This window comes from Bacillus sp. FSL K6-3459, assembly GCF_038003305.1.
In the GTDB taxonomy this organism is placed as follows: Bacteria; Bacillota; Bacilli; order Bacillales; family Bacillaceae; genus Bacillus; species Bacillus pumilus_O.
The window spans coordinates 2,358,283-2,473,625 of the sequence record NZ_JBBOOW010000001.1; the positions used below are offsets into that span (position 1 = coordinate 2,358,283).

Here is a 115,343-nt window from a genome sequence, read left to right on the forward strand (position 1 = left end):
TCAGGCATTGATCAGGATCATTATCCCGCAGGCTTTTCTCATTGCACTGCCGAACCTCGGAAATTACACCATTGATCTCGTGAAAGACACAGCGATTGCCTTTACAATCGGACTCATTGATATGATGGGACAGGTGAAGATCATTTTAGGAAATAACTACGGAATCGGTATGTTTGAGGTGTATGTGATCATTGCGATTGTGTATTGGCTTATTTGCATGAGTATTGAACTGATCACCATGCTGCTTGAAAGGAAATTTGTCAAAGGCCGCACCAGCCTGTCACGTTAAGGAGGCGATTTGATGCAAACGATTGATATTCAATTTGCGATTGACCAAGTACCTCATATTTTAAAAGGCGTTCCTTTTACCTTATTGATTGCACTCGTTTCCATGGCTGTAAGCCTAATAATTGGATCTGTTTTTGCTTTCATTCGTCTCTTTCGCATTCCTGTACTCAGACAGCTTGTGACGCTCTATGTCTCCTTTTTTAGAGGAACGCCTCTGATTGTTCAGTTGTTCGCTTTCTTTTATGGACTTCCTTTTGTTCTAACCAAAGTGAGCGATACATTCGGGCTGACCTTTCATCCAGATATGGTCTCCCCATTAGCTGTTGCTCTTATGACATTCAGCCTCCATTCAGCTGCCCATTTAACAGAGGTTGTTCGGAGTGCACTTCTTGCGGTAGACAAAGGACAGCTTGAAGCAGCAAAAATTGTGGGGATGACGACACGCCAAGCGATGACGCGCATTATTTTGCCTCAAGCATTTGTTGTCGCCTTGCCGAACTTAGGCAATCAGCTCATTCAGCTATTAAAAGCTACCTCTCTTTCGTTTACGATTGGAGTACTTGAAATCATGGGGATTTCCCGAATCATTGCGAACGACGGCTATCAATTTTTAGAAACGTATCTCGTCTCTGCTTTGATCTATTGGCTGCTGAGCATTTTCTTTGAACTCGCTTTTGCCTTGTTAGAAAAACGTGTCAGCGTATATGGAAGATCTCTCGGACGTTAAAAAAGCCGATCAGGCTCAAATCCTGATCGACTTTTTTTATTCGCCTTTTTTCGGTGTGTTAAACAGTTCCTTTGGTGCGGGTTTTAGTTTTGGTGCAGAACCAAACACGACGGGTGCAGAAATATATCTAAACTCCCCTTTTCCATCCATGCTTCGGCCCTGTGCCCATCTGCCTTCCTTACTTGCTTCCCCTCTTGAGAAATTAAACAGATCATAGGACACTTGCTGTTTTTCTAGTGAGCGCGGGAAGGTGGTTGGAACGACAACATCTCCTTCTCGTTCTTCTAATTCTTTAATCGCCGCAATCCACATATTTTGATGATATGTATCACGAGCAATAAGGAAAGAGAGCATATCCTTAACGCCGCGATCATCGGTCATTTCGTAAAGCCTTGTGACCTGAAGTCTCCCTTGTGATTCTGCATTTAAATTGGCTCTAAAATCAGCCATTAAATTTCCGCTTGCAATGATATACTTAGCATTCCACGGATATCCTTGGCTATCCGCTGCCATAGCTCCTAAACCGGCAACAATTGCATGCTGAGGATTCATACCGCCCATAACAGCTGCAAGTGCTGGATCACTTTCGTATGCCTGTTCTTGTTCTTTAACTGGTGCTTTATCTAGTAAACGTGCGATCATCGTTGCCAGCATTTCGACATGACCAATTTCCTCTGTTCCCACGTCAAATAATAAATCCTTATATTTTTGATCCGCTCGGCAATTAAAGCCTTGAAATAAATATTGCATCATGACGCTAATTTCTCCATACTGTCCGCCTAATACTTCTTGTAGCTTCTTCGCATAAAGTGGATCAGGCTTTGAGGGTTTTGCTTCATATTGCAATTCTTTGATGTGATAAAACATGATGTCATCTCCTTTATGAAAACATCTTTCATTTATCACTATTCAACCGCATGCCTCTTTATGAGAAGAAGCAATTATGTGCATAAAAAAAGGGAATGGCCTCTGCCATTCCCTTTGTCATCCTACTTATTCAGCACTAACTAAAATTTTCACTTGATCTTTTTCATTGATTAATGCATGGAAACCATCTTCGATTACATCGTCCAACTTGATTTTCTTTGTGACGAGCGTATCTGCAGAGAAATAGCCTTTTCTCATTAAGTTTAATACAGATGGGAATACGTCTCTGTAGCCGATGATTCCTTTGACTGTACGTTCTTTAATGACAATGTCATTCGGCATAATTTCTGCGCCTTTTTCCCAAATACTCACAATGATTGTTTCACCTGAAATTCTAGTTGATTGGATTGCTTGTTTCAATACAACAGGTACACCTGTCACTTCAAAAGAAACATCGACGCCACCGTTTGTACGACGTGCAATTTCTTGAACAACATCTTCATATTGAGAAGGATCAACAATGATCGCTCCAAGCTCTTTCGCTTTTTCTTGGCGTTCTTTAGATAATTCTACTGCGTAAATATCAGTAGCACCAGCTGCTTTTAATGCTTCAATAACAAGTAAGCCAATTGGTCCACAGCCAAACACAGCCGCTGTATCGCCAGCTTGTACTTTACTAGAACGAACCGCATATAAAGCAACTGCTGAAGGCTCTACAAGTGCCCCTTGCTCATATGAAATTTCGTCTGGTAATAAATGAAGTAATTCTTCATCAACAGATACATATTCAGAGAATCCACCGCCGCCTCCGGCAAGTCCTAAAAAGCCCATGTTTTCATCTAAGTTGTAAGCACCTTGATGTCCGTGAGTCGCAAAAATAGGCTCAACAACCACTCGGTCGCCTACTTTGTAATTGCTGACGTCTTCGCCTACTTCAACAACCTCACCAGAAAATTCATGTCCCAGTGTAATAGGGGCTTTTTCTTTTGTCAGTGGATGAGGTTCATTCACTGGAATGAAGATAGGTCCTCCTAGATATTCATGTAAATCACTACCACAAATGCCGCACCATTTTACTTTAAGTTTCACTTTTCCTGGAGCAACTTTTGGTTCATCAATTTCCTCTAGTCGAATGTCCTTTTGATCGTGCCAGCGTAGTGCTTTCATGTGTAAGACTCCTTTTCTCATCAATTTCATTTAACTTACTTAAATAATTATAACATAATTTTTTTAATTTTCTAAGTAGGATGCACTATCTTTTTGCCAGTCAATGGACGAAAGATGACAAAACATAGCAATAAACAGATAAGAAGCATACATAGACTACCGATGACAACGGAGGTTCTGATTGATAAAACATGTGCAAGTCCACCAGAGAACCCTGTCATCATGATCGTCAGAATGGCTTCCACCAAAGCGTAAAAACTCGCTACCCGCCCCATCACCTCTACCGGGATATTTTCGTTTGATAGAAAGTCATAAAACCCGTGTTCGCAAAAGCTAAAAAGAATGCTAATATAAAAAATCCAACAGCGGCTGCAAACAATGTGCTGGAAAAAGCATAAATGAGATAGCCACATGCCACAAACAAACTACCAACCCCGAGCATGATCGAAACAGGCAGACTTTCCACAATCACCGAATTAAGACCTGCGCCTGCGATAATACCTGCCCCAGCTATACTAACAAGAAGACCATATTGTGTATCAGTGAGCAGCAACACTTCTTTTGCAAAGGCTGTTTCAAGAGAATCAATCGCAGTAGGAAGTACCGTGATAGCGGCACTAAATAACAAATACACCACCATAATCTGGCGTGATGTCAAACTAAACCGAAGAACAAGCTTCGCATCCTCTTTTAACATTGAAAGGGTAAAACCCTTTTGGTTAGCATCTTGTTTGAGCAAATTCGGTAAACACGTCGTGAACAGAGCAGATACCAATAGGCAAATTGCATTGGTATAAATTGAAAAAACAGGAGTTCCGATTAAAAAAAGCAGACCTGCTACAGCGGGACCAAGTAAAAACCCACCCGATTGTAATAATGAACGAAGGGCATTAAATCTTTTTCGATTATCCGCTGGGATCAATCCCGTCATATAGACCATCGAAGCCGGATGAAACATCGCTTGTGCCATTTGAATAAGAAATACGATTACATACAAGGTAAGAAGATACCCTGAAAATAATGCAAAGGGTATACATCCGATCAAGATTGCCCGGCTGATATCTAAGCTGATCATCACTTTCCGTTGATTCAGCCTGTCAATCAAACTGCCAGACCAGCTGTTTGTCAAAAGTGAAGCAACTGGTCTCATCATATAGACAGCCGTTACAGCAAGCACAGAGCCCGTTTCTTGAAAAATGAGTAGATGGAGCGCAATCATATAAATCCATTCTCCTATGTTCGCAATTCCGATGGCTCCAAGTAGCAAACTCATATCCCGCCAATGTTTTTTCATCGCTTTCCCCCCTATTTGTCATAAAAAAATCCCGCCCCCAAGACATTTCTGTCTTGAGGACGGGATTTACTCCGCGTTGCCACCTCAGTTTATTCATCTGTTGCCAAATGAACCTTAGCAGGTCATCATGAACCCATCTCTGTAACGGGAGAATGTCGCCGCACCACCATCCGAAGGAATCCGGTGCAGAGCTAAGAGGCTTGGTTCCATCATGCTGCCCGGCTCCTTCTCAGCTTCACGGAGTTCTCTGTGCGGGACGGTTCATGATGTACTCTTCTCTATTAGCGCTATGTCTTTATTTCATCACGATCTTCAGCTGAATTGTTACATATTGTACTGCGCCTTGATCAAAGCGTCAACGTTTTTTTAAAGCTAATCAGCATAGATCATTTTTCTGGTCATGCCACCATCAACGACTAAATCTGTGCCAGTCACAAATTGATTGTCCTCATCGGTTAAATAAAAGCAAGCCTTCACAATATCCTTTGGCGTGCCAACTCGATTGGAAAGATGCTGCTGATGGTCGATCTCTCGAAGATTCTTCTCATCCTTCGTTTCAATCCATCCAGGTGAAATGCTATTTACTGTGATATGATCCGGACTAAAAGAAGTCGCTAAGGCATGAGTCAGCGCAGATATTCCGCCTTTTGATGCAGCATATGCTTCTGTATTCGGCTCTGACATGGTCGCGCGGGTAGATGAAATGTTCACAATAGAACCGCCTTTTGGATTTTCTTTTATATAACGTGCTGCTTCTCTTGCACATAAAAAAGTTCCTCTTAGGTTCGTTTGTAACACACGATCCCACTCATCGACCGTTAATTCATAAGGCGATACGGTACACATGACACCAGCATTATTAATGAGAATATCAATTGTTTTACAGCGCTCTGCCGCAAACGACATTAAGTGTTGAATATCCGTTTCTTGCGTCACATCTGTTTTCTTAAAATAAGCTTCTAACGATTCTTTTTTTAGCTCTTCCTCCAAGCGCTTCCCCTTCTCTTCATCTATATCTGCAAGCACCACTCGCGCTCCTTCTTTTGCATAGCCCCAAGCGATCATTTCACCAATTCCATTGGATGCGCCTGTGATGACGACTGTTTTATTGTGAAAGTTCATCGTTTATCCAACCCTTTCTCCATCAGATGTTGTCATCATACCACTCTTATTTTGTGGATTTAACAGAGGATTATATCTTTTTAAATGGTTAATATGAAATATTGATTTGAACCGTTTCAATTTCTTTCATCATCATGCCTTGAGAAAATACTGACGAGTGATCCAATCATTCATACAGATATTTTACGGATGGGACTAGAGAGCACTCTTTGCCATGTATAATTTTTATATTTCAGATGAATAGAGGACGCCGAGCTTGAGAGATCGCAAACACATAAACATAATGGTAAAAGCAAGTGAATTAAAATTTGACTATTGTCTTGTTTGAGCGCTTTTTCTGCAAGTAGAGGTTGAAACAAGAGGAATTTAGCTAATAAAACAAATATAGTTCGTTTTGTTGTTATTAGAGGCTAATTGCATATGTAAAATTATTAAGATTTAGGAAGTAAGATTGTGTTTCTGTCCCACTTCCATTTCATTATTCTTTTAACGTCTTTACTTTCAAAGAATATACGAAAGTAACTGACTAGAAACATTTTTGTATCTCTTCCTCTAATCTTCAGTTAAACGACCATTATGCCAGAGCTGTTGATAATACGGATGTGTTTTTTGTAATGCTTCATGTGTGCCTCGACCTGACAAGCGTCCTTCTTCAAAGACAAGGATTTGGTCTGCACTTGTAATCGTGGATAATCGATGGGCGATGATGATTGTCATCCGGTTTTTCGTTAACGCTTGAAGAGCAAGCTGCACTTCACGCTCTGATTCGTTATCTAAGTTCGATGTCGCCTCATCGAGTAATAAGATTCTCGGATTTCGTAAAATCGCACGAGCAATCGCAATACGCTGTTTTTGACCACCCGAAAGCTTAATACCTCCTTCACCAACCTCTGTATCGAGGCGTTTGTCCTGCTGCATGACAAAATCATAGGCATAGGCTGCTTTTAATGCGGCAAGTACCTCTTGTTCACTTGCTCCATTCGTCCCGTACATGACGTTGTCACGAATCGTTCCATTTAATAACGGTGCATTTTGACTTACATAGCCAAACAGCTCACGCCACTCTATTAAGTTAAATTGCTCAATGTTTTCTTTGCCATACAGTATCGCACCTGATGTCACGTCATAGAATCGTTCAATAAGGGAAAACATCGTCGTTTTCCCGCCACCACTCCGGCTGACAAAGGCCGTTGTTTCATTTGGCTTTAACGTAAACGTCATATCTTTTAACACGTATTTTTCGTTGTACTTAAACGACACATGTTCAAAATGAATCGGCTGTGACGTAGCAGTTACCGGTTCACCGTCTTGTACTTCACGCTTCTCATCTAAGGCCTCGACAATACGCTCTGTTGCGCCCAGTGTTTTTTGTAAATCAGTAAAGAATGTCGCCATTTGTGTAAATGGCATAATAATTTGTACTAAATAAATCATGATTGCCACAAGCTCGCCAGAACTAATGGCACCTGAAGCAACCTGTGAACCGCCGTACCCAAAAATCGCAATGATCACAACCATCATGAGCAACGTCATAAGTGGTGAAAGAATCGCAACAATTTTTGCTTCTTTTAATCCGTACTTGTACAGCTGCTGAATTTGCTTTTTTCCGCCTGCTAGCTCTTGCTGCTCTGTTTGCGAAGCTTTCACAAGGCGAATGTTTGTTAAAATCCTCCCTAATCGTCCGCCAAATCCTGCCAACTCATCTTGATTGGCTTTCGAAATCGCGTACATTTTTTCTCCTAACGGATACGTCACAAAAATGGTTAGTGGTACGGCGATCAGTAGCAGTAGCGTCATTTTCCAGTCAATCCATAGTAAAACAACGATTGCACCGAGTATCGCGAAAAGCCCCGATATAAACGACACGAGCTTTTCTGTTACAAACTCCTTTACGACGTTTGTATCCTGCGTAATTCGACTCATCGTTTCGCCAGATTCATGTGCATCGTAATATGTTAATCGTAAATGCAGCATATGCTCCCATATTTCTGTTCGTAAATTCGCGACAACTCCTTCACCTAAACGACGCATCATATAAAATGTAACGGCACTAAGCATCGCCTGTACAATTAAAACGCCAATGACTGGTAAGAGTGACGTTAATGCAAAACCAGTATCTGAAATTTGATTAATAAGCTTCATTGTGAGTAGTGGCACAGCAAGTCCAGCTGCCACCTCTACGATACTGATAAAAAATAAAAGAACTAGTTGACCATTCGCCATTTGACTGCGATTCATCAAAATCCAAAGCTGTGAGATTTTCCCTTTCATTATGATTCACTGCTCACTTTCGCCATGACCTTTTCAAAACGGAAAAACTCGTACTCTTCATCCGATTTCGGCTCTTCGCCTTCAACATTCGGTCCTGGGTTGCCTTGGTGATAAAACTCGACAATTTTAAAGCCACATTTATTAACGTAAAAATGAATATTACGCTTTTCAAAATATGGTGTGTGCAGCACCCAAACCTTCGTCTCTGGGAACGCTGCTTCTATCGCTTCCCACATTTTAGTGCCAAGACCTTTGCCATGTGCATTTGCCCTTGTATACAGGAAGTCCACTTCGTTTCGCTGGGTTTCGTTATTCATTTTCAATACGACCCCACCAATTCTTTCGGCGTTTAGTACAAGTTGACGTACGACCGATTCTTTGGCAGTAAGTGAATGATCGAAATCTTCCTCAGACGGGATTGGTCCCATTTGTGTCGGATCTTCCGCATCTGTAAAACGATCTTGTAACCCTTTCATAAATGCCTCTTGTAATTCTGTCTTAAATGTTGCTAGCTCGTCCTGCGGTACAGGTGCTAATGTAATTTGTTCATTTAGTTTTGTCATTTCTAAAAAATCCTTTCTTTTAAACTGATTAAAATATTCGACCGACTGTTAAAAATAGCTGACTATTATGGCCTAGGCTCCGTATTCTCGAATCCAACCTTCCACCTTATTCTCCATTTCAGTGAGAAATCCAACCATTTACCTAGCCAAGTTCGTAGTGGTCGATCGATTCTTTTTCCTATGTCATAACGAACAAGCTTGCCTTTAAGTGACACTTTAAAAACAGCTGTGCACCCGTAGTTTTCAATTAATTAATCAATATACCCCCTGACTCAACCTTAGTACGTTCAACACATAACGATTACTTGTCTCATTTATGTCGTGTTAAGTTCACAAGAAATAGTGTAAGGTATGGAGTAACTCTATAGTAAAGAAAGAAATGAAAAATATATTTGAAAAACATCTACCATAGGGAAATTTGCCAAATTTCTTGAAATCAATAAAGATACATTGCTTACCTGTTGAAAACGATTAGCGCTACTACATATTTGATCAGTTCAATCTGATAAAGCAATTATCATCTGAACCTGTTGTGTATAGCGACGAGAAAATGGATTGGTCGATATCAATGAAAGAACTTTATGCGATGATTTATCATCAAGGACCTTATGAAGATGCATCTCTTTCGTTGACATGCATTGTATATTCTATGTGATTCCACAGTAAAGAGCCGACCCATTTATGGAGCGGCTCCTTTCATGTTAAAAATTTATCGAGAAATCATCCCATGCGGGTCAATGACAAATTTCTTCGCTACACCTGAATCAAAGTCACTGTATCCTTGAGGGGCTTGATCAAGATTAATGACGGTTGCATTCACTGCTTTGGCGATTTGTGCTCGTCCGCTTAAAATAGATTTCATTAGACTGCGGTGATATTGCATGACAGGGGTTTGACCTGTCACAAAGGTATGGGCTTTTGCCCAGCCGAGTCCAATTCGCACTTTCAGTGATCCAACTTTTGCATCAGCATCCACTGCACCAGGATCTTCTGTGACGTAAAGTCCCGGGATTCCGAGTTTACCGCCAACTTTGGTAATATCCATAATTGTATTTAAAACGGTTGCAGGTGCTTCTCCTTGATCTCCATGACCTGAAGCTTCAAAGCCAACACAATCGACGGCACAGTCTACTTCTGGCTCTCCTAAGATGTTGGTGATTTGTTCGCCGATTCGATCATGTTTTCGTAAATTGATCGTCTCACAGCCAAAGCTTCTGGCCTGCTCCAGCCTTTGTTCATTCAAATCTCCTACAATGACTGTAGAAGCGCCAAGGAGCTGAGCGGAATGCGCTGCGGCAAGGCCTACTGGCCCTGCACCGGCAATATATACGGTTGAACCAGGTTTTACTCCAGCCGTATACGCACCGTGAAAACCTGTCGGGAAAATATCAGAAAGCATCGTCAGATCAAGTATTTTTTCCATCGCTTGATCTTTGTCTGGGAATTTCAGCAACTGGAAATCTGCATATGGCACCATGACGTACTCGGATTGGCCGCCAACCCATCCACCCATATCGACATATCCATAGGCAGAGCCTGGACGGTCCGGGTTTACATTTAAGCACACATGGGTTTTTTGTTCCTTACACATGACGCATCGTCCGCAAGCAATATTAAATGGAACAGACACAAGGTCTCCTTTTTGAATAAACTCCACATCTCGTCCTACCTCAACGACTTCACCTGTAATTTCATGACCAAGGACGAGTCCTGCCGGCGCAGTCGTACGACCTCTCACCATGTGCTGGTCACTTCCGCAAATATTCGTCGTCACTACTTTTAAAATGACGCCATGCTCACATTTGCGCCCCACATTGGCTTTCGGTACACCCGGACCATCTCTTAAAATCAAATCAGGGTATCCAATATCCTCAACTGCTACATTTCCTGCTCCTTTATAAACGACACCTTTGTTTCCCGACATGTTTTCATTCCTCCCTTTTTGTTTAAAAATGAAGTCTCTACAATTTTCTCTACTTCTGAAGCAATTCCCTGCTTCAAATGACACAATTGATAAAAAAAGCGAAAAATGTCTATGACGGAGAGAAAAATGTATCTTCTAGTCAAATAAAAAAGAAAATATTGAAAAAAAAGCTAAACTTTTGAAGAACGGTGTCGATATAAGAAATAAGCCAGACAGGTATCCTTAATCGACAAACAAATTCCTTATATATACTATCATTCCTTACACACCTGGCTGGCGCCTATATGACATGCAAAAGTCTCTTCTGATGAAGAGACTTTTTTTAATTCGTTCAAACATGATTCAATGACACGCAAAGAAGCTCCTCTCACGAAGAGCCTCTTTTGAATGCTTGTTCATTACCTGGGAAATATTTTCATCATTTTAACGCTTTGATACAGATGTATGTATCATAGTGATAAACCGAAACTTCTCTAAAGTGATACGCTGAAAATAGGCGGCTAATCTCTTGTTCACTATACGATGAAAAAGATTGTGACCGCTTTTGTTCCTTCATCAGTTCCTGCTGTTGGAAAGATAAGTATACCTCTCCATCCACTTGAAGAACGCGGTACACTTCCTTCATGACTTGCTCAATATCCTTCAAGTAATAAATGGTCTGCACCGTAAATAATTTATTGAATGATCTGTCTTCAAAAGGTAAATGCTCGGCTTTACCAAGAGTCACGACGGCTTTATCCTGTTCCACAAGCTTTTTATGTTTTCTTTTTGCATATTTGATCATATGACGAGAGGCATCGACTCCATATACTTTACCACGATCAAGTTTCTCTGCTACTTTTGATAACGTCATGCCTCTTCCAGTACCGATTTCTAAAATCCGATCATTTTCTTGTATATTTAAGAGTTGAATCGTCCATTCATTGATATTATGATGATTTTTTTCCATATAGCGGGCAACCCATTTTGAGAACAAGCCTTTTGGTTCCCTCATTTGTTTTCCAATCCAGCTTTGAATCAATGTTAACACCTGCTTTGCACCAGTAAATAAAACTATTTACGAATTTTCTTACTATTCATATCGGCTCTACCTAACAAACTTTAAGACCTAGTCCTAATTATTTGTTATTGATTAGACGGCATCTTTTCAGAAAATGTTTCGCAGAACTTTAAAAAATTTTAATCTGAATAGGCGTTTTCATTAATTGTGCTCAGATTGATTTCGTTTTCTGCATGAGCTGCATATTTTATGAATGTATCTTGATTAGATAAAGGTGGTGCTAGATTATGGGCTTTGGTGGAGGTTATGCTGGAGGCTGCGGTGGTTACGGTGGCGGTTTTGCGGGCGGATTCGCATTGCTTGTTGTACTGTTCATTTTGTTGATCATCATCGGTGCAAGCTGGATTTGCTAATGTAAAAGGAGCAGGAAACGATAACGTTTCCTGCTCCTTTTCTTTAATACCAATAAGGTCGGTACTGATACATATATTGTCTGAGCATTTCCTCTTGCTCTCGTTGCATTCGGTACGGATTACCGTATCCATGCTTTAAGGAATGCGGAATGGATGTATATCCGTGCCCCACTGACGGAAACCTCATATATGGTGACATCGACATTCGTTGATCACCTCACAATCTCCTTTTATGGATATCATATGTGCAGATGATCAATGTGGAGCGTGTCTAAACCTGGTCCTTCTCCATCGTATAACAATCAAGCATTGCAAGCATCATAAACATGTCAATCTCCTCCTTTTTCAATTTTTCTTTTCGTGTTTTAGTTCATATACTTTAGTTGTTTCTGCTTCATTTCTTCATAAAATGTTTCGACTTGTTGTTCATAAAGAACCGTTTCAATGTCTTTGTATTTTCGTCGGATCGTTAATGTGATAAAAAATAAATGGATTGTCATATACGCTCACCTCCCTTCAGTTCGCAGCACGCGAAATAGCCCGCAGATCTTCTTTGTCAGTTGACCTGTGGGCACACAAAAATGCAGATCAAAAGACAGTGTCTTCCAACCTGCAATGGATGATACGTAAAATCCTCGTTTACTTTAACAGTTTTGAAGCGTGTGCACCGTATAAGGTAAAGGAAGGACACGAGCTCTTCCACAGGCTGATGACATGATGAAATTGTGGTTGAATTGTTCACAAGTAGATACGAATAACATATTCTTCAGCCTCCTTTACGTTTTTAATTACTTTGTTAGTATATCCAGCAAGCACCATTTTGTAAACCTATTTTTAGTAAAATAGATGATTTTTGTGTGTTTGACTAAATTTCTACAGCAATTCTTGTCCAATTGTCCAATGCAATCAAAAAAGCCCCCTCACGGTTATGAGGAGACTTTTCGAATTAATCTTCATCTAGTTCTTGCAGTTTCTTTTGAAAAAAGATCGCGCGTCTCACACAAAGAAAAGCTGCTAATAAGAAAACACAATCAATTCCCATCATCAGCATTTTTGGAGATGCTTCGATGTGTTGGTTTGGTATGATCGTACCAATATATAAAAAGGTGCTGACAGCAAGCAAAATAAAAGCGTACTGCTTGTAATCTGTCACTAAACCACTCCACTTTTTCTTCACTTGAATCACCTTCCTGTTTCACATGTCTATTGATAGCTTAACATAGTAAAAGAAAGGTAGTGGCATGTAAATCTATCCATTCACTAGTGCGTTTAGTCCCTGCTTCATATCATTCAGTAAATCATCCACATCTTCAATCCCGACAGATATACGAATTAACCCATCAGTGATGCCAAGCTCCTCGCGACGGTCTTTTGGAATGGACGCATGAGTCATTCGAGCAGGAACAGAAATTAAGCTTTCAACCGCTCCAAGGCTTTCTGCGATCGTAAACAGCTTAAGCTGACTTAAAAACACATCGACATGTTCTTCTTTTCCAATATCAAAAGAGATCATGCCACCGTAGCCTGATGCTTGCGTTTTTGCAAGTTCATGTCCGGGATGAGCATCAAGACCTGGGTAATAAACACGTGTGACTGCTGGATGTTGTTCTAAAAACTCAGCGATTTTCTGTGCATTTTGCTGATGTGCTTCCATTCTTAGTCCAAGTGTTTTAATTCCTCTCATGAGAAGCCATGAATCCTGCGGTCCAAGAATTCCACCTGTAGAATTTTGAACAAAATGCAGTTCTTCTCCAAGCTCTTCCGTGGCTGTTACAACAAGCCCACCTACGACATCACTGTGACCGCCTAAATATTTAGTGGCACTATGCAGAACAATGTCCGCTCCATATTCAATCGGTCTTTGGAAATAAGGTGTGAAAAATGTATTATCAACAATCATTAAGATGTTAGCTTCTTTTGTCAATTGGCCGACTGCTTTGAGGTCAGTCATTTTGAGTAAAGGATTGGTTGGTGATTCAATGTAAACCGCTTTTGTTTCAGGTAAAATCGCCTTTTTTACTGCTTCAGGATCACTTGTGTCAACAAAGGTCGCTTGAATGCCAATACGATTGAGTACCTTTGTGATGACGCGGTACGTTCCGCCGTATACGTCATCTGTCAGGACAATATGATCTCCACTGTTAAACAGCATCATCACTGCCGTAATGGCAGCCATTCCTGAACCAAATGCATAGCCATTTGCTCCTCCTTCAAGGTCACGAATGACGGTTTCTAATGCCGTTCTTGTTGGGTTCGCTGTTCTTGAATATTCATATCCTGTATGTTCGCCTGCTTTCGGCTGCTTATAGGTGCTCACTTGGTATATAGGTACAGACACAGCGCCCGTTTTTTCATCACCAGTTGTTCCGCTGTGTATCATCATTGTTTTTCGTTTCATTTTATTTTCCTCCCTCATAAATGCCTTTACTTAAATAGCGTTCACTGCTGTCAGGAAAAATGGTGACGATGACTGTCCCAGGTGCGGCCTTCTTTGCTTCTTCTAAAGCGACAAATAACGCTGCACCCGAAGAACTCCCGATGAGAACGCCTTCTTTTTCAGCAGCTTCTTTCACCATGTGGAAAGCATCATCATCACTGACGGTATATATCTCATCGAATAAAGCAGATTCCATATAATCTGGGATAAATTCAAGGCCGATTCCTTCCGTTCTGTGCGGACCTGGATCTCCTCCATTTAAAATCGATCCTTCAGGTTCGACAACAACTGTTTTTAGCGCCGGATGCTGCTCTTTTAAATAGGTAGCACACCCTTGAAAAGTTCCGCCAGATCCCGCTCCTGCCACGAATACATCGATGTTTCCTTGCAAATCGGACCATAATTCTGGGCCGAGTGTTTTATAGTAAGTCAATGGATTTACTTGGTTTTTAAATTGTAAAACGCAATAGGCATTGTCAAGGCTTGCCTCTATTTCAAGGGCTCGATCAATCGCACCCTTCATGCCCTCTTTTCTTGGTGTATGAATAATCTCTGCACCGAGCGCCTTCATGAGCTGTTGTTTTTCTTGACTAAAATGTTCTGGTACACAAAAAATGGTACGCAATTGATGTTTTCTTGCACTGAGAGCAAGCCCAATGCCTGTGTTTCCAGCAGTTGCTTCTATGATGGTTCCGCCAGGGCGCAATTTGCCAGATGCCAATGCTTCTTTTATGAGCATATCACCTAAACGATCTTTAATACTACCACCCGGATTCATCATTTCAAGTTTTGCATATACCTCTACACCTTCCGGGATGCCGATTCCTGACAGTTTTAAAAGCGGTGTGCGGCCAATTAATTCTGTAATATCCTTTATGACAGCCATATGATTCCCTTCCTTTGTATGGAAAAGAAGGGGGAATCCCCTTCTTTTATTGAGTTTGCTTTATCATACGCAAGACAAGGTCAGTTGAGTGAATCGCTGCTTGCTCAAGAAACTGATCAAAGGAAACATTGGATTCTTTCCCTGCAATATCAGATAGCGCCCGAACGACAACAAATGGCGTTCCAAAGAGCTGGCAAACTTGTGCAACAGCTGCGGCTTCCATTTCCACCGCATATAGCTCTGGAAACTTCTCTCTCACAAACGCTACACGATCCGGATCATTCATAAATGAATCTCCTGTTGCAATCGTTCCTTTTGCCACTTGAATATGATCGATCTCTAAAGCCGATTCCTCTGCCAGCTTCACAAGCTTTTCGTCTGCAACAAAAGCAGCTGGCAACCCTGGTACTTGTCCGTATTCGTAATTAAAGATCGTGACATCTACATCATGATGTCTAACATCAGTAGAGATCACAATATCCCCTACATTTAATGTTTGGTGGAAACCGCCAGCTGATCCTGTATTAATCACATAATCTGGCTGAAAGCGGTCAAGCAAAAGTGTTGTGCTGACCGCTGCATTCACTTTTCCAATCCCTGATTTTAATAAAATCACTTCTTTATCTTCATAAACACCCGTTGTGAATTCACACCCAGCGATGTTTTCTTGTGTAGCATTCTTTAATTGATCTCTTAATATCGTCACTTCTTCTTCCATTGCACCTATGACAGCAATTTTCAAATCAAAAACATCCTTTCATTCCCTTTTCTTCGCTTCTACGATCCAAACAAAATCATTCATTTGATCAAAGGACGTACTAAAACCTTCTTCTTCAAAGATTTGCTTTAGCACATCGATGGATGGATAATATTCCGTTTCTAAATCTTCAGCAAGCTGATCAAACCCTGCCGCTTTCGCTTTCTTAATTTCAGCTTGATGTGCTGCTTGATTTTGAAACATTGTATCAGCAAAGACTATTTTACCATCTGAATGAAGGATGTTGCTATAGATGTGAATGGCTTGTTTTTTTTCTTCGTCCGTTAAATGGTGGAAAGCATATGAACTGACAATTGTATCCGGCTCAAAAGGCGGTGCTGGAAATGATAAAAAATCCCCATCATGAAACACATCTGGCATTCCCTTTTGAAGAGCCGCTTTCTTCATGGCGTCTGATGGTTCAACGCCAAATACGTTCTTATCAGCTGCGAGCAGTGCCGCTGTTAGATTCCCCGTGCCGCTTCCAAATTCAAGAACATGTTGACCTGCACGGTGAACAATTTCTTTTAAAATCACCGAATACCGGCGAAATACTTCTTCATACTGCTCATCATGACCACTTACCGTGTCGTCATAAGAGTCAGCCCAATGATCAAATAAAGAAAGAAACTCACGTCCCATTTTCTTTCCCTCCACTTTATCTATTTATTCCTATGCGTATAGTATGTTTTAATCCGTCGAACAGTTCCTATCCTACCACATCTTCAGTTTCTTTCCTACTAAAAAATACTGGGAGGGGTAGAAAAAGATTTGCTCTTTTAGAGGAGAGAGATTAAGATGAATGAAGAGTATGGAGAGGTGAATCAAATGGATTTTCAGTTGGATTTTCTAAAGGATAAAATTGAATTCTTTGAAGCATCGTCTTTAAAAGAACTTGAACAAAAGATCCAAAAACAAATTGAACATAATCAGGCCATTCTGCTGACCGTTCATTCTGTCAGTCATCAAACGACTGTGATTGATGACCGGATTTTGTATACAGCGGTTGTTCATTTTAAGGCGAATATCTAAAAAAAGATAGCATGACTGCTATCTTTTTTTCTTGTTTATTTTAATTTTTCAACCTTTACAGGTTTCCACCCTTTTTCATCTACCCATGTGATTTCCACGCGGTAGCGTTCACCTGTTGATTTGTCACGGATGGTTCCCTTTGCATCTTGAGGGCCTCCGTTATTTCCTAACCAAATAACGGTCATTTGATCTTCTGAAATTCCCGTCGCATAGGACATGGCTTTCATCATTTCTTTCCAGTCTTTTGAATTAGAATCATAGGTTGCTGTATGTGAACCGGATTGCTCTGTTCCTACAGGCTCCCAGTCATCGCTTTCGTATGTTTTGTCAACGTCACTCGTTTTGCCACCATCTGTTTCTTTGGCATCTTTTAACGCATCTTTATTAGGCTCTTTTTCATCATCTAATTTCTTCTTATCGTCGTCTTGATCAGATGAATCATCTTTTTTTGCATCTGAATCATCAGATGTGTCTTTCTTTTGATCTTTCACATCTTCATCTGATTTTTGTTTATTTTCACTTGTTGCAGGCGCCGTTTTAGAAGGTGGATCCGCTACATCTGTGTCTTTCGGTTTATTAAAAATTAATAAACTCGTTGCGACAACCAAAATAAGCACCACAACGATACCAATTAATATGTTAAGCACCATATTCGCCTTTCTGCGCTTATCACGATGTTCAAATCGAGAATTTCTACTCAAAATCTCTGCACTCCTTTGCCTCTGTTCCCTAAGTCGTTACTATTCTAACATGACATGAAGGGATGTTCTATGTCTGTTTCTTTTCAATTTCGTTGACCTTTTTTACAATATCATAAAACGCATCATTTGTCTTAGCCCGTCCACTTGCCTCATCAAGATGAACAACGACTAGAGCGTATTTTGGTTTTTCCACCGGAAAGTATCCAGCAAACCACTTATGATAAAGCGGATTCCCCTTTTGATCTTTACTACCGGTTTGGGCAGTCCCTGATTTCCCCGCCACATCGAACGGAAGGTCTTGAAACCTTCTTCCTGTTCCTTTGTCAGACGTCACCACCTGCCTTAAGTACTTTTGCAGCTTTTGAGCTGTATAGCGGTCTATACTGCCTCCTTCTGGTCGTTTGTTTTGAAAGGTTAACATCGTTGTTCCGTTTTGATACAACACTTTTTCAGCGATTTTCACTTCTTTTCGTTCCCCGCCTCTTGCAATCGAAGCCATCATATTGGCCATTTGTAAAGGAGTCGTTTTGACATTTTTTTGCCCGATTGCGGTTTGGGCAATGGCTTTTTTGACATGCTTGTCTCTTTTATCTCCCCACACATTGCCAGTTTCTTCACGATCAAACTGTTTGAAATGCTTCTTATGATAAACATCCCCTTCCCAACCAGCTCGATCTATGAGTCCAAGCTTTGCAGCCGTCTTTTCGATGATTTGATCATCAGTTTGGATCAGTTTGCCAGCAAGTGTTGCAAAGGTATAATTACAGCTCTGCGAAAAGCTCTCAGACAGATTCAGCACTTCCTGCGTTCCTTCTGGCTCTCCATATAAATTCTTTCGACAGTCATACATCGTTTGTGGCTGGTCGAGGTTTTTTTCGATTGCTGCGGCAAGTACAGCAGTTTTAAAGACAGAGCCTGGTGCCATGGCAGTCAGCATGTAATTTCTTGCTTCATGCCGGTTTTTGCTTGTGATGTTTGGCGTACTAGCCATTGCCAGCACACTGCTGCTTTCAATGTCGAGCAGAACGGCCCCGCCTTTTTCGACGCCTTGTTCTTTCAGTACCTTCTCCATTTCAGCTTGCATGTTTTCATCAATTGTTGTTTGAACTTGAAGAGGATAAAATGAATGAGCCTCTGCTGTATATTTGACGTCCATCCCAAACAAAGGGTTTCCCCTTCCGTCCACATGATATAACAATTTTGTGTCTTGCTCGGGTAATAGAAATTCGTCAAAGGTACTTTCCAGCCCAAAAGTACCGATTTCTGTACGGATGGACAGCTCTTTTTTGTCAGGATAACGCTTTCTGAGCAATTCTGGATTCTCACTCGTAAAGCCTAATGTGTGGAGGGCAAGTCTTTTTTTGTCCTTCTCTTTCATATATACGCCGTACACACCTGAATATTTCATATCATTAATATCTTTCAGCTTTTTTTTCGTGATGTCATCTTTGAGAATGAGAGGTTTTTTGTTTTCTGTCAGCTGTTTTTTGAGTTCATCTTCATCCATCTCAAGAATAGAGGCAGTTTGTTTTAAATGAGGAAGATCGTATTGCAAGAAAGGAAATAAGATCACCGCAGGCTGTTCTTTTGTGAGAAGCGCCTCGCTGTTTCGATCTAAAAATTCACCGCGGCCATCTGAAATGACCACTTCTTCTGTACGCTGTTTGACACTTTCTTGTATTAAGTTGATATCAAGCTTTGAAAAAGATTCTGTGAAAAATAGTTGAATTTCTGCCAGTCTGATGAGAAGACCGATCAGCAGCATAAAAATAATAGCACCTGTCCACCCTATTCTACGTTTTTTTAGCATAAAAACACCTCGTCCCTATTGTGGACGAGGTGTTTATCGTATAAACGTGATTATGAAATTTTTACAATTTGGACGAACATTTCTCCGCCTGGTGTTTGAACGGTTACTTTGTCGTCTACTTGTTTGCCTAACAGGCTTTTTGCAATTGGTGAATCGTTTGAAATCTTTCCTTCAAACGGATCAGCTTCTGCACTTCCAACGATGGTGTAAGACTCTTCTTCTCCGTCTGGTAATTCAACGAAAGTGACTGTTTTACCAAGTGAGACAATATTTGAGTTTCCTTCATCTTCGATAATTTTGGCATTGCGAATCATATTATCAAGCGTAGTGATACGCCCTTCTACAAACGCTTGCTCTTCTTTAGCAGAATCATATTCCGAGTTCTCAGAGAGGTCTCCAAAGCTTCTCGCAATTTTAATACGCTCTACAACCTCTTTACGTTTAACCGTTTTCAAATATTCAAGCTCTTCTTCTAACTTAAGTTTTCCTTCTTCTGTCATTGGAAATACTTTCTCTTGTGCCATGAATCATTCACTCCTTCTATTAATCCTCATCATACATACTTTCTGCACGTGAGTGACGACTGAAATATACAAGAATGAGGACTTTTTCAGGCCCTCATTCCTTCTGTCCCATATTTGTAAAAGTCCATCTTACATGGCGTCCCTTTTAGATGCAACTATTATGCCTTTTTTTCAGACAGAACCATTATCAGTGGTCCAAAGATGATCTATCTCCATCGCACAAACTGTGGAAAGGCACAGGAAGCTCCTGTACCTCGTTCGCCATTTCGATCATATGTAGAAGAATAGCTTATCCATTCTCCATCTTCCAATACATAATATGGTCAGTGTACGATATGTCTATGCTATATTATTACAAAATTGCATTTTGATCAAGAATTGTTTGAAAATTTGTGATGATTTGTTTGTCGTTTTTTTAATATACTTTTACAAAAACGAAACCACCTCAATATTCAGCTTGAAAACGGCATTTTTCTACATCTATTTCACATCATTGTTTTCCTATCATACCAAATCTTTCATTCAAAGTGTTACTACTTAACATATTTAAGCAGCTTCTTCTTTTAGAAACATGAGAAATATTAGTATTTATTCTCTTTATTGTGATGTTGAAAAGACCTTTACATTGTAAAGGCCTTTTTCTTCTTCACCATTTACTCTGCTCGGCTTTGAAGAATGGTTTGAATTTTTGTCACCATGAGGTCAATCGCCACATGGTTTTGGCCGCCTTCTGGGATGATGATATCGGCGTATCGCTTTGTCGCTTCAATGAATTGATTATGCATCGGTCTGACAACAGATACATACTGTTCAATCACAGAGTCGATTGAACGGCCTCTTTCTTTCGTATCGCGTAAAATGCGGCGAATGATGCGCAGATCTGCATCTGTATCGACATACAGTTTAATATCCATTAAGTCTCTTAGGCGTTCGTCTTCTAATGCAAAGATGCCTTCAACGATGATTACGTCCTTTGGTTCAACATGGACAGTTTCTTCTGAACGTGTGTTGAGCTTGAAATCATATATTGGTTTTTCAATGGATTCGTACCTTAAGAGCTGTTCCAAATGCTCAAACATCAGGTCATTGTCGAATGCGAGCGGATGATCATAGTTCGTAAGCAGACGCTCTTCAAATGGCATATGACTTTGATTTTTGTAATATAAATCTTGCTGTAGCATGAGGATGGAATGTCCTTTAAATTTTTCATAGATTGAATTGGTGACGCTCGTTTTACCTGAACCCGAGCCGCCAGCAATTCCAATGACCACTGGTTTACTCCTCATGTGCCTGTTATTTCCCCTTTCTCATCATGTTGCTAGGGTATACTTTTTGATCGAGCTTGAATTTGACGATTTGAAGCGGATGACGAGCGGCATCTAGTTCATTTCCTTTTTCATCCCAAATCGTCTCAATTTTGCACGTGAAATTCTCAATTTCTGGCCCGAAAAATTCAACTTCGTCACCAGCTTTAAAGAAGTTACGCTGCTGCAATGTGACAATTTGTTCTTTTTCATCATAATGAAGAACGAGACCTGCAAAATCAAAAGTCGTTTTCTTCCCATGAATGCCAAACATTTGCTCATCCGTTCCTGGTACACCTTCGAAAAAGGCTGGTGCTGTGTCACGGTTTGCACATTTATCTAATTCATCTAACCATTCCTGCTCAATGACAAAATTGTCTGGGTCCGCACAATAGGCGTCGATGACTTTGCGATACACACTCACGACCGTTGCCACATAATGAATGGATTTCATACGCCCTTCGATTTTCAAGCTGTCAATTCCCATTTCAATCATTTGAGGAATGGATTCGATCAGTTTTAAATCTTTTGGACTCATCGCAAATGGTGCGTCTTCCTCTTCAAATAATGGCGCTTCCTCAGAACCTTCTAGTTTATAAAGATCATAATCCCAGCGGCAAGACTGGCAGCAGCCACCGCGGTTAGAATCTCTTGCCGTCATATGGTTACTGAGCACGCAGCGGCCAGAGTAAGCAATACACATCGCACCGTGAATGAACGTTTCAATTTCAATATCGACCTTTTCTTTCATTTCTCTAATTTCTAGCGCACTAGTCTCGCGAGCCAGCACCACTCGCTCAAGCCCTTCTTCTTTCCAAAACTGAACAGCTTTCCAGTTCGAAAGAGATTGCTGTGTGCTTAAATGGACTTCAAGTTTCGGTGCGACACGTTTACACGTTTCAATGATCAGCGGATCAGCCACGATAATGCCTGCTACTCCAGCACCTTCAATCCCTTGAAGGTATTCCTCCAGCCCGTCCATGTTTTCGTTGTGGGCAAAGATATTCGTTGTCACATAGATTCGTGCACCGTATTTATTTGCAAATACGACACCTTCAGCCATTTCTTCAATTGAAAAGTTATCGGCATTTGAACGAAGTCCAAATTCTTTTCCGCCTATAAAGACGGCGTCTGCTCCGTAATGTACAGCAATTTTCAGTTTTTCCAAGTTTCCTGCTGGTGCAAGCAGTTCTGGTTTTTTTGTAATGACACGTTTTCCGTCAATCATTTCAGAAATACCATCTTTCAATAGTGCCATTTCCTCTGCCTCCTCTTATATTAATAAACCGTTTCTTTAAAGAAGAACCCTGTATCAATCGAACGATTCACTGGCTGAATCTCTTCAATCCGCTTCACCCAGTCCTCTTTCTGATCTTCATACGCGTCTTTGTCAGTTGCTAATAAATCAATTGCTTTTCTATATAGAGACGTCACTTCTGTCATATAAGAAAGTGACTTTAAAATTCCGTCAATTTTAAATGAGTCAATGCCTGCATCAATAAATTCTTCTAATTCGTCAATCATACACACATCATTTGGACTCATAATATGAGTACCGTTTGCATCCTCGAAAATAGGATATTTGTTTTGACGCTCCTGGTCATGAAGGAATAGCCCTTCCTCCATATGTCTGCCTTCGACGTCCATTTGTTTGCCCTGATATTCAAAGTAGTTGCCAATAAGCGTACGTTTTGATTGGAACATACATGTCATGCCATGGACTTGAATTTCGATTTCCACCTCGGCATTTTCTTTGATGTCGATGACACTGTCCATGTTCAGTTCTTTCGCAAGAACAGCACGCGTTGCGCCTTTTCTGCCCCAGTAGTTACAAGTGTAATAGTTTGTCCCAGTCGTTTCTGTACTCCAATGGAGATTCAGGCTTACCCCTGTTTCTTTAGCGGCCATGATCACAGCTGGGTCTCCAAAGACGACGCCATCTACGTTTAATGCATCGAGAAAGGTTAAGTAATCTCCAAGCAGTTGGACACGATCATTATGAAAAATTGCATTCATCGCCACATACACTTTTTTGTCATGCTTATGTGCAAGCTCAACCGTCTGTTTCACATCTTCTCTTGAAAACTCACCTGCAAGACGAATACCGTATGTTTGTTCGCCTATTAAGAATGCATCAGCTCCCGCCTCGATTAATGGCAGTACATCTGACACCGTGCTTGGCGTCACAAGCAATTCTGGTTTTTTCATGATTGGTCACCTCTTTTTGTACTAATGGCGATCCCGTCTCCAACTGGAATAATGCACGTTTGGAAATCAGGGTTTGACATCAGCCATTGATTATATCGATCAATTTTTCCAATTAATTGTTTTTTTCTTTTATCTTCTATTTCTTCTTCATAGTTTGTTGCCACTAAACCTTTAAATAATACGTTGTCTGTAATAATCATTCCGTCATGAGCAAGCATCGGTTCAAACAGCTCAAAAAAACGTTTGTACTGCCCTTTTGCGGCATCAATAAAGATCACATCATAGGGCGCCATTGTTTGGACTGTTTTAGCCGATTCCACGGCATCACCAAAGAACACGTGTATTCTTTCTTTTAACTTTAATTCCTCAATGTTCCGTGTCGCTTCTTCATAGCGTTTTGCGTTTCGCTCAATCGTAAAAATTTCAGCATCTGGTAGAGCTGTCGCCATTCGAATGGCGGAGTAGCCTATCGCTGTCCCAACCTCAAGAATTTTCTTCGGCTTTTTCATCGACAGCAGCTGCAGTAAAAGTTCAATGCTCACCTTTTCCATAATTGGTACATGATGCTCTTTTGCATATGCCTCTAATTGAGCGATTGCATCAGGACTTGGGTGAATTAAACGTTCAATATAATCATTAATTTGATCATCTTCGATAGTCATTATTTGTCTAGCTCCTTCATGACCTGAAAAAGAAGAGTCCTGCCTGTTGCAGCTCTCTTTCTCGTCAATCTTTCGTTCATCTAAGTAAAACAACCCGATATATTTTACCATAAAGAAGTGGTAATTGCGAACCTATAAAATGGATAATCCAACGAAAAAAACTGCAGGCAATCTTGTATTGTCTACAGTCTTTTTCGATTCACATGTACATTAATTGCTGCCTGTGATGTATTTGGCTTTCGCTTTGTTGTGCTCATTTAACGTTTTTGTAAAGACGACTTCTCCGTTTTTCTTCGCAAGGAAGTACACATAATCCGTTTTATCTGGATGCAGTGCGGCTTTCCAGGAAGATTCGCCAGCGTTTGCAATAGGTCCAGGCGGCAGTCCCTTGTTGTTATACGTATTATAAGGAGATTTCACCTTAAGGTCTTTGTAATAAACTCGGGATTTATGCTCACCTAGTGCATAAAGAACAGTTGGATCGGTTTGAAGCGGCATGTCCTTTTTCAACCGGTTATAAAAAACACTGGAGATTTTTGCGCGATCTGTCTTTTCTGTTGCTTCCATTTCAATCAGTGATGCCATCGTTAACATATCATGTATGGACATGTTTCTCTTTTTCATGTCTTTTTCATACGTTTTCACGTATTGATCGGTTTGTTTAATCATCGTTTCAATGATTGTTTCGAGTGATTCATCCTCACGATAAAATGGATACGTCGCAGGGAATAAATAACCTTCTAACGGATGTTTCACCTGTTTGTCATTTACTTGTGATGTCACCGTTTTCGGATATTTTTTCATTAATGTTTTGATAAACACAGGATCATCCAGCTTCGCTTCCACTTCTTTTGCTGAAAAATTCGTCTGGTTTGCAATTACTGCCGCAATATCAGACAGCTGTTTTCCTTCTGGAATCACAAGCTGAAAGGCGTAGTCTGTCCCTCCAGATGTCAGCTTTTGAATGAGCGTGTCTGCGTCCATCGTTTGTTTCAAATGAAAGTATCCCGCTTTAAAGCCGGACGCATTTTTGTATTTTGCATAATACGTGAAAATCGTGTCATTCGAAATGAGCCCATTTTCTTTTAAAATGCCCGCAATCTCACGGACAGATGTCCCATTAGGAATATGAATATTAATCGTTTGTTTGCTTTTTTGATCGACCGGTCCAAGTGCTGATTTAACATATAAAAAGCCTGATAATGCTGCAATGATGATGACAGCAAGAACAGATAACAGGACGATCCCCATTTTCCTTTTGAAAAATGGTCGTTTCTTTTGTTCTGAAAACATGCATGGCCCTCCTCACATCTAGCTTTTATAGTACATGATTCGACGGAGTTCGGCAATTACTTGCTCATACATGTCATGACAAAACTTGACATAATACGGCTAAACCAACGCCGCCACCACTCCCAATTGCGGCCATGACATAGCTTCCATTCGGTAAGGTGCGCGCTTCGTAAAACAGTCTCACCATCATCGCAGTCCCTGATGCGCTATATGGATGACCAAGACAAAGTGCACCTCCTCTCTTATTGATCCTGTCATAAGGAATATCTAGCGTACGAGCAATCAGCGCTATTTTCAGAGCGAAAGCTTCATTGATTTCAAATAGTGCGACATCCTCTGCCTTGATTTTCTCTTGATCTAGAAGTTTCTTCATCGCATCAATCGGCGCGGCAGCTGGAAAGTTGGGATGCATCGCCGTCACAGCACTTCCGGCATATCGCAGCATTGGCTGAAACCCATTTGCCTCTGCCAGCGATCTTTCCATCACAACGACTGCGGCTGCACCATCTGCTTCTTTGCAGCTATTGGCGGCAGTTACTGATCCTTTTCCGGGTGAAAATACAGGCTTTGCCCGCTGGATCAGCTTTGCCATTGGTCTTATTTTCGCGGCCGCTTCATCTATACTCAGTCCGTCAATCGAAATGATTTCTTCAAAATATGTACCACGTTTGATTGCGTTTATACTTCTTTCCCAGCTTAATTGCGCATAGTCATCTTGTTCTTTCCTTGTCACAAAAAATCTAGAAGCGGTCAGCTCTGCTGCTTCTCCCATAGCCGGATCTCCTATCCATTCCGGTGAAAAGCGGGCTCTTTCTTTCATTGGTGATCTCGAAATGCTCTCAGTCCCGCCAGCGATATACATTGAACCTTCGCCTGATTGAACCATGGCGCAAGCTGTTCGGATGGCTTCTAGACCTGAAGCACACTGCCTATCTACCGTCATACCGGGTACCCCTAAAGAAAGCCCTGCTTCTAATGAAGACAGACGGGCCATATTCCCGCCGCCTCCTACAACATTTCCTAATATAATATCGTCTGGCGTCATCCCTTTAGACAAATACCGAATAAGAGGCGCGGCTAATTGCTCTGGACGATAATCCTTCAGCATCCCATTTTTATCACCGAAGGGTGTCCGTTTTGCTTGTACAATTACTGCTTGCATGACAATTGTTCCTCTGCCCACTGTTTCATACTGGCACGTGCTATTTTCCCTCCGGATGTTTCAATGATTTGATCAATGACTAGCCATTTTTTAGGTACCTTGTAAGCTGCCAGTTTTTCTTTGACAGCTTGCCGAACTGTCTTTGAGTGCTGCCTTTGTTCAATAATGGCAACAGGTATTTCACCCCAATATGGGTCAGGAACGCCAACTACAACCGATCGCTTCACCTCTGGCTGTTCATTTAGCACACGCTCAATTTCCTCAGGAAAAATATTCAGTCCTCCATAGACGATCATGCCATTTTCACGGCCACTCATATATAAATAGCCGTCTTCATCTAGCCAACCCATATCATAAACTGTCAGCCACTCCTCCGGCGGTTTCACTTCATGTAAATACCCTGCAAAAGACATCGGGCTCTTCACATAAATTCTTCCTGTCTCATTTGGCTGGCAGACAGTTTGATCAGCTCGCCTCACTTCAATTTGAATGGGAGGGAATGGACGTCCGACAGAAGAAGGCTTTTGCAGAAAGTCATTTGAAGATAAATAGGAAACAAAGCTTAACTCTGATGTGCCGTAAAAATCAAAAAAAGTCACATGAGAATCGTTCTTCACAAGTTGTTTCTTTGAAGGAATGCCCCAATCTGCTCCAGATGATATGACAAGAAGCGAATGATCTCTCTCAAAAGCGTCTATTTCCAGCAACGATTCTGTCATTGTCGGAACAGTATACATCACAGTCATATCTCCTGTCTGTAAGGCTTTCTTTGCTTTCACTGGTGTGAATTTTTCTAACAACGTCACTGTGCCGCCAAAGTATAATGTACTGATGGCACCATATAAAAAGTGAGAGGATAAGAGTGTACCTGCTATCAAAACATGATCTTGATGAGTGATTCCAAATGTATAGGCTGTCGTTCGAAAGCTTTCAATCCATGACTGCTGACGTCTGATAAAGGCTTTGGGTGAACCCATTGATCCTGACGTAAATCCCATATAAAAGATAGGGTCATTTTCGATGTCACATTTGTTAGATGGAACTTGTGTGTTACGGCTCATGTTTTCCTTCCATTCAGATAAAGAAAGAACCTGCATGTCTACGCTGTACTTGTCGAATCTATTTAAATATCGGTCCTCGATAATGACGAGAGCTGCCTCACTTAACAAAAGCTTTTTAACACATTCCTCACGGCTCCATCTCGGATCAAGCGGGACTGCTGTCCACCCTGCAGAAGCAGCGCCAGCAAATATTTGAAGAAAAGAAGCACTATTCGATAATAAAAAAGCGACTCTTTTTTGTTCATGAGCCGTTTGTTGTAACCATTGCGCTGATAGCCGGACACGCTCATACCAATCTTTGTAAGTGATTCGTTCTTCTCCATCAATGATGGCGATATGATCTGGGTTCATTTCTGCATGTAATGTATAACTTTCCGTTATTCTTCTCAAACTGCACGCCTCCCTTTATTCACATCTCTTTTTCGATATGACATAGCCGCAATGATTTTCACCGTGAGAACGGCACATATGCCTGCCTTGATGAGATCACCTGGAATATAAATCAGACTAAGAAGAGCTGCCTGAGTGACCTTGATATTCATGATCATCGCTTGAAAAGGAATGCCGCATAGATACAAAATTCCGATACTGCATATCGTAAAGATCACAAAAAGACGCAAGGTGGTCACTTTTTGTAGTCGGTTGATCCACAAACTAATCGTGAAGGCAGCCGCTGGATAAGCAAGTAAAAATCCACCGCTTGGTCCAAAAAAGACCCCTATTCCGCCTCTGCCACCTGACAAAAGAGGTGCGCCTGCTGCTACAACCAAGAGAAACAGAAGTAAACTGATCAGTGCTTGTTTTGGCTTTAATAGCCCACCAGCAAGCAAAAGACCTGCCGTTTGCAATGTGATGGGAACAGGTGTAAACGTAAGTAAAATCGGCGGGATCAACCCTAACATCCCAATAACCGCAGTCATTAACGCCATTTGCATCATATCTTGAATTCTCAATTTCCATACCCCTCACTCAATTCATTGTTAAAAATAGAGTAAAAGGTACAGTTTTATATGTCAACATTAAATAAAATAAAGTTAACATAATAACCATAAAAAAAGACCTGTGAAGAAAGATCACTAAGATCCGCTCACAGGCCTTTTATTCGTTCTATTCTTCGTCTTCTTCTTCTTGATCCAAGAACGTATTTAACGTTTCTTCAATCATGTCCCACTCTTCATCCGTTTCAATAGGCTCTAGCTCGCCATCTTCACCGTTTTCGTTTGGTGTGAAGCTTGATGCATGAATTTCAATTTCTTCATTGTCTTGCTCAGAAATTGGGTAGTAAAGAACATATGATTTGTTAAAATGGTCGCTTTCAAAAGTAAAAAGTACTTCGCAAAGCTGTTCATTTCCATTATCATCAACGATTGTAATTTGCTTTTCTCCGTGTTCCATTTTGATTCACCTCATTTTAATTTAAGCTGTCTAAGTACCCTTGCAGGATCATAACAGCCGCCATTTTATCAATGACTTTTTTACGCTTTTGTCTGCTCACATCTGCAGAGATGAGCATTTTTTCCGCTGCCATTGTCGACAGACGCTCGTCCCAAAGCACAACAGGAACATTGTACGTGTTTTCTAACACTTTCGCAAATGATTGGCTGGCTTCGCCTCTAGGACCGACCGTACCGTTCATATTTTTTGGAAAACCAAGTACAATTTTATCCGTTCCATATTGCGAGACGATCTCAGACAGGCGGCTGAGACCGAAGTCTCCGCCTGCTTCATCAATTTTAATTGTTTCAATCCCTTGCGCTGTCCAGCCCATTTCATCACTGATCGCAACACCAAGGGTTTTCGTGCCTAAATCTAAGCCTAAAATTCTCATGTTTTACGCCTCTTTATGTGTCTCTAAGTACGATTTAACCAATTCCTCAATTAATTCGTCTCGTTCTAGTTTACGAATTAGGTTGCGAGCATCCTGATGTCTTGGAATATAAGCAGGGTCGCCTGACAGCAAGTATCCGACAATTTGATTGATCGGGTTGTATCCTTTTTCTTGGAGTGCGTCATATACTGTAATGAGCACTTCATTCACATTGGTTTCAGCTGAATCATCAGAGAAGTTAAACTTCATTGTCTTATCAAATGAACTCACTGCTTCTTGCACCTCTCTTCCAACATTCTACTAGCAAGCTTTTTTCTAAACGCTCATCTAATACCATTATTCTACACTACATCGCCTGATTATAAAACGGATTTGACAGATTCTTCGACAGTTACCAGTGCTTCTTCTAGCTTTTCTGGTTGTTTTCCGCCTGCTTGTGCCATGTCTGGGCGTCCGCCTCCGCCTCCGCCGCAGATTTCAGCTGCCTGTTTCACAAGTTTCCCTGCATGCAGACCTTTTTCGATGACGTCTTTTGTCACTCCTGCTGAAATGTTTACTTTTCCGTTTTGAACGGCTCCGAGCACAATGACAGCTGAGCCTAATTTAGCTTTTAAATCATCAACCATTGTTCTTAAATGGTTCATGTCTTTCGCGTTTACTTTTTCAGTTAACACTTTCACTCCGCCGATTTCTTTCACTTTATCTAAAATAGAGCCTGCTTCAGCCTGGCTTAATTTTGCAAGAAGAGATTCGTTTTCTCTTTGAACTTCTTTTAAATCTGCCTGCAATGAAGCGATACGTTTTGGTACATCCTTCGTATTTGACTTCAGCTCACTCGCTGCCTGCTCTAAAATCGCCAGTTGGTCATTTAATTCTTCGTATGCCCCTTTACCAGTTACCGCTTCAATCCGGCGTGTTCCAGCACCAATACCCGATTCAGATGCAATTTTAAACAACCCGATTTCCGCAGTATTTTGCACGTGACAGCCGCCGCATAGTTCGATGCTGTAATCGCCTACTTGGACAACTCGGACAATATCGCCATACTTCTCGCCAAAGAGCGCCATAGCACCCATTTCTTTTGCTTCAGCAATCGGCTTCAGGTCAATAGCAACAGAGATGCCTTCCCAGATCTTTTCGTTCACGATTTTTTCGATTTGAGACAATTCTTCTTTTGTCACTTGTCCAAAGTGAGAGAAATCAAAGCGAAGTCTGTTTTCATTCACCAATGACCCTGCTTGGTTCACGTGGCTGCCTAATACATCTTTCAGCGCCTGATGCAGAAGGTGTGTCGCTGTATGGTTTTTCACAACGCCTTTTCGAAGAGCTGATTCCACTTCAGCAGTGACCTCGAGACCTTTTTTAGCCGTACCGCTTACGACGACTCCTTCATGGACATGCTGACCGTTTGGCGCTTTTTTCACATCTTTGATCTCAATGATGGCTTCTGCACTTTTTAGTGTCCCTTTGTCCGCTACTTGTCCGCCGCTTTCCGCATAGAAAGGTGTTTCATCTAACAAGATTTGCACCGTGTCTCCTTCATGTGCTTCCGAGACAATTTCACCATTTTGAAGCAATTCAATAATGCGAGAATCCGCAGTTAAATTTTCGTAGCCAACAAAGGTACTTTCCACTTTAATATCGCCTAATGCGCCGCCTTGAACCTGCATACTGCCGACATCTTGTCTCGCATTTCTTGCCCGTTCACGCTGCTTCTCCATTTCCGCTTGGAAGCCTTCTCGATCCACTGTCATGTGCTCATCTTCTGCGTATTCTTCTGTGAGCTCGACAGGGAATCCATACGTGTCATACAGCTTAAATACATCTTCACCTGAAATCTGTGTGCTGCCTTTGTCTCTTTCTTTTTTGATGACTTCTGACAAAATGGCTAACCCTTCGTTCAGCGTTTCATGGAAACGTTCTTCTTCATTCTTGATGACTTTTGCAATAAATTCTTCTTTCGCTTGTACATCTGGATAGAAATCCTTCATGATTTCCGCCACAACTGGAACTAGATCAAACATAAACGGGCGATGGATGTGAATGGTTTTTGCATAACGCACAGCACGGCGAAGCAAACGTCTTAACACGTACCCACGGCCTTCATTGGAAGGAAGCGCTCCATCACTTACAGCAAAGGCAACCGTCCGGATGTGGTCAGCAATGACTTTAAATGCTGTATCCTTTTCCTTTGTCTCGCCATAGCTTTCTCCAGAAATGGTCTCAACCGCACGAATAATTGGCATGAATAGATCTGTATCGAAGTTCGTAGGCACGTTTTGAATGACAGATACCATTCGTTCAAGACCCATCCCTGTATCAATGTTTTTCTTCGGCAGTGGCGTGTATGACCCATCTGGATTGTGGTTAAATTCTGAGAACACTAGGTTCCACACTTCTAGATAACGCTCATTTTCTCCGCCAGGATATAATTCTGGATCGTTCATATCGTGACCGTATGATTCACCGCGGTCATAGAAAATTTCTGTATTCGGTCCACTTGGGCCCTCTCCAATATCCCAGAAGTTCCCTTCAAGGCGAATAATACGTTCTTCAGGTACACCAATTTTATCTCTCCATAGAATATACGCTTCTTCGTCCTCTGGATGGACAGTGACAGATAACAAATTCGGGTCAAAGCCAATCCACTCGTCACTTGTGAGAAATTCCCACGCCCATTCGATCGCTTCTTCTTTAAAATAATCACCAATAGAGAAGTTTCCAAGCATTTCAAAGAACGTATGATGACGTGCTGTTTTCCCTACGTTTTCAATATCATTTGTACGAATTGATTTTTGTGCGTTGCAAATACGCGGATTGTCAGGAACGACTCGGCCATCAAAGTATTTCTTTAATGTTGCCACCCCGCTGTTGATCCACAAAAGTGTCGGATCATCATGCGGCACGAGTGATGCACTCGGTTCTACAGCATGTCCTTTTTCTTTAAAAAAGTCTAAAAACATTTGGCGTACTTGAGCTGAAGTTAAAGTTTTCATTCAAAAAATCCTCCCTTTTCATTCATCAATCTCCACACAAACGAAAAAACACCCCGCCCTATGCAAGCACAAAACGACTTACACAGGGACGAGATGTTCTCGCGGTACCACCCTGATTATAGACAAATTCGTCTATCACCTTCACATCCGATAACGCCGGAAGAGAGCGGCAGTGTTTATCTGCACTCGGGACTAGCTTCCGTTAAAGGTCTGATAAGGCTTTTCTCAGCATAATAAAGCCTCTCTCTTAAGCAGCTTTTTAACGTACTCGGGTCCGTCATTGAATTCAGTATGTAGTATGAATCGAAATTATTATAGACAACTCGGCTCCTCTTGTCAATGAACGCCTCGCCTCATAATGATAAATTGCACAATGATCACTCTGATGATAGCGGCAGTTGGTACGGCTAAAATCATGCCGATTAAACCAAATAACTCTCCACCAGCAAGCAAAACAAGCATAATGACGACAGGATGCATATGAAGACTTCTCCCTACGATAATCGGGCTTAGGACGTTGCTTTCTAAAAATTGCAGTACGGCGACTGTAATCAGCACAATAATAACTGATTTCACCGAGATGGTAAACGCAATAAAGACAGCAGGAATCGCGCCAATAATCGGCCCAAAATACGGAATGACATTCGTTGCGCCAATTAGCATACCAAGGACAAGCGGGTACGGGATATGAAACAGCCAGAGCACAATGGCGGCTGCACCCCCAATGAATGAACAGACAAGTAGCTGCCCTCTAATATAATTACCAAGTGATTCATCAACTGCCTTTACAAACGCATGCCCCCTCTTCCGAAATGAGGGCGGCGTCAAATACCATGCAGCCCGCTTCATCGTATTCATATCCTTCACCATATAAAAAACAAGAAAAGGGATGAGCGCTGCAACTAGTGCATAATCAAGTAACACTTTACAGCTAAGAATCATCCGCTCCGCACCGTTAGCTGCAAATGTCTCCGATTGAACAATTAAGCGATCCAAGCGGTCGTGAAGTCCGTCAGGCCAATGGCTTGTATGTTGATGAATATGTGATAAAGCGCCATTATACGTTTCTGCAAGCACAGGAATTTGTTCTGACAGCTCATTTAGCTGCTTGATCATGACAGGCGCCCCTTTATAAACCGCAAGCCCAATCCCGCCAAAAAACAGGACATAAATCAATAAGAGACTCACAGTCCTCGGTAAGCCCCCTGCGTGCAATCTTTCCACTATCGGATAAAGCAGATAAGAAATAAAAATAGCAATGAGCAGCGGAATGAGAACCGCCTTTAACAACAAAAAAATAGGCATCCATAACTCGTCGAGCTGCAATAAAATGAGCAAGGATGCAAGGACAAGCAGGACCCCTGCGGCATATATCAGAAATTGGATCGGGCGTTTCTTCACCTTTTTCACCTCTTTTCTTATTGTTTAACCATCTTCTGCAATTATCCATGTAAATAAAATTTGTCCTAACTTTGTTAAAAATGAATACACATGAAACATACAGTACCATCCAAAGTTACTAAAATGTCTCCACTGAATACCACCATGTACAAGAGGAGGTTCTTCATGATCACATTCGAAAAAGTCAATAAACATTATGGCCAGTTCCATGTACTGAAAGACATTAACCTACATATTCAAAAAGGTGAGGTCGTCGTGATCATTGGTCCTTCAGGATCAGGTAAAAGCACGATGCTCAGATGCATCAATCGTCTTGAAAGCATTGATGAGGGTAAGGTGCTTGTCAACGAAGTGCCCGTTCAGCATCCGAAAACCAATATCAATCTTGTCAGGCAAAATATCGGGATGGTATTTCAACATTTCCACCTCTATCCGCATAAGACGGTGCTTGAAAACATTATGCTTGCACCAATGAAGGTGAAAAAGGTGAGCAAAGAAGAAGCGAGGGAAACAGCCGAATTTTATTTACATAAAGTCGGTATTCCTGATAAAGCTAACGCCTACCCTTCAAGACTCTCAGGCGGACAGCAGCAGCGTGTTGCCATTGCTAGAGGGCTTGCGATGAAACCAGAGGTCATGCTGTTCGACGAACCGACATCAGCTCTTGACCCAGAGATGATTGGAGAGGTACTAGATGTGATGAAGCAGCTCGCCCGAGAAGGAATGACCATGGTTGTCGTCACACATGAGATGGGATTTGCCAGAGAAGTCGCAGACCGTATTGTCTTTATTGATGAAGGCAGAATTCTTGAAGAGTCAACACCGGCTGCATTTTATGAGAAACCGCGTGAGAAACGCGCTCAGCTTTTTTTAAGCCGTATTTTAAATCACTAGGGGGAATGATTTGATGAAAAAAATGAAACGCTTTGGCCTACTACTCTTTATGACTTGCTGTATTGCTGCATTGGCTGCTTGCGGATCTGCTGAAAAAGGCTCGACTGATACAAAACAAGGAAGCTCTTTAGAAACCATTCAGAAAGACAAAAAAATCATATTCGGAGTTAAGAATGATACACGTCTCTTCGGTCTAAAAAATCCAAGCAGCGGAGATATTGAAGGGTTTGATATCGATATTGCAAAAGCCATTGCAAAGGAAATACTCGGTGATGAAGGAAAAGCAGAATTCAAAGAAGTGACATCAAAAACGAGAATTCCTTTACTGCAAAAAGGAGATATTCATGCAATCGTCGCAACCATGACGATTACGGAAGAGCGTAAAAAAGAAGTCAATTTCTCGGATGTTTACTTTGAAGCAGGACAATCACTGCTTGTGAAAAAAGGAAGCGACATTCAATCCATTGATGATTTGAAGAAAGGGACGAAAGTGCTCGCAGTGAAAGGATCTACTTCTTCTCAAAATATCCGGGAAAAAGCACCTGAGGCGTCTGTATTAGAATTTGAGAACTATCAGGAGGCTTTTACAGCTTTAAAATCAAATCAAGGGCAAGTGCTGACAACTGATAATGCGATCTTATTTGGTATGGCAGATGAGGATTCAAATTACGAAGTCGTCGGCGGTACCTTTACAGATGAGCCTTATGGCATTGCTGTCAAGAAAGGCGATAAGGAATTAACTACGGCCATTAATAAAGCCTTAAAGACATTAAAAGACAATGGGGAGTATGACAAGATTCATCAAAAATGGATCAAAGAATAATCGTTTGTTTAGAAGTAATTCTCTCGGGGTGAGCCGCTCATTGGCTCCCCTATTGATCAGGAAGGAAGTGAACTGATTGCTGCGGTTTTCCATTCTCACTGAAAACTTCAATCTTTATGTAGAAGGCTTTAAATATACCATTGGTGCAAGTGTCATTGCTTTGATTGGAAGCTTTTTGATCGGTACACTCATTGCCATTATGAGAATTGCGCCACTCAGGCCGCTCAACTGGTTAGGGACGGCTTACGTGGAATTTATTCGGAATATTCCGTTATTATTGATTACATTTGTCTTCTTCTTTGGATTACCCGTGCTGGGTATTGTAGCAGATGGCTTCACCGCTGGCACAATTGCCCTTGCCATTTATACGTCAGCCTTTATTGCTGAAGCCATTCGCGCAGGGATACAAGCTGTACCGCTTGGACAAATGGAAGCCGCCCGTGCTTCAGGTCTATCCTATGGTGGGACGATGAGGTATATCATACTGCCGCAAGCGATTAAAATTGTCATTCCTCCTCTTGGGAATCAATTTATTAACCTTGTTAAAAACTCCTCTATTTTAGGTGTCATCGCAGGGTTTGATCTCATGTATCAAGGAGACCTCATCGCTTCTAGAACTTTTGTGACATTTGATGTCTACATTTTTGTTGCCATGTTCTATCTGATATTAACGATTCCGCTCAGTTTAGGCGTTGGTTATTTAGAAAAAAGATTAGCAAGAAGCCACTAGAAAGGAGGACATATCATGGATTTTCTAGGTGCCTACCAGCCTGATCATCTCACCTTTTTACTTGAAGGATTTGCTGTCACCTTAAAAGTGGCTTTTATCTCCATCATTTTGAGCTTTCTCATTGGATTAGTCATTGGCACATTGCGGTTCGCTCAAATTCCAGTTTTATCAAAGATACTTGCAGTCGTCGTTGAAACCATTCGAAACTTGCCGCTCTTATTGATCATCTTCTTCACATATTTTGCATTGCCCGAAATCGGTATTAAGCTGAGCATTACAGCCTCGGCTATAGCAGCTTTAACCGTATTTGAATCAGCAATGCTGTCAGAAATTATTCGAAGCGGTTTAAAATCAATTGATAAGGGGCAAATCGAAGCAGCTAGGTCCTCTGGCTTAACCTATATCCAAACGTTAAAAATGATTATTATGCCGCAGGCTTTACGCCGAATGGTGCCGCCAATTGTCAGTCAATTCATCTCTCTTTTAAAAGATACGTCACTAGCTGTTGTCATTGCACTTCCAGAACTATTGCATCACGCTCAAATATTAAACGGTCAGAGCCAATCTTACTTACTGCCCATTTTCCTATTAGCGGCGATGATGTATTTTGTCGTCAATTTCAGCTTATCATTACTCGCACGCCGATTAGAATATAGGCAGACATAAAAAAAGACATCCGCTCTTAGCGGATGCCTCAGCGTGTAGACAAACCCTCGCATTCGGTGTCAAGTCTGCGCTCCGGTGCTCACGAATGTCAAATTCGCTCCGCGCCAGTGCTCGCCCTTCCTAGACTTCAAAGGTTTTCTATCACGCTGATAAGAAGACAAAGGGCTAAAATAAAGATCATTTTAGCCCTTTGTCAACAATCTGGGACATCCGCTCTTAGCGGATGCCTTTTTTTACATCATTCTCATTACACGTTTTCTTAGCTTTTTCATATCCCGCTTTGATGGCATATCATATCGGCTTGCAAAGTGATATGCGAGTGCACCTGCACCAAGCGTTAATAGTGAAGAAGTCATTTTGCCCATTCGAAATTCCCCCTTAACACTTATAGTTGAATTGAACGTTCATCATCACTAAACAGATCATCTAAGCTGCTTAGTGTTCCGTCTTCTTCCACTTGGTGTGTAGATATTTTGCCTTTTGTCAGTGTCAATTCAATAAAACAGCCCCAGCAATAATATTGATTGACCCCAATTTTTCCGATGTCTTTACATTTGCAATTTGGGCAAATGAGCATAATCAGCACCTCTTTACGTTCGGTTTAGAACAAGTGCTTCCTTTTGAACATTGATCAAGGTTCCGGCAGCCTGAAGCTGTTTTCGAATCCCTGATAGCTCTGTAAAGAAGCCGTCCGAGAGTTCATATGCTACGATTGTGCCCGAATTTGTGCAAAAGTATACATCTTCCAAAATGCCTAAATTTTCACCGTCTGGCGACTGCATCATTTTCTTTTTTAATTTCGAAAATAAGAGGGATGGGGCGGAGGAATCCATGCCTACTCCCTCTAGGCAGCTCACATATAAGCCTTTGTCTGTCAGCTGATCCCCAGCCGAGAATGGAATGAAGGCACAGTCTTTCTTTTTCCCATCTAATACATATCCTCCGCAGCTGCCCCCGGCTAATAAACAAATATCTTTTATGGAACCAAGTGAATGAGACGTTTCACCAGTATAGATTGACATTCCTTCAAGCTCTCGACATGTTCTCAAAATGTGCTCAACCACCTTTTGCGGAACAGTCTTATCGTGTGCGTTTGCTTCAAGACTCATACGAAGAAATGGCTTCCATGAACGAAATATGCGAATTTCTTTTCATGCTAAAAAGACTTCCATCTGGAAGCCTTTTATTCATGCATAAAATCAAATGGAGTGATTCCCTCCATACCAATATTTGCATCATGCACGCTAAACGGCAGTTCTCTTTGAAGTGCTGCAAGCTCCGCATCCATAATCTCTTCGGTTTGCACGAGCCGCATCGTTAAGGACGTTTGTCTGAGGGAATCCTCATTGTTTTTCACGCCCCACTCTAGTGCTGATTCCTCGCCGCACAGGATTAAAAACTTTTTACTTCGTGTAATGGCTGTGTACAGCAAATTTCGCCGAAGCATTCTGTAGTAACTTCTCACGACTGGTAGTACCACGATAGGGAATTCACTGCCTTGTGATTTGTGGATAGAGCAACAATAGGCGTGTGTAAATTGATGAAAATCCTTTTTAGTAAAAGTGATTTCATTCCCATCAAAGGAGATCACAGCCATATCTTCTTTTTCTGTGTTTTCTTTCGCATAAAAAATCGAGACAATTTCGCCAATATCTCCGTTAAAAATATTGTTCTCTGGCTGATTCACAAGCTGAAGCACTTTATCACCAGTCCGGTACACCACATCACCAAAAGGAATTTCTCGACCTTTTGGTTTTTTAGGATTCAAAATGTGCTGCAGCATTTTATTGAGCTCATTAATGCCTGCTTTTCCTTTATACATGGGCGCAAGCACTTGAATGTCTTTAGCTGAATAGCCTTTTTGAGCAGCATTGCTGACGACTTTCTCAATCACTTCTTTCATTTGATCAGCTGAGCATTTGATGAAAGATCGATCCTTTGAACGTGCGGTAATATCCTTTGGTAGGACACCATTTTTCATATCATGTGCAAGTTCAACAATGCTGGAGCCGTCTGCCTGCCGGTAAATATCTGTTAGGGTAACAGCTGGCACGGCTTGTGATGCAAGCAAGTCTCTTAACACCTGGCCTGGTCCGACAGACGGAAGCTGATGTTCATCCCCCACCATGATCACTTGTATATGGTCAGGAATGGCTTTAAACAAGTGATTCGCAAGCCAAATATCTAGCATACTTGATTCATCAATGATGACAAGCTTTCCTTCAATCGGCTGTTCATCATCATGAGAAAATCCCTCTGATCCGTTCCAACCAAGCAGCCGATGAATCGTCACAGCTGGAAGCCCTGTTGATTCTGTCATCCGTTTAGCTGCTCGTCCAGTTGGTGCCGCAAGCACAAATGGGAAGGATTCATCCTTTTTATAATCACTTGGGTCAAGTGATACACCATGAAGATCGCTGTAAAGCTCAACAATCCCTTTAATGACTGTTGTCTTCCCAGTCCCAGGTCCGCCTGTTAAAAGCAGCATTGGGGACATGAGTGCCTTTTGAATCGCTTCTTTTTGTGTCGGCGCATATTGGACGCCTAGCCGTTCCTCTAGTTCACCAAGGGCTAGAAGGAATTCTGATTCAGGAAATTGATCTGCATATTCCGTTTGGGAGACGATTTTTTGTATACGTTTCGCGACACTTTGCTCGGCATAAAATAAGGACGGATGATAGCAGCGCTCATCTTCAATGATCATGTCTTTCCCTTCGCCAAGTGCAATGATCTGATTGGCGACGTCCATTTCCGTCACTTTGTACTCATTTCCTGTCTGATTGAGTAGTTTTCGGGTTTCAACGATCAAATCCTTTGTTTGTATGTACGTATGACCGTCCTGAAGACTGGCTGTCTCCACTGTATAAAGCAAGGCTGCACGGATTCGCTCTGGGTCACTTCCTGAGATGCCGGTTCTAGCGCCAAGTTCATCCGCCTTAATAAATCCGATCCCTTCAACATCCTTGACGAGTTGATACGGGTTTTCTTCAATCTTCTGTAGCGTCTCACTCTCGTACACTTGATAAATCTTCATACTGAGCTGCGGACCAAAGCCGTATTGATTCAGGCTAATCATGATTTGTTCCAATCCTTGATGCTCCTGGAGCGCTGCAGCCAGCTTATCTGCCTTCTTTTTTGATAAGCGCGGAACGTCATACAAAACCGCTGGGTCACGCATAATTTTATGAAGCGTCTCACTGCCAAGCTTTCCTACAATTTCTTCCGCTGTCTTTTTGCCTATCCCCTCAAATAAATCACTTGAAAGATAATGGATTATTCCTTGCTTTGTTGTTGGTACTTCCTTTTGAAAATGAGTCGCCTGAAACTGTTCACCAAACTTCGGATGGCTTGTGACTTTGCCATAGAAGGTGTAAGTTTCTTCCTCATGAAGTGCTGGGAAGTAGCCTGTGACAGATGCTGTTTTTTCCTCTAAGTTTTCCGATGTTTCAATGACTTTCACCTTTAACACCGAGTATAAATTACTTTCATTATGGAAAATAACGGCTTGAACTGTCCCCTTTAAAAACGGTTCGTCCTCAAGCTTCATTTGATCTGGATGTTCCTGCACAGGTCTTCCCTCCTTCCGTCTATTCTGCCTCTTGAATCAGCTTTTGCGCATGTAGTGCCAGCATATGGTCAGGCTGCACATCAATGGCCTTTCCTAGCATCTCAAGCGCTTCGTCTTTTTTCTCTAAGTATGCATACGCAACCCCTAAATTATAAAAGGCATCTGCATGCTGCAGATCACGCGCAATCACCTCGGTAAAGACCTTCACCGCTTCTTCCAGCAATTGTTCATTAGCTAAGCACATGCCAAATTGAAATCTTGCTTCATTATCATCTTCATTCAGTTCAATGGCACGCTGAAGATAAGGCATCGCAAGCTTCGGCTGCTCTAATTTGATGAGCGTCTGCCCCAGCATATAAAATAAATCACTATTTTCCATGCCCGCTTTTAGTGCTTGTTCAAAATAGTCTTTTGCTTTCATAAAGTCTTCTTTTAATGTGTATACATTTCCTGCCCCGTAATAGGCTGCAGCTGCGGCGTGATCAAGTTCAATTGCTTTTTGAAAGAAATTTAACGCACGTTCAAATTCATTGATGCTTGAAAGCAAGTTCGCAAAGTTAATATATGGAACCGGGTCTTTCGGGCTTTCTTCAATGGCTTTCGTAAAAGCTTCCGCCGCTTTTTCGATGTTCCCCTGATTTAAGGCTTCTATGCCGATTTCGTTATGATTCATTCGCTCTCTCATCCTTTCATTAAAAAACCTCAACAGCGACGTTGAGGTTTTGAAAACATGTTACACGTACGACAGCTTTTGGCCGTCCTTAAAGACATCGTCAATTGTTCCGCCGCCAAGACATTCGTCGCCATCATAAAAGACAACCGCTTGTCCTGGTGTGACCGCACGAACGGGTTCATCAAAGATGACCATCGCTTCTTGCTCACCAGTCATTTTGACCTTCACATGGTGATCTTCTTGACGGTATCTGAATTTAGCTGTGCATGTTAATTCACCGTTTTCACCGACAATATGAGGACGAGTCCAGCTAATATTGACGGCTGAAATGCTTTCAGAATATAAAAGTGGGTTATGGAAACCTTGTTCGACAAACAAAATATTTTGTTCCAAGTCTTTTCCTACAACAAACCAAGGATCACCGCTGCCGCCAATGCCAAGACCTTGGCGCTGACCGATCGTGTAATACATCAGTCCATCGTGCTCCCCTTTGACTTCTCCGTCCATTGTCTGCATCACGCCAGGCTGAGCAGGCAAATATTGACTGAGGAACGTTTTAAAGTTTCTTTCCCCGATAAAGCAAATACCCGTTGAATCTTTTTTCGTTGCGGTTGCGAGCTCTGCTTCTTTTGCCAATTCACGAACCCTTTTCTTCTCTAAATCACCGATTGGGAACATGACTTTATCAAGCTGTTCCTGAGTCAGCTGATTTAAGAAATACGTTTGGTCTTTGTTCGCATCAAGACCTCTAAGCATTTTAACTTCATCGCCAGTTCTGTCGACACGCGCATAGTGACCTGTTGCTAAATAATCCGCACCGAGTGACAATGCATGCTCAAGAAACGCTTTAAACTTAATTTCTTTGTTACACATGACATCTGGGTTTGGCGTTCTGCCTGCTTTATATTCATCAAGGAAATATTGAAACACTTTGTCCCAATATTGCTTTTCAAAATTCACTGCATAATAAGGGATTCCAATTTGGTTACAGACGCGGATGACATCCTCATAATCCTCCGTTGCTGTACACACACCATTTTCATCTGTGTCATCCCAGTTTTTCATAAATATGCCGATCACATCATAGCCTTGCTCTTTTAGCATAAGAGCGGCAACTGATGAATCGACTCCTCCGGACATACCGACCACAACTCTTGTGTCTTCTGGTCTTTTTGTCATCTTCATCAACTCCATTTTCAATGAAACAGCATGTGCGTTTCGTTCTTCAGGTGCTTGGCTGTTTCATTTTTCACACACGAACAAAAGAGGAACGTTTATTTGGCTAAGCGTTTGACAACAGCTGCTATCTTACGCGCTGCCTGCTTCACATGATCCTCTTCATTCCCAAGACCGAAGCTTATTCTGACTGAGGACGTCAGCTTGTCTGCTTCTTCACCATACATGGCGCTTAACACGTGCGAAGGAAGGACGGATCCAGCCGTACATGCAGATCCACTTGAAACAGCAATTCCTTCCATATCTAAATTCACAAGTAACGATTCGATGGAAACACCCGGGAAATGAACATTTAAAATATGAGGCAATGTCTCTTTCGGATGCCCATTGATAGAGAAAGTAAGTGATTCCTCTTCAAATACTTGCAACATGATTTCTTTGAGCTTACCATAATGCATGGCTTTTTCTCTTCTATTTTGCTTCGTTAATTGAACAGCCTCTGCAAGTCCCACGATCCCTGCCACATTCTCTGTGCCAGCACGGCGTTTTCTTTCTTGTTCTCCACCGAACAATTGCGGAGAAAGTTTCACGCCTTCGTTTACATATAAAAAGCCAGTTCCCATTGGACCATTTAGCTTATGACCAGAAGCAGATAAAAGATCAATATGAAGGTCTGCTACATCGATTGGCATTGTTCCAAACGCCTGCACGGCGTCTGTATGAAAATGCGCAGTGTGATGGTGCATGAGCTCTCCAATTTCTTTGATTGGTTGAATTACACCTGTTTCATTGTTGCCGTACATGATAGTCACAAGAATCGTATCATCTCTTAGCGCCTGTTTTAGTTGTTCAAGATGAATCAATCCTGTTTCATCCACATCTAAATATGTCACATCAAATCCTAGCTTCTCTAGGCGTTCACATGTGTGCAGCACCGCATGATGCTCTGTTTTTGCTGTGATGATATGTTTTCCTTCATGCTGTCTTGCCATAGCCACACCTGTAATCGCCAGGTTGTCCGCCTCTGTTCCTCCACTTGTGAGGATGACCTCCTGTGGTTTACAGTGTAACTCTCCTGCAATCACTTCTCTTGCTTCATCAAGCCACTTTCTTGCCTCGCGCCCATATGAATGAATACTAGAAGGATTGCCAAATATCTCTGTAAAGTAAGGGATCATCTTGTCCACGATACGCTGATCCATCGGCGTTGTGGCCGCATGATCTAAATAGATTCGTTCCATTTCCGGTACACCTCTGATCTAAATATAGAACATATACGCGTCTTGATTCCCGTCATCTGTATAACTTGCCAAGTCTTCAAGAGTTGTATTGTCTAGTACATCTTTTACTGCATCACGAATTCGAATCCAAAGTTCACGCTTTGCTGGTTCTTCGTTTTCGATAACTTCGACAGGACTAATCGGTCCTTCTAATACACGAATAATATCACCGGCTGTGATCTCGTTTGGTTCATGTGCAAGAACATAGCCGCCATATGCACCGCGAATACTTTTCACAAGACGGGCATTCCGAAGTGGTGATACAAGCTGCTCTAAATAATGCTCAGACAAATTATTGTTTTGAGCGATTGATTTTAATGAAGTAGGGCCTTCGCCATGTTTTTTGGCTAATTCGATCATGATCGTTAGACCATATCTGCCTTTAGTTGAAATTTTCAAGTTAAACACCTCTGCGTTTTCTATTCTATGTCATCAATTATTTTTTCTGATTTCATATACGCTGATATATAGACCAAAAGCAATTATATCATACTTTTAGCCAACTTTCATTTGCCGGTTCTAGCCGCTATAAGAGGACGGATCCCTTTTCTATTTGAAGAAATTTCGGTACTCTATACAAACAAGACATTGCTTTAGGAGAGATAATCATGAAACCTTTAGCGTACCGGATGCGCCCAAGTCATATTGAAGACATCATTGGGCAGGAGCATCTCGTTGGAGAAGGTCAAATTATTAGACGAATGGTCGAGGCAAAACATTTATCCTCGATGATTTTATATGGACCGCCGGGCATCGGCAAAACATCAATTGCGACGGCGATCGCTGGCAGTACAAGCATTGCGTTTCGGACATTGAATGCGGTCATTCATAACAAAAAGGATATGGAAGCTGTCGCCGCTGAAGCGAAAATGAGCGGCCAGGTCATCCTCATTTTAGACGAGGTTCACAGGCTTGATAAAGGAAAGCAAGATTTTCTTCTTCCTTATTTAGAAAATGGCATGATCATTTTAATTGGTGCAACGACGGCTAACCCTTATCATGCAATTAATCCTGCCATCCGGAGCCGGACACAAATATTTGAGCTAAAACCGCTTGAAACAGAGCAAATCAAGGCTGCATTAACAAGAGCATTACAGGATGAACATCGCGGACTTGGCGGTTATGAGGTGACAGTGGACGATGAAGCGATGCATCATTTTGCCAACGGATGCGGCGGAGATGTACGCTCTGCTTTAAATGCGTTAGAGCTAGCTGTCTTATCGACAAAAGCAGATGAAGCTGGGCATATTATGATCACTCTTGCCGCAGCAGAAGAATGTTTACAAAAAAAGAGCTTCTCACATGATAAGAATGGTGATGCTCATTATGATGTCCTCTCGGCTTTTCAAAAATCCATTAGAGGATCGGACGCAGATGCGGCACTACATTACCTTGCCAGACTGATTGAAGCAGGAGACCTTGAAAGCATTTCAAGAAGGCTACTCGTGATGGCTTACGAAGATATTGGCTTAGCTAGTCCTCAAGCTGGACCTCGTGTGTTAAGCGCTGTTCAGACAGCAGAAAGAGTCGGTTTCCCAGAAGCACGAATTCCGCTGGCTAATGCAGTCATTGAACTGTGTCTTTCTCCTAAGTCCAACTCAGCATATAAGGCAATCGATGCGGCACTTGGTGACATTCGTTCAGGGAAAATAGGTGAAATCCCTGTTCATTTAAAAGATGCTCACTACAAAGGAGCTACAGCACTCGGTAGAGGTGTCGACTACTTATATCCACACGATTATGAAAACGGCTGGGTGAAGCAGCAGTACCTACCTGATCCGCTGAAAAACAAGCAATACTATGAACCGAAGCAAACAGGCAAATTTGAAGGCGCACTGAAACAAGTATATGAGAATTTAAAACGCCAAAAATAAAAAAAGCCCCCTGCCTAATTAGCAGGGGGGCTGTCAGATTGTTGACAAAGGGCTAAAATGATCTTGATTTTAGCCCTTTGTCTTCTTTTCAGCGTGATAGAAAACCTTTGCAGCCCTAGGAAGGACGAGCATCGGAGCGGAGCGAATTGAACATTCGTGAGCACCGAAGCACATATCTGACACCGAATGCGAGGGTTTGTCTACACGCTGGCCCCTGCCTAATTAGCAGGTGGCTGTTTATTTATCCTTCACACGTGTAATTGGAATATCTTTCAAAAGCTGCATAATAACATGACCACCCATGATCAGTCCTGCAACAGATGGGACGAATGCATTGGAAGATGGCGGCATTTGTGCCTTGCGAATCTTCGCTTCATCATTTCCAACTTCTTTTCTAACATCTTCACGAATGACAATCGGACTTTCGTCAGAGAAAATGACTTCAATTCCTTTACGAATCCCTTCTTTTCGTAGACGCGTTCTCACGACTTTTGCAATTGGGTCGGTATGGGTTTTTGAAATGTCATCAATTTTGAAGCGAGTCGGATCTGTTTTGTTTGCAGCTCCCATACTCGAAATGATGTTCACACCTCGTTTCAGACACTCTTTCATTAAATGAATTTTATAGTGAATCGTATCTGATGCATCGATGACATAATCAAGCGGATATTCAAAAAATTGCTCATATGTTTCCTCTGTATAAAACATCTTGAGCGCAACCACTTCACATTCTGGATTAATATCAGCGATTCTCGCCTGCATTAAGTCAACCTTTGGCTGACCAACTGTTGAAAGCAATGCTGGCAGCTGACGATTTACATTTGTAATATCAATATCATCTTTATCAACAAGAACAATACGGCCAACGCCTGAACGAGCGAGTGCCTCAACTGCAAATGAGCCAACGCCTCCCACACCAAGCACTGCAACTGTACTGTTTTTTAGTATATTTAAGCCTTCCTTGCCAATGGCAAGCTCGTTTCTTGAAAACTGATGTAACAAGTGCCTCACTCCACCTTTATTTAAAATGAATCGAAAGAATCATATCATATTCAGACTTCTCCGTCATCCTTCTGTAAACGAAAAAAACACAAAAAAGTCCCGACAACGCCGCCAGCTTTTCCTTCGTTTTGAACCCCGCACCATGCAGGTGGGTGCTTTCTTCCTGACTTTATAAGTCCTCTAAAGAGGCATTTATGCAGAAAGGAAAGGCAAGCTCCCGTATAAAAAAATGTTCGGTCAAAACTAGGTAACCACCGTACGTATCAGGACTTTATTTATTGATTGAAGAAAGCATATCATAGGCATGACGCTTTTTCAAGCGTTTACATGCCTATATATATGCGTCTATTTTACTGTTTTACTTTTGTTTTAATGGCTAAGCTTAACTCATCAAGCTGCGCCTCGCTCACATGGCCTGGAGCATCTGTTAGCACGCAGCTCGCACTTGCCGTTTTCGGGAACGCAATCGTGTCTCTTAGGTTAGAGCGGCCAGCAAGCAGCATCACTAAGCGGTCAAGACCGAGTGCGATTCCGCCGTGCGGAGGAACACCGTGCTCAAAAGCATCTAGAAGGAAGCCGAATTGTTCATAAGCCTCTTCTTTTGAAAAGCCAAGTAAGCTAAACATTTTTTCTTGAATGTCCTTTTCGAAAATACGAATCGAACCTCCGCCAAGCTCATAGCCATTTAGGACAAGATCGTAAGCCTGTGCCTTCATGTCTTCTGGGCTTGTCTCAATTAATTCAAGGTCGTCGCGTACTGGCATTGTGAAAGGATGATGGGCAGCATAGAAACGGCCTTCTTCTTCATCTTTTTCAAGCAGCGGCCAATCAACAACCCATAAGAAGTTGAATTGAGACTCATCAATGAGTTCAAGCTCTTTGCCGAGTTTTAGGCGAAGGGCGCCAAGTGCGTCATGGACAACAGACGTCTTATCTGCAACAAAAAGTAAAAGGTCGCCTTCTTCGACTTGCAGTTGCTCTTTTAATTCTACTTGCTTTGCTTCGTCAAAGAATTTAGCAATCGGTCCTTTTAATTCTGGCCCTTCTGCTTTAAGCCAAGCTAGACCTTTTGCACCGTAGTTCGCTGCAAATGCACCAAGGGCATCAATGTCTTTTCTTGAGTAGTTCGCTGCAGCTCCTTTGACATTGATGGCTTTCACAGCTCCACCATTTTTCACAGCTCCGCTAAAGACTTTGAAGTCAGAGTCTTTTACCGTGTCTGAAATGTTGACAAGCTTCATCTCAAAACGTGTATCTGGTTTATCAGAACCATAAGAATTCATCGCTTCATCATATGTCATACGTGGTAATGGCAATGTCAGATCTACGCCTTTGACATCTTTCATCACCTTTGCCATCATCTCTTCAGCAAGCGTCATAATGTCCTCTTGACTCATAAAGGACATTTCGATATCGACTTGTGTGAATTCCGGCTGACGGTCAGCACGTAAGTCTTCATCTCTAAAGCAGCGGGCAATTTGATAATAACGATCCATACCTGAGACCATTAGCAATTGTTTAAATAATTGCGGGGACTGAGGCAAGGCATAGAACTCTCCTTCATGTACACGGCTTGGAACAAGATAGTCACGTGCACCCTCTGGCGTACTTTTTGTTAAGATTGGTGTTTCAATATCTAGGAAGCCGTTATCATCTAGGAAATGGCGGAATGCCCTCGTGACTTCATGTCGCATTTTCATCGTTTCAAACATAGCAGGACGGCGAAGGTCTAAGTAACGGTATTTAAGGCGCACATCTTCTGATACCTCATCCGCTTGATCTGAAATCACAAAAGGAGGAGTCTTCGCTTCATTTAACACGCTGACCGTTTCGACTTGTATTTCAATTTTCCCTGTTTTTAGATTTGGATTGATTGTTGCTTCTTCTCTCGCCACAACCGTTCCTTTAATATCAAGGACATATTCATTACGAATCGATTCTGCTGTCTCAAGCGCCTCTTTTGAAAGGTCTGGATTGAAAACCGCTTGTACAATTCCTGTACGGTCACGAAGATCGATAAAGATTAATCCGCCAAGGTCACGTCTTTTTTGAACCCATCCTTTTAATACAACGGTTTGACCGATTTGGTCTTCTGTTACTTCTCCACAATAAAAAGTTCTACCAAACACAAACATTCCACTCCTTCTTTACGCCTTCTTGTGTGCCTTCATCATTTGAATCAGCTCATCAAGCTTCACTTCAATTTGTTCACCCGTTGTCGTATCTTTTACATTCACAATGTGCTGCGCGAGCTCATCTTCACCAAGGACAGCTATAAACTTGGCTTTCAATCGATCAGCCGCTTTAAATTGTCCTTTTAATTTCTTCCCTGTATAGTCCATTTCACTTGAAATGCCTTCTTTTCTCAGACGATTTAATAATGAAACAGCGTAATCTTTCGCATCATCACCTAGTGCAGCAATGTATAGATCAATGCCATCTTGCAGTGGAAGATCAATTCCTTCAGCATCGATTGCTGATAGGAAACGCTCAATACTCATAGCAAAACCAATTCCTGGTGATTCAGGACCGCCAATTCCTTCAACAAGTCCATCATATCGGCCACCGCCGGCTAATGTGGTAATCGCACCAAAGCCTTCAGCATTACTCATGATCTCAAATGCTGTGTGATTGTAGTAATCAAGACCACGCACCAAGTTCGGATCGACGACATATTCAACGCTTATATCTGTTAAGTATTGTTTCACCTTTTCAAAATAAGTCCGTGATTCATCATTTAAGTAATCTTGAATGGATGGAGCCGTTGCCATCAATTCGTGGTCACGATCCTTTTTACAATCAAGAATTCGCAACGGATTTTGATGTAAACGAGTTTGACAGTCATGACAGAATTCATCGATTCTTGGCTCAAAGTGCTTAACAAGTGCCTCGCGGTAGTCTGCACGGCTCTCTTTGTCACCAAGGCTGTTAATGACAAGCTTTAAGTTAGAAAGACCTGCTTTCTCATAAACACTCATCGCAAGGGAAATCACTTCTGCATCAATGGCTGGATCCTTTGAACCGATCGCTTCAATCCCAAACTGATAAAATTGACGATATCTTCCCGTTTGCGGACGTTCATAGCGGAACATTGGCCCGATGTAATACAGCTTTGTTGGCTGCGCTGGTTGTGCAAATAATTTATTTTCTACATAAGAACGTACAGTTGATGCTGTCCCCTCTGGACGAAGGGTGATGCTGCGTCCCTTTTTATCTTCAAATGTATACATCTCTTTTTGAACGATATCGGTTGATTCGCCTACTCCCCGTGCAAACAGCTCTGTATGCTCAAAAATCGGTGTGCGGATTTCTTTGTATTGAAAGGCTGCACATGTATCTCTTGCAATTTGTTCAACATACTGCCAGCGTTCTGACTCTCCAGGTAAAATATCCTGTGTGCCTCTTGGAATATTAAAACTCATTTTTCGTCCTCCTACGACCATCATTCATTTTTTATGTGGACATATAAAAAACCCCCGCCTCTACTATGTGTATAGTAGGGACGAGAGTTATACCCGTGGTGCCACCCTAGTTGGAACATGCTCTAGCCATGTTCCCGCTCAAATCCTTAACGCAGATTCACGTTCTCCGCCTATTGACTCATTTTTAGAGCGTTCAGCAGGAAACCTACAGAGTGTTCTTTCGTGATAAATGCCATGCGGATTCGCTTTCAGCCTAAGGCGATTCCTCTCTGCTCACGCAATTTACCCTACTATTCTCTATCATCAGTTCCACATTTTAAATTTTCAAGTGTGTTGATTTATATTATAATAAGGTCGGTGCTGCCACTCTGTCAACCCTTGCCGTGCCTCTTTTTCTTTTCCAGCTCTTCTTTTGACGTACATCCGTATTCAGATGCGGTTTCTTCAAGGAAGCCTGGTTGATCCATTTCATCGTGCTGCCAGCGATCGATATCACGATGTCCATTATATTGCACTCGTCCTAATTTTCTGCTTAATCTCATGTTTGTACATCCTTTTATCACGTTTTTATTTAGTATAAACAGATTGATTCATTTTTATTAGGGAAACTGCAAGGAATTCATCCATTACATAACGAATTTACATTCACCGGTTTTACAAGGGAGGGGAAAACACCGTTTTGAATCTAAAAAAACACAATCAAATCATGATGCTTCTTACCTGTTTTGTTCTCATCGCAAGTACTTTGCCGATGGCACATGCTACAGCACAAACAGATCAAGCTGTGGTCGCTACAGATGAAATCAATGTGAGAACAGGTCCTGGCTTAAGCTATGGAATCGCGGCTGTTGTGAAGCGCGGAGAAAGCTATCCCATTCTCACGAAACAAGGCGAATGGGTACAGATCGGGCTTTCGAACGGTCAAAAAGGCTGGGTCGTCTCATGGCTGATTACAACATCATCTGGCGGACAAAAGGCTGCTAAGCCAAAGACGCAAAATCAAAGCTCAGCAGGCAGCAGTTCCATTACATCGACAGCCTCTGACCTTCGCATACGGACAGGCCCTGGGACTTCCTATCAAGTCGTCGGAACTTTCCCGCAAGGCGCTTCCGGTAAAAAGCTGCAGACAAGCGGCGAATGGACAAAAATTTCGTATAAACAAGCAGTAGGCTGGGTTCACTCTGATTATGTGTCAGGCGGCCAAAAAGCTTCTCAATCAAGCTCTGGCGAGTCCTCTCGCTCTAAACAGACAGGCACAGTTGGCGTATCGAGCTTGAATGTAAGGCAATCGGCGGCACCAAATGCACAAGTCGTCGCTTCACTTGCACGCAACACACAGATTACCATTTTGCGCGAGCAGAATGGCTGGTATGAAATTGAGGCAAAAGGTGTGAAAGGCTGGGCAGCAAGCTATTACATCGTCACAAGCAATGGAGCGAGTTCGGCGGGTGAAAAGAATTCATCTTCTTCGACTTCTCAAAAGAAAGCGTACATTGTCTACGATGGCACCAACATTCGAAAAAGTGCTTCTACCTCTGCTCAGATTGCAGAAAGAGCCACAAAAGGCGCTGCGTACCAAATTGTTCGCACGCAAGGTGACTGGTACGAGGTGACGTTATCAAACGGCGGAACTGGTTATGTAGCAAGCTGGGTCGTTCAAACGAATAAAAATAGCAGCGAGGCACCAAGACCACAGCAGGATTCATCGTCTGGAACAGGTTCTTTAAAAGGAAAAACGATTGTTCTTGATCCAGGTCATGGTGGAAAAGACAGCGGCACGATTGGCGCAGATGGTGCCTTTGAGAAAAACATTACCATCAAAACCGCCAATCTACTGGCAGGCAAATTAAGGGCTTCTGGAGCAAATGTTTATTTAACTAGAAGTGAAGATACTTTTATTAGCCTTCAATCGAGGGTTGCGACATCTCATTACAGAAATGCAGATGCATTTATTAGTCTTCATTATGATAGTTTTATGGACCCAAGTGTCAGAGGAAGTACGGCGTATTATTATCAAGCAGCAAAAGACCAGCAATTAGCGACAAACGTTCATACAGAAGTTGCTAAACGCTCTCAAATCCCTGATAAGGGTGTGAAATTCGGAGATTACTTTGTGTTAAGAGAAAACAAACGGCCTTCTCTTTTATATGAACTCGGTTATTTAAGCAATCCTCAGGAGGAAGCCATCATCTATAGTGCCTCTTACCAAGAACGAGTCACAGAAGGAATGACGGAAGGATTAAAACAATATTTCCGCTAGAAAAAAGAGGCCTTCGTGCCTCTTTTTTATTTTGTCGCAAAAGAAAAAGACTCTAAACAAACTCCTGCAAGAGTTTATCTACAGTCTAAAGTGAATCTATTCTTTGCTATCCATCCAGATGGTCACGGGTCCTGAATTGGTCAATGACACATCCATCATCGCGCCAAAGCGGCCAGTTTCTACATGAATACCTTTTTCTCTAAGGGCTTTATTGAAACATTCGTAAAGGGCGTTCGCAGCATCTGGCTTGGCTGCTTTCATAAAGTTTGGCCTTCTGCCCTTTCTCGTATCACCGTAAAGGGTAAACTGAGACACAGACAGGACGCTTCCTTTTACATCCAATAACGAATGATTCATTTTCCCGTTTTCATCCTCAAAAATACGTAAATGTGCAAGCTTATCAGCTAAATAATGCACATCTTCTTCTGTATCTTCAAGTGTGACACCAACAAGTACCATATATCCTTCATTGATGGCACCTGTAATCTCTTCTTCTACCTTCACAGATGCACTTGTCACACGCTGCACTACAAGCCTCATAGACGATATACTTCCTTTCTAATTCATGAATCGGCGAACAGAGTAAATGTCTTTGATTTGTTTAATGCGTTCTACCACTTTGTGCAAATGGTTAATGTTTTGGATAAAGATCGCCATATGGATCGTCGCCACTTTGTTACGATCAGACTTACCAGAAACTGACGAGATGTTCGTTTTCGTTTCGTTGACTGCTTGAAGCACCTCGTTGAGTAAGCCGCGTCTGTCATATCCTAGTATTTCAATTTCCACATTGTATTCTTTACGGTTTCGAGCAGGCTGTTCATGCTCCCACTCTACCGGGATTAACCGTTCCTGCGCTTCTCCCGTCTTCACGTTCGGACAGTCATCACGGTGAACGGATACGCCTCGGCCTTTCGTAATAAAACCAACAATGCTATCACCAGGAACGGGATTACAGCACTTAGATAAGCGGACAAGCAGGTTATCTATCCCTTTGACTCTTACACCTGCTTCTCGTTTCTTCCCGTGATATGTCTTTGGCTCTACAGTCACTTCTTGAACCGTTTTTTCTTGTTCTTCTTGATCTCTTTGTTTTCTTTCTTTTTCAGTTAAACGATTGGCGACTTGGAGTGCAGTAATTCCGTTATAACCAACCGCTGCATACATGTCCTCTTCGTTTGAAAAATTAAATTTGTCAGCCACTTTTTGCAGGTTTTCAGCTGTCAGAATGTCTTTGACATCAAACTCAAGGTTTTTGATTTCTTTCTCCACGAGTTCTCGGCCTTTTTCGACATTTTCTTCACGGCGCTGTTTTTTGAAAAACTGTCTGATCTTGTGCTTCGCTTGGGAGGTTTGGGCAAGTTTCACCCAATCCTGACTTGGTCCATAGCTGTGCTTTGATGTCAGAATTTCAATAATGTCACCTGTTTTCAATTTATGATCGAGCGTGACCATCTTTCCGTTGACCTTCGCACCGATCGTTTTGTTCCCAATTTCCGAGTGAATCCGGTAAGAAAAGTCAATCGGAACAGAACCTGATGGCAGTTCAATGACGTCTCCTTTTGGTGTAAACACAAACACCATATCAGAGAAGAGATCGATTTTTAACGATTCCATAAATTCTTCTGCATCTGTAGATTCATTTTGGAATTCAAGGATTTCTCTAAACCAAGAAAGCTTCTTCTGGAAGACCGCTTCCTCCGTTGATTCTGCTGACTCTTTTCCTTCTTTGTATGCCCAGTGCGCCGCAATTCCGTACTCTGCAATTTCATGCATTTCCACTGTACGGATCTGAACTTCAAGCGGATCACCTTTTGGTCCAATCACTGTTGTATGGAGCGATTGGTACATATTCGGCTTTGGCATGGCAATATAATCCTTAAACCTGCCTGGCATCGGCTTCCAGCATGTATGGATAATCCCGAGCACGGCATAACAGTCTTTAATGCTGTCAACCAAAATACGAACTGCCAGTAGATCATAAATTTCATTAAACTGCTTATTTTGCAGGACCATTTTGCGATAAATACTATAAATATGCTTTGGTCTTCCGGAAAATTCAGCCTTGATATTTACCTCTGACACACGATCTTTTACTTCATTGACAACCTCGTCCAAGTATTCCTCGCGTTCCGCTCGTTTGCGCTTCATGAGATTCACGATCCGGTAATATTGCTGCGGATTTAAGTAACGGAGTGCTGTATCTTCAAGCTCCCACTTAATCTTTGAAATCCCTAACCTGTGCGCAAGCGGTGCAAAAATTTCAAGGGTTTCATTTGAAATTCTACGCTGCTTTTCCTGAGGAAGGTGTTTGAGCGTTCTCATATTGTGCAAACGATCTGCCAGTTTAATCAAGATGACGCGTATATCCTGCGCCATTGCAACAAACATTTTTCGATGGTTTTCGGCCTGCTGTTCTTCTTGTGATTTATATTTAATCTTCCCGAGCTTTGTTACACCATCAACAAGCATCGCAACTTCTTCGTTAAAATGCTCTTTTAAATCCTGTAATGTCACATCTGTATCCTCGACAACATCGTGCAGGAAACCGCCTGCAATGGTCGATGGGTCCATTTCAAGGTCAACAAGAATCCCCGCCACTTGAATTGGATGGATAATATAAGGCTCACCAGACTTCCGGTATTGCTCCTTATGTGCATTTTCAGCATATTCATATGCTCGCTCTATAAATTGAATATGTTCAGCGGACAGGTATTCTCTTGCCTTGTCAATGACCTGCTGCGCCGTTAAAACTTGTTCGTTCGCCATGGAATCACCTTTTTAAATGAAAACTGTATTGTAGTTTATTATCAAGAAAAATTCGATAGATGTAAAGAGAAGAAGTCCGCTAAAAGATTTTTGATAGGAAAAAAGCACCCTTCTTACCGAGTGCTTTTTTCGTAAAACTCCATTAGTATTGCATTAACGTCAAGATGTCGTAACCGTCAAGCTTCTTTCTGCCATCCAGATACGTCAGCTCAATCAAGAATGCAATTCCTGCCACAACGCCGCCCAATTCTTCTACAAGCTTGATGGACGCTTCAATTGTTCCACCAGTCGCAAGTAAATCATCTGTAATCAATACACGCTGACCAGGACGAATCGCATCTTTATGAATCGTTAATACATCTTTCCCATATTCTAAGCCGTATTCAACTTTAACGACTTCACGAGGAAGCTTTCCTTCTTTACGAACCGGTGCAAAACCTACACCAAGTGCGTATGCTACAGGACAGCCAATAATGAATCCACGCGCTTCAGGTCCAACAATGAGATCAATGTCTCTTTCCTTCGCGTATTCAACGATTTGATCCGTTGCATAACGGTACACTTCGCCTTTATCCATTAACGTTGTAATATCTTTAAATTGTACACCTTCCTTTGGGTAGTCAGGTACAACTGTCACATATTGTTTTAAATCCATCTTTTCCTTTTCCTCCTCGTACGTCAAAGCACAGGTGAGACTTCGCTCATCATGCTATTCAGCCATTCCTTCAGCTCTTTAGCTGAGGAATAAGTTAGTGTTTGATCGAGTTCCATCAATCGTTGTTTTGCTGTATAGGATGCTGATGCCGTTAAATCTTTTTTAGGGGCATCATGAACTATTGACAGCACACCATTCTCTATTTTAACAAAACCGAGTTCAAAAAACACCTTTGTCATAAAAATCATTGTATCTTTTGTCCAGCCTCTATGTTTCGCAAGCTCCATTCCTTGTTCCTTGAGAGGGAAACTTCCTCGTTTCAACAAGAAGCCATACAACCATTTGAATTGATCACGGCTAGGGAAAGAGGACATGAAATGATCTTCTTTTCTTTGGAAAACCGTATACACTCTCGCTGGCTTTTGATTTTCTAACAGCTGCCTTAGCAAGTGTTCATCTGCAGGTACATCTGCAAAAACGACATACTTGCCTTCTACATCGAATGTTGAAACATTTTCTGCGTGGACATGGTGAATCGGGATATTGACTTCCTGTTTTGTATCTTCATCAAAACAGACCACCACATATTTTTCTGGATCAAGCGTGAAAATGGTCTTTTCCCAATCCTTTTTGCCGCGCAAATCAAACAACTGCCATTCATCTACTCGGGCATCTTTTAGCATGAGCTGTGGTTTCTTCCGGTTATTCCATTCATTGATGGACATTTCACCAATGACGGAAATACGGCTACCTGTGACAATTTCTTCTTTTAATTGACCTTGATGAAAACCGACACAGTCAAGCAGCTTGTCTTCATCTTTCAGAGACATTTTAATGTGATTCTGATTTGCTCCAATTGTTCGGATTTCTTCAAGTCTCGCATCTTCAATCATGATGAAAGGCTTTGGGTTTTGCATGCCAAATGGTGATAGCATCCCCACTTCTTCAATCGCTTCAACCGTTAATTCGTCTACCTTACATACAGCATCGACCCGCTGAATCGGAATAAAATCTTCTTCTGTCAATGTTTCATCCGCATATTGATTTAATCTTTCCCTTAGTAAAGGAACATCATCCGCTTGAAGTGTCATGCCCGCAGCCATCGGGTGCCCACCGAAATGCGGCAGAATGTCGCGGCATTTGCTTAAATGGAAAAATAGATCGAAGCCAGGAATACTCCGCGCTGATCCTTTTGCCATTTGTGTCTCTTCATCTATTCCAAGCACAATCGCCGGACGAGAAAATGTATCCGTCAATTTAGAAGCAACAATTCCGACAACACCCGGATTCCAGCCAGCTTTCGCTACAACAATGGCAGACTGGTCATTATCTGTCTCTTCAACCATTTGAATGGCTTCTTCTGTAATCTTACTCACAATTTTTTGACGTTCTTTATTCAGTTCTTGTACAAAACGAGCGAGTTCTTCTGCTTCAGCTTTATCCTCTGTCATAAGAAGATGAACAGCTGGATCTGCCTGTTCAATTCGTCCTACAGCATTCAGCCTTGGCGCAATTTGAAAGCCGACCGTTTCCTCATTTGCTTCTTCAAGAGTAGCGCCCGCTTCTTTCAATAACGCCTTCAGCCCCGGTCTATTCGACTGTCTAAGCTGCATAAGGCCTTTTTTAGCAAGCCATCTATTCTCATCATGAAGCGGCACAAGATCCGCTATTGTCCCAATCGCCGCAAGATCTAACAGCTGAGTTGGTAGTTTCCCAAGAAGTGCATGCGCCACTTTAAACGCCACACCTACACCGGCAAGCTCTTTAAAGGGATACTCACAGCCTGGCTGCTTCGGATGGACAATCGCAAGTGCCTCAGGCAGCTCCTCACTTGGTTCATGGTGATCTGTAATAATCAGGTCTAACCCTATTTCTTTTGCAATACGTGCTTCATTAACAGCTGCAATGCCTGTATCGACCGTGATGACAAGCGATGCACCTTGCTCTTTGATATATCGAAAAGCCTGTTCATTAGGCCCGTAGCCTTCTTTAAATCGATCTGGAATATAAAAGTCTACTTTCGCAGACAACTCTTTTAATGTATGTAAAAGCACAGATGTACTTGTCACACCATCCGCATCATAGTCTCCGAAGATCACAATCGATTCCTGCTCTTCGATCGCTTTGTTGATGCGCTCTACTGCTTCTTTCATTCCTTTTAATAGAAATGGATCATAAAATTCGGCTTTTTGATCAAATAAAAAAGACCTCGCTTCTTCTACTTCTTCGAGTCCTCTTTTTACAAGAAGCGATGCAGTCAGCGCTGAAATATTCAGATTTTCAGAGAGTGATTTCACTTTTTCTTCGCTTGGATGTTCATATTCCCAGCGCATTTTGGATAATAACATAAATTCACCCCTCAACCACACTATTATACTAGAGTGGCCTGAGGGGTTTCAATTTTTATTTTATGAAATTGTGCTGGAAGATTATTTTTCCTTCCGGTCAAATGATGCTGGCTGTTCTTTTAAAGGCGTCACATTCGGTTTCTTTTGAACGTCTTTGTCGATCTTTTTATTCGAAACAGCAGGTGCAGGTGTGGCTGCACGCTCAGCTTTTAAAGCCTTTAGTTCACGTTTTAGTTTCACAATTTGGAAAATCCCTGCAAAAGCCACAATGAGTCCGCCCATAAGCACAGAACCAATAATGACAAGGATAAGCGGCCATTCAGCCGATCCAAATAAGTAGTCAACTTGCACTGGCCGCACATTGATCACGGCAAATACTGAGACAATTAATACGAAAATAAATGCGAGTATGATGGTCCATTGTTGTTTATTCATCTACATATCCCCCAAGCTTTTTCTTTTATTCTTCCCTTTTCATTGTCCTTTTTAAACACAGAAAGAAAAATAGGAAGAAAATCTATCAGCATGGGCATGAATTAGCTGCTGAGTTTTTCTTTTAATGAGGTTCTTTATTTCTTGTCTTTCTCCAGAAATAACAAGGGTATCCCCTTCTTCAATGACCGTTTCAGGTCCTGGATTTAACATTTTCTCATATGATTTTCTCACGATAGCGATGACTGTTACTTGATAGTTTTGGCGGATATTGAGGTTTCCGATTGTTTGCTGAATAGCTGGTGCATTCTTTTCAATCTTAAACCATTCAATCATCAGTTCATCAATGTCTACTTCTACAGTTTCAAGCGCTTTCGGCTTATATACCATGCCGCCTAAGATCGTTGCAATTTGTCTCTTCTTCATCGTTAAGCAAGATACCAGAAAATGCCTAAACCGGACACTTGCTTTCTATACTGGTCTAAACGTATGTCATTATAGCAAAAGACCATTTCGAGATCAATGATACCCGAAATATTTTTTCGAATCGCCTTATTTCCGGAAAAACGACAGAAAAAAGACTGCCGCTTTGGCAGTCTCTCTCAATTAAATATCTTGCTCAGTATCAATTTTCGCCGGTTTTTTCATTTCACGGCCTTTCCACATGAGCCAAATTTGCGCTGCGATATAGAGAGATGAGTACACCCCTGTTAACAGACCAACAAGTAAGGCAATGGAGAAGTTTGTAATTGACGCTGATCCAAAGATAAGGAGTGCGATTACAACGACAAGTACGGTTAATACCGTGTTGACAGATCGCGTAAAGGTTTGCTGTAAACTTAAGTTCACAATGTACGATAGATCTTCAATGGTTTTTGGTTTTCGTTTCTTCATTTGTTCACGAACCCTGTCAAAGGTGACGATCGTGTCGTTGATCGAATATCCGATGACTGTGAGGATCGCCGCAATGAAGGTGACATCTACCTCTAAACGCGTAATACTAAAGAAGGCGACGATAAAGAACGCGTCATACAACAGTGAAATAATCGCTGCAATGGCCATTTTATATTCAAAACGAACGGAGACATATAAAATGATCCCGATTGAAGCAATGATGACAGCATATAATGCATTTCGGGCAAGCTCTTTTCCAACAGTCGGAGACACTGTACTTACGTTCGGCTCCGTCCCGTATTTATCTTTGAAGTAATCTTTCACTTCAGCAATCTTTTCTTTATTCGGCACACCGACAAATCTCGCTGCTGCCTGATTTTCTTTTTGACCCGATAACACGACACTGTCTGTCTCAAGGTCCAGCTTTTTAAAGTCTTGCTCAACTTGTTCAGTTGACAGCTTGTGATCACTTTGGATATCAATTCTAGTTCCACTTGTAAAGTCAATTCCCGCATTCAGCTTGAAGATGGAAAGAACGATGATTCCCGCAATCGTGATAGTAGCTGAGAAAATCATAAATCCTTTACGTTTGCTGACGAAATCCCACTTATCAAATGGTGTTTTTGGTTCTGTGGTTTCTGTTGTTTCATGAATGTTCATAATGTCTTTTTGACGAACACCAAACCAGCCTTTTCTTCGGTCAAGATAGCGGCTTTCAACAAGTAGCCCGAGAAGGAATCTTGATAGGAAGACAGCTGTGATAAAGCTAGTTAAAATCGACAGGATGAGCATCGTTGCAAATCCTTTTACCGAGCTTGTCCCGAAGAAGAACAGCACGCCACCGGCAATAATACTTGTTAAGTTTGCGTCAAAGATGGTCGCAAAGGATCGGCGGTTCCCTGATCTGAAAGCAGAACGAACTGATTTGCCGAGCTTGAGCTCTTCTTTGATCCGCTCATAGGTAATAATGTTGGCATCAACAGCCATCCCTACCCCTAGAATCAATGCCGCAATTCCAGGCAGCGTCATGACTGCACCCATCCAGTCAAACACTTGAAGCGTAATGTAAATATAAGCTGAAAGTGTAATGACAGCGACAAGACCAGGTAATCGGTAATAAAGCAGCATGAATAAGAAAATAAATGCGATTCCTACAATTCCTGCGAACACCGTTTCGTTCAGTGCTTGTTCACCAAACTGTGCACTCACAGATGTTGAATATTTTTCTGTCAATTTCACTGGCAGTGCCCCAGCATTTAAAATACTTGCAAGGTCTTTTGCCTCTTGGACAGTAAATTTCCCTTCAATTTGCACGTCACTGCTGTTAATTTCTTGATTCACATTCGGCGCAGAGACATACTTGTGGTCTGATTTTGAGACTTCTTTTTTGAAGGAATCTCCTTTGTGGTAATCAAGCCAAATGACAAGCTGGTTATTCGGCGCCATCGCCGCTACTTTTCTTGTGACGTCACCAAATTTTTTCGCATCCTTTAGTTTAACCGTCACAATTGGCTCATTCGTTTGACTGAATGTTTGTTTTGCACTGTTTTCGACTAGGTCAGCCCCGTTTAGGAGTTCTTTATCATTCGTATCTCTGAAGGATAGCTGTGCTTCAGTGGAAAGAATCTCCCTAGCTCTGTTTTGATCTTTTACCCCTGCAAGCTGCACGCGGATACGATTGTTGCCTTCAATCGAGATGTTCGGCTCACTTACACCTAGCACATTGGCTCTTCGGTTTAAAGCCTCCACTGTACTGACGAGGACACTATTTGTAATCTTGTCCTCTTTTTTCACTGGATGTACATCATACAGGACTTCAAATCCACCCTGTAAATCCAGTCCTAGCGTCATATCTTTCGCAACAGGCTTTGTTAGTAAGCCTACGCCAGTTCCGATTAACAGAACCACTAAGAAAAACGCAAGAATGCGCCCTTTTTTCATTATGTATTTCCTCCTTAAACACCTGAATCCATTAAGATGGCTTATTTCAACAGTTCATCTAGCATATTCTTGCCATCTTCACTGTCCAAAAAAGCAGACGTTTTAAACGACTGAACGGTTGCATAGTTCATAAATTCGCCAATTTTCACAGATAAAATATCTGCAACCATTTCATGAATCGGATACTCTTGTTTTTTCTTCCATTTCTTATTCTCTAAGTATGACCATAATTCCTCTAAATCTACATCTTTATAGCCCAAAACGATGAATTCTTCAAGCTTACTGAACAGAAAAGGCTTTAAATGGTCTTTGTAAATTGCAGCCGGATGTTGTGTCAATGGGATGCTCCCCCTTTTCAGTTTTTATCGAGAGACTTGTCATGCTTGGACGATATACACGCATATCTTATTGTATATGATTCTATGTCGTTTGAGAAGGCAGGTGATCTTTGATTTGACGAAGCAAACGTTTTTAAAGGGCACGATTATTTTAATTTTAGCAGGTTTTATCACGAGAATATTGGGTTTTGTCAACCGAATTGTCATTGCAAGATTCATTGGCGAAGAAGGAGTCGGGCTTTATATGATGGCTGCTCCTACCTTTTTTCTCGCTGTGACGCTGACACAATTCGGACTGCCTGTCGCTATAAGTAAGCTTGTCGCAGAAGCAGAAGCCCGCGGAGACAAACAGAAAACAAAACGAATTCTGGTCATGTCTCTTGCGGTAACAGGGACACTCAGCCTGATATTCACGCCTCTCTTTTTATGGTTTGCACCCATCATGGCAGAAAATATGCTGACAGATCCTAGAACAGTCTATCCACTGCTTGCCATCACGCCCGTTGTCCCAGTCATCGCCATTTCCAGTGTGCTAAGAGGATATTTTCAAGGCAGACAGCAAATGAGCCCGCTTGCCATATCTCAAGTGCTGGAACAAGTTGCAAGAATTTCTCTAGTGGCCGTATGTACAACAGCTTTTCTTCCTTATGGGATTGAATACGCGGCAGCAGGTGCGATGATTTCATCTGTCATTGGAGAGATGATTTCACTTGCTTATTTACTGATTGCCTTTCGTTATAAAAAGACCATTCGCATGCGAAAACGATTTTTCAAGGCAATTCATGACGGTAAGGACACATTTAAGCAGCTGATGAGTATTGCCCTGCCAACAACAGGCAGCCGTTTTATCGGGAATATTTCTTGGTTTTTAGAACCGATAGTCGTTGCGCAAAGTCTTGCCATTGCTGGGTATGCGGCTGTTGAGGCGACAAGACAATACGGGGAGTTGACTGGGCTTGCGCTGACTCTTTTGACACTGCCTAGCTTTATTACGTATTCTCTCTCCACTGCACTGGTCCCGGCGATCAGTGAAGGAATGGAGCAAAACAAACGCAAAACGGTCGAATACCGGCTGAAGCAGGCGATGCGTCTTTGTCTACTCAGTGGAGGTATTTCCTGTATTATTCTTTTTGTTTACGCAGAAGATTTAACACTCTTTATGTATGGTTCATCGCATGCGGCGATTTATGTGAAATTCATGGCTCCATTTTTTCTATTGTATTATTTTCAAGGGCCCCTTCAAGCCGTTTTGCAAGCACTCAATTTAGCTGGTGCGGCGATGACGAATAGTCTGATAGGTGCTGTTGTGAAGACAGGAATGATCTTTGTGCTTGCCTCACAGCCAGGCTTTGGTATTATGGGGGCAGCACTTGCCATATTAATCGGCATCGTCCTTGTCACGCTGCTTCATGCGGCTACTGTCGGTAAAGTACTGCCTATTCATTTACCAATGAAGGAATATGGGATATGCGTTCTTGTGATTATCGGTACTGGGGCTGTAAGCCTTTGGCTGAAATCTCAAGTGAACGGGCTCTTTTCTGCCCCAATTGAGCTTGTGATGCTGATCTTTGTTACATGCGCACTGTATGTCATTCTATTAATCTGTCTAGGGCTAGTGAAGCGAGAAGAGCTTCGCCGCATCCCGTTCATAGGGAAACTGCTTTAGCTCATTTCTTCTTGATCACTTCATCTTTCAAATCAATATAAAATGTCTTTTGATTAAAACTGCAATAGGAAATCTGGTCAATTTCATGATAGCCCCTTTTGGCAAGCTCGTCTTTCAGCCACTGTTCATTTTGATTAATTTGCTTCAAATGATCGTGTTGTACAACGCCATCAGCAATAAGTGGCAGCTCCAGCGCTCCGTGTGTGTGCTTGTTCTCTTTTTCAACGACCGCGAGCTTTCCGGATGGCTCTAAAATGGCATAAGACACATCCTGAATGCTATCGATGTTGTTTTCTCTTAATTGAATGAGCAAGTCATCAAAGTTGTATCGCTGTTTTCTCATCGCACCTTCGTCGATTTTCCCATTGATGATGAGCAGGACCGGTTTGCCGTCAAGAAAGCGCCGGACACCTTGGAATTTCAATGAGAGGTAGGCAAGTGTAATCTGAATGAAGGTTAACAGCAGGATCGGCCATACCGTATGTAACATGTGATCCTCGACTTCTTCTATAGCGAGAACTGCAATTTCTGCAATCATCATAAAAATGACAAGATCTAAAATGCTTAATTCTCCAATCTCTCTTTTGCCCATTAACCGAAAAATAAACCAAATGAGAAAATATAAAATGATTGTTCTCATGGAGATAATCAAGATGTCCTGCATATGATGTAAACCCTCCTTCTCTCATATAGGTTGTGTCAAAACCCTTTATTTATGTAGAAAAGAAAGCCTCTGTTTTTATCGTGAGAAACATGTCTATTTTTTCTTCTATGTGAATACATTTTAGTAAAAGACAAGCTTCGGTCAATTGGAGAGGAGACGAATCACATGCAGGAAACGAAACAAATCGGAAAAGGGATTTTATCCGGCTTAATGGCGATTTTTATCGTCATGATTGTCACAAGCTTACTTGTATCGCTTATGCTTACCTTTACAAGTATGCAGGAAGCATCGTTTAAATGGATGATTATGATTTTGTCCTTTGTGGCACTTTTATTAGGGGGGATCATTTCTGGAGGAAAAGCAAAGGAGCGCGGCTGGCTCATTGGTGCGATCACTTCGCTGACCTTTTCTCTCACTGTATTTTTGTTTCAATATTTAGGGTTTGGAGAAACTTTTTCACCAGAGCAGTTCATCTATCATGGGGCATTTTTAGGCATTTGTATGTTCGGCGGAATGATTGGCGTCAATCTTCGAGGCAAATAAAAAAAGAGCGGATCTATATCGCTCTTTTTTTTATGGCTATGTATTGGAGGATTAGCCTTTGTCAGCTAATTCTCTAATAGCACGACGATCGAAAGTTAAACGGTTGTTTTCGCTTGTTTTGATGACCACTTTTGATTCATCAATGTAGTCGATTTCACCGTGTAAACCACCGATTGTGACGATTTTATCGCCTTTTGATAAAGATTGCTGCATCTGACGCACAGCTTTTTGTTGCTTTTGCTGTGGACGGATTAATAAGAAGTAAAGCACAGCAAACATGACAACAATCATAATGATTGAACCCATACCACCATCCATTCTATTTCACCCCTTTCTAATGCATTGTAAAGCTTTTCGTTTATGCGTTAAAAGTTTTTCGCATTCGGTTCGTTAAAGCCGTAACGCTCAAAAAACGCTTCTTTAAAATCACCTAAACGATCCTCACGGATAGCTTCTCTCACTTGCTCCATTAATTTTAACAGAAAATGAAGATTATGATAAGTTGTTAATCGAATTCCGAACGTTTCATTTGTTTTGATCAAATGTCTAATATAAGCGCGTGTGTAGTTTTTACATGTGTAACAGTCACAATTTTCATCGATCGGTCTGAAATCACGCTCATATTTTGCATTTTTCACAACAAGACGTCCTTCGCTTGTCATGAGCGTACCATTTCTAGCGATTCGCGTTGGTAGTACGCAGTCAAACATATCTACACCACGAATGGCACCGTCAATTAAGGAATCTGGTGAGCCTACTCCCATTAAGTACCTTGGCTTGTCTGCTGGTAACAATGGCGTTGTAAACTCGAGTACACGGTTCATCACATCTTTTGGTTCCCCAACAGATAAGCCACCGATAGCGTAGCCTGGGAAATCAAGTGACACGAGATCTTTTGCACTTTGTTTACGAAGCTCTTCGTATTCTCCGCCTTGGATGATTCCAAACAGCCCTTGATCCTCTGGGCGCTGATGCGCTTCTAGACAGCGTTCTGCCCATCTGCTTGTCCGCTCTACAGAACGTTTCATGTAATCGTATTCTGCTGGATATGGCGGGCATTCATCAAATGCCATCATAATATCAGAGCCAAGCGCATTTTGGATGTCCATCGCCTTCTCAGGAGAAAGGAACAGCTTATCACCATTTAAGTGATTACGGAAGTGAACGCCTTCTTCTTCAATTTTTCTAAATTCACTCAAAGAGAACACTTGGAATCCGCCTGAATCGGTTAAAATCGCTCGATCCCAGTTCATAAATTTGTGCAGACCGCCTGCTTCTTTCACAATGTCATGCCCCGGACGGAGCCATAGGTGGTACGTATTGCTTAAGATGATGCCTGCTTCCATTGCCTTTAGTTCTTCAGGTGCCATCGTTTTGACTGTAGCCAGTGTACCTACCGGCATAAATACAGGCGTGTCAAAGGAGCCGTGCGGTGTATGAACACGCCCTAGTCGTGCACCTGTTTGTTTGCATGATTTAATGAACTCATAACGTATCGGTAATTGCGACAAAATGAGCCCTCCTGTCTTTGTTGTATGATGTTATTGAATCAGCATGGCATCGCCAAAGCTGAAGAAACGGTATTCCTCTTTTACAGCCTCATTGTACGCTTTTAGGACATGCTCTCGCCCAGCTAATGCACTGACAAGCATGATTAACGAGGATTTTGGCAGATGGAAATTCGTGATCATGCCATCAATTGCCTTGAATGTATAACCTGGGTAAATAAAGATTGACGTCCAGCCGCTTGACGCTTTGAATTCGCCATCATGCTCACTTGCAATGGTTTCGAGCGTTCTTGTTGACGTAGTCCCCACTGAAATAATTCGCCCGCCTTCCTTGCGAACGCGATTAAGCTCTGCTGCTGTTTCTTCATTCATTTCGTAAAACTCTGCGTGCATTTCGTGTTCTTCAATACGATCTGCACTGACCGGACGAAAAGTACCAAGTCCCACGTGCAGTGTAATGAATGCGATGTGCACACCCTTTTCTTTCAGCGCATCCAGCAGCTCGTTTGTAAAGTGAAGACCAGCAGTTGGAGCAGCAGCGGAGCCGACCTCTTTCGAATACACCGTTTGATAGCGTTCACGATCGTCAAGCTGTTCTTTAATATAAGGAGGTAGCGGCATTTCCCCAAGGGATTCAAGGACTTCATAAAAAATGCCGGTATACTGAAACTCAACTTTTCTTCCGCCATGTTCTAATTCTTCTGTACATACCGCTTGAAGCCGTCCATCACCAAATGTGATCACTGTTCCTTTTTTCACTCGTTTGGCTGGTTTTACAAGTGTTTCCCATTTGTCTCCTTCCTCTTGTTTTAAGAGAAGAAGTTCAACTTTTGCACCTGTATCCTCTTTCATTCCAAACAACCGTGCCGGCAGAACGCGTGTATTATTTAAAACGAGGCAATCACCCGTTTGAAAATAATCGGTAATTTGTGAGAATGTATCGTGTGTCACTTCACCCGTTTGTTTGTTTAAGACCATCAGTCTTGATGCGTCACGTTTTTCAAGCGGTACTTGTGCAATTAATCTTTCTGGTAAATCAAAATCAAATAGTTCTAACTTCATTTCCTTCACCTATTCTGTAGTTAACTAGTTAACGTTATTTCATCCGTCCAAAGATATTCAGTAATATCGTGAGCACGATGCTAATGACAATGCAGGTGATCACAGGAAAAAAGAAGGTCACATTTCCTTTTTTCACAAAAATATCACCTGGAAGCTTACCAACCAATTGAAATACTAACCCTGCGGCAAAAAGGACACCACCTAAAATCATCAATATTTTAGGGAATTCAGTCACGAATCGGAACCTCCATTTGAAAGTGTTCATACGCTTCTCTTGTGACGACTCGTCCTCTTGGTGTTCTTTGCAGGAAACCAATTTGCAGTAAATACGGTTCGTACACATCTTCAATCGTATGTGATTCTTCTCCAATTGTCGCTGAGATTGTATCAAGCCCAACAGGACCGCCTCTAAATTTTTCAATCATACTTAAAAGCAGCTTATGATCGATATGATCAAGACCAAGCTTGTCGACTTGAAGGCGCTCAAGGGCATCTTCCGCAATGTCCTCGGTAATCGCATGATTTCCAAGCACTTGGGCAAAATCTCTTACTCTTCTGAGTAGACGATTGGCAACCCTCGGCGTACCGCGCGAACGTCTTGCGATCTCTTCGGCTGAGCGAAGATCAATTCCAATCTCGAACAGCTCGGCTGTTCTTGAAACAATGTGAGCCAAATCTCTTTGCTCATAGTATTCCAATCTTGCATGTACTCCAAACCTGTCACGAAGCGGTGCTGTTAAAAGCCCGACACGGGTTGTGGCACCTACAAGTGTAAATGGCGGTAAATCAAGCCGTACAGAGCGCGCTGTATCTCCTTTGCCAATGACGATATCTAAACAAAAATCCTCCATTGCTGGATAAAGCACTTCCTCAATTGAACGCTGCAAGCGATGAATTTCATCTATAAACAACACATCACCTGGCTCAAGAGACGTTAAAATCGCCGCCAAATCACCAGGACGTTCAATCGCTGGTCCAGATGTCGTGCGTAGCTGAACATTCATTTCATTGGCAATAATTGAGGCAAGCGTCGTTTTCCCGAGTCCGGGTGGTCCGTATAAGAGGACGTGATCGAGCGTTTCCTGCCTCATACGGGCAGCTTCAATAAACACGCTGAGGTTATCCTTTACTTTTTGCTGACCGATATATTGGCTAAGTGTCTGAGGCCGCAGACTTTGCTCAATGGCTGATTCATGGTTGTCTGCTTCAGTTGAGACGAGCCGTTCATCCATGAGACATCACCCTATTTCAACATTTTTTGTAAAGCTTTTTTCACATATTGATCGGTTGTGAGATTCTTTTCTTCTTTTAACACTGGAAGAACCTTTTTAATTTCGCGATCACCGTATCCAAGAACATTTAAGGCTTCAAGCGCTTCGTCTAATGCCGTTTGCTGCGTTTCAACCTGAATATGGTCCTCGTGATTAAATAGATTGCCAATCATTTCCGGAACGACATCAGCTAGCTTTCCTTTTAGATCGAGAATGATTTGGCGAGCTGTCTTTTTGCCAACGCCAGGGAACTTAATCAGGAACGCTTCATCTTCACGTTCTATCGCTGAAATGACAGCGCCAGGATCACCGGAAGCAAGAATCGCTAGAGCCCCCTTCGGCCCAATCCCTGTGACATTTAACAGTTTTGTGAACAGCGCTTTTTCTTCTCGTGTTTGAAATCCATATAACGAAAAAGCGTCTTCTTTTATGTAATGATACGTATAAATGGTTTCTTGTTTATTGATTTGATAGATAAACGGGTTTGGGCTATAGACTTGATATCCCACTCCGCCGTTTTCTATGACAACATATTGCGGGCACACATAATCAATGGTCCCTTTTACAAACTCTATCACCGTTTTCACCTCTTTGACTGTTCTTCATTGTAACATAAATCGAGAAGAAAACCGCAATAAAAGTTAACATACGTTCGCTCAATCCATTTTTACGATGACACCATGAAAAAACAGCTTGCGGCCTTCACACCAGCAAGCTGTTTTACGCTTTAAAACGATATTTCATTTCGGTAAGGCTTCATGACTTCAAGCACATGCTCAAATTCATCCTTTGTTCGAAAAGGAATGCCTTGCTCAAGCTGCTCCTCTACATGACTTTCTAAACGGGACGTATCAATTTGAAAAAAGAGATGAATGGGCTCCGCCCAACCGTCAGGCCTTCCATGAAACGTAGAAATCACACCGTCCTCTGATAATCCGATATATCCATTTGCTTTACTTAATGGAGAGATATCATCAATTTGCTTTCTAAAAAGCGCAAAATCCTCTTTCTGTTCTACTAGCGTCCAGCCTTTATACTGCGACCAGAATGTGTCTTTGTCTTCTAATGATGCCCGGTGTCTTTCAATACTCACATCTCCGTCTAGATAGACTTTTTCAAGCTGTACGGTGATCGAGTTTGACTGCTTTTGGAAGTGTTCTTTTCCCTCCATATCCGCAGCGAAAAAAAGCACACTTGTCATGATAAGTCCTGTAACGAAACATTTCATCTTCATTTTCACTATTTACACCTCTTTAAAACATGAGATCGATGCATGACATATGTAGTTTGACCCATTTTTCTAAACATTAACCAAATCGATGATATGAATATATGGGAAGAGTCTTTCGTTGTATCCTTCATTCGTAAATGGTATGTTTTATACAATCCATTGCTTTATCGAATGCTCGGTTTTTCATCATTCGTTTTTCAGCCGCATAAACTGAAACCAAAGAAGGTGAAGTCAATGTCAGAAGTCAAAAGATTAGCCGAATCGATTCAGTATCATGAGGATAAACGTCTTCATAAGCTTGCCTTTAAACCGGCAGAGCTTGAGCTGTGTGGCAAAGGAAGAAGTGCCTATGTCTTTTCATACAAAAAAAACGGTAAGAAGATGGCGCTAAAAGTCTTTTTCCCTTCTTATCAGCATATTGCACGCAAAGAAGCCGCCATTTATGAAAAACTCTCTGGTTCGTCTTACTACCCTGAGATTTATGAATCTGGGGATCAGTATATTTTAATGGAATATATTAAAGGAAATACTTTTTATGAATGCCTCACAAAGGGGATTCCTATTAAAAAACAAATGATTGAACAAGTCGATGATGCGCTAGAAGAAGCACGCGAGAAAGGGTTGAACCCTTCTGATATCCACCTGCGGAATCTGATCTTAACGAAGGAAGGACAGGTCAGGGTCATCGACGTTGCCCGTTTCACACAAACAAAAGCATGCCATCAATGGGATGACTTAAAAGCCGCTTACGCTTATTATCAAAAACCTTTTTTCCCGAAAAAAGCACCGCGTCTATGGCTTGAAGTGATTGCTTATTTCTATAAAAAGAACTGGCTGTCCCGCGGTCAGCTTAATAATCGGAATGATTTCTCTGCATAATGAAAGCCGCTCTCGCTGAGCGGCTTTTCTGTGTCAATCTGTTTCAACATGGATGCTATTCACATTTAATAAGTTAATGATTTCATTATTCAGCTTAAACCAATGATTGGCTTCTTCAATTTTCTTATACACATCATAGGTAGCTGGACGTTTTAGCTCGAAATCAAGCACTTCCCCATTGTTCATATGAAATGTTACCTTAAATACTTTCATCATAAGATCACCTTCCACTTTCTCTTGTTAGCTGGCCGAATAGATCGGCTCTTTTCATTCATTCTCTACTCAACTCGTTTCCCCTCCTTCTTTCCTTTCAAACACAAGAAGTTTAAATTTTGTTTAAATTCAAACAATATCTCTATCCCTTTTCCGCGATCTGATAAAACCCCGCAGGTTCTTTTTTAGGATGAATATATTTGGCTTCCTCCGCTGATAAACTCCTTCGCCTTCTTCTCCATCTCTTTTTTCACTTCTTCTGATTGATTGCGAATATCATGGGAAATTTTCATGCTGCAAAACTTCGGTCCGCACATCGAGCAAAAATGGGCAGTCTTAGCGCCTTCAGCAGGCAATGTTTCATCATGGAACGCCATCGCTCTTTCTGGATCAAGTGACAGGTTGAATTGGTCCCGCCATCTAAATTCAAACCTTGCTTTTGATAAAGCATCATCGCGCTTTTGAGCAGCAGGATGTCCTTTCGCTAGATCAGCAGCATGAGCGGCAATTTTATAAGCGATCACACCTTCTCTTACATCTTCTTTGTTCGGCAGCCCTAAATGCTCCTTTGGCGTCACATAGCATAGCATCGCTGTTCCATACCAGCCAATCATAGCTGCGCCGATGGCAGATGTAATATGATCATATCCCGGAGCAATATCTGTTGTAAGAGGCCCTAATGTATAAAATGGTGCCTCTTTGCAAATCTCCATTTGCTTGTCCACATTTTCTTTGATTTTATCCATCGGAACATGTCCAGGTCCTTCAATCATCACCTGTACATCATGTTTCCAAGCGATCTCTGTCAATTCACCTAACGTTTCCAGCTCTGCAAACTGAGCTTCATCATTGGCATCAGCTATTGATCCTGGTCTAAGCCCATCTCCAAGTGAAAAGGCAATATCATACGTTTTCATAATCTCACAAATATCTTCGAAGTGGGTATAAAGGAAATTCTCTTGATGATGAGCAAGACACCACCTTGCCATAATGGCACCGCCTCTTGAAACAATACCAGTCACCCGGTCGACTGTCAGCGGAATATACCTTAAACGCACACCCGCATGAATCGTGAAGTAGTCTACTCCTTGCTCTGCTTGTTCAATTAACGTGTCTCTGTACACGTCCCATGTCAAATCTTCTGCCACGCCATTCACTTTTTCAAGCGCCTGATAAATGGGAACGGTTCCTACTGGGACTGGGCAATTCCGTATGATCCATTCTCTCGTTGTATGAATATCCTTTCCTGTAGACAGATCCATCATGGTGTCAGCACCCCATCTGATCGCCCATGTCATTTTTTCAACTTCTTCATCAATGGATGATGTCACAGCTGAATTGCCAATGTTCGCATTGATTTTGACATGAAAATGCCTTCCGATAATCATCGGTTCACTTTCAGGATGGTTAATATTCGCCGGAATGACGGCTCTTCCGCTGGCTACTTCCTCTCTCACGAACTCAGGGCTTAGCCCTTCTCTTAAAGCGATAAACTCCATTTCAGGCGTCACAATACCTTTTTTTGCATAATGCATTTGCGTTACACAGGCACCTTGTTTTGCGCGAAGCGGCTTATGATGAAAATCAGTATGAATATGTTGATGAGACCCTTTCTCTTTGGAGCGATAGCCGTTATCTTCAGGTTTTACATGGCGCCCTTCATAGCTTTCTGTATCTCCTCTTTCCTCGATCCATGCTGCTCTCAGACGGTTAAGCCCTTTTGTCACATCGATATGGGCACGCTCATCCGTGTAAGGTCCACTCGTATCGTACACACGAATTGGTTCATTTTGAATCACTCCTGCCTGCGTCACCGTTTGCGTGAGGGCAATTTCTCTTTTTGGCACTAAAATGTCGGGTCTTGACCCTTTCTCATACACCTTTCGGCTACCATCAAAGCTTGATAATAACGATTGAGTTGTTGGGGTATTTTTCTTTTCTTTCATTTGCTGTTCTCTCCTTCTCTTCTTGTCACTGGACAGGATGGAATCAGCACCAGCAAAAAAACCAGGCTCTATGAAAAGAACCTGGTTTCGTCGTTAGAAATAAACATGAATGTCATCCGTAAATGACCCATGTATCATCTTCAACTTCCCCACGCTGGTACGAGCCAGATCAGGTCCAAAGGGTTAAGAAGTATACACTTCTCTCTCAGCCCAGCCGCGGGCACCCCTAGTCACATTTATTATTTTCCACAACAGTGTAGCATAGAGCTGCCATGAAAAAAAGAAGATTCAGGAAAATAGTTCCTTTCCACTACAAAAGAGATTAAGCCAGCTTGATATACACCTTTATATACATCCACCATCCCGATATTTTAGATAAAATCTGAAATAATCATTGATCCTTTTCTCCTATTATGTATAATTAATCTAAACGGAGAATTTTTATACAAACTTATTTAAAGGAAGTTCTAGTCGATTGCAAACATTTCTCACATTTATCGTCATAGGATTCTCAATTGCTCTGCCAGTCGGCGCGATCACGGTTGAAATGACAAAACAGGGATTAAAAAACGGCTTCTTTCATGGTTTAACTGTAGGAGCAGGCGGCATGACCATTGATCTCCTACTTATTTTGGCTTTATATGCTGGATTTGCTCAGTTTTTATCACTACCATTTGTCCAAATCCCGCTCTGGCTGATTGGAGCTATCTTCTTAATGATTCTCGCATACGATTCCATTAAACATGCGGATCAAGACATCCATTTAGCTGGCGAAAAAATCAATAAATCTTTCGTAAAAACGTACAGAAACGGCTTGCTTGTCGCGGTATCTCCTGGAAACCTTGTGTTTTGGGTCTCTGTATTCGGAGCTGTACTGGCAGATGCCTATACAAAAACAGATTCATCTGAATTTATGTTAGCATCAGGCGGTATATTGGCAGGGATTCTCCTTCATGACATCGGTCTTCTCACCCTTGTATCCTTAACAAGAAAAGTGATGAACCGAACGATGATCAAATGGACATCCATTATTGCTGGTATTTTATTACTAGGGTTTGGCTGTTATTTCTTTTACGAATTTTATATGGGCATCAAGGTTTATTTTTAAGAAAAGGCTAAAGTTCTTGAGGAACTTTAGCCTTTTTTATTCTCCAACCTATCGAGTCATCCCTGTTTGACCTGTTTCAAATTGTGTTCTTCTCATATCTCTAAAGCGTGTGAAAGCACCCTCGTCTTTAATGACTTGGACAGCTCTTCCATCCGCATAACGAGTCGCTGCTTCTTCCACTTGCGATATTCCCTCTGATGTCAGACGTCCATCTGATTTAATGGCAATATACACATTTTCATCTGTTACCATTACTTGTGAGTCTGCAACGTGATTCATTTTATTGACGCGATTGGCAATTTTTCTTGAACGCTGCACGTTCTCTTGTTTATCGTAGCCAGAGAACGACATTTGGTTATGATAGTTCATATCTCCATGGCTGTAGCGTCCATCTCCACCTGCAAGAGGCGTTCGATCATCTGCTTGAGGACGGGTGCGATAATCAACATTCGTTGTATTCCCACCGTTCATCCCCTCCATAAGCTCAGAAACTGGCCCTTGATGATCTTGGTTATTGTCATCCGCACGGTTATTCGAATGATATCCGACTGGCTGACCTGATTGATTATGACGAGTATCTACTCCTGCATTGTCATTTGTACCACATGCCGTTAACCCAATAGGAAGAAGCACTAATGCGATCGTTTTTTGCCATTTTTGTCTCAAACGAAAAACCCCCTGTACAAATTCAATCTCATGAGCGCGAAACAGGCTCTGTTTTAGCATGTACAGTTTGGGAAAAAATCAAGCTGTCAGTTATAAACAAAAAAAGGAACGATTGAGATCGCTCCTTCTGTTATTACTCTTCTTCGTCTTCCTCTGGTCTTGCAAAAACAGATTGACCTGGATATGGCTGCATATAAGGCTGAGCTGGATAAGCACCCATTTGGCCATAAGGTACAGGATTTGGGTAATGTCCTGGCCACGGTTGATGTTGCTTCATGCCATCATCACATCCGCAGTCTTCCTTGCCATAAGCTTCATTTGAAACATTTGGATAAAAGCCTTGATTCACGTTCGCATTCACATTGGCGTTTGCATTGGCATTCGGATGCATATGGTGGTGCCAGTGATGCCCATCGTTTGCATGATGTTCAAAATGTTCTCCGTAATAAGCTGGCGCTTGATACGCAGGATAATATGGCTGCGCTGGGTATGGATACGGCATCATGTGATGGTGATAATATGGCTGGACTGGGTAGCAAAGACCTGACCCTGGTAAAATTGGCGATGCTGGCACCATTTGCTGCGGATACGGATACATTGCCGGCATGTAATGACCATGACCATAATAAGGATCATATGCGTCATGATGCTGGTGATGGTGATGATGCTCCTTATTCTCAGCCATTCCCCCTACCGCTGCGCCTCCTACATTCGGCATTTGCGGGAAATTAGGAAGGTTTGGGTAATTGCTGTGCTCCATATCTTTGCCCTCCTCCTTTTGATGCGGAATATGAATAAATGGATCATATCCCTTTGCCACTTCATCTTTTAAATGACCTTTATTTTCATGATGGAAATGGTCCTTGTGGTCCTTGTGATCTTTATGCTCCTTGTTCTCATAGTGAACATGATCTTTATGATCCTTTTTGTCATGAACATGATCTTTCTTTTCATGAACGTGATCTTTTTTCTCATGATGTTCTTTTTTGGGAGGAGGCGTGAATGGCTGGTAGAGATTGGTCTGATAATAGTTCACATCAACTTGCGGAAAAACTGGCTGCTCGATTTTTGGCACTGGCGGTACATAAGGGACAGGTTCATTTGGCTTTTCTTTCGGTTTCGTATCTTGCACTTGCACGACATCTTTTGGCTTTTCTTTCACATACGGATGTTCTTTCGGCTTTGGCATTTCTTTTGCTTTCTGATGATCTGTTTTTACAGGAACACCACTAGATGGAATCTTGATCTTCATACCCGGCATGATCAAATCTGGATTACTGAGCTGTGAATTTAGTTTTTTCAATTCTTGAAAGTCGACTCCGTATTTCTTTGAAATTTTCCAAAGGGAGTCTCCTTTTTGCACAATATGAATTTTCAACGTTTTCCCCTCCTATGCAAAACGTGAACGTAACGGTTATGTCAGAAGTACAATATGTTTCACCATAAATTTATGCCTATTTACAAGCCGATATGATAAAAACTTGTTTTCTGATAGGAGGGGTGGATTCATTATTTAATGATGAGCATTTTATTCAGTGCGAGTAAAGCATCTTTTTTCGTGTCTTCATTGACTTGAATGAAACCGACCGGATCACCTTTTTCAATGCTCTCAAGTGACCATAACAAATGAGGGAGATCGATCCGATTCATCGTCAAACATGGACACATATCCGGATTGAGGGATTCAATTTGTTTATCTGGATGCTGATCGATGATCCGCTTGACCAAATTCATCTCTGTTCCAATCGCCCACTTGCTTCCTGCTGGTGCTTCTTTGATTGTATCAATAATAAATTTCGTGGAACCGGCAAGATCAGAAGCCGTGACGACTTCATGCGTGCACTCTGGATGGACAAGAATTTGAATGTCACGGTCTCTTTTTCTCGTTTCTTCAATATTCCGCACCGTAAATTTCTCATGGACAGAGCAGTGGCCTTTCCATAAAATCATCTTAATGCGGGAAAGTGGCTGGTCGGTGATAAGCCTTTCTTCTATTTGATCCCACACAGCCATTTCTTCAAGTGAAATGCCTAAATCAAAGGCTGTATTACGCCCCAAATGCTGATCAGGGAGAAACAGAATCCGTTCTTTTTGTGTGAGCGCCCACTCCAGCATTTTTTTTGCGTTTGATGATGTCACCGTTGCCCCGCCATGCTTGCCAACAAATGCTTTAATATCAGCTGTTGAGTTGACATACGTAAGTGGAAGAATTGTCTCCCCAAACAGATCAGTGAGCTGCTCCCATGCTCGATCCGTTTGTTTCATGTTCGCCATATCTGCCATTGAACAGCCTGCTCTCATATCGGGCAAAAGAACTTTTTGATTCTTTTTTGACAGCATATCTGCCGTTTCAGCCATGAAGTGAACACCGCAGAACACAATGTACTCCGCTTCCTTGTTGTCTGCAGCTATTTGTGCGAGCTGCAATGAATCTCCTGTTGCATCTGCGAATTGGATGACTTCGTCCTTTTGATAATGATGCCCTGGTATAAAAAGTTTTGATCCAAAGGCACGTTTAATGTCTAAAACACGCTGCTCCATCTCATCAACAGAGCGGTGTTTATATTCTTCTGGCATCATGGCTGCATGTTGGTTTGCCAGTACATCAAGCAGTGACATGAGTGGTTCCCCCTTTATGACTAAATTCCATATTCATACTAAAATCAAATGCTGGAGCAGAGTGTGTCAGAAAACCAAGCGAAATAAGGTCGACACCTGTCCCTCTGTAACTTGGCAATGTCTCTAGCGTGATGCCTCCTGAAGCCTCGGTCAGAATTGTCTCCGGCGTCATTTGTTTAAAACGTTTTACTTCGTCTGGAGAGCAGTTGTCAAACATGATGACATCGGCCTTTGCATCAATGGCTTCCTTTAGCTGCGTTTCTGATTCAATTTCCACTTCAATTTTCACCATATGACCGGCATATGCCCTTGCTTTCTCTACAGCTTCACGAATGGAGCCACATGCGGCAATATGATTGTCTTTAATCATCACCCCATCTGATAAGCCGAAGCGATGATTTTTTCCCCCTCCTGTCTTCACAGCGTATTTCTCTAACATACGCAAGCCAGGCGTCGTTTTTCTCGTATCACAAATCGTAATCGACGGGTCCGCTAATCGCTGTACTGCTTCATGTGTTAAAGTGGCGATACCTGTCATGCGCTGCAAGACATTTAAAATGATCCGTTCTCCTTTTAATAAGTCGCTGACTGGTCCCTTTATTTTCGCTAGCACTTCCCCTGAATGAATCCAATCACCTTCTTCAAAAAACAACTCAACCCCAATCTGTTCATTCAGCAGACGGTACCCTATGTCAATGACTTGAGAACCTGCCAATACACCCGATTGTTTTGCGATGATGTAGGCTGTTCCTTTCTTTTCTCCAAAAATGCCATCGGCTGATACATCTCCAAAACCAATATCTTCTGCGAAAAAATGAGTCAGCATTTGTTTTAACTGTAAACGTTCCATTTGGCACCGATCCTTTCATTTTTCATCATATGAATGTGGCCTTTTTCATGGACAATTTGCATGCCCCGCCATAATGCATCATTCCGATTTGGATAATCCATTCGATAATGACCGCCTCTGCTTTCTGTTCGCAGTAAGGCAGACTTCACAAGACAAATCGCTAATGTCCATTGATTGCTTAATTCGATCTGTTCACTTGTGATCTCTTTCACATTCATTTGCTGACAAGGCACTTGCTGTAATGTTTGAAGCAAGGTCTTTAGCCCTTTTTCGTCTCTTACAATTGCTGCGTATGTCGCCATCCATTGTCTCAACTGGTTCTCTGAAATTTCTGGCACGGACCATATTTCTTGAATTGAGGGAGAGGGGATTGTTTTTTTCTGTTTAGGTATTTGTTCAATTCTATGTGCCGCTTTGTTTCCTAAAACGAGACCTTCCAAGAGAGAATTACTCGCCAATCGGTTCGCTCCATGTAAGCCTGTACAGGCCGCTTCTCCGATAGCGAAAAGAGATGGAACCGTCGTTTCTCCATTTTCATTCACGCAGATCCCGCCCATTAAAAAATGCATACCTGGGGAAACCGGGAGCCTGCCGCTTGCCATATCAACACCAGCCCGCTCACACATTGCAGCAATGGCTGGAAAACGAACTGAGAAATTTGAAATTTCGCTGATATTAAGATAGAGTTTATGACCTAATTGCTGCTCATGGAAAATAGCTCTAGAGACGATATCTCTAGGCGCTAAATCAGCTTGTGGGTGAATGCCTTTCATGATTCTCCTTCCTGTTTCATCTTCTAAATAGGCTCCTTCTCCTCGGACAGCCTCTGACACGAGACCGACTGCTTTTCCAGCGATCGTCAAGAGGGTAGGATGAAATTGAACAAATTCGAGATCAGCTAATTGCGCCCCGGCTCGATAAGCCATCATCAATCCGCCTCCTGTTACAGAAGAATCATTTGTATTCGTTTCATATAGGGAGCCGCAGCCACCCGTGGATAAAACAACGGCATCTGCGGTCATGGTATCTACGTGTCCTTTCTCGTCTTTCCAGACCACTCCTATGCAGGTTTCTTCATGAACGAGTAGGTCAATGACATGGTGATATTCGTATAAATGAATATGTGAGCCAAGCTGATTTTTAAAATACTGCACGAGGGTTTTGCCAGTTTGGTCTCCTCCTGCATGCAAAATGCGATGAGTCGTATGTGCCCCTTCTTTACCTAATTGCGGCTGTCCATTCTCTGTTTGATCAAATGGACAGCCTTCTTCTACGAGTTGCTCCACCATATGCTTTCCAAGACTGACGATCTCTTGTACCGCCCTTTCATCATTGTGATCACAGCCGGCAGCTAATGTGTCTTTTACATGTTGATGAACAGAATCCTGTGCTGAAAAAGCAGCAGCGATTCCTCCTTGTGCAAGCATGGAATTACTAGAGGAAAATTGTTTTTTTGTCATCATGATGACTTCACAGCTTGCTGAAATGGTTTTTGCAAAGGAAAGCGCTGCAATGCCTGATCCCACCACAATGATTTTTTTGATTGCTGACACCATTGCCCCTCCTGTCATTTACACCTGTCTTGACACATATCATTACACAACACTACAATAAATACAAGAAAAAATTTTCTCATAGGAGATGGATGGATTGGTTTATTTAGATTACGCAGCTTCTACACCTGTTTCGGAGGAGGTACTGCATGTTTTTCAGCAGCTAAGTAAAGATTGTTACGGGAATGCAAGCAGTCTTCATGATGCAGGTGGAAGAGCAAATGACATACTGACTTACAGCAGACAATCAATCGCTGGCATTCTTGAGGGCGAACCAGAGGGCATCTTCTTTACAAGCGGCGGAACGGAATCCAATCTTCTTGCGATTCAATCAATGGCAAATGGTCTGCCAGCAGACAGGCAGCATGTCATCACAACTTCTGTAGAGCACCCTTCTGTTCATCATGCAGTTAAGAGCCTAGAGCGTCTTGGCGCGAAGGTTTCGATCATTGAACCGAATCAAGATGGAATCATCACCGAGGACATTCTCAAAGATGCATTATTGCCTGAAACAGGATTAGTCTCTATTCAGCACGCCAATTCAGAAACTGGGATTATCCAGCCGCTCGCTGAATTAGCACCCATTTTAAAAGAAAGGCACATTCTTTTTCATACAGATGCCGTGCAAACATTTGGAAAGATTCGTGTATCCATAAAGGAGTTAGGGGTTGATGCGATATCCATCTCTAGTCATAAAGTGTATGCACCTAAGGGCGCTGGTGTTGTCTATATGGGTACTCATGTTCCTTGGAAGCCTTTATATTCAGGTGCAGTTCAGGAAAATGGCTTTCGCCCTGGAACAGTGAACGTTCCATGCATCGGTGCTTTCGCTACTGCGAGCGAACAATTGATGCTTAAGCTAGATGAACAAAAGCGGCAAAATGTGCAGCTCCGTGATTATTTTCTTCAGCAGCTAAAAATAAGAGAGCTTCCTATTCGTACACTTCACAATGGCAATCGCCATATACTGCCTCATATTATTGGTTGTTTTTTTGAAGGGTTTGAAGGACAATATGTAATGTTAGCATGTAACCGGCATGGGATTTGCATATCAACTGGAAGCGCATGTGCTTCTGGTTATCATCATCCTTCCCCAGCTGTGAAGGCATTGCACGTATCAGATCGTGATGCTCTTCAATTCATTCGACTATCATTTGGATCGAAGTCATCAAAAGAAGACATCGATCAGCTTTTGCATACATTTGAACAATTGCAAAAGGAGAAGAAAGGAGCATAAGACGTGGAACAAGAGAGGAAACTCATTGGTGAAGAGAGAAGAAATGCCATTTTAGAGTGGCTAAAGGAAACAGATACACCGCTCACCGGAAGCTTTTTGGCTAAAAAGGCGGCTGTCTCTCGACAAGTCATTGTACAAGATATCTCACTATTGAAAGCAAAAAACGAACCCATTATTGCCACAAGTCAAGGCTATGTGTATATGGCATCTCAGCATGCGCCAGAAAGAGAGATTGAACAAATCATCGCCTGCAAGCATGATCCTGTTCGAACAGAAGAGGAACTGACTTTAATTGTAGATTTTGGTGTGACGGTAAAAGATGTGATGATAGAGCACCCTGTTTACGGTGAATTAACGGCCTCGATTCGCGTTAGCACCCGCAAGCAAGTAGCTGATTTCGTTCATCACATTTCTAACACGGGCGCCTCCTACTTGTCAGAACTAACAGATGGCGTGCATTTACATACACTCACTTCTTACAGTCAAAAGCAGCTTGACCAAGCCATTCAAGCGCTCGATGATGCTGGTTTTTTAATTAAAGACTAAAAAATAGTGTCCTTTATCGGACACTATTTCTCATTCGTTAGTTCATATGTTTGGTAGCTGCCGAGCAATTTGACTTCACAGCCAATTGCTTCTAATTCCTGAATGGCGCCAGGGACAAGGACATCATCCATTTCTTTTTCTATATCTATAATAAATAAATAGTGTCCAAGACCCGTTTTTGTTGGGCGAGATTCAATTTTTGACAAGTTGAGATTTCGCCAAGAAAAAGCAGATAACACACGGTGCAATGCACCTGATTGGTCATCCTTTGGCAGACTGACGACAATGGTCGTTTTTGGCTTCGATGAGAACCCAGCATTCATCGGGAATGATGCTTTAGGGTCTTTATGTAAAATAACAAAACGTGTATGATTGTGCGGATAATCATGGATGTCTTTTTTTGCAATCGTTAAACCATACGTTTGTGCAGCAATTTCATTCGCAATGGCCCCAGCAGCCTCATCCGGATGCTCACTAATATATTTCGCTGCATAACCTGTTGATTCAACTGGACGGTGCGGAATATCTGGGTACTGCTTTTTCAGAAATTGATGACACTGAGCAATCGCGTGCGGATGTGATTGGATCACATCTAATGTCTCCCAGCTTTCCGCTCTTGAAGGGTGGACAAGCAAATGCTGCCGAATCGGTGCTGTCATTTCACCAACAATGGATAGCGCTTCTTCATGAATTAAATAATCAATCGTTAAGTTCACAGATCCTTCGAGTGCATTTTCAAGTGGAACGACCGCCAAATCGACTTCGCCTTTTGACACAGCATCCATACATTGCGGAATCGTTGCATAGGCACGCTGCACTGCATCTGCTGGAAAGCAAGAGCATACGGCCAAATGAGTAAATGTTGCCTCTGGTCCAAAATAACCTACAGTTAATTGCTTCATCTGCTATGATCTCTCCTTTTACGCCCCAGAACCTAGAATTTCAACTTTTTCGACAAATTCAAGTTTTCTTAATTGATTCATGACTGTATTGATATCATCTGCCATACCAGCCGTGCTAATGGATAGGGTGACATTCGCTCTTCCCTGTAGCGGAATCGTTTGGTGAATGGATAACACATTACAGCCAGAGTCAGCCACAATTTGAAGCAGTCTTGACAAAGCCCCAGACCGATCCTCAAGATGGAAAAACAATGTGATGATCTGCTCTTTCACCATCGTATAAAATGGAAAAACGGCATCTCTGTATTTATAAAAAGCACTGCGGCTTAAATCCGCTTGTTGAACAGCATCGGCAACTGAATCCGCTTTTTTGCGATCGAGAAGCTTTTTGACTTCAAGCGTTTTTCGCATCGCATCTGGAAGGACATCCTCTCTTACTAAATAGAACGTTTCTTCTTTCACCTGTTTTCTCCCCTTTTAAAAACGGGAGAGCCCATGGACTGGACCCTCCTGTTGATCAATCAATAAATTCAAATTCAAATTCAAGCAGACGAATAATGTCGCCGTCTTGTGCACCACGCTCACGCAAGGCATCATCGACACCCATTCCGCGCAATTGTCTAGAGAATCGTTTCACGGACTCATCTCTTGAGAAATCTGTCATCTTAAACAGTCGCTCAAGTGCTTTACCCGTAATGACAAACGTACCGTCAGGATCTCTTGTGATCTCAAATGGTGCATCTCCCTCATCAAACCTGTACATCACGCGGTTATCAGACAGTTCCTCTTCATTATAAAGCGGGAATTCAGGAGTTGTTTCAAGCTGATTGGCGATTTCAAATAAAAGCTCACGAAGCCCTTCTCTTGTGATCGCACTAATTGGGAACACTTTATAATCATCCGTTAATTTTTCTTTAAATGCCGCTAGATTGTCAGCTGCATCTGGCATGTCCATTTTGTTCGCTACAATGATTTGTGGACGCTCAGTCAATCTCATATTGTATTGCTCAAGCTCTTCATTAATGGTCACATAATCTTCGTACGGGTCACGTCCTTCAAGTGCTGACATATCAATGACATGAACAATGACACGTGTCCGCTCAATGTGACGTAAAAATTGATGACCTAAGCCAACGCCTTCATGCGCGCCTTCGATCAGTCCTGGCAGATCCGCCATGACGAAGCTTCGGTTATCATCTGTTTCGACAACCCCTAGGTTCGGCACAAGCGTTGTGAAATGATAATCCGCAATTTTCGGTTTCGCAGAAGAGACAATGGAAAGCAGCGTCGACTTCCCGACACTTGGGAAACCTACAAGTCCAACATCTGCAAGTACTTTTAATTCTAAGATTACGTCACGTTCTTTACCTGGCTCGCCATTTTCAGAGAGCTGTGGTGCAGGGTTTGCCGGTGTTGCGAAACGTGAATTTCCTCGTCCGCCTCGTCCGCCTTTTGCAATGACTGCCCGCTGCCCATGCTCTGTTAAGTCTGCGAGTACTTGTTCCGTCTCTGCATCCGTCACAACCGTACCGGGCGGAACTTTGACAATCATTTCTTCCGCATTTCGGCCATGCTGGTTTTTACTCATTCCGTGCTCGCCGCGATCCGCCTTAAAATGGCGTTTGTAACGAAAGTCCATCAATGTTCTGAGTCCTTCATCTACTTCAAATACAACATCTGCACCATTTCCACCGTCGCCGCCAGCCGGTCCGCCTTTTGGCACATATTTTTCACGACGGAACGCCACCATACCGTTTCCGCCGTCACCGCCTTTAACATACACTTTAACCTGATCTACAAACATAACTTCCTCCGTTTCTCTGCATCACATATCTATTCTTGCCTCAAACAAAGCTCAATCATGGACTCATGACTTGTCACATGAAATTGAACTACACTCATACATGGATAGTTTGCGTCATGAAACGCATTTAACGCATCCAAACTTGTTAATTTTCCTTTGAAATCAAAATATAAGACCACATCATTCTCTTCATGATCTGTTTGGAACGTGACCGTTAAATGATTTTCAGTTTTTTGGCAAACTGATTGATCGAATATCGAAAACAACTCCTGTGATACCGTTAGCAGCTGCGATTCATATGCTGATAAGTCTCGGGTTTCACCAAGCACTTCATATTCTAGGGTGATAAAATGCGACTCCCAATTAAATGTTAGAAAGTAATAGGCCAATTGGGGAATTTTTAAATTTGAGAGTTTGGATTCATGCTGTGCTTCAATGACCATTTCTTCTATAATTTCAAACACTCGGTCATATTTTTCTAATGTCAAGTTGCCCTTGATCAGCTGCAATTTATTCATCCAGTCATGTCTTGAACGACTGAGCAGATAGATCAATTCATTTGTTAATGCAACGTGAGTTAATTTTTCGTTTTGTTTACTTGATATCTCTTCCATTATCGCACTCCCAATCGTTTGGTCTCTCTTTTAGGAGTCTTATCATCAATATGTCTCCCTGAATTATAACAGAGAAGACAGCATAGAAAAACACTAGTTATGTGAGGAAAGGTTGTTTTTTCTGATCTATAGGAGAAAATGAGGCAAAGTCAGCAAACGTTCTTTGATATTGATGGAGTGCATCTTCTTTTTCATCTTCGATACTACTTGTAAAAAGTGAAAAAAACTCCAGTCAATGACCGGAGTTTTTAGCAATTATTGTGCCGCAGGATATACGCTCACTTTTTTACGGTCACGACCGAAACGTTCGAATTTAACTGTTCCGTCGATTTTAGCGAAAAGAGTGTCGTCGCCTCCGCGTCCAACGTTTTCACCTGGATAGATTTTCGTTCCACGTTGACGATAAAGGATAGAACCACCAGTTACGAATTGACCATCAGCACGTTTAGCGCCTAAACGTTTAGACTCAGAGTCACGTCCGTTCTTTGTAGAACCTACCCCTTTTTTAGATGCGAAAAATTGAAGATCTAATCTAAGCATGAAGTTCACCTCCTATTTTTTTGTAGATATTCTCACATAATCGTGATAATCTCGTTCAATTGTTTCTAAGGAAACGACCATGCCTTCTAAAAGCAGCTGGGCTTTTTCAAAGGATACTGGATCTGTATCAGCCGGCAATTCAAAAGAGAAATAGCCGCCTTCCTCGCCAATATCAAGCAGAGGGTCCAATCCTGTCAGTGCAATAATTGAATTGACTGAGCCGAAAACAACAGCAGATACTCCTGCACAAACGAGATCCTGACCCTTTTCAGCAAACTCGGCATGTCCAGTCATCTGAAAAGACGTAATGCTTTCATCTGCTTTCGACCGAGTAATGGTTGCTTTGATCATATCACTCACACGCCTTAAGCGTTGATTTTTTCGATAACAACTTTAGTGTAAGGTTGACGATGACCTTGTTTCTTGTGGTTGTTTTTCTTCGGTTTGTACTTGAACACAGTAATTTTCTTACCGCGACCTTGTTTTTCAACTTTAGCCGTTACTGTTGCTCCAGCAACTGAAGGGTTACCCACTTTCACAGTGTCTCCGCCGACAAACAATACGTTTTCAAAAGTTACTGTTTCACCTGCTTCAGCAGCTAGTTTTTCAATATAAACAGTTTGACCTTCTTCAACTTTTACTTGTTTACCACCAGTTTCGATAATTGCGTACATCTCTGCACCTCCTAATAAACTCAGACTCGCCGAATACAGGGGGCCTTAGGCTCTTTACACCTGCTTCGCGCGGTTGTAGCACGGGTGCTACATATCCATAACATTAAAAAATATATCAAATTAGACGCAGAATGTCAACGTATTTTCATCACTAGTACGGCAAAAGAAGCTCTTCCATGGAGGAGGTGGTTCTTCGATCTGAAAAATACGCATGGAGCAGTTCATTTTCATCAAGCTGGCTCATTTTCACGCCATCTCTTTCAATAATAATCGGATGCTTACAGCCTCTTTGAAACCGCGCCATGACTTCATATACTTTTTCCTCAGCACTCGCTCTCAGCGGAATTAGCTTTTCTACCTTTTGCTCTTTTTTACCGTAATAGCGTTCTAGTAAAAAGCGAACCCTGACATAATGCCGCTGCCGGTGCTCCATCACAAGGGAATAGGCTAGAAAGGTGAGTAGCACCCAGCCATTGAATTGAAGCGGGGCAAACAAAAGTAATCCGCCTGTCAATAGACTGAAAAAGACAAGAGAGCCTTTTATGGCAAGGGCATGTGCACGTTGGAAAGGGTAATATGCTGATAAGAGCAAAAAGAATAATTTTCCGCCATCTAGCGGCCAAATCGGCAAAAGATTCACAAGGAAAATCGCCATATTATAAAAAGTGAACATCGTAAAAATGTCATGTGAAATAAGAGTTGCTTCCATGAAAAACCACGCCATAAGCTGGAGCGGTACATGCTGGAGCGGTCCGCATAAAATGACCGCCAGCTCTTCCTTTAGCGGGCGGTTCCCATGCTCTTCTACTTCTACCGCTCCGCCAAACGGGAGTAGAAAAATCCGCCGAATGCGCCAATGGTAATAGCAAGCAGCCGCTGCATGTCCAAGCTCATGGACAAAGACGATGATGAGCAGACAAAGCAGCGGCTTGATTTGACCAGAGAGAATCGCAAACGCCATCACAATCCACAGCAGCGGATGAATGTGAATTTTCGTCAGCATGACCAGCCATCTATTCAAAGGTCATCACCTGAATAGGATCAATAAACTGTTCGTTTTGCTTAATGGCAAAGTAATATGTGCCCTTTCCTTGATCATCAAGTGAGATCTGGCCAATTTTCTCACCCTTATCAACAAAATCGTATAAGGCCACATTGGCTTCTTTTAATTGACCGTACCAGCTATAGCTGTTATCCGCATGCTGCACGACCACTGTCAGCCCTGTGTCACTTTTCTTTTTCACTTCCACTACATAGCCTTCCTTCATACTGTCAATCGCTTCAGCCGATGTTTCGACTTTGACACCTGCTCCATTTTGCGTAAAAGATTCCTGCACTTTTCCAGAAGCAGGTACGGCCAGTTCTTGGTTCGCTTGTACATCTTTTTGGTCTTCCTTTTTGTCCGTTAAAAAGGCAAGGGGGTTTCCAACTGTTTTCTCAAACCAGCGATGAGCAGCAGCAAATTGAAAATCTTGCTCAAAGGTCTGCGTAATGATCGGCTTCAGCTGCTGGAACGGCCCTGCCTGACCTTTAAATGAAATGGCTGCGATCAACACAAGGGATGCAGATAATAAACATTTCAGCACAAAGGCATTAGGGTTAAATAGTGGATGATGATATTTCTTCGGCTGATGAGACGACGCTTCAAAGGAAGACGACCCTGAATGCTTTTCTTCCTCTGTTAACATGACCCATGGAGGAATATCCTCTTTTTTCTTGAAGGTCGTCTTCTTAGATGGAGCAACTGAATGCTTCGTTTTGCGACGCTGCGCGATTTTCTTTCGGTACTCGTCCACTCTTTTCATGAGATCACCCTTTACATACAAACAGTTTGTACATTTTATGTGGCGACCTCATCTGATATGCAACAAAAAGACCGATTCTCACCGAATCGGTCTCGTCTTACCTGAATGCTTATTAAGCTCTCACACCAAAAAATGCTTTCAGCTTAGCAAACATTCCTTTATTTTCATCTTCAAATGATTGAAGTGGAACAGATTCGCCTAGTACACGGCGAGCGATATTTCGATACGCAATCGATACTTTGTTTTTAGCATCCATGACAATCGGTTCGCCATTATTTGAAGCCTTAATCACGTCATCATCATCAGCAACAATGCCAAGAAGATCAATCGATAAGTGATGGACAACTTCATCCACATCCATTGAATCGCCACTTTTCGCCATGTGTGTACGAATACGGTTGACGATCAAACGAGGTGGTTCGATATCTTCTTGTTCTAACAAGCCAATGATACGGTCGGCATCTCTCACAGCTGAGATCTCAGGCGTCGTCACGACAATTGCCTTATCTGCACCAGATACAGCATTTTTAAAGCCTTGCTCAATTCCAGCAGGGCAATCAATGACGACATAATCAAAGTCTTGTTTCAATGATTGAATTAATTCTTTGATCTGCTCTGGTTCTACAGCCGTTTTATCGCTTGTTTGAGCAGCAGGTAAAAGATACAAAAGATCCTCGAAACGCTTATCTTTTACAAGCGCCTGATGGATTTTACATCTTCCTTCTACTACATCGACTAAATCGTAAATAATGCGGTTCTCAAGCCCCATCACGACATCTAAATTCCGAAGGCCAATATCGGTATCAACTAGACACACTTTTTTCCCTTGAATTGCTAGTGCTGTGCCTAAGTTTGCAGATGTTGTTGTTTTGCCAACGCCGCCTTTTCCTGAGGTAATCACAATAGCCTCGCCCAATTTCACATTCCTCCCTCAAGCCTTGTCAGATTAGGTCTTATATGAGCCAATTGCTGCAGGCGTTCAATGATCATGTTGCCATCTATATCTAAATAAGCACATTCCATTTCATTTCCATCTTCTTTTTGATCTGGTGCACGGTTAAACACTTGTGCGATGCGAAGCTGAGTTGGAATCATACGAGATGCCGCAATGACAGCTTGTTTATTCCCATTACATCCAGCATGTGCCACGCCTTTTAAAGCGCCGAGCACAAAAATATTTCCCCCTGCACGAATCGTTCCACCAGGATTGACATCTCCTATTAATAAGAGATCTCCTTCAACATACAGTACCTGTCCAGAGCGCACAATTTTGGCTACAGAGGTAATTTCGGCCTCTGCTTTTAATCGTTTCGCCTCTTCCGTTGACATGACGTCACTTTCAATAGAGTGAATGACGAGATGTTCATTTTCAGAGACTGCTTCAGTCAAACGCATTTCCTGATCCTCTGTTAAATACCGAAAACCAAGCTTAATATGCACATTAACCTTATGACCTTCCCTTCCATCTGTATATTGCTCAAGTAAAAGAACCTCTCGCAAGCCAGAAAGAAGGTCATCAAACGAACAGTCATCATTTAACTGTAATGTTAATCCGTTTTTTGTACCTTTTATCGTCACATATTGCTGTTTTTGAGTTTTCAAGATGCTCACCTCAACAACATACTCATTTCGCCGTATTTGGACAAACTCCTGCTTTTATTCGTCGATCAGTCCTTGTTTCATGTTGATGAAAAAGAGCCTAAGCGGCACAACAAGTATGAGAGACGCAGCAGTATTTAAAAGAATCGTTGGAATAAAGCGTTCGATGACATACGTATTAAACGGCATAATCCCTGGTTGAATTGTCGCTTGAACGCCGTACACATAAAATTCCATTACGGAAACAGCAATAATCGACAGAAAGACGACCACTAACATATTCGTTTGCAAAACTTTAAAGGCTTTCGCTAGCAAATAGCAGAGCGCTCCAAAGCCAAACATATGAACACCAAGTATGCCTGTATACGAAATATCATATAAAAGTCCAAAGATAAAACCGAAAATCACACCATATTTTTGATTCACAAAAGCCGTCATAAATACGAGTGCGAGTAAGATGAAATGAGGAGCTAAAATTTGATTGTCTGAAACAAATGGGAGCTTCACTAGATCGACAAAAATACTGTCAAATACGAAGATAAATAACATGACGAAAGCAAGAAGGACACGTCTCACGAGCCTTCCTCCTTCGTCAATTCAGATACATCTGCCGTACTTGAGCTGCGATTTACCACAATCACGCGGTCTAAATTGTTGAGTTCAGCCGCTGGTTCTACATAAATGATCTTTGTCAGGCCGTAATGATCTGGCTCGATTTCACTTACCTTACCAATCGTCAAGCCTTGAGGGAATACGCCCCCTGCTCCAGATGTTTCAACAAGATCTCCTTTTTTGACATCTCCATCTGCATCAGATTTCAGAATATTCATTGTCAGCATTTTTTTCTTACTGTCATAGCCGTTAATAATTCCGTTGAGTTCTTCTTTGCCCTTTTTCGCAAAAATTTTCGTTGAAATTCTATTATTTTGGTCAGTAGAGCTTAGCAACCTTACTGTCGAAGTAAAATTGTTGAGCTTATCACTTTCAATTTTCCCAATTAACGCACCACTCTCATTTGTGACCGCCATATCTTTGTCAACGCCTTGTTTTTTCCCTTTATCAATCATGACAAAGCTATCCCAAAGAGACGGGTTTCTCGCAATAACCGTTGATAGAATTGGCGTATAATCACGAATAGAGTTCACATATCCGAGCTGCTTGCGAAGCTTTTTGTTCTCATCTTCTAGTTCTTGAAGTTTCGCCTCATATTGGGTTTGTCCATCAAGTTTTTTTCGAAGACGTTCGTTTTCATCGTATGTGTTCTTTAAATCTTGTACGTTCCCATACATACCGGCAATAAATTGTGATGGTTTATGAAAGACACCTTGAAAAAAGCCTGTCGTATCCCCCACTAATTTTTCCGGCCATGAAGCACCTCTGCCGCTTTTCACTGAAAAACCAATCATGGCCACCAGTACGATGACACAGACAAGGAGCAACATTAATCTTTTATTCATAAAAAACTGCGGCATGTCTTACACCTCTTTATTTACGCCCGATTATCGATTATCTTTTGATTTTCCTTTGAACAAATGAATATGCTCTAGTGCTTTTCCTGTTCCGATCGCCACACAGTCAAGCGGATCTTCCGCAATAATGACTGGCATCTTCGTCTCATCACTAATCACTTTGTCAAGATTACGAAGCAATGCCCCGCCGCCAGTTAAAACAATTCCGCGGTCCATAATATCTGCTGCCAGCTCAGGCGGCGTTTTTTCAAGTGTCATTTTCACCGCATCAACAATGGTTTCCACTGTATCGCGAAGCGCTTTTGCAATCTCATCTGCTGTAATCGAGATTGTTTTTGGCAAACCTGTTAAAAGGTCACGGCCACGAATGTCCATCTCATCATGTACATCAGGCTGCGCAGAACCGATTTCCATTTTAATAGCTTCTGACGTACGATCACCGATCATCAGGTTATACGTTTTACGGATGTAGCTGCTGATTGCATCATCCATTTCATCTCCTGCCACGCGGATTGATTGTGATGTCACAATACCGCCAAGAGAAATAATGGCTACCTCTGTTGTACCGCCGCCAATGTCTACAACCATACTTCCTGTTGGCTCCCATACAGGAAGGTTCGCACCGATTGCCGCAGCAAATGGCTCTTCAATCGGGTAGGCGTCACGTGCACCGGCTTGTCTCGTTGCATCAATGACTGCACGCTCTTCTACAGCTGTAATTCCAGATGGTACACATACCATCACGTAAGGTTTACGAGCAAAAAGCCCTTTGCCTTTTAATGCTTGATTAATGTAATATTTCATCATTGTTGCTGTCGTCTCGTAATCTGCAATGACTCCGTCTTTCATCGGGCGTAGTGCCACAACATTACCAGGTGTACGGCCAATCATATTCCTAGCATCATTTCCGACTGCCACTATAGACTTCGTATCAGTTTCCAAGGCTACGACCGAAGGTTCTCTTACAACAATGCCTTTTCCTTTAATAAAAACAAGCGTATTCGCTGTTCCAAGATCTATTCCAAGGTCTTTTGTACCAATTCCAAACATATGTATGTATCTTCCTTTCTTAAACCAAAATTCCCTTTAGGGAAAAACTCATAAACTCTATTATATCGTAAAACATTGAAAAAAAAAGTGTTACAAATACCCTTTTTCCTTCAAACTCACAAATTTTTGATCACCTATGACTAGATGATCAAGCAGCTGTATTCCAATCAGCTTTCCACATTCAAAAAGTCGCTGTGTCACTTCAATATCTTCCCTGCTGGGCGTCGGATCTCCAGATGGATGGTTGTGCACACATATAAATGAAGCGGCCGAACGTTTAAAGGCCTCTTTGAAAATTTCACGCGGGTGAACAATCGATGAATTCAGGCTTCCAATAAACACGGTATGTTTATGAAGAACTTGATTTTTTGTATTGAGATACAGACAAACGAAATTTTCCTGTGTCAAAAACCTCATATCTTCCATCACAAAGTTCGCTCCGTCTTCTGGTGTGCGGATCACATAGCGGTTATCCGTCGTTTGATGGTGTAATCTAGTGCCGAGTTCTAAAGCAGCTAAAAGAGAAATCGCCTTCGCCTTTCCAACTCCTCGAATCTTCGACATTTCTTCAATTGAAGCTTCTCTTACAGAGCGAAGACCGCCGAATGTTTGTAGAAGTCTTGCAGAAATTTGGAGAACGGATTCTTTTTTTGTGCCTGTTCTTAGAAGGATCGCAACAAGTTCATGATTTGACAAACTGTTGGGCCCGTATTTGATAAATCGTTCTCTCGGTTTTTCATCATGAGGGAAATGCTTTAGCAGCATAGGGAAATCGTTCAGGATGATCACTCCTTTTAGAATTCCTTCCTGTCTTCAAAAAGGGGTGATTCCAAAGGTTTCAAGCACTCTGACTGTTTTTGCAATAGGTAGACCGACAACGGAAAAATAATCACCATCTATTTTTTGAACAAACAATGCGCCTTTCCCTTGAATGCCATAGCTTCCCGCTTTATCCAGGGGTTCGCCCGTTTCGATATAGCGGTCTATTTCATTTTGAGTCAGCGTCCAAAATGTCACTTCTGTCTGTTCATAAAATGTTTCTTTTCTATTCTCTGACTGAACCGTGACACCCGTCAAGACTTGATGTGTCTTTCCTGATAATAATTGAAGCATGAAAGCTGCTTCTTTCTTATCTTTTGGTTTCCCAAGACATTTGCCGTCAATTGCAACAATTGTATCTGCGCCAATGACCACAGCTTTGGGATTTAATCTTTGAATATCATTTGCTTTTTGTTCTGCCAACCATTGGACGTTCTCAGCAGGAGAAAGGTTTCGATTTATTTCTTCTTTTAAATGACTTGCTTGAATGTCATAAGAAAACCCTGCTAGATCAAGCAATTCTTTTCTTCTAGGTGATTGCGATGCGAGAATCAATTGGTTCATGTTTGTTCATCCTTTCAGGGTTTAGCCTAAGAAGTAAGATACCCATTCATCCTAGCAAATGTACATCTTACCGACAATTTACGAAAATTCATTTTTCATGTACCTTCATCATTATGTTGGATGCAAAAGAAAAAAACTAGTCATTTTTTGACTAGTTTCGTTTCTTAAAAAATGATTTTACGTATTTAATTGATCAAGTAATGCCTGCTGAGATTTCCAGCCATTTTCAGTAGTCGGGTCATTTAATAGTTGCACAGCTTTCAGCAAACTGCTTTTAGCCGGTGCGTCCTCTGTTTTGGCACTTTCAAGCTCAGAAATTAGCTGCGTCACTTCCTTTTGATCCACTTTATCGCCTGCAATCACTTTGGATGATAATACAGATGCCTTTTCTATTAAACTAGCCAGCTCATCCGGTACTTGAAATGAGAGCTCTTTTCCTCCCCATGCCTCAAAGTGCTGATCAATCAATTCCTTTCCTACAGCGCTTGTCATCCCCTGCTCTGTCGCAAGCCCAGCGATGACATAATATCCATCATCCATGGAAATCTTTTTCCCTGCATACCCTGCATCTTTTAAACTGCTAACTAAGTCATCTGCTCCTTTTTCAGAAGAGAATTTCCCAGCCTGTACAACAAAGGTTGATAAACTGCCAGAGGCACTTTTTTCATCTTTGTTCTCTTTTGATTCATCTGTAGTACCTGCTTTCGGCGCATCCCCGCCGGCTTTCATCGATGATTGATTTCCAGATCCAGATGCCGATACACTGATATCTCCACCTGAAGGATTTGGCGTACCTTCTTTACTTAAACTAAGCGCAAACACCCCGAGGCCCGTCCCAAGAACGACCGCAAACACAATCGTTGTCATGACTCTCTTGAAGGGACCGCGATGTTTACCGAACTTCTGATCAAATGAGCTTTTTTTCTTTTGATAAGGGGTGACGACTTTGGGATCAGAATGATAAATATGATCAGCAGCATCATCCCACTGGAAATCTTCTTCTTTCGGTTTAGACGAATCTTCCTGAGAAGCGGCCGTCTCCTGTTCCGAATGTCTCTTTTCTTCCCAATTCGAAAACGTCACTTGATCTTCTTGCTGTTTCGGTGGCTGATGATCCTCTTCATGTACCATTTCTTCCTTGCCATTAATATTAACCTTTAGCCCTTGTTTTTTTGCCTGCCTCTTTTTCACTGTCATTCCCCGCTTTCTGACATGTTTGTAAGAAAGACCTTTCTGTCCAATGAATCAGCGCGAATTTAACCCGTCCTTCTTTCTGTTTCACACTTTAACATAGCAATCAAAAAAAAGAACAAGACTTTTGTCGGCAGGGCAAAAAAGTGTTCGCCAATTTTTTCACTCCTTCGACTAGCCAAATAGAAACAAGACAGGAGTACCACAGAGATACAGTAAAAAAGAAATAGCGATCGAAGGAACAAAAGGAAATGGCTCGCTTAATCGAAAGGAAAAGACCTTTGCATAAACCATTCCAACGATACATGAGAGAAAAAGCATGAGAAGGAACGGTTTGAAACCAAAGCAAAACGCAAGCACACTGAACAGCTTCATATCAGCTCCGCCCATACTATTTGGCTTAAAATAATCTAGACTAGAAAACAAAAGAATGCAAAAAATGAGAGAAGCCGCACCTTCCCACCAGATTAGAAGCGGTTCCAGCGTGCGGTATATGACGAAAAGAGGGAAAAAGAAGAGAAACAGCTCGTTCGGCACCTTCATATAGAGAAGATCACTCACGACAGCAATCACGAATAAACTACAAAGAATCATAAGAAAAAGACCTTCAAACGAAAAACCACCAGCGATCCTATAAATGAACAAAAAAAGACCGCCTGACAGCAGCTCAATCGTTGGATAGAGCCAAGATAGCCGAATGCCGCAATGTTTACATGACCCCTTCCATACAGCATAAGAAACGAGCGGGATCATTTCGTGCAGGGATAGCGGCTGTTTACAGGCTGTGCAGTGAGAGCGAGGGAAGAGAATAGAACGCTTCACCGGTAGCCTTTCGCCAACGAGATGGAAGAACGATCCCATCGTGATGCCTGCAAGAAACAGAAAAATCTCAATCATATGTGGAACTCCTTCCGGGAATAAGATAGACCGGATTTTACCATGACCCTACCCGCTAAATCATCTAGTGAAAATATGATTTTCCCCCTCTTCTACATATAAAAAGAAAAAGACGCAGGAGGCATCAAGGCCATTTGCGTCTTTTCGTTACCCAATCATACGATTTCGTATATCTGAAATAAAATAAAGAGAGCCTGTCACAAGGATCACCGCTGAAGGATCATCACTCTTTTTCTGAATCCATTCAAGTACTGTATGAGGGTCATCATCATACGATTTTGCCTCTAACTGACTGCATGCATAAAGCTTTTCCGCTGATTCAGCTCTTGGAAAATCAAATGAAACTAAGTGAATAGAGGCACTAACGGCTTCAAGTTTTTGAATCATTTGCTTGTACGGCTTATCTTTTAAAGCACTAAAACAGATATGCACTTGTTTACTAGAAAAATGGGCTTGTACCGTTTCAATTAAGCGGTCGATTCCTTCTTCATTATGAGCGCCGTCCAAATAAACTGGTGGATGGTCTTTGACTTTTTCAAACCTTCCAGCCCAAACTGCATGCCGAATACCTTCATATACTTGCTGTTCGGTCACGCTAATATAGCCTTCTTGCTCGAGCCATTCAATGAGCAGAACAGCAAGGGAAGCATTTTGCCGTTGATGCGTTCCGATTAACCCTGTTTCAAGCTGCGGATACTGCCTTTTTGATGTGCGTAACGTAAATTGTTCTCCTGTTTCTGTTGGCTGCTGATGACTGAAGATACAAGTCTCTTGTAATGAAATGCATTCCGCCTTTTTTTCTTTTGCGATGTTTTGAATGACCGCAAGAGCTTCCGGTTGATGGACAGCAGTGATCATCGGAATACCTACTTTGATAATGCCTGCTTTTTCAGATGCAATTTGTTCAAGTGTGTCACCTAAAATCGCCATATGATCATGACCAATCGACGTAATCGCTGTTAAGATAGGGACGGCAACATTTGTTGAATCAAGTCTTCCGCCAAGGCCTGTCTCTAATAGGACAAAGTCTACTTGTTGTACATCGGCAAAATAAGCAAATGCACATGCAGTAATGATTTCAAACTCTGTTGCTGCGCCAAGCTCTGTTTGATCTAACTCATCAACAAAAGGCTTGATTTTATTCACCAAACTCAGCCATTCTTCATCCTGTATAGGTGCTCCGTTCACGCTGATTCGTTCATTGAACGTTAAGATAAACGGAGAGGTGAAGGTGCCGACTGAATAGCCTGCTGCTTGTAAAATGGAACGAGTAAACGCAATCGTTGAACCTTTTCCATTTGTACCCGCAACATGGACTGCTTTTATGCGTTGTTCCGGATGGCTTAGTTTGTTCATCAGCCACTTCATTCTTTGAAGACCCGGTTTTACACCAAAGGCCAATCTACTGTGAATCCACTCAATGGCTTCATGATAGGTTGTAAACAATGTCATCTCTCATTTCATCCGAAATTTTCAAAAAAGACGACTCCATTTTGTCAGGAGCCGTCTTTTCAACCTTATGCTTTCAGCTCTTCAATGCGCTTTTGAACAGCTTCGCGTTTTGCGACATAGTCACGTTCTTTCGCACGCTCTTCTTCTACGACACTTTCAGGCGCTTTTTTCATAAAGCCTTCGTTGCCTAGCTTTTTCTGGACGCGCTCTACTTCTTTTGTCAGCTTATCCAATTCTTTTTGTAGACGAGCGATTTCCTCATCTAAGTTGATTAAGCCTTCAAGCGGCAGAATGAGCTCTGCTCCAGAAATAACAGCCGTCATCGCTTTATCACTAGCTGGAACATCTGTGCCAATTTCAAGTACACTTGGGTTCGTAAAGCGCTCAATATATGAACGGTTTTTCTCTAAGCGTTCCTGCACATCAGATGTAGAGGCTTTAATGTAAAGCTCCACCTGTTTGCTCATTGGCGTATTCACTTCACTGCGGATGTTACGAACAGAACGGATGAGCTCCACGAGCAGTTTCATATCAGCAGACGCTTGTTCGTTTGAAAGCTCCGGCTTCACCTCAGGCCAAGCCGCTACAGTAATCGATTCACCTTCGTGCGGAAGATGCTGCCAAATTTCTTCTGTCAAGAACGGCATAAACGGATGTAGAAGTCTCATCGTTTGATCTAATACATACGCAAGGATCGAACGAGTCGTTTTCTTCGCTGCTTCATCTTCACCATAAAGCGGAAGCTTCGCCATTTCAATGTACCAATCACAGAAATCATCCCAAATGAAGTTGTATAAATGTCTGCCTACTTCACCGAATTCATACTTGTCAGCCAGCTGTGTGACACTTTCAATCGTTTCATTTAATCGGGTTAAAATCCATTGGTCAGCAACTGATTTTTCTCCAGTCAAATCAAGCTCATCATACGTTAAGCCATCCATGTTCATTAAAGCAAAACGTGATGCGTTCCAAATTTTGTTCGCAAAGTTCCAAGTGGATTCAACCTTTTCAAAGCTAAAGCGAAGATCCTGACCTGGTGAGCTTCCAGTTGCTAAGAAATACCTTAATGAATCTGCACCGTACTTGTCGATGACCTCCATTGGATCAATTCCGTTTCCAAGCGACTTACTCATTTTACGTCCTTGCTCGTCACGGATCAGCCCATGAATAAGAACGTCTTTAAACGGTTTTTCTCCTGTGAATTCAAGACCTTGGAAGATCATGCGAGAGACCCAGAAGAAAATGATGTCATAGCCTGTAACAAGCAGGTTTGTTGGATAGTAGCGCTTGAAGTCTTCACTCTCTGCATCCGGCCAGCCCATTGTAGAGAAAGGCCAAAGCGCTGAACTAAACCAAGTATCAAGCACATCGTTATCCTGTTCCCAGTTCTCTATATCTTCTGGTGCTTCCAGTCCTACGTATACTTCTTTCGTTTCTTTATGGTACCAAGCTGGAATGCGGTGTCCCCACCATAGCTGACGAGAAATACACCAGTCACGGATATTTTCCATCCAGTGTAAATACGTCTTTTCAAAGCGGTCTGGAACAAATTGAACTTGGTCGTCCCCATTTTGAAGGTTGATGGCTTCGTCTGCTAGCGGCTGCATTTTTACAAACCATTGTGTTGATAAATAAGGTTCAACGACAGCTCCGCTTCGCTCACTATGACCAACTGAATGCATATGGTCCTCAATTTTGAACAAAATACCCTCTTCTTGTAAGTCTTTTACAAGCTGTTTGCGGCATTCAAAGCGGTCCATCCCTTTGTATTGCAGTGCATTTGCATTCATTGTGCCATCTTCATTCATGACTAGAATACGCTCTAGGTCATGGCGGTTTCCAAGCTCAAAGTCATTCGGGTCATGAGCAGGTGTAATTTTCACAGCTCCTGAACCAAACTCCATATCGACGTAGTCATCAGCAACGATTGGAATCTCGCGTCCTGTAATTGGCAAGACCACTGTTTTTCCAATCAAATGCTGGTAACGTTCGTCATCAGGGTGCACAGCAACAGCTGTATCTCCGAGCATTGTTTCAGGTCTTGTCGTCGCAATTTCAATTGAACCCGTGCCATCTGAAAGTGGGTATCTTAAGTGATAAAACGCGCCTTGAACATCTTTATAAATGACTTCAATATCAGAAAGTGCCGTTTTCGTCGCTGGATCCCAGTTAATGATGTACTCTCCGCGATAGATCAGCCCTTTTTCATACAATTGAACAAACACTTGGCGTACCGCTTTATTCAGACCCTCATCCAATGTAAAACGTTCACGCGAGTAATCAAGACCAAGTCCCATTTTCGCCCACTGGCTGCGAATAAAGTCCGCATATTCTTCTTTCCATTTCCACGTTTCTTCCACAAATTTCTCGCGGCCAAGGTCATAACGGCTGACGCCTTCTTCGCGAAGCTTTGCCTCAACCTTTGCTTGGGTCGCAATACCGGCATGATCCATTCCTGGAAGCCATAGAACGTCATAGCCCTGCATCCGTTTCATACGTGTCACAATGTCTTGAAGAGTCGAATCCCATGCATGCCCAAGGTGCAGTTTTCCTGTCACGTTTGGTGGAGGAATGACGACTGTATATGGATCTTTCGTTTTGTCATTTTGTGCTTCGAAGAATTTTCCTTCAAGCCAGTACGTATAGCGGTCTTTTTCAATCGCATTTGGGTCGTACTTTGTTGGCATTTCTTGATTATTTGTTTCCATTTATGTAACCTCCACATTTTTTCGGCTGATGAAACATAAAAAAGCCTTTTCATCCTTATAAAAGGACGAAAAAGCTTTTTCGCGGTACCACCTTTTTTCATGGAACACATAGACGTGTCCCATACACTCTAAAGGATAACGGGGTTCTCCCGAATTTCTCTACTTGTTCATTCAAGAAATTAAGCTCACAGGCGACCTTCCAAACAAGTACATCCTAGGAAACCTTTCAGCTCATGGTCTCCCTCTCTTTAGGGTCTTGCTCGTACTCTTCCTGATCCACGCTTACGATATATCACGTTCATCAGCACATACTCATCTTTTATTTATATTACTAAATGCCTTTTGTTTTCGTCAATCATCTTTTCCGCTTTTCTTCTTCTTTATACAAATTGGACAAGCACCCTTTGCCTCTTTGCCCATATGATAATAGCAAAATGAAGAAGGAGGGCGTTTACTTTGAAGAAGATCAATCCATATACACTTCCCCCCTGGCTAAGACAAATTCGGGCAGTCGCCTCCCAAGTCGTTCTCCCAATTGCGATATTTCAAGGGTTTCGTACGATTATTTTCCCCACGACATTTGACGTCCTCATCCTAGGTGTTCTCATTTTTCTTGCCTGTGCCTTTCACCTTGATTGGTTTTAAACGCTTGCGCTTATGTACCAGCCAATATGAACACAAAATAACCTCGTCATTCCGCTGATGACGAGGCACTTTGTTCTTCTTCAAGCCGTCTAGCCTGCTCAATTTCGTGAACCTTCATGACGGTCGGCTCTGAATTTTTCATCTGCCAATACGCTCTTAACAGCTGTTGACAGCTTTCCATCTCATCCTGCCCGCCTGCTTCATAGGTTTTCACTGTATCAAACAGACCTTGCGGATAAGCAAGGTAACTAAGAAACAAATGAAGCTCTTCCTCCTGAAGAGGATTTCCTTTTTGATACGTATAAAACAAGGATGTGCATTCAGGACACGACGTGGGATAGGTTTTGAACGTCCGAAAGTAAAAGGTCAGAAGATCATAAATGGGGGCAGCTTTTTTAGACCGCTCAAAATTGGTGAAATGTCCTGTACCCACATCATTGTACAAAAAGTGATGAATCGACAGCTGCCCATGATTTAACACGACACGAGTTGTTTCTTTATCTTTCATTTCTTCATGCCAATCTTCTAGTCGTTCAAGAGCAAATTCGCTAGCAGACATCGCCTCTGAAAAATACATCGCAGCAGCCAGTTCAAATGGCGACATATACCACGTTTGCTCTGCCCGCTCTATGAACCGTTCATACATGTCTTTTTCTGTTTCCCACTTGGTCTTGATTTGTGTGTAGTGCGCTTCGATCTCTTGCTCTGTGATATCCATCATCACTTCGGTCCGCTTATGAAGTCTTGCAATCTCTTGAAATAAATATTCATGTTTATCGTCCTGCTCTTCTCTCTTTTCATTCGTCAGCCAAGGCATCAGATAGTATGCGTACTGGCTTTCACGATGACTTGAGAAAAAAGAACCGCTCTTCGTCCGATAAATCGGCACAAAAGAGCGATAGCCCTTTGATTCTAGTTCAAGCATTTGCTCTGTAAACTGCATATGTCGACTGGCTTTTACTCGCTTTAAGGCAAATGCACCCTGCTTTGTATATACTTTGACGACAGCAGGACTGACAGGTTCAATGTATTCCGCTTCAAGCCCGTATTCGTATAGGACAGATTGGATCTCATCCACGTTCACTCACCACATTTTCTCGATCGGTCATCTCTTGTTATGCATTGCTTTTTTGATATTCAGGAATATAAAGAATCTGCCCTTCTTCAAGCTCCGCATCCACCGATAATGAATTTGTGCGAAGAAGCTGCTGCACATTCAACTGATATCGCTCACAAATACGATCGACCGTATCTTCTTGCTGAACTATACATATTTTCATGCGAGAAAAATCTTCCTCCTCCTGCTTAGCAAACAGCTTTGTTAAATAAAGAGAATTCTCACTACCAGACGTTTCCCTTACGTCTTCTTCAAATGCCTCTTCTTCTTGAGCTGACTCATATACTTTTGGCGCTTCTCGTTCATATAACCGGCCGAGCTGGTACGTATCATCCTGCGCCTCTTGCGTCTCTTGCGCCTCTTCCTCTTCTACGTGATAAACGGGTGCTTCAAACACTGGATACGGCTGAGCCATTTCTTCCTGCTCTTCAGCTGCTTCGGGATCTTTCCTCACTTCCACCTCAAAGAATGTATCCTCCCGTTTCTCTTCTTCTAAGAGCTTAGGCGGTTCAAAAAATGGTGGTTCTTGCACTTGAGCTTCAGGTAAGGAGCGATAACCAAGCGCCGCCTCTTCTTGGCTCTCCGTTTCCTCACGTTCTTCCGATTCCTCCAGTTCTGCGGTTTCTTCTTCCCTACTCACCAGCTCTATCTCAATTTCTTCTTCCTGCTTTTCTTCTTCGGCGCGCGTGTCATGCTGAAATACAGTCTGCTCCTCATCAATCTCACGTTCATCGTCTTGTAGCTTTTCTTCTTGCTCTTCTTCTGGCTGCAGCTGATAATCATAGGTCACGTCGCCATATTCTTCTTCAGAACGATGAACAAATTCATACGGCTCCTCTACAGTCGCTTGAGGCGTTTCCTCGTCTAAAAGACCCTCTATCGCTAGATCAGCTTGAATGGTGAGCAAACGATTTTCTGTCAGCTGGTAATCAAACGCATCAATAAACACAAACACATCATTTAAATGACTGATTTTGTTTTTAGGAATCGTGATATCGACTGGGAATTGATGCAGAAGCTCCGCCGTCCCGTCTTCTCTGACCTTCACCTCATCAGCTTCTCTGTATGATGCATAGGAACTCAATTCACCCAGTAGCTCCTCTTGATTTATGTTGTATTCTCCTGTTAGCTCGAGTGAACCTCTAATCGAAACATAATCATTCACTTCTTGAACGAGAATGTCAGGATCGAGAGAAATAGACAGCAGCTCACTGACTTCCTGTCCGCTTTTGAAATAGATGGATTCTTCTACTGAAAACTGTAATCGATTGTTTTGAGACAAGTCGGTGTCCTCCTTTCATCTAATCCTTCAAAATAAAATTAGATGTCAATACAGATGTATGTGAGAGGCAATGAAAATATGATTGGTTTTCAGCAACACAAAAAAGCCGATATGTCTCTATATCGGCGCAGCGTGCAGACAAACCCTCGCACTCGTTGTCAGTCCTGCGCGCAGGTGCTCACGAATATCAATTCGCTCCGCTCCTGTGCTCGACCTTCCTAGACTTCAAAGGTTTTCAATTCACGCTGAAAAGAAGACACAAGGCTGAAAACAAGCCTTGTGTCATGATCAAAAGCCGATATGGAGACATATCGGCTTTCGTTTATCGACGTAGTTTTTGAAATACTTTTTCCACTGTCTCAATCGTATATTCGATGTCTTCATCTGTATGGGCTGTTGACAGGAACAGTCCTTCGAATTGAGAAGGTGGAAGGAAGATACCGTGGTCGGCCATTTCCTTGTAAAATTCAGCAAATAAAGCGAGATCAGCATTTTTGGCTATGTCATAATTGACCACTTCTTCATCTGTAAAGAAAAATCCAATCATTGAACCCGCACGGTTAAACGTTAATGGAATTCCATGGGCTATCGCCGCATTTGAAATGCCTTCTTCCAGCCGGTCTCCTTTTCGTCTAAACTCTTCGTAAGACTCAGGTGTCAGCTGTCTTAAGGTTTCTAAGCCTGCTGTCATCGCAAGTGGGTTACCAGATAACGTTCCTGCTTGATAAATTGGACCGCTTGGCGCAATTTGTCTCATAATATCCGCTCTTCCGCCATAAGCGCCGACCGGGAGACCTCCTCCGATCACTTTACCAAGACACGTCAAATCAGGTGTGATGCCAAAGTAGCCTTGCGCGCAGTGATAATCCACACGGAAGCCGGTCATGACCTCATCAAAAATGAGTAAAGCTCCGTATTGATCTGTGATGTCTCTCAGCCCTTGTAAGAAACCGTCTTGCGGAGGGACAACCCCCATATTTCCTGCAACCGGCTCGACAATCACTCCTGCAATATCGTCTCCAAACTCCTGAAATGCTACTTGAATGCTTTCTAAATCATTGTAAGGCACTGTGATCGTATTGCTTGCAGTCCCTTCAGGTACACCTGGACTGTCTGGGAGCCCAAGCGTTGCGACGCCTGAACCTGCTTTAATGAGCAAAGAATCCCCGTGGCCATGATAGCAGCCTTCAAATTTCAAAATTTTATTTCTACCAGTAAAGCCGCGAGCTAGACGAAGTGCACTCATCGTTGCCTCTGTACCAGAGCTGACCATACGAATGACTTCGATAGAAGGAACCCGCTCTGATACAAGCTTAGCTAATTCATTTTCAACTAATGTGGAAGCACCAAAGCTTGTCCCCTTTTCTGCAACTCGCTGAATGCTTTCAACCACACGGTCATTCGTATGTCCTAAAATAAGCGGTCCCCACGATAAGACATAATCGATGTATTCATTTCCATCAATATCATAGATCTTGGAGCCTTTCCCCCGTTCCATAAAAATCGGGTCTGTGTTCACTGATTTAAACGCACGCACAGGGCTGTTGACACCACCAGGCATTAAATGCTGCGCTTCTTCAAATGCTTGCTTTGATTTTTCATAGCTACGTCCCATTTCAACGTCCTCCTGTCTATCCGTTCTTTATTCTGAGAGCCATTTTGCTGCATCTTTTGCATGATACGTAATGATGAGTTCTGCTCCTGCACGTTTCATGCTTGTCAGCATTTCAAGAACAAGCTCTTTTTCAGAAATCCACCCATTTTGAGCAGCGGCTTTAACCATTGCATATTCTCCGCTCACATTGTAAGCAACAACAGGGAGTGTAAATTCATTTTTGACATCACGCATAATATCTAAATAAGAAAGGGATGGTTTCACAATGAGGAAATCCGCTCCCTCTTCTACGTCAGATTGCGCTTCTCTTAATGCTTCTAAACGGTTTGCAGGGTCCATTTGGTATGTTTTACGATCTCCAAACTGCGGTGTGCTATGCGCTGCGTCACGAAACGGACCATAAAACGCACTTGCATATTTCACAGCATATGACATGACGGGTACATGAATAAAGCCAGCTTCATCAAGCGCTTCACGAATGGCCACAACAAATCCATCCATCATATTAGAAGGAGCAATAATATCTGCACCTGCGCGCGCTTGGCTAACAGCTGTTTTTGCTAAAAGCTGAAGAGATTCATCATTTAAAATTTCACCATCTTCAACAATCCCGCAATGTCCATGATCTGTATATTGGCATAAGCAAGTGTCTGCAATGACCACAAGCTCTGGGAAATGCTTTTTAATTTCAAGCGTCGCTCTTTGCACAATGCCATGGTCGTGATACGCCTCACTGCCCACATGGTCTTTATGATCTGGAACACCAAATACAATAATTGATTTGATACCTAGATCGACAAGCTCTTGGACTTCTTCTTTTACAAAGTCCACTGAAATGTGATAAACACCCGGCATTGAAGAAACTTCTTTTCGGACATTTTCTCCCTCTACAAAAAAGATCGGATAAATGAAATCAGATGGTCTTAAAAAGGTTTCTCTGACTAATTCTCTCATTCCTGCGCTTGTCCGCAGTCTGCGGTGTCTGTTAAATTTCATCATTTGTTCAACTTCCTTTCAGATAAACGGCACATCAATTCAAGCATTCCGTCTATCGTATAAGTATCTGGGGTTTCAGAAGAAATCCCGTATTGAAGCAGTGCCTCTTTTGTTAGAGGACCGATCGTCACAAAACAAGTGTCAGAAGCAGCCAGCTTCGCTGCATCTGCCTCCATGGCATGCATAAATGAATGGACAGTCGATGAGCTCGTAAATGTAATAAAATCAAATGATTGCTTCGTCATTGCCGTTTTAAGAGCGGCAATCCCTTCCTCATCCTTGACCGTTTTATATAAAATCCATTCCTTTACTTCTATGCCAAGTGGAACAAGTGTTTTCTTCACGACATCTCGTGACAAGTGTCCTTTTGCTACAAACACACGCTCTCCTAGACGCACATGGTCAAGCAACGCATCTGCGAGCTCTTCCGCTATGAATCGTTTTGGTACGACATCCACCTTCAAGCCGTGCTGCTCAAGATAGGCAGAGGTTTTCTCACCTACCGCAGCTACTTTTAAATGGGATAAACTTTTATGTAAATGATGGTCCTCTATGTAGCTGAGAAAAAAAGACGCACCATTTACACTCGTGAAAACAAGCCATTGGCTATTTTCTAAGTCCTTTAAAAAGGCCTGCGCTTTTTCATTTGTGAGCGTAGGCTCAAACCGAATAAGAGAGGTTAAAACAGCATGGCCGTTCAGCTCTTCAATCTTCTGCTGAAACACACCCGCTTGACGTTCATTTCGAGTGACAAGCACCGTCTGTCCGTGAAGCGATTGGCCTATGATCATTGGGAGGACAGATCCTTTTTCACCTTGTCGATTAAATCCTTTGCTCCCTTATCAGCCATCTGCTTTGCACATGCTGTTCCAATTGCCTCAGGGTCAGTGCCTGATACAGTTTCTCGAATAATCGTATGTCCATCAGCAGATGCCACAAGACCCGTCAGTTCAATTTCATCGCGCTCATTCATCGTTGCATATCCAGCAATCGGCACCTGACAGCTGCCATCCATTTGTTTGAGGAAGGCTCGTTCAGCGAGAACCGTTTTCTTTGTGTATTCATTCGTAAATTGAGCGAGGAGCTGCAATAGCTCTTCATCATCTCCGCGGCACTCAATTGACAAAGCGCCTTGGCCAACTGCGGGCAGACAAGTCTCAGGAGATAAAAATTCAGACACAACCTCTTTACTCCAGCCCATTCTGGACAGACCAGCAGCCGCTAAAATAATGGCATCATATTCTTCATTTTTCAGCTTTTCCAATCGTGTATCAATGTTACCTCGAATCCATTTAATGTTCAGATCTGGTCTTTCCTGAAGAAGCTGGGCACTGCGCCGTAAGCTACTTGTTCCTACAACAGCACCCTTCGGCAGCTCATGAAGATGCAGATGATCCTTCGAAATAAGGGCGTCCCTTACATCTTCACGCTCAGGAATACAGCCAATGACTAATCCTTCAGGAAGAGCAGCCGGCATATCCTTCATACTGTGAACTGCCATATCGATGTCGTGATTCAGCATCGCCTGTTCAATTTCTTTGACAAACAGTCCTTTTCCGCCAACCTTAGATAAAGTTACATCTAAAATTTGATCACCCTTTGTCACAATCTCTTTTATTTCAAAAGAATAAGAAGGGTTTAGTTCAGACAGCTTTTGAATGACCCATTTTGTTTGTGTAATTGCAAGCTTACTTCTTCTAGAACCTACTTTAATTGTACGCAATTCGTCTTCCTCCCGACAATGCCCTTAAGACTCATCATTATTTATTGAAACCAATGAAAGGTTGATAAGCTACCAAGCAGAAAATAATTGATCATGAGCACAAGGAATGAACCGACATTCCATAGTGCCACGACTTTGCCCTGCATATTTCTCACCAATCTGATATATAAGTAAACCCCATATAAAAACAGCATAATAAACGAACCAAGCACCTTTGCATCTGTCCAGTACAACGTATCATACGAAACATATGCCCAAATAATGCCAAGAATCAAACTAAGTAAGAGCATCGGCACGCCAATAATGTTTAATACGTATGCCATATGATCAAGCTTCGATAAATCTTCAATTCTTAGAAGCCATTTCCCCCATATTTTCTTTTTCAGCAAACGATATTGAAAGAGATAGAGAAGAGAGAAAGCAAATGAAAGTGAAAAGGCACCGTATGATAAAATCGCCATCGTAATATGAATCACAAGCAATTCACTCGTCAACTTCCCCGTTAGTTCTGCTGAGTGAAGATCAGATGGTGTAAAGGTGTGAATCGCCATCAAGGAAAAACCGATGACATTTGTAAAAAAGACGATAAATTCAACACGCAATACTTTTGTGAGAACAAGCGAAAGTGTCACAAGCACCCACGTATAAAAATATAACCCCTCTGCTACATTCAACACAGGGAATCGGTCTGTTTCCATCATAATATAGAACATGTAGACTGTTTGCAGCAGCCAGACAATAGAAAGCAACCAGAAAGCTATTTTTCCAGCCTTCCGGTTGTGTTGAAGAAAATCTATGAAATAGAACAAGACACTTAGTGCATAAATCAAGGTCGTCGTTTCATTGAGTCTCGCTACAATGGATTCCAACATCGCTTAATCACTCACTGGCAACTGTAGCAAAGCCTTGTGCCATATTTGGTTTGAACAGCTGAAATGATCCTTGCTCCACCTGCATCGGCTCGACCTTTTGCTCTTCATCTTCAACCTGTAAATCAAAGATTTCTTTAAAGAGTAAAAGTTTTTCCTCTGCATTCGGCTCCGCGGCAATTTCTTTTGCCTTTAAGATAGGATCTTTCAGCATTTGATTGATAATGCTTTTCGTATGTTTATTTAATAGCTTCATTTCACGGTGTGTGAGATTCGGAAGCTTTCGCTCAATACTCTGCATCGTATCCGCTTGAATCGTCAGCGCTTTTTCTCTAAGTGCAGAAATGACAGGAACCACACCAAGCGTATTCAGCCATTGCTTAAATTCCACAATTTCTGCTTCAATGAGAAGCTCAACCTGCTCAGCCACCGCACGGCGTTCTTTTAAGTTAGCTGCCACGATGCCCTCAAGGTCATCAATGTCATACAAAAAAGCACCTTCTACTTCAGAAATGGCTGGATCTAGATCACGTGGCACAGCAATATCCACCATAAATAGTGGTCTGCCCTTCCGCTTTTTATTCGCACTTTCAACCATTTCTTTTGTAATGACAAATTGTTTCGCACCAGTGGAGCTAATTAAAATGTCCGCTTCGGATAATGTCTTTTCCAATTGGTTTAAGCTTTTAGGCTCTCCTGAAAAACGACCCGCCAATTCTTTTGCTTTCTCATACGTTCGATTGATAACCGTTACTTGACCAATCCCTTGCCCTTGAAGGTTTTGAGCCGCTAGTTCGCCCATTTTACCCGCACCAAGAATCAGGACATGTTTATCAGAAAGACGTCCAAAGATTTTTTTGGCAAGCTCGACAGCTGCATAGCTGACAGACACAGCATTAGACGCAATGTCTGTTTCCGCATGAGAGCGTTTTGCAACGGTGACCGCCTGTTTAAACAAATAATTGAAAACGGTACCAATGGTCTTCTCCTCTTGAGCTACTTTAAAGCTAGAGCGCACTTGACCAAGTATTTGTGTTTCGCCAATCACCATGGAATCAAGTCCACAGGCCACACGGAATAAATGCTCGACCGCTCCATCATTTTCATAGAACTTCAAATATGGCGAGACATCTTCCTTTTCCAAACCGAACCAATCAGCTAAAAATCTTTTTATATAAAACCGTCCAGTATGAAGCTGATCTACCACTGCGTAGATCTCTGTTCGATTACATGTTGAGATGACGATATTCTCTAGAATGCTTTTTTCTTCTTTAAGCTTGGACATCGCTGTTCCGAGCTCGCTCGGTTCAAAGCTCAGCTGTTCCCGTATCTCAACAGGGGCTGTTTTATAATCTAAACCCACAACAAGAATATGCATAACTTCAGCTTGCACCCCCAACGCCCTGTCTAATTTATAATAATTACAATATAGAATTTATTATTTATAATGATTATAACATATATTCATTTTTAACTGGATGAAAATTGTGAACAGATTTCAAAAATGTTGTGATATAGTAGAAAAATGTTCGACATCCATTATGCCATATCATCACTTCAAGCAATTTACCAGATTTGGCGCGTGCGGACAAATGATCTGCTTAAAAGAAGGTGACATCTTTGAAGAAGAAATCCATTTTGCTGCCGCTCACTTTGCTGGCTGTAGCGCTATATGCCATTCTCTCCGGAGGTCAATTTGACATTTGGGAGGATCAAGAGAAATGGTATACACTCGTACTGCTTTTTGGCCTTGCTTTCTTATATCAAGGAAAGAAGGAGCAAGAAAGCGCTCATGTGTTTATCGGTATGCTGATGACGGGCCTTTCGCTACACTTTATTCTTCAGCCAAAACTGGACTACTGGCCAGACACATTTACGATGATCGTATTCATCGTTGGACTTGCCCTTTTGGTGAAATCATCTCAGAAAAAAGAATATCGTATTGAAAGTGTTGTTCTCATTGCACTCGGTCTGTTCCTTTATTTCTTTCAGCAAATTACAAAACAGCTAAGTTCCCTTTCGATCCCTACTTCCGGTTTTGAATTGTACTGGCCTTATGTACTGATTGCTGTCAGTCTCCTCTTATTATTTTTAAAAAGGAAATAACTTATACAATAAAAAGGCATCTGCTCATGACAGATGCCTTTTTTTATTTATTAATCTTTGCAAGGATGGCATTCCAGGCTTCGTCTTTTCCCTTTTTTGTTTCAGAAGAGAATAGGACTAGTTCATCTGATGGGGCAATGTGAAGCGTCTGTTTGACGACTTTCGCATGTTTGTCCCATTTGCCTTTAGGAATTTTGTCCGCCTTTGTTGCGATGACGATCACAGGAACTCCGTAATATTTCAGGAATTCATACATGTTCACATCATCTACTGATGGCTTATGACGCAGGTCCACAATTTGGACGACTGCTTTTAATTCTTCACGCATTGTAATATACGTTTCGATCATTCTACCCCAGGCCTCGCGCTCTGTCTTTGACACTTTAGCAAAGCCGTAGCCCGGAACGTCCACAAAATGGAGCATATCATTGATGATGTAGAAATTAAGCGTTTGGGTCTTACCTGGTTTAGAAGACGTCCGCGCTAAATTTTTACGATTAATCAATGAGTTGATGAACGAGGATTTCCCAACATTTGATCGTCCAGCAAGAGCGATTTCAGGCAGTCCCCCACTTGGGTACTGCTCTGGTTTAACCGCACTAATGACGATATCTGATTTTGTTACTTTCATCTTCCCTCTCCTACCAACGCTTTCTCAAGCACCTCATCTAAATGCGAGACCGGAATAAAGGTTAGTCCTTCTCTCACACTTTCAGGAATATCATCAATATCCTTCTCATTGTCCTTTGGAAGAATAATGGTTTTCAGTCCTGCGCGATGTGCACCTAATGCTTTTTCTTTTAGTCCGCCAATTGGAAGCACTCTTCCTCTTAGCGTAATCTCTCCTGTCATACCAACCTCTTTTGACACAGGTCGTCCTGTGAGGGCTGATACAAGAGCCGTCGCAATGGTGATACCAGCTGATGGCCCGTCCTTTGGAACCGCACCCTCTGGAACATGGATATGAATATCATGCTTTTCATTAAAATTAGGATCAATGTTCAGTTCATCTGCCTTCGAACGAATATAACTGAATGCCGCCTGTGCAGATTCTCTCATGACATCACCTAGCTTACCTGTTAACAACAGCTTGCCTTTACCCGGAGAAAGTGATACCTCAATCGACAAGGTGTCCCCGCCAACAGTGGTATACGCAAGTCCTGTAACAACTCCCACTTGGTCTGTCGTTTCAGCCTGACCATAACGGTAAAGTCTTTTTCCGAGAAATTCTGATAGGTTCTTTTCCGTCACTGTGATGCGTTTGCGGTCTTCAGCTACAATTGCTCTTGCTGCTTTACGGCATATCGCTGCAAGCTGACGCTCTAATCCACGAACACCCGCTTCTCTTGTGTAATAGCGAATCGTATCATAAATCGCGGCTTCACGAAGCTGCAAGTTCCCTTTCTTTAATCCGTGCTCCTTTAGCTGCTTCGGCAGAAGATGGTCTTTCACAATTTCTGCTTTTTCAACCTCTGTATACCCTGCAATCGTGATAATCTCCATTCTATCACGAAGTGGACCCGGAATGGTTGCTAAATTGTTGGCAGTGGCAATAAACAACACTTGAGACAAATCAAATGTTTCTTCAATATAGTGATCACTAAAGTTATGATTTTGCTCTGGATCTAAGACTTCAAGCATCGCAGAAGATGGATCACCTCTAAAATCAGAGGACATCTTATCAATTTCATCTAAAAGGAAAACCGGATTCATCGTTCCCGCCTTGCTCATTCCGCGAATGATACGTCCTGGCATTGCCCCTACATACGTTCTTCTATGTCCACGAATCTCAGACTCATCGCGAACACCGCCAAGGGAAACACGGATAAACTTTCGGTCAAGTGATTTGGCAATCGATTTGGCAAGTGACGTTTTCCCGACTCCTGGAGGTCCTGCTAAACAAAGAATCGGTCCTTTTAATGAATTGGTCAGCTTTTGTACAGCAAGATATTCAAGTACTCGTTCTTTGACCTTTTCCAGCCCGTGATGCTCATCATCTAAAATTTCACTTGCAATTTTTAAATCGAGACGATCTTCTGTATAGATACCCCATGGGAGGCCAATCAGCCAATCAATATAATTTCGAATCACAGAGCTCTCAGCAGAGCTTGAAGGAATTTTTTCATAACGGTTCAATTCTTTGAGCGCCGTTTCACGAACAGAATCTGGCATGCTCGATTCTTCGATTTTGGACATTAAAGAACTGACTTCGCCAGTTTTCCCTTCTTTGTCTCCAAGCTCCTTTTGAATGGCTTTCATTTGTTCACGTAAATAATATTCTTTTTGCGTCCGTTCCATTGAACGTTTCACGCGCTGCCCGATTTTCTTTTCAATCTCGAGCACTTCTTTTTCATTGTGTATTAAGCTGATGACCCGGTTCAGCCGTTTTTTAACATCCACTGTTTCGAGCACTTCTTGTTTGTCCTTTAATTTAAGCGGTAGGTGAGAAGCAACGATATCTGCCATTCTCCCCGGTTCCTCAATATCTGTTACTGTTGCATATGTTTCAGCTGAGATTTTTTTTGAAATTTTTATGTATTGATCAAAGTGATCTAACAATGTGCGCATGAGGGCTTCTGCTTCTGCGTCCTTTAATTCTTCTTCTGCCAATTCTTTAATGTCGACGGACGTATAGTCCTCCAGCTCGACATATGATTCGATCTTTGCTCGATTTAGGCCTTCAACGAGTACACGAATCGTTCCATTTGGCAGCTTCAGCATTTGTTTAATTTTTGTGTAGGTGCCGACTTTGAAAATTTCCTCTTCACCTGGTTCATCTATTGAAATTTCCCGCTGTGTTGCTAGAAAAATCATATGATCGTTCATCATTGCCTGTTCTAATGCTTGAACAGACTTTTCGCGTCCAACGTCCAAATGCAAGACCATTGTTGGATAAACAAGCAAACCTCGCAATGGAAGGAGCGGAACATTCTTTTTGATTTCATCTGCCATGTTGATTGACACCTCCGTCACTAGTATGAATCATTATAATATACCTGTTTCAGTCTTGTACAATGTAAAAGACTTGAGAAATGTTGATCTTACCGTAGTATACCCTTTCTTTTTATCTTGAAAAAGAAAAAAAGATCTATTTCACTAAAAAATCCCCATATGTGATGGGGATTAAACAGATTTTCTTTTCATTTCGTCTTCTAGTCCATCTTTCTTCTCGTCTGGCGGGTTGACCAGACACTGATCCAGCACCTCTTGGAAGTGCTTCACAGGCACAATGGTGACCCCTTCAATCTCCTTTAAGATCGACTGCTGATTGTCATAAGGAATGATGACGGTTGTGGCACCCGCCTGCTTCGCTGCCTTAATCTTCGGTATCACACCACCGATTGGCTTCACCTGACCCTGCAATCCGATTTCACCCGTCATGGCTGTCAGATGATCAATAGGAATTTGATGTATGGCTGAGAAGATTGCGGTTGCCATGGCAATCCCAGCAGACGGTCCATCAATTGGGGCACCGCCTGGAAAATTAATATGGATGTCATATTCATTTGTCCGAATGCCTAAATTTCGTAGCACCGTTAATACATTTTCAACCGATCCTTTCGCCATACTTTTTCGTCGAATGGATTTCGACTGATTGCCAATGCTTTCTTCTTCTGCAATGCCTGTAATGTTGATACTGCCTTTCTCAAGCGCCTTACAGATGTTCACTTCAATCTCAAGCAGGGCACCGCTGTTTGGTCCATACACAGCCAGTCCATTGACGACCCCCACTTTTGGCTTTTCCGGTACTTTTTGTTCATATCTTGGTGTCAGCTGGCTTGAATGAATGACCCATTCTACATCTTCAATCGTGATGTCTTTTCGGTTTTCCGTCACCGCCATACCAGCGGCAATCTGCACCATGTTGACCGCTTCACGTCCATTTTTCACATAGGAGGTTAACAGGTTGAGCCCTTCATCACTTAATTCCTTTTGAATTTTTTGGACAGCCTTAGCAGCGACGATTTTCAGTTCATGCTGGTCAAGGTCTTTAAAGAAAATTTCCAGACATCTTGACCGAATCGCTGGTGGAATTTCGTCAGGTGTTCTTGTCGTCGCACCAATCAATCGAAAATCAGCCGGAAGCCCATTTTGGAAAATATCATGAATGTGATTCGGGATTTGGGTATTTTCTTCACTGTAGTAAGCACTGTCTAAAAAGACTTTCCGATCTTCCAGCACTTTGAGCATTTTGTTCATTTGGATCGGATGCAGCTCGCCAATTTCATCAATAAACAGAACACCGCCATGAGCATGTGTGACGGCTCCTTGTTTTGGCTGCGGAATGCCTGCCTGCCCCATTGCTCCAGCCCCTTGGTAAATGGGGTCATGCACGGAACCAATAAGCGGGTCTGCAATGCCTCGTTCATCGAATCTCGCGGTTGTGGCATCGAGCTCTACAAAGACCGCATCTTTTTTAAACGGTGAATCAGCGTGACGCTTCGCTTCTTCCATCACAAGACGGGCAGCGGCTGTTTTACCGACTCCCGGTGGTCCGTAAACGATGACATGCTGTGGGTTCGGGCCGCATAGTGCCGCTTTTAGCGCACGAATGCCGTCTTCCTGACCCACAATATCTTGAAACCCCTTTGGCCGGACTCTCTCTGATAAAGGTTCACTCAGCTTGATTGACCGCATCTTTCTGAGTGCTTCCATTTCTTTCTTTGACTCTTTGTCTATCGTCACCTTTTGTGTGCGCTGATTTCTCAGTAAGTTCCAAAAGTACAGCCCGATGACGATACCAAAGAACAGTTGTATGAATAATACGATTCCTGTCCAGCTCAATCGGTGCTCCCTCCTTCATCTATCGTATGTATTGGTTTCTGTCTGCTAGTATTTCCTAGAGCTGGACGGAATAAACACAACTTCCACGATAAATAAAAAACTCCTGAATCAAAAAGATTCAGGAGTGAGACAACTCTTATGCAGATGTTTTCGTATCTTTATTGACGACTGTGCCGTCCTTTAACACAAGACGCGGCGACTCGCCATCGGCAACCGTTGCACCAGTGATGACACATTTTTCAATATCGTCACGTGATGGAAGGTCAAACATCACATCAAGCATGATGCCTTCAATGATTGAACGAAGACCACGAGCTCCTGTTTTACGCTCAATTGCTTTTTTCGCAATTTCGCTAAGAGCATCTTCTTCAAATTCTAGCTCTACATCATCAAGCTCAAGCATTTTTGTATACTGCTTAACGAGTGCATTTTTAGGCTTCGTCAAGATCTCTACAAGTGCTTTTTCATCTAACGGCTCTAAGCTTGCAATAACCGGCAAGCGGCCGATGAATTCTGGGATTAAACCGAAACGAAGCAAGTCTTCTGGGAGTACTTTTGATAGAAGGACTTCTTTTTCGAGATCTTCGATTTTATTTTCCGCACCGAATCCAATGACTTTTTGACCTAGGCGGCGTTTGATGATTTGCTCAATGCCGTCAAAGGCTCCACCACAAATAAAGAGGATATTTGTAGTATCGATTTGAATGAATTCTTGATGAGGATGCTTACGTCCACCTTGAGGCGGTACACTAGCGACAGTTCCTTCAAGAATTTTCAATAGTGCTTGCTGAACACCTTCCCCAGATACATCACGAGTGATAGAAGGGTTTTCTGATTTTCTTGCTACTTTATCGATTTCATCGATGTAGATAATGCCTTTTTCCGCTTTTTCTACATCATAATCGGCTGCTTGGATCAGCTTTAGTAAAATATTCTCTACGTCTTCACCAACATAACCTGCTTCAGTTAGTGATGTTGCATCTGCAATCGCAAATGGCACATTTAAGATACGAGCAAGCGTTTGAGCAAGTAATGTTTTACCGCTTCCTGTTGGCCCAATCATAGAGATATTACTTTTCGAAAGCTCAACATCATCAATCTTGCTGTTTGAA

113 protein-coding genes, 1 other RNA gene, 3 pseudogenes, 1 riboswitch and 4 other annotated features (2 of these 122 only partly in view) are annotated in these 115,343 nt (G+C 42.1%); of the genes and pseudogenes, 18 read left to right on the top strand and 99 right to left on the bottom strand.

Annotated elements, in window-relative coordinates:
- On the top strand, nucleotides 1-289 hold the end of the coding sequence (locus MHI35_RS11985) for an amino acid ABC transporter permease (protein WP_335349021.1). 410 nt of this gene lie to the left of the window's left edge; the window shows 289 of its 699 coding nt (coding positions 411-699); the start codon falls outside the window, past its left edge; the stop codon is at nucleotides 287-289.
- 12 nt (nucleotides 290-301) lie between these two features.
- Nucleotides 302-1,015 carry an amino acid ABC transporter permease gene (locus tag MHI35_RS11990; protein ID WP_335349020.1) on the top strand — a complete coding sequence of 238 codons (714 nt, stop codon included), beginning with the start codon at nucleotides 302-304 and terminating at the stop codon, nucleotides 1,013-1,015.
- A 36-nt stretch (nucleotides 1,016-1,051) separates the two neighbouring features.
- Here MHI35_RS11990 and MHI35_RS11995 read toward each other — a convergent pair whose 3' ends face one another.
- The 8 genes and pseudogenes from MHI35_RS11995 to MHI35_RS12030 form a co-directional block, all read right to left on the bottom strand.
- A complete protein-coding gene (locus MHI35_RS11995) occupies nucleotides 1,052-1,882 on the bottom strand; it encodes a manganese catalase family protein (RefSeq protein ID WP_211062984.1) in 831 nt (276 codons plus the stop codon).
- A 126-nt stretch (nucleotides 1,883-2,008) separates the two neighbouring features.
- On the bottom strand, nucleotides 2,009-3,049 hold the full coding sequence (locus tag MHI35_RS12000) for a 2,3-butanediol dehydrogenase (RefSeq protein WP_211062983.1): 1,041 nt from the start codon (nucleotides 3,047-3,049) through the stop codon (nucleotides 2,009-2,011).
- A gap of 71 nt (nucleotides 3,050-3,120) precedes the next feature.
- Nucleotides 3,121-4,343 (bottom strand): annotated as a pseudogene (locus MHI35_RS12005) (MFS transporter).
- A gap of 372 nt (nucleotides 4,344-4,715) precedes the next feature.
- Nucleotides 4,716-5,465, bottom strand: a complete 750-nt coding sequence (locus MHI35_RS12010; RefSeq protein WP_335349019.1) for an SDR family oxidoreductase — start codon at nucleotides 5,463-5,465, stop codon at nucleotides 4,716-4,718.
- 552 nt (nucleotides 5,466-6,017) lie between these two features.
- On the bottom strand, nucleotides 6,018-7,736 hold the full coding sequence (locus MHI35_RS12015; RefSeq protein WP_335349018.1) for an ABC transporter ATP-binding protein: 1,719 nt from the start codon (nucleotides 7,734-7,736) through the stop codon (nucleotides 6,018-6,020).
- The gene (locus MHI35_RS12020; RefSeq protein WP_335349017.1) at nucleotides 7,736-8,299 is read right to left on the bottom strand and encodes a GNAT family N-acetyltransferase; all 564 of its coding nucleotides are present in this window, start codon (nucleotides 8,297-8,299) and stop codon (nucleotides 7,736-7,738) included. Before MHI35_RS12020 ends, MHI35_RS12015 begins: the two co-directional genes overlap by 1 nt.
- Nucleotides 8,300-9,008: 709 nt before the next feature.
- The gene (gene fdhA, locus MHI35_RS12025; protein ID WP_012010696.1) at nucleotides 9,009-10,223 is read right to left on the bottom strand and encodes a formaldehyde dehydrogenase, glutathione-independent; all 1,215 of its coding nucleotides are present in this window, start codon (nucleotides 10,221-10,223) and stop codon (nucleotides 9,009-9,011) included.
- 418 nt (nucleotides 10,224-10,641) lie between these two features.
- Nucleotides 10,642-11,244, bottom strand: a complete 603-nt coding sequence (locus MHI35_RS12030) for a class I SAM-dependent methyltransferase (RefSeq protein ID WP_012010697.1) — start codon at nucleotides 11,242-11,244, stop codon at nucleotides 10,642-10,644.
- A 308-nt stretch (nucleotides 11,245-11,552) separates the two neighbouring features.
- Between MHI35_RS12030 and MHI35_RS12035 the strand changes: the two are divergent.
- A pseudogene (locus MHI35_RS12035) lies at nucleotides 11,553-11,636 on the top strand (YjcZ family sporulation protein); the annotation flags it as partial.
- Between the two features lie 43 nt (nucleotides 11,637-11,679).
- Here the strand turns inward: MHI35_RS12035 and MHI35_RS12040 are convergent.
- From MHI35_RS12040 to MHI35_RS12070, 7 genes are all read right to left on the bottom strand, one after another.
- Nucleotides 11,680-11,841: a hypothetical protein gene (locus tag MHI35_RS12040; RefSeq protein WP_158511374.1), complete on the bottom strand. Its 162-nt coding sequence runs from the start codon at nucleotides 11,839-11,841 to the stop codon at nucleotides 11,680-11,682.
- Between the two features lie 160 nt (nucleotides 11,842-12,001).
- The gene (locus MHI35_RS12045; RefSeq protein ID WP_012010698.1) at nucleotides 12,002-12,136 is read right to left on the bottom strand and encodes a YrzI family small protein; all 135 of its coding nucleotides are present in this window, start codon (nucleotides 12,134-12,136) and stop codon (nucleotides 12,002-12,004) included.
- A gap of 446 nt (nucleotides 12,137-12,582) precedes the next feature.
- Nucleotides 12,583-12,813, bottom strand: a complete 231-nt coding sequence (locus tag MHI35_RS12050) for a YrhC family protein (protein ID WP_041815772.1) — start codon at nucleotides 12,811-12,813, stop codon at nucleotides 12,583-12,585.
- 72 nt (nucleotides 12,814-12,885) lie between these two features.
- Complete coding sequence (locus tag MHI35_RS12055; protein ID WP_144469262.1) at nucleotides 12,886-14,034, bottom strand: bifunctional cystathionine gamma-lyase/homocysteine desulfhydrase; 1,149 nt, start codon at nucleotides 14,032-14,034, stop codon at nucleotides 12,886-12,888.
- Nucleotide 14,035: 1 nt separating this feature from the next.
- Nucleotides 14,036-14,959 carry a PLP-dependent cysteine synthase family protein gene (locus MHI35_RS12060; protein ID WP_335349016.1) on the bottom strand — a complete coding sequence of 308 codons (924 nt, stop codon included), beginning with the start codon at nucleotides 14,957-14,959 and terminating at the stop codon, nucleotides 14,036-14,038.
- Nucleotides 14,960-15,005: 46 nt separating this feature from the next.
- Nucleotides 15,006-15,701, bottom strand: a complete 696-nt coding sequence (gene mtnN, locus MHI35_RS12065; RefSeq protein WP_335349015.1) for a 5'-methylthioadenosine/S-adenosylhomocysteine nucleosidase — start codon at nucleotides 15,699-15,701, stop codon at nucleotides 15,006-15,008.
- A gap of 15 nt (nucleotides 15,702-15,716) precedes the next feature.
- The gene (locus MHI35_RS12070) at nucleotides 15,717-16,358 is read right to left on the bottom strand and encodes a class I SAM-dependent DNA methyltransferase (RefSeq protein ID WP_211062971.1); all 642 of its coding nucleotides are present in this window, start codon (nucleotides 16,356-16,358) and stop codon (nucleotides 15,717-15,719) included.
- Nucleotides 16,359-16,544: 186 nt separating this feature from the next.
- Between MHI35_RS12070 and MHI35_RS12075 the strand changes: the two genes are divergently transcribed.
- Complete coding sequence (locus MHI35_RS12075; RefSeq protein WP_034620637.1) at nucleotides 16,545-16,748, top strand: YrzA family protein; 204 nt, start codon at nucleotides 16,545-16,547, stop codon at nucleotides 16,746-16,748.
- 35 nt (nucleotides 16,749-16,783) lie between these two features.
- Here the strand turns inward: MHI35_RS12075 and MHI35_RS12080 are convergent, their stop codons facing one another.
- The 16 genes from MHI35_RS12080 to MHI35_RS12155 all read right to left on the bottom strand — a co-directional run bounded on the left by MHI35_RS12080 (nucleotide 16,784) and on the right by MHI35_RS12155 (nucleotide 33,698).
- Nucleotides 16,784-17,449: a YrrS family protein gene (locus MHI35_RS12080; RefSeq protein ID WP_144522182.1), complete on the bottom strand. Its 666-nt coding sequence runs from the start codon at nucleotides 17,447-17,449 to the stop codon at nucleotides 16,784-16,786.
- Between the two features lie 67 nt (nucleotides 17,450-17,516).
- Nucleotides 17,517-19,259 carry a peptidoglycan D,D-transpeptidase FtsI family protein gene (locus MHI35_RS12085; RefSeq protein ID WP_144522183.1) on the bottom strand — a complete coding sequence of 581 codons (1,743 nt, stop codon included), beginning with the start codon at nucleotides 19,257-19,259 and terminating at the stop codon, nucleotides 17,517-17,519.
- A gap of 50 nt (nucleotides 19,260-19,309) precedes the next feature.
- The gene (greA, locus tag MHI35_RS12090) at nucleotides 19,310-19,783 is read right to left on the bottom strand and encodes a transcription elongation factor GreA (RefSeq protein ID WP_012010706.1); all 474 of its coding nucleotides are present in this window, start codon (nucleotides 19,781-19,783) and stop codon (nucleotides 19,310-19,312) included.
- 653 nt (nucleotides 19,784-20,436) lie between these two features.
- Entirely contained in the window at nucleotides 20,437-21,069 is a 633-nt protein-coding gene (gene udk / locus MHI35_RS12095; RefSeq protein ID WP_335349014.1) for a uridine kinase, read from the bottom strand.
- 7 nt (nucleotides 21,070-21,076) lie between these two features.
- Nucleotides 21,077-22,345: a peptidase U32 family protein gene (locus tag MHI35_RS12100; RefSeq protein ID WP_335349013.1), complete on the bottom strand. Its 1,269-nt coding sequence runs from the start codon at nucleotides 22,343-22,345 to the stop codon at nucleotides 21,077-21,079.
- 20 nt (nucleotides 22,346-22,365) lie between these two features.
- On the bottom strand, nucleotides 22,366-23,295 hold the full coding sequence (locus MHI35_RS12105) for a peptidase U32 family protein (RefSeq protein ID WP_144520719.1): 930 nt from the start codon (nucleotides 23,293-23,295) through the stop codon (nucleotides 22,366-22,368).
- Complete coding sequence (locus tag MHI35_RS12110) at nucleotides 23,292-23,957, bottom strand: O-methyltransferase (RefSeq protein ID WP_144520721.1); 666 nt, start codon at nucleotides 23,955-23,957, stop codon at nucleotides 23,292-23,294. Before MHI35_RS12110 ends, MHI35_RS12105 begins: the two co-directional genes overlap by 4 nt.
- A gap of 210 nt (nucleotides 23,958-24,167) precedes the next feature.
- A complete protein-coding gene (gene mltG / locus MHI35_RS12115) occupies nucleotides 24,168-25,250 on the bottom strand; it encodes an endolytic transglycosylase MltG (RefSeq protein ID WP_335349012.1) in 1,083 nt (360 codons plus the stop codon).
- Nucleotides 25,251-25,323: 73 nt separating this feature from the next.
- Entirely contained in the window at nucleotides 25,324-26,412 is a 1,089-nt protein-coding gene (locus MHI35_RS12120; protein WP_144520725.1) for an acetyl-CoA C-acyltransferase, read from the bottom strand.
- A complete protein-coding gene (locus MHI35_RS12125; RefSeq protein ID WP_335349011.1) occupies nucleotides 26,400-27,863 on the bottom strand; it encodes an acyl-CoA synthetase in 1,464 nt (487 codons plus the stop codon). The genes MHI35_RS12120 and MHI35_RS12125 overlap by 13 nt, the downstream gene beginning before the upstream one ends.
- Nucleotides 27,860-28,426, bottom strand: a complete 567-nt coding sequence (locus MHI35_RS12130; protein WP_335349010.1) for a biotin transporter BioY — start codon at nucleotides 28,424-28,426, stop codon at nucleotides 27,860-27,862. The genes MHI35_RS12125 and MHI35_RS12130 overlap by 4 nt, the downstream gene beginning before the upstream one ends.
- 154 nt (nucleotides 28,427-28,580) lie before the next feature.
- Nucleotides 28,581-28,868 (bottom strand): DUF1292 domain-containing protein, encoded by a 288-nt coding sequence (locus MHI35_RS12135; protein ID WP_012010715.1) that lies wholly within the window; start codon nucleotides 28,866-28,868, stop codon nucleotides 28,581-28,583.
- A gap of 16 nt (nucleotides 28,869-28,884) precedes the next feature.
- The gene (ruvX, locus tag MHI35_RS12140; protein WP_003216519.1) at nucleotides 28,885-29,301 is read right to left on the bottom strand and encodes a Holliday junction resolvase RuvX; all 417 of its coding nucleotides are present in this window, start codon (nucleotides 29,299-29,301) and stop codon (nucleotides 28,885-28,887) included.
- 3 nt (nucleotides 29,302-29,304) lie between these two features.
- The gene (locus MHI35_RS12145) at nucleotides 29,305-29,571 is read right to left on the bottom strand and encodes an IreB family regulatory phosphoprotein (RefSeq protein WP_024718370.1); all 267 of its coding nucleotides are present in this window, start codon (nucleotides 29,569-29,571) and stop codon (nucleotides 29,305-29,307) included.
- Between the two features lie 89 nt (nucleotides 29,572-29,660).
- Nucleotides 29,661-32,297, bottom strand: coding sequence for an alanine--tRNA ligase (alaS, locus tag MHI35_RS12150; RefSeq protein WP_335349009.1), 2,637 nt, complete (start codon nucleotides 32,295-32,297; stop codon nucleotides 29,661-29,663).
- Nucleotides 32,298-32,378: 81 nt separating this feature from the next.
- Nucleotides 32,379-32,587, bottom strand: a binding site (T-box leader).
- A gap of 46 nt (nucleotides 32,588-32,633) precedes the next feature.
- A complete protein-coding gene (locus MHI35_RS12155; RefSeq protein WP_211062962.1) occupies nucleotides 32,634-33,698 on the bottom strand; it encodes an AI-2E family transporter in 1,065 nt (354 codons plus the stop codon).
- Nucleotides 33,699-33,863: 165 nt separating this feature from the next.
- Between MHI35_RS12155 and MHI35_RS12160 the strand changes: the two genes are divergently transcribed.
- The 4 genes from MHI35_RS12160 (at nucleotide 33,864) to MHI35_RS12175 (ending at nucleotide 36,811) form a co-directional block, all read left to right on the top strand.
- Nucleotides 33,864-34,592 (top strand): amino acid ABC transporter ATP-binding protein, encoded by a 729-nt coding sequence (locus MHI35_RS12160; RefSeq protein ID WP_211062961.1) that lies wholly within the window; start codon nucleotides 33,864-33,866, stop codon nucleotides 34,590-34,592.
- 13 nt (nucleotides 34,593-34,605) lie between these two features.
- Complete coding sequence (locus MHI35_RS12165; RefSeq protein WP_211062960.1) at nucleotides 34,606-35,415, top strand: transporter substrate-binding domain-containing protein; 810 nt, start codon at nucleotides 34,606-34,608, stop codon at nucleotides 35,413-35,415.
- A gap of 76 nt (nucleotides 35,416-35,491) precedes the next feature.
- Nucleotides 35,492-36,145: an amino acid ABC transporter permease gene (locus tag MHI35_RS12170; protein WP_119125178.1), complete on the top strand. Its 654-nt coding sequence runs from the start codon at nucleotides 35,492-35,494 to the stop codon at nucleotides 36,143-36,145.
- Between the two features lie 15 nt (nucleotides 36,146-36,160).
- Complete coding sequence (locus tag MHI35_RS12175) at nucleotides 36,161-36,811, top strand: amino acid ABC transporter permease (RefSeq protein ID WP_211062959.1); 651 nt, start codon at nucleotides 36,161-36,163, stop codon at nucleotides 36,809-36,811.
- A gap of 233 nt (nucleotides 36,812-37,044) precedes the next feature.
- Here MHI35_RS12175 and MHI35_RS12180 read toward each other — a convergent pair whose 3' ends face one another.
- From MHI35_RS12180 to cymR, 8 genes are all read right to left on the bottom strand, one after another.
- A complete protein-coding gene (locus MHI35_RS12180) occupies nucleotides 37,045-37,176 on the bottom strand; it encodes a YrzQ family protein (protein ID WP_003216198.1) in 132 nt (43 codons plus the stop codon).
- A gap of 20 nt (nucleotides 37,177-37,196) precedes the next feature.
- Nucleotides 37,197-37,388 carry a hypothetical protein gene (locus tag MHI35_RS12185; protein ID WP_211062958.1) on the bottom strand — a complete coding sequence of 64 codons (192 nt, stop codon included), beginning with the start codon at nucleotides 37,386-37,388 and terminating at the stop codon, nucleotides 37,197-37,199.
- A 13-nt stretch (nucleotides 37,389-37,401) separates the two neighbouring features.
- Nucleotides 37,402-37,860, bottom strand: a complete 459-nt coding sequence (locus MHI35_RS12190) for a PRC-barrel domain-containing protein (protein WP_249407355.1) — start codon at nucleotides 37,858-37,860, stop codon at nucleotides 37,402-37,404.
- 134 nt (nucleotides 37,861-37,994) lie between these two features.
- Nucleotides 37,995-40,379 carry an SF1B family DNA helicase RecD2 gene (recD2, locus tag MHI35_RS12195; RefSeq protein WP_211062957.1) on the bottom strand — a complete coding sequence of 795 codons (2,385 nt, stop codon included), beginning with the start codon at nucleotides 40,377-40,379 and terminating at the stop codon, nucleotides 37,995-37,997.
- 19 nt (nucleotides 40,380-40,398) lie between these two features.
- On the bottom strand, nucleotides 40,399-41,052 hold the full coding sequence (locus MHI35_RS12200; protein ID WP_211062956.1) for a tetratricopeptide repeat protein: 654 nt from the start codon (nucleotides 41,050-41,052) through the stop codon (nucleotides 40,399-40,401).
- Nucleotides 41,053-41,112: 60 nt separating this feature from the next.
- A complete protein-coding gene (gene mnmA / locus MHI35_RS12205; protein ID WP_003216305.1) occupies nucleotides 41,113-42,231 on the bottom strand; it encodes a tRNA 2-thiouridine(34) synthase MnmA in 1,119 nt (372 codons plus the stop codon).
- Between the two features lie 95 nt (nucleotides 42,232-42,326).
- Nucleotides 42,327-43,469: a cysteine desulfurase family protein gene (locus MHI35_RS12210; protein WP_211062955.1), complete on the bottom strand. Its 1,143-nt coding sequence runs from the start codon at nucleotides 43,467-43,469 to the stop codon at nucleotides 42,327-42,329.
- 18 nt (nucleotides 43,470-43,487) lie between these two features.
- Entirely contained in the window at nucleotides 43,488-43,907 is a 420-nt protein-coding gene (cymR, locus tag MHI35_RS12215; protein ID WP_012010726.1) for a cysteine metabolism transcriptional regulator CymR, read from the bottom strand.
- 209 nt (nucleotides 43,908-44,116) lie between these two features.
- Between cymR and MHI35_RS12220 the strand changes: the two genes are divergently transcribed.
- Nucleotides 44,117-45,382 carry a replication-associated recombination protein A gene (locus MHI35_RS12220; RefSeq protein ID WP_211062954.1) on the top strand — a complete coding sequence of 422 codons (1,266 nt, stop codon included), beginning with the start codon at nucleotides 44,117-44,119 and terminating at the stop codon, nucleotides 45,380-45,382.
- Between the two features lie 237 nt (nucleotides 45,383-45,619).
- Here MHI35_RS12220 and MHI35_RS12225 read toward each other — a convergent pair whose 3' ends face one another.
- From MHI35_RS12225 to MHI35_RS12245, 5 genes are all read right to left on the bottom strand, one after another.
- Entirely contained in the window at nucleotides 45,620-46,384 is a 765-nt protein-coding gene (locus tag MHI35_RS12225) for a tRNA threonylcarbamoyladenosine dehydratase (RefSeq protein ID WP_012010728.1), read from the bottom strand.
- A 92-nt stretch (nucleotides 46,385-46,476) separates the two neighbouring features.
- Nucleotides 46,477-46,657: non-coding RNA, 6S RNA (gene ssrS, locus MHI35_RS12230), on the bottom strand.
- Between the two features lie 77 nt (nucleotides 46,658-46,734).
- A complete protein-coding gene (gene aspS, locus MHI35_RS12235; RefSeq protein WP_211062953.1) occupies nucleotides 46,735-48,513 on the bottom strand; it encodes an aspartate--tRNA ligase in 1,779 nt (592 codons plus the stop codon).
- An 18-nt stretch (nucleotides 48,514-48,531) separates the two neighbouring features.
- A complete protein-coding gene (hisS, locus tag MHI35_RS12240) occupies nucleotides 48,532-49,806 on the bottom strand; it encodes a histidine--tRNA ligase (protein ID WP_211062952.1) in 1,275 nt (424 codons plus the stop codon).
- Nucleotides 49,807-49,879: 73 nt separating this feature from the next.
- Nucleotides 49,880-50,119: a binding site (T-box leader), on the bottom strand.
- A 58-nt stretch (nucleotides 50,120-50,177) separates the two neighbouring features.
- Nucleotides 50,178-50,348, bottom strand: coding sequence for a YrzK family protein (locus MHI35_RS12245; RefSeq protein WP_003216250.1), 171 nt, complete (start codon nucleotides 50,346-50,348; stop codon nucleotides 50,178-50,180).
- Between the two features lie 164 nt (nucleotides 50,349-50,512).
- On the opposite strand from MHI35_RS12245, the gene MHI35_RS12250 reads away from it, so the two are divergent.
- Nucleotides 50,513-52,066, top strand: coding sequence for an N-acetylmuramoyl-L-alanine amidase (locus MHI35_RS12250; protein WP_417892405.1), 1,554 nt, complete (start codon nucleotides 50,513-50,515; stop codon nucleotides 52,064-52,066).
- 96 nt (nucleotides 52,067-52,162) lie between these two features.
- Here the strand turns inward: MHI35_RS12250 and dtd are convergent, their stop codons facing one another.
- The 8 genes and pseudogenes from dtd to MHI35_RS12290 form a co-directional block, all read right to left on the bottom strand.
- A complete protein-coding gene (gene dtd, locus MHI35_RS12255) occupies nucleotides 52,163-52,606 on the bottom strand; it encodes a D-aminoacyl-tRNA deacylase (protein ID WP_144520760.1) in 444 nt (147 codons plus the stop codon).
- Nucleotides 52,607-52,624: 18 nt separating this feature from the next.
- The gene (locus tag MHI35_RS12260) at nucleotides 52,625-54,835 is read right to left on the bottom strand and encodes a RelA/SpoT family protein (RefSeq protein WP_012010732.1); all 2,211 of its coding nucleotides are present in this window, start codon (nucleotides 54,833-54,835) and stop codon (nucleotides 52,625-52,627) included.
- Nucleotides 54,836-54,977: 142 nt separating this feature from the next.
- On the bottom strand, nucleotides 54,978-55,490 hold the full coding sequence (locus tag MHI35_RS12265) for an adenine phosphoribosyltransferase (protein WP_003216770.1): 513 nt from the start codon (nucleotides 55,488-55,490) through the stop codon (nucleotides 54,978-54,980).
- A 23-nt stretch (nucleotides 55,491-55,513) separates the two neighbouring features.
- The gene (gene recJ / locus MHI35_RS12270; RefSeq protein ID WP_211062950.1) at nucleotides 55,514-57,838 is read right to left on the bottom strand and encodes a single-stranded-DNA-specific exonuclease RecJ; all 2,325 of its coding nucleotides are present in this window, start codon (nucleotides 57,836-57,838) and stop codon (nucleotides 55,514-55,516) included.
- Nucleotides 57,839-57,919: 81 nt separating this feature from the next.
- Nucleotides 57,920-58,273 (bottom strand): LapA family protein, encoded by a 354-nt coding sequence (locus MHI35_RS12275; protein ID WP_144520766.1) that lies wholly within the window; start codon nucleotides 58,271-58,273, stop codon nucleotides 57,920-57,922.
- A gap of 51 nt (nucleotides 58,274-58,324) precedes the next feature.
- A pseudogene (locus MHI35_RS12280) lies at nucleotides 58,325-58,690 on the bottom strand (cation:proton antiporter regulatory subunit); the annotation flags it as partial.
- A gap of 186 nt (nucleotides 58,691-58,876) precedes the next feature.
- Nucleotides 58,877-61,105 carry a protein translocase subunit SecDF gene (gene secDF, locus MHI35_RS12285; RefSeq protein ID WP_144520770.1) on the bottom strand — a complete coding sequence of 743 codons (2,229 nt, stop codon included), beginning with the start codon at nucleotides 61,103-61,105 and terminating at the stop codon, nucleotides 58,877-58,879.
- Between the two features lie 41 nt (nucleotides 61,106-61,146).
- Nucleotides 61,147-61,443, bottom strand: coding sequence for a post-transcriptional regulator (locus tag MHI35_RS12290; RefSeq protein WP_003216788.1), 297 nt, complete (start codon nucleotides 61,441-61,443; stop codon nucleotides 61,147-61,149).
- Between the two features lie 115 nt (nucleotides 61,444-61,558).
- Between MHI35_RS12290 and spoVB the strand changes: the two genes are divergently transcribed.
- The gene (gene spoVB / locus MHI35_RS12295) at nucleotides 61,559-63,109 is read left to right on the top strand and encodes a stage V sporulation protein B (protein ID WP_211062948.1); all 1,551 of its coding nucleotides are present in this window, start codon (nucleotides 61,559-61,561) and stop codon (nucleotides 63,107-63,109) included.
- A gap of 1 nt (nucleotide 63,110) precedes the next feature.
- Here the strand turns inward: spoVB and MHI35_RS12300 are convergent, their stop codons facing one another.
- The gene (locus MHI35_RS12300; protein WP_003216185.1) at nucleotides 63,111-63,773 is read right to left on the bottom strand and encodes a DUF421 domain-containing protein; all 663 of its coding nucleotides are present in this window, start codon (nucleotides 63,771-63,773) and stop codon (nucleotides 63,111-63,113) included.
- Between the two features lie 165 nt (nucleotides 63,774-63,938).
- Here MHI35_RS12300 and MHI35_RS12305 point away from each other — a divergent pair, with 165 nt between their 5' ends.
- Nucleotides 63,939-64,316, top strand: a complete 378-nt coding sequence (locus MHI35_RS12305) for a TIGR04086 family membrane protein (protein ID WP_144455757.1) — start codon at nucleotides 63,939-63,941, stop codon at nucleotides 64,314-64,316.
- 51 nt (nucleotides 64,317-64,367) lie between these two features.
- Here MHI35_RS12305 and yajC read toward each other — a convergent pair whose 3' ends face one another.
- The 7 genes from yajC to MHI35_RS12340 form a co-directional block, all read right to left on the bottom strand.
- On the bottom strand, nucleotides 64,368-64,634 hold the full coding sequence (gene yajC, locus MHI35_RS12310; RefSeq protein WP_003216659.1) for a preprotein translocase subunit YajC: 267 nt from the start codon (nucleotides 64,632-64,634) through the stop codon (nucleotides 64,368-64,370).
- A 47-nt stretch (nucleotides 64,635-64,681) separates the two neighbouring features.
- Entirely contained in the window at nucleotides 64,682-65,827 is a 1,146-nt protein-coding gene (gene tgt / locus MHI35_RS12315) for a tRNA guanosine(34) transglycosylase Tgt (RefSeq protein WP_144520774.1), read from the bottom strand.
- 30 nt (nucleotides 65,828-65,857) lie between these two features.
- Complete coding sequence (gene queA, locus MHI35_RS12320; protein ID WP_335349008.1) at nucleotides 65,858-66,886, bottom strand: tRNA preQ1(34) S-adenosylmethionine ribosyltransferase-isomerase QueA; 1,029 nt, start codon at nucleotides 66,884-66,886, stop codon at nucleotides 65,858-65,860.
- A gap of 34 nt (nucleotides 66,887-66,920) precedes the next feature.
- Nucleotides 66,921-67,121 (bottom strand): DUF2905 domain-containing protein, encoded by a 201-nt coding sequence (locus tag MHI35_RS12325; protein WP_012010741.1) that lies wholly within the window; start codon nucleotides 67,119-67,121, stop codon nucleotides 66,921-66,923.
- A complete protein-coding gene (ruvB, locus tag MHI35_RS12330) occupies nucleotides 67,114-68,118 on the bottom strand; it encodes a Holliday junction branch migration DNA helicase RuvB (RefSeq protein ID WP_050943663.1) in 1,005 nt (334 codons plus the stop codon). The genes MHI35_RS12325 and ruvB overlap by 8 nt, the downstream gene beginning before the upstream one ends.
- An 11-nt stretch (nucleotides 68,119-68,129) precedes the next feature.
- Nucleotides 68,130-68,735, bottom strand: a complete 606-nt coding sequence (gene ruvA, locus MHI35_RS12335) for a Holliday junction branch migration protein RuvA (protein WP_211062946.1) — start codon at nucleotides 68,733-68,735, stop codon at nucleotides 68,130-68,132.
- Nucleotides 68,736-68,884: 149 nt separating this feature from the next.
- Entirely contained in the window at nucleotides 68,885-69,385 is a 501-nt protein-coding gene (locus MHI35_RS12340) for an intercompartmental signaling factor BofC (RefSeq protein ID WP_335349051.1), read from the bottom strand.
- A 237-nt stretch (nucleotides 69,386-69,622) separates the two neighbouring features.
- On the opposite strand from MHI35_RS12340, the gene MHI35_RS12345 reads away from it, so the two are divergent.
- Nucleotides 69,623-70,267, top strand: a complete 645-nt coding sequence (locus tag MHI35_RS12345; protein WP_211062944.1) for a protein kinase family protein — start codon at nucleotides 69,623-69,625, stop codon at nucleotides 70,265-70,267.
- Between the two features lie 33 nt (nucleotides 70,268-70,300).
- Here MHI35_RS12345 and MHI35_RS12350 read toward each other — a convergent pair whose 3' ends face one another.
- Entirely contained in the window at nucleotides 70,301-70,483 is a 183-nt protein-coding gene (locus MHI35_RS12350) for a hypothetical protein (RefSeq protein WP_003216799.1), read from the bottom strand.
- A 182-nt stretch (nucleotides 70,484-70,665) separates the two neighbouring features.
- Nucleotides 70,666-72,426 carry a phosphomethylpyrimidine synthase ThiC gene (gene thiC, locus MHI35_RS12355; RefSeq protein WP_211062943.1) on the bottom strand — a complete coding sequence of 587 codons (1,761 nt, stop codon included), beginning with the start codon at nucleotides 72,424-72,426 and terminating at the stop codon, nucleotides 70,666-70,668.
- 129 nt (nucleotides 72,427-72,555) lie between these two features.
- A riboswitch (TPP riboswitch) is annotated at nucleotides 72,556-72,664 on the bottom strand.
- Between the two features lie 237 nt (nucleotides 72,665-72,901).
- On the opposite strand from thiC, the gene MHI35_RS12360 reads away from it, so the two are divergent.
- A complete protein-coding gene (locus MHI35_RS12360; protein ID WP_211062942.1) occupies nucleotides 72,902-73,534 on the top strand; it encodes a LysE family translocator in 633 nt (210 codons plus the stop codon).
- A gap of 48 nt (nucleotides 73,535-73,582) precedes the next feature.
- Here the strand turns inward: MHI35_RS12360 and MHI35_RS12365 are convergent, their stop codons facing one another.
- The 5 genes from MHI35_RS12365 to nadB form a co-directional block, all read right to left on the bottom strand.
- Nucleotides 73,583-74,200, bottom strand: a complete 618-nt coding sequence (locus MHI35_RS12365; RefSeq protein WP_041815785.1) for a YhcN/YlaJ family sporulation lipoprotein — start codon at nucleotides 74,198-74,200, stop codon at nucleotides 73,583-73,585.
- A 133-nt stretch (nucleotides 74,201-74,333) separates the two neighbouring features.
- On the bottom strand, nucleotides 74,334-75,578 hold the full coding sequence (gene safA, locus MHI35_RS12370; protein WP_144520783.1) for a SafA/ExsA family spore coat assembly protein: 1,245 nt from the start codon (nucleotides 75,576-75,578) through the stop codon (nucleotides 74,334-74,336).
- Nucleotides 75,579-75,709: 131 nt separating this feature from the next.
- Nucleotides 75,710-76,819: a quinolinate synthase NadA gene (nadA, locus tag MHI35_RS12375; RefSeq protein WP_211062941.1), complete on the bottom strand. Its 1,110-nt coding sequence runs from the start codon at nucleotides 76,817-76,819 to the stop codon at nucleotides 75,710-75,712.
- A complete protein-coding gene (gene nadC / locus MHI35_RS12380; protein ID WP_211062940.1) occupies nucleotides 76,806-77,669 on the bottom strand; it encodes a carboxylating nicotinate-nucleotide diphosphorylase in 864 nt (287 codons plus the stop codon). The genes nadA and nadC overlap by 14 nt, the downstream gene beginning before the upstream one ends.
- Nucleotides 77,651-79,225: an L-aspartate oxidase gene (gene nadB, locus MHI35_RS12385; RefSeq protein WP_211062939.1), complete on the bottom strand. Its 1,575-nt coding sequence runs from the start codon at nucleotides 79,223-79,225 to the stop codon at nucleotides 77,651-77,653. Before nadB ends, nadC begins: the two co-directional genes overlap by 19 nt.
- Nucleotides 79,226-79,319: 94 nt before the next feature.
- Here nadB and MHI35_RS12390 point away from each other — a divergent pair, with 94 nt between their 5' ends.
- Both MHI35_RS12390 and MHI35_RS12395 read left to right on the top strand, forming a co-directional pair.
- Entirely contained in the window at nucleotides 79,320-80,459 is a 1,140-nt protein-coding gene (locus MHI35_RS12390; RefSeq protein ID WP_211062938.1) for an IscS subfamily cysteine desulfurase, read from the top strand.
- A gap of 3 nt (nucleotides 80,460-80,462) precedes the next feature.
- A complete protein-coding gene (locus tag MHI35_RS12395; RefSeq protein ID WP_088002209.1) occupies nucleotides 80,463-81,005 on the top strand; it encodes a transcription repressor NadR in 543 nt (180 codons plus the stop codon).
- 23 nt (nucleotides 81,006-81,028) lie between these two features.
- Here MHI35_RS12395 and pheA read toward each other — a convergent pair whose 3' ends face one another.
- The 20 genes from pheA to MHI35_RS12495 form a co-directional block, all read right to left on the bottom strand.
- Nucleotides 81,029-81,907 carry a prephenate dehydratase gene (gene pheA / locus MHI35_RS12400; RefSeq protein ID WP_034661622.1) on the bottom strand — a complete coding sequence of 293 codons (879 nt, stop codon included), beginning with the start codon at nucleotides 81,905-81,907 and terminating at the stop codon, nucleotides 81,029-81,031.
- Between the two features lie 18 nt (nucleotides 81,908-81,925).
- Complete coding sequence (locus MHI35_RS12405; RefSeq protein WP_003216269.1) at nucleotides 81,926-82,369, bottom strand: ACT domain-containing protein; 444 nt, start codon at nucleotides 82,367-82,369, stop codon at nucleotides 81,926-81,928.
- Between the two features lie 55 nt (nucleotides 82,370-82,424).
- Entirely contained in the window at nucleotides 82,425-83,711 is a 1,287-nt protein-coding gene (gene obgE / locus MHI35_RS12410) for a GTPase ObgE (protein WP_012010757.1), read from the bottom strand.
- A 29-nt stretch (nucleotides 83,712-83,740) separates the two neighbouring features.
- On the bottom strand, nucleotides 83,741-84,325 hold the full coding sequence (locus tag MHI35_RS12415) for a sporulation initiation phosphotransferase B (RefSeq protein ID WP_012010758.1): 585 nt from the start codon (nucleotides 84,323-84,325) through the stop codon (nucleotides 83,741-83,743).
- 255 nt (nucleotides 84,326-84,580) lie between these two features.
- Nucleotides 84,581-84,865: a 50S ribosomal protein L27 gene (gene rpmA / locus MHI35_RS12420; protein ID WP_003216586.1), complete on the bottom strand. Its 285-nt coding sequence runs from the start codon at nucleotides 84,863-84,865 to the stop codon at nucleotides 84,581-84,583.
- Between the two features lie 12 nt (nucleotides 84,866-84,877).
- Nucleotides 84,878-85,216 (bottom strand): ribosomal-processing cysteine protease Prp, encoded by a 339-nt coding sequence (locus MHI35_RS12425; RefSeq protein ID WP_088002213.1) that lies wholly within the window; start codon nucleotides 85,214-85,216, stop codon nucleotides 84,878-84,880.
- Nucleotides 85,217-85,230: 14 nt separating this feature from the next.
- The gene (gene rplU, locus MHI35_RS12430; RefSeq protein WP_012010760.1) at nucleotides 85,231-85,539 is read right to left on the bottom strand and encodes a 50S ribosomal protein L21; all 309 of its coding nucleotides are present in this window, start codon (nucleotides 85,537-85,539) and stop codon (nucleotides 85,231-85,233) included.
- 12 nt (nucleotides 85,540-85,551) lie between these two features.
- Nucleotides 85,552-85,624, bottom strand: a sequence feature (ribosomal protein L21 leader region).
- A 66-nt stretch (nucleotides 85,625-85,690) separates the two neighbouring features.
- Entirely contained in the window at nucleotides 85,691-86,560 is an 870-nt protein-coding gene (locus tag MHI35_RS12435; protein WP_211062937.1) for a M50 family metallopeptidase, read from the bottom strand.
- Nucleotides 86,553-87,344 carry a M23 family metallopeptidase gene (locus MHI35_RS12440; RefSeq protein ID WP_211062936.1) on the bottom strand — a complete coding sequence of 264 codons (792 nt, stop codon included), beginning with the start codon at nucleotides 87,342-87,344 and terminating at the stop codon, nucleotides 86,553-86,555. The genes MHI35_RS12435 and MHI35_RS12440 overlap by 8 nt, the downstream gene beginning before the upstream one ends.
- 112 nt (nucleotides 87,345-87,456) lie before the next feature.
- Nucleotides 87,457-88,260, bottom strand: coding sequence for a septum site-determining protein MinD (gene minD / locus MHI35_RS12445; RefSeq protein WP_003216504.1), 804 nt, complete (start codon nucleotides 88,258-88,260; stop codon nucleotides 87,457-87,459).
- Nucleotides 88,261-88,262: 2 nt separating this feature from the next.
- The gene (minC, locus tag MHI35_RS12450; protein WP_088002215.1) at nucleotides 88,263-88,946 is read right to left on the bottom strand and encodes a septum site-determining protein MinC; all 684 of its coding nucleotides are present in this window, start codon (nucleotides 88,944-88,946) and stop codon (nucleotides 88,263-88,265) included.
- 54 nt (nucleotides 88,947-89,000) lie between these two features.
- The gene (gene mreD / locus MHI35_RS12455) at nucleotides 89,001-89,519 is read right to left on the bottom strand and encodes a rod shape-determining protein MreD (protein ID WP_034661648.1); all 519 of its coding nucleotides are present in this window, start codon (nucleotides 89,517-89,519) and stop codon (nucleotides 89,001-89,003) included.
- Complete coding sequence (gene mreC, locus MHI35_RS12460) at nucleotides 89,516-90,415, bottom strand: rod shape-determining protein MreC (RefSeq protein ID WP_211062935.1); 900 nt, start codon at nucleotides 90,413-90,415, stop codon at nucleotides 89,516-89,518. Before mreC ends, mreD begins: the two co-directional genes overlap by 4 nt.
- A 27-nt stretch (nucleotides 90,416-90,442) precedes the next feature.
- Nucleotides 90,443-91,462 (bottom strand): rod shape-determining protein, encoded by a 1,020-nt coding sequence (locus MHI35_RS12465; protein WP_012010766.1) that lies wholly within the window; start codon nucleotides 91,460-91,462, stop codon nucleotides 90,443-90,445.
- A 90-nt stretch (nucleotides 91,463-91,552) separates the two neighbouring features.
- Nucleotides 91,553-92,227, bottom strand: coding sequence for a RadC family protein (gene radC / locus MHI35_RS12470; RefSeq protein WP_144521020.1), 675 nt, complete (start codon nucleotides 92,225-92,227; stop codon nucleotides 91,553-91,555).
- A gap of 48 nt (nucleotides 92,228-92,275) precedes the next feature.
- Nucleotides 92,276-92,845, bottom strand: a complete 570-nt coding sequence (locus tag MHI35_RS12475; protein WP_012010768.1) for a Maf family protein — start codon at nucleotides 92,843-92,845, stop codon at nucleotides 92,276-92,278.
- A gap of 177 nt (nucleotides 92,846-93,022) precedes the next feature.
- Nucleotides 93,023-94,042 carry an SPOR domain-containing protein gene (locus MHI35_RS12480; protein WP_144520809.1) on the bottom strand — a complete coding sequence of 340 codons (1,020 nt, stop codon included), beginning with the start codon at nucleotides 94,040-94,042 and terminating at the stop codon, nucleotides 93,023-93,025.
- A 168-nt stretch (nucleotides 94,043-94,210) separates the two neighbouring features.
- The gene (locus MHI35_RS12485; RefSeq protein WP_144520811.1) at nucleotides 94,211-94,933 is read right to left on the bottom strand and encodes a prepilin peptidase; all 723 of its coding nucleotides are present in this window, start codon (nucleotides 94,931-94,933) and stop codon (nucleotides 94,211-94,213) included.
- Between the two features lie 147 nt (nucleotides 94,934-95,080).
- Nucleotides 95,081-96,379 (bottom strand): bifunctional folylpolyglutamate synthase/dihydrofolate synthase, encoded by a 1,299-nt coding sequence (locus MHI35_RS12490; RefSeq protein ID WP_417892408.1) that lies wholly within the window; start codon nucleotides 96,377-96,379, stop codon nucleotides 95,081-95,083.
- Between the two features lie 71 nt (nucleotides 96,380-96,450).
- Nucleotides 96,451-99,093, bottom strand: coding sequence for a valine--tRNA ligase (locus MHI35_RS12495; protein ID WP_211062933.1), 2,643 nt, complete (start codon nucleotides 99,091-99,093; stop codon nucleotides 96,451-96,453).
- A gap of 58 nt (nucleotides 99,094-99,151) precedes the next feature.
- Nucleotides 99,152-99,381: a binding site (T-box leader), on the bottom strand.
- 168 nt (nucleotides 99,382-99,549) lie between these two features.
- Between MHI35_RS12495 and MHI35_RS12500 the strand changes: the two genes are divergently transcribed.
- Nucleotides 99,550-99,738: a hypothetical protein gene (locus MHI35_RS12500; RefSeq protein WP_211062932.1), complete on the top strand. Its 189-nt coding sequence runs from the start codon at nucleotides 99,550-99,552 to the stop codon at nucleotides 99,736-99,738.
- A 46-nt stretch (nucleotides 99,739-99,784) separates the two neighbouring features.
- Here the strand turns inward: MHI35_RS12500 and ysxE are convergent, their stop codons facing one another.
- The 8 genes from ysxE to hemA all read right to left on the bottom strand — a co-directional run bounded on the left by ysxE (nucleotide 99,785) and on the right by hemA (nucleotide 108,718).
- Nucleotides 99,785-100,816 (bottom strand): spore coat protein YsxE, encoded by a 1,032-nt coding sequence (ysxE, locus tag MHI35_RS12505; RefSeq protein ID WP_211062931.1) that lies wholly within the window; start codon nucleotides 100,814-100,816, stop codon nucleotides 99,785-99,787.
- Between the two features lie 37 nt (nucleotides 100,817-100,853).
- Complete coding sequence (locus tag MHI35_RS12510; RefSeq protein WP_211062930.1) at nucleotides 100,854-102,137, bottom strand: LysM peptidoglycan-binding domain-containing protein; 1,284 nt, start codon at nucleotides 102,135-102,137, stop codon at nucleotides 100,854-100,856.
- 322 nt (nucleotides 102,138-102,459) lie between these two features.
- Nucleotides 102,460-103,752 carry a glutamate-1-semialdehyde 2,1-aminomutase gene (gene hemL / locus MHI35_RS12515; RefSeq protein ID WP_211062929.1) on the bottom strand — a complete coding sequence of 431 codons (1,293 nt, stop codon included), beginning with the start codon at nucleotides 103,750-103,752 and terminating at the stop codon, nucleotides 102,460-102,462.
- A 27-nt stretch (nucleotides 103,753-103,779) separates the two neighbouring features.
- Nucleotides 103,780-104,751: a porphobilinogen synthase gene (gene hemB, locus MHI35_RS12520; RefSeq protein ID WP_211062928.1), complete on the bottom strand. Its 972-nt coding sequence runs from the start codon at nucleotides 104,749-104,751 to the stop codon at nucleotides 103,780-103,782.
- Nucleotides 104,748-105,539, bottom strand: a complete 792-nt coding sequence (locus tag MHI35_RS12525; RefSeq protein WP_211062927.1) for a uroporphyrinogen-III synthase — start codon at nucleotides 105,537-105,539, stop codon at nucleotides 104,748-104,750. Before MHI35_RS12525 ends, hemB begins: the two co-directional genes overlap by 4 nt.
- Entirely contained in the window at nucleotides 105,536-106,471 is a 936-nt protein-coding gene (gene hemC / locus MHI35_RS12530) for a hydroxymethylbilane synthase (RefSeq protein WP_119125192.1), read from the bottom strand. Before hemC ends, MHI35_RS12525 begins: the two co-directional genes overlap by 4 nt.
- A gap of 41 nt (nucleotides 106,472-106,512) precedes the next feature.
- Entirely contained in the window at nucleotides 106,513-107,343 is an 831-nt protein-coding gene (locus MHI35_RS12535; RefSeq protein WP_119125193.1) for a cytochrome c biogenesis protein, read from the bottom strand.
- A gap of 7 nt (nucleotides 107,344-107,350) precedes the next feature.
- Nucleotides 107,351-108,718 (bottom strand): glutamyl-tRNA reductase, encoded by a 1,368-nt coding sequence (gene hemA / locus MHI35_RS12540; RefSeq protein ID WP_003216303.1) that lies wholly within the window; start codon nucleotides 108,716-108,718, stop codon nucleotides 107,351-107,353.
- Nucleotides 108,719-108,960: 242 nt separating this feature from the next.
- On the opposite strand from hemA, the gene MHI35_RS12545 reads away from it, so the two are divergent.
- A complete protein-coding gene (locus MHI35_RS12545; protein WP_211062926.1) occupies nucleotides 108,961-109,446 on the top strand; it encodes a hypothetical protein in 486 nt (161 codons plus the stop codon).
- A gap of 43 nt (nucleotides 109,447-109,489) precedes the next feature.
- Here the strand turns inward: MHI35_RS12545 and yihA are convergent, their stop codons facing one another.
- From yihA to clpX, 4 genes are all read right to left on the bottom strand, one after another.
- Nucleotides 109,490-110,077, bottom strand: coding sequence for a ribosome biogenesis GTP-binding protein YihA/YsxC (gene yihA, locus MHI35_RS12550; protein WP_335349007.1), 588 nt, complete (start codon nucleotides 110,075-110,077; stop codon nucleotides 109,490-109,492).
- Complete coding sequence (lon, locus tag MHI35_RS12555; RefSeq protein WP_144469221.1) at nucleotides 110,074-112,398, bottom strand: endopeptidase La; 2,325 nt, start codon at nucleotides 112,396-112,398, stop codon at nucleotides 110,074-110,076. The genes yihA and lon overlap by 4 nt, the downstream gene beginning before the upstream one ends.
- Nucleotides 112,399-112,569: 171 nt before the next feature.
- Nucleotides 112,570-114,231: an ATP-dependent protease LonB gene (lonB, locus tag MHI35_RS12560; RefSeq protein ID WP_012010784.1), complete on the bottom strand. Its 1,662-nt coding sequence runs from the start codon at nucleotides 114,229-114,231 to the stop codon at nucleotides 112,570-112,572.
- A gap of 136 nt (nucleotides 114,232-114,367) precedes the next feature.
- A protein-coding gene (gene clpX, locus MHI35_RS12565) for an ATP-dependent protease ATP-binding subunit ClpX (RefSeq protein WP_012010785.1) crosses the window boundary here: on the bottom strand, nucleotides 114,368-115,343 show its 3' portion. The gene runs 290 nt beyond the window's last position; 976 of the gene's 1,266 nt are visible here — the last part of the coding sequence; its start codon lies off the right edge, out of view; it ends in the stop codon at nucleotides 114,368-114,370.

Bases quoted from the DNA above. Each gene is read 5' to 3' on its own strand.
- MHI35_RS11990 (WP_335349020.1), top strand. From the start codon at position 302: ATGCAAACGATTGATATTCAATTTGCGATTGACCAAGTACCTCATATT.
- MHI35_RS11995 (WP_211062984.1), bottom strand. From the start codon at position 1,882: ATGTTTTATCACATCAAAGAATTGCAATATGAAGCAAAACCCTCAAAG.
- MHI35_RS12000 (WP_211062983.1), bottom strand. From the start codon at position 3,049: ATGAAAGCACTACGCTGGCACGATCAAAAGGACATTCGACTAGAGGAA.
- MHI35_RS12010 (WP_335349019.1), bottom strand. From the start codon at position 5,465: ATGAACTTTCACAATAAAACAGTCGTCATCACAGGCGCATCCAATGGA.
- MHI35_RS12015 (WP_335349018.1), bottom strand. From the start codon at position 7,736: ATGAAAGGGAAAATCTCACAGCTTTGGATTTTGATGAATCGCAGTCAA.
- MHI35_RS12020 (WP_335349017.1), bottom strand. From the start codon at position 8,299: ATGACAAAACTAAATGAACAAATTACATTAGCACCTGTACCGCAGGAC.
- fdhA (WP_012010696.1), bottom strand. From the start codon at position 10,223: ATGTCGGGAAACAAAGGTGTCGTTTATAAAGGAGCAGGAAATGTAGCA.
- MHI35_RS12040 (WP_158511374.1), bottom strand. From the start codon at position 11,841: ATGTCGATGTCACCATATATGAGGTTTCCGTCAGTGGGGCACGGATAT.
- MHI35_RS12045 (WP_012010698.1), bottom strand. From the start codon at position 12,136: ATGACAATCCATTTATTTTTTATCACATTAACGATCCGACGAAAATAC.
- MHI35_RS12055 (WP_144469262.1), bottom strand. From the start codon at position 14,034: ATGAAACGAAAAACAATGATGATACACAGCGGAACAACTGGTGATGAA.
- MHI35_RS12060 (WP_335349016.1), bottom strand. From the start codon at position 14,959: ATGGCTGTCATAAAGGATATTACAGAATTAATTGGCCGCACACCGCTT.
- MHI35_RS12070 (WP_211062971.1), bottom strand. From the start codon at position 16,358: ATGGGACGTGAGTTTCTTTCTTTATTTGATCATTGGGCTGACTCTTAT.
- MHI35_RS12075 (WP_034620637.1), top strand. From the start codon at position 16,545: ATGGATTTTCAGTTGGATTTTCTAAAGGATAAAATTGAATTCTTTGAA.
- MHI35_RS12085 (WP_144522183.1), bottom strand. From the start codon at position 19,259: ATGCTAAAAAAACGTAGAATAGGGTGGACAGGTGCTATTATTTTTATG.
- greA (WP_012010706.1), bottom strand. From the start codon at position 19,783: ATGGCACAAGAGAAAGTATTTCCAATGACAGAAGAAGGAAAACTTAAG.
- udk (WP_335349014.1), bottom strand. From the start codon at position 21,069: ATGAGGAGTAAACCAGTGGTCATTGGAATTGCTGGCGGCTCGGGTTCA.
- MHI35_RS12100 (WP_335349013.1), bottom strand. From the start codon at position 22,345: ATGGCACTATTGAAAGATGGTATTTCTGAAATGATTGACGGAAAACGT.
- MHI35_RS12105 (WP_144520719.1), bottom strand. From the start codon at position 23,295: ATGAAAAAACCAGAATTGCTTGTGACGCCAAGCACGGTGTCAGATGTA.
- MHI35_RS12110 (WP_144520721.1), bottom strand. From the start codon at position 23,957: ATGACTATCGAAGATGATCAAATTAATGATTATATTGAACGTTTAATT.
- mltG (WP_335349012.1), bottom strand. From the start codon at position 25,250: ATGTTTTCAGAACAAAAGAAACGACCATTTTTCAAAAGGAAAATGGGG.
- MHI35_RS12120 (WP_144520725.1), bottom strand. From the start codon at position 26,412: ATGCAAGCAGTAATTGTACAAGCAAAACGGACACCCTTCGGTGATAAA.
- MHI35_RS12135 (WP_012010715.1), bottom strand. From the start codon at position 28,868: ATGGAACACGGAGAAAAGCAAATTACAATCGTTGATGATAATGGAAAT.
- ruvX (WP_003216519.1), bottom strand. From the start codon at position 29,301: ATGAGAATTTTAGGCTTAGATTTAGGCACGAAAACCCTTGGTGTTGCG.
- alaS (WP_335349009.1), bottom strand. From the start codon at position 32,297: ATGAAAACTTTAACTTCAGCTCAAGTACGCCAAATGTTTTTAGACTTT.
- MHI35_RS12160 (WP_211062961.1), top strand. From the start codon at position 33,864: ATGATCACATTCGAAAAAGTCAATAAACATTATGGCCAGTTCCATGTA.
- MHI35_RS12165 (WP_211062960.1), top strand. From the start codon at position 34,606: ATGAAAAAAATGAAACGCTTTGGCCTACTACTCTTTATGACTTGCTGT.
- MHI35_RS12175 (WP_211062959.1), top strand. From the start codon at position 36,161: ATGGATTTTCTAGGTGCCTACCAGCCTGATCATCTCACCTTTTTACTT.
- MHI35_RS12180 (WP_003216198.1), bottom strand. From the start codon at position 37,176: ATGGGCAAAATGACTTCTTCACTATTAACGCTTGGTGCAGGTGCACTC.
- MHI35_RS12185 (WP_211062958.1), bottom strand. From the start codon at position 37,388: ATGCTCATTTGCCCAAATTGCAAATGTAAAGACATCGGAAAAATTGGG.
- MHI35_RS12200 (WP_211062956.1), bottom strand. From the start codon at position 41,052: ATGAATCATAACGAAATCGGCATAGAAGCCTTAAATCAGGGGAACATC.
- mnmA (WP_003216305.1), bottom strand. From the start codon at position 42,231: ATGACAAAAAGACCAGAAGACACAAGAGTTGTGGTCGGTATGTCCGGA.
- MHI35_RS12210 (WP_211062955.1), bottom strand. From the start codon at position 43,469: ATGGAACGAATCTATTTAGATCATGCGGCCACAACGCCGATGGATCAG.
- MHI35_RS12220 (WP_211062954.1), top strand. From the start codon at position 44,117: ATGAAACCTTTAGCGTACCGGATGCGCCCAAGTCATATTGAAGACATC.
- hisS (WP_211062952.1), bottom strand. From the start codon at position 49,806: ATGAGTTTTAATATTCCAAGAGGCACACAGGATATTTTACCTGGAGAG.
- MHI35_RS12245 (WP_003216250.1), bottom strand. From the start codon at position 50,348: ATGAGATTAAGCAGAAAATTAGGACGAGTGCAATATAATGGACATCGT.
- MHI35_RS12250 (WP_417892405.1), top strand. From the start codon at position 50,513: ATGATGCTTCTTACCTGTTTTGTTCTCATCGCAAGTACTTTGCCGATG.
- dtd (WP_144520760.1), bottom strand. From the start codon at position 52,606: ATGAGGCTTGTAGTGCAGCGTGTGACAAGTGCATCTGTGAAGGTAGAA.
- MHI35_RS12260 (WP_012010732.1), bottom strand. From the start codon at position 54,835: ATGGCGAACGAACAAGTTTTAACGGCGCAGCAGGTCATTGACAAGGCA.
- MHI35_RS12265 (WP_003216770.1), bottom strand. From the start codon at position 55,490: ATGGATTTAAAACAATATGTGACAGTTGTACCTGACTACCCAAAGGAA.
- recJ (WP_211062950.1), bottom strand. From the start codon at position 57,838: ATGTTATTATCCAAAATGCGCTGGGAATATGAACATCCAAGCGAAGAA.
- MHI35_RS12275 (WP_144520766.1), bottom strand. From the start codon at position 58,273: ATGAATAAACAACAATGGACCATCATACTCGCATTTATTTTCGTATTA.
- secDF (WP_144520770.1), bottom strand. From the start codon at position 61,105: ATGAAAAAAGGGCGCATTCTTGCGTTTTTCTTAGTGGTTCTGTTAATC.
- MHI35_RS12300 (WP_003216185.1), bottom strand. From the start codon at position 63,773: ATGCAGGACATCTTGATTATCTCCATGAGAACAATCATTTTATATTTT.
- MHI35_RS12305 (WP_144455757.1), top strand. From the start codon at position 63,939: ATGCAGGAAACGAAACAAATCGGAAAAGGGATTTTATCCGGCTTAATG.
- yajC (WP_003216659.1), bottom strand. From the start codon at position 64,634: ATGGATGGTGGTATGGGTTCAATCATTATGATTGTTGTCATGTTTGCT.
- queA (WP_335349008.1), bottom strand. From the start codon at position 66,886: ATGAAGTTAGAACTATTTGATTTTGATTTACCAGAAAGATTAATTGCA.
- ruvB (WP_050943663.1), bottom strand. From the start codon at position 68,118: ATGGATGAACGGCTCGTCTCAACTGAAGCAGACAACCATGAATCAGCC.
- MHI35_RS12340 (WP_335349051.1), bottom strand. From the start codon at position 69,385: ATGAAATGTTTCGTTACAGGACTTATCATGACAAGTGTGCTTTTTTTC.
- MHI35_RS12345 (WP_211062944.1), top strand. From the start codon at position 69,623: ATGTCAGAAGTCAAAAGATTAGCCGAATCGATTCAGTATCATGAGGAT.
- MHI35_RS12350 (WP_003216799.1), bottom strand. From the start codon at position 70,483: ATGATGAAAGTATTTAAGGTAACATTTCATATGAACAATGGGGAAGTG.
- thiC (WP_211062943.1), bottom strand. From the start codon at position 72,426: ATGAAAGAAAAGAAAAATACCCCAACAACTCAATCGTTATTATCAAGC.
- nadA (WP_211062941.1), bottom strand. From the start codon at position 76,819: ATGTCACTGCTTGATGTACTGGCAAACCAACATGCAGCCATGATGCCA.
- nadC (WP_211062940.1), bottom strand. From the start codon at position 77,669: ATGGAACGTTTACAGTTAAAACAAATGCTGACTCATTTTTTCGCAGAA.
- nadB (WP_211062939.1), bottom strand. From the start codon at position 79,225: ATGGTGTCAGCAATCAAAAAAATCATTGTGGTGGGATCAGGCATTGCA.
- pheA (WP_034661622.1), bottom strand. From the start codon at position 81,907: ATGAAGCAATTAACTGTAGGTTATTTTGGACCAGAGGCAACATTTACT.
- obgE (WP_012010757.1), bottom strand. From the start codon at position 83,711: ATGTTTGTAGATCAGGTTAAAGTGTATGTTAAAGGCGGTGACGGCGGA.
- MHI35_RS12415 (WP_012010758.1), bottom strand. From the start codon at position 84,325: ATGGAAGAGATATCAAGTAAACAAAACGAAAAATTAACTCACGTTGCA.
- rpmA (WP_003216586.1), bottom strand. From the start codon at position 84,865: ATGCTTAGATTAGATCTTCAATTTTTCGCATCTAAAAAAGGGGTAGGT.
- MHI35_RS12425 (WP_088002213.1), bottom strand. From the start codon at position 85,216: ATGATCAAAGCAACCATTACTCGGTCGAAAGCAGATGAAAGCATTACG.
- rplU (WP_012010760.1), bottom strand. From the start codon at position 85,539: ATGTACGCAATTATCGAAACTGGTGGTAAACAAGTAAAAGTTGAAGAA.
- MHI35_RS12440 (WP_211062936.1), bottom strand. From the start codon at position 87,344: ATGAAAAGAGTGGACGAGTACCGAAAGAAAATCGCGCAGCGTCGCAAA.
- mreC (WP_211062935.1), bottom strand. From the start codon at position 90,415: ATGCCGCAGTTTTTTATGAATAAAAGATTAATGTTGCTCCTTGTCTGT.
- MHI35_RS12465 (WP_012010766.1), bottom strand. From the start codon at position 91,462: ATGTTTGGAATTGGTACAAAAGACCTTGGAATAGATCTTGGAACAGCG.
- radC (WP_144521020.1), bottom strand. From the start codon at position 92,227: ATGCTGCTAAAGCATTTCCCTCATGATGAAAAACCGAGAGAACGATTT.
- MHI35_RS12475 (WP_012010768.1), bottom strand. From the start codon at position 92,845: ATGAACCAATTGATTCTCGCATCGCAATCACCTAGAAGAAAAGAATTG.
- MHI35_RS12480 (WP_144520809.1), bottom strand. From the start codon at position 94,042: ATGACAGTGAAAAAGAGGCAGGCAAAAAAACAAGGGCTAAAGGTTAAT.
- MHI35_RS12485 (WP_144520811.1), bottom strand. From the start codon at position 94,933: ATGATTGAGATTTTTCTGTTTCTTGCAGGCATCACGATGGGATCGTTC.
- MHI35_RS12495 (WP_211062933.1), bottom strand. From the start codon at position 99,093: ATGGAAACAAATAATCAAGAAATGCCAACAAAGTACGACCCAAATGCG.
- hemL (WP_211062929.1), bottom strand. From the start codon at position 103,752: ATGGGACGTAGCTATGAAAAATCAAAGCAAGCATTTGAAGAAGCGCAG.
- hemB (WP_211062928.1), bottom strand. From the start codon at position 104,751: ATGATGAAATTTAACAGACACCGCAGACTGCGGACAAGCGCAGGAATG.
- MHI35_RS12525 (WP_211062927.1), bottom strand. From the start codon at position 105,539: ATGATCATAGGCCAATCGCTTCACGGACAGACGGTGCTTGTCACTCGA.
- MHI35_RS12535 (WP_119125193.1), bottom strand. From the start codon at position 107,343: ATGTTGGAATCCATTGTAGCGAGACTCAATGAAACGACGACCTTGATT.
- hemA (WP_003216303.1), bottom strand. From the start codon at position 108,718: ATGCATATTCTTGTTGTGGGTTTAGATTATAAAACAGCCCCTGTTGAG.
- yihA (WP_335349007.1), bottom strand. From the start codon at position 110,077: ATGAAAGTAACAAAATCAGATATCGTCATTAGTGCGGTTAAACCAGAG.
- lon (WP_144469221.1), bottom strand. From the start codon at position 112,398: ATGGCAGATGAAATCAAAAAGAATGTTCCGCTCCTTCCATTGCGAGGT.